Raw genomic sequence first — 110,132 nt, forward strand, 5'->3', positions numbered from 1 at the left:
TATCCGGTGCAGATGTCGCAATCCACACCGAACCCGGAGGCCCTCCCTCATTCCAAGATCATCTGACTACGTGTCTCCCCGTTCACAACCTCCCGGGGCAGTACACCTAGGTACATGAAGGGGGCCTTCATGTACTCAGCGGGTACAACGCGGCTCAGCGCGACCGGACCGATCAGTTTCCCGCACCGCGACCGTCTGTACGGGTGAGATCGACTCACCGGAGGCTGACGTGCGGAAACTGACCTTTGGCATGAACGTGACCCTGGACGGCTACATCGCCGCGCCCGGCGACGACCTCGGCTGGAGCGGGGGTGACGGACCGGATTCGTCGCCGGGCGACGAGCTGTTCCAGTGGTGGTCCGACCGGGTCGCCGCGACGGGCCTGGCGCTGTACGGGCGCAAGCTGTGGAACGCGATGAGTTCCCACTGGCCGACCGCCGACCGGCAGCCCGGCGCCACGCAGGCGGCGATCGAGTACGCCCGCCGCTGGCGGGACATGCCCAAGGTGGTGTTCTCCTCGACCACAGCCGCGGTCGACTGGAACACCCGCCTGGTCACCGGCGACGCGGTCGCCGAGATCACCCGGCTCAAGGCCGAGGACGGCGGCCCGATGGACATCGGCGGCGCGACACTCGCCGGGGCGGCCATGCGGGCCGGGCTGATCGACGAGTACGTGCTGGTCACCGTGCCGGTCCTGGTCGGCGGCGGCACGCCGTTCTTCACCGCGCTGGACGGCTGGGTGAACCTGACCCTGGCGGAGACCCGGACGTTTCCCGGCGGTGTGGTGCTGACCCGCTACGAGACGAGGCGCTGACGTGCTCACAGGGTCGGGGGCAGGCCCAGCCACGGCTTGCCGGTGGCGTCGAAGCCGGTGAGCTCGGCGATCTTCCCGTCGGCGACGCGCAGGACCGCGATGGCGAACAGCCGGTGCTCCGGGTCTTCGGGGGTGCGCAGGTACAGCGCGGCGGCCGGCATGCGGTTGACCGTCGTGGCGATACCGCGCCAGTCGTCGTGGCCGCGCTGGAAGAGCCCGCCGGAGACCCAGCCGTCCACCGCGTCCTTGGCCGTCGTGGTCGTGGTACCCGCCTCGGGCAGCATCGCGAAGCGCAGGTCTTCGCGCAGCAAGGCCGCCAGCCCGTCGAGGTCGTTGCGCTCATGAGCCTCGATGTACGCCTGCACCACGCCCCGTTCGTCCTTCGACAGCTCCGCGCCCCGCCAGTCGAGACGGCGGTCGGGCAGCCGCCCGCGCATCGTCACGCGCGCCCGTTGCAAGGCGCTCGTCACCGACGCGACGGTCAGCTCGAGGGCGTCGGCCGTCTTCGACGCCGGCCAGCCGAGGACGTCGCGCAGGACGAACACCGCCCGTTGCCGAGGCGGCAGGTGCTGGACGGCGACGATGAACGCCAGCTCGATCGTTTCCCGCGCCACCACCGATTCCTGCGGATCCTCGGGGAGCATCCGGTCGGGATACGGCTGCAGGTACAGCACCTCGGAATCCTCCAAGGTGCGGTCCTTGCGCTTCTCCAGGAAATCGAGGCAGGCGTTCGTCGCGATCCGGTAGAGCCAGGTCCGCAGCGCCGCGTTGCCCTTGAACGACTCCCGCTTGTGCCACGCCCGCAGGAACGTCTCCTGCGTCAGGTCCTGGGCGTCCTCGTAGTTCGCGAGCATCCGGTAGCAGTGCACCTGCAGCTCACGCCGGTGGCGCTCCGTGACGAGCGCGAACCGCGCGGGATCGCCGGAGCGGACCACCTCGAGGAACGTGGCCGCGTCCGCGCCGGGCGACCTGGCGTCGGTCATGGTCGTCAATTCTGCCCGTCGCCCATGGCGGCCGGGTCGTAGGCCAGCAGTTCCCAGCTGTGGCCGTCCAGGTCGTCGATGGCCCGGTTGTACAGCCACCCCATGTCCTGGGCCGCGCGCGGCTCGGTGGCGCCCGCGGCCAGTGCCGCCTCGACCAGGCCGTCGACCTCTTCGCGCGACCCGGCGGCCAACGCGTTGATCACCTCGATCGGACCGTCCGTCATGGGTCGCTTGGTGAACGACGCGAACGTTTCGCGCGTCATCAGCTGCACCAGGATCGTGTCGGCGAGCACCACCTGGACCGAGGTGTCACCGCTGAAATCGGGGTTCACCGTGCCGCCCATCGCCGTGTACATCTTCGTGCTCGCCTCGATGTCGGCGACCGGCAGGTTGACGTAGATCTGCGTGATGGCCATGACTTGTCCTCCAGTAGGTCGGTGTGTCACCACGAAACCTACGGGTGCACCGCGACCTCGGTCTTGTACAGAAGCGACAGCACCTCGTCTGCGCTCGCGCGCCTGAGCTGGGTGGCCGTGCGTCCGGTGAACCGTGTCAGCGAGCGGGCCAGATGCGGCTGGTCGTGATACCCGACCCGCTGCACGACCTCGATCGCGGCCATCCCCTGCCCCAGCAGCATCACGGCCTGCCTCGCCCGCTCGATCTGCCGGATCGCGCCCTGGGTCAGCCCGGTCGCCGCGGCCACCCGCCGCTGCACCGACCGCGGGGTGACCAAAGTGGGCACTTCACCGCGGAGCACGTCGGTGACCAGCGGATCGCGGATCAGCAATCCGGCACGGACCAGGCGATCGACGAAGAGGTCGGCGTTGTCGTAGCCCGGGGTTTCCCACTCCTCGCCCTGCAGGACGAACGAACGGGCCGTGGTGTGCGGGCTCGTCACGGCGGTGTCGACCAGTCCCGAAACCGGCATCGGCGCCAGGTACGCACCGTGGCGGAAGATGATCCCGAGTGTTTCGCCCTCGCCCGGGCCCAGGTCCAGCACCGTGGGACTCGTCTCGGGGCCGCGCACCGCCACATGCGTCTCGCCCCGGTCGCGCCACACCACGAGCTCCCAGTTCGAGTTCGCGATGGACCGCATCCGCGACGGCGTCACGGCGGCCTGACCGGCACGGTAAATCCGCTCCACGTAGGGAGAATCGGACGGTCGCTGCTCGACGCCATCAAGGCTCACGGCAAGAAGCTAGCACCGGCACCGGTCCAAAGGTGGTACCAGCGCTACCGGCCGGCGTCGGGCAACCGCCACCGCGGTTCGGGGGGCTGACCCGATGGTCATCGGCGCGACGGACGACAAGGCTGGACTTGATCGATCCGAAGTCCTCGAACAAAGGAAAAGCATGTCGAAGGTGGCGACCCTACGCCGCAACCTGGTCCGTGCCGCCGCTGTCACGCTGGCGGGAGTGTTCTGCGCGATCGCGGTGCCCGGCAGCGCCGGCGCCGTGGTGAACGGCAAGAACTCCACCGAGCTCTACGAATTCATGGCCTCGATCCCGGAGGTCGTGCCCGAAATGAACAACGCCAAAGGTGTCTGCGGTGCCGTGCTGGTGCATCCACAGTGGGTGGTGACCGCGGCACACTGCGTCGACCCGGAGAACAACCCGGCCAGGCCGGAGGGCACCGTGCGCATCGGCAGCGAACGGCGGACGTCCGGCGGCACCGTCCGCACGATCGACCGCTGGGTCCGCCACCCGGGCTACCAGCCGGGCGCGCCGAACAAGAACGACATCGCACTGGTGCGACTGGACCGTCCGGTCTCCGAACGGCCCATCCGCATCGCCGACCGTCCCGGCCGCCCCGGCACGCCGACCCGCTTGATGGGCTTCGGCACCACGGTCGACACCGCGGACTTGGACAAGGTCGTGTTCCCCGAACGGCTCCAGCAACTCGACACCCGCATCGGCGCCGTATCCGAATGCTCGCCCGGTTACGCGGACTCGACCCGGCTGTGCACGGTGAGCCGCAAGCGCGGCGCGATGGCGTGCATGGGCGACTCCGGCGGACCGCAGGTCCAGCGCGGCTGGGGCGGCCGATGGGAGCTGATCGGCGTCACCTCCGGCCCCGGTGACGACGACGTGCCGTGCGCCAACGGCCCCGGTCTCTACACCAGCGTGCCCGCCTACGCCGGGTGGATCCACCGGACCATTCACGGGCAGCGCTGATCTTTCGTCGTCGGGTCCGATGGTGGGCTGAAGGCTCCCTTCACCGAGTCTTATGCGGCGAAGGGAGCCTTCAGCCCTGGTTGGGGCCGAGTGGGGAGGATTTGGGACGTTGAGCGTCCCCAATCCTCCACCGTCGAGCGGTCAATCGGCTCTCAGAGCTTGATCAACGGAAGATCGGGGACACTCAACGTCCCCATTCCTCCGTTGATCATGATCGTGCCGGTCAAGCCTGGGGCTGACTGGTCGAGTGGGGAGGATTCAGGACGTTGAGCGTCCCCGATCCTCCCCACTCACCTTCGCCTCACCGCGATCTCCGTCAACGTGCGATGACAAACCTTCCCCGTACGCCCCAGCGGCAACTCACGAAGCGCGATCAACAACTCCGGCATCTTCACGCCGGCGAGCCCCCTGGCGGCAAGGAACGCCTTCACCTCAGGCAACCCCAACGAATGTCCATTCCGGACAGACACGCAAGCACAAAGCCGTTCCCCCAGAACACTGTCCGGCACCGGAACACAGGCGACCTCCCTGATCGCCGGATGCTCCCCCAGCGCGAGCTCCACCTCGGCCGGGCTGATGGTGCACCCGCCGCGGATCACCACCCGTTTCCGCCTGCCGGTGACGTGGAGCCTGCCCTGGTCGTCGAACCGGCCGTTGTCCCCCGTCCGCACCCAGCCCCCGTCGAGCCGATACGCCGCGTCCAGTTCGGGCGCGCCCACGTAGCACAGCGGTGTCATGGGGCCTCGCGCGCAGATCTCGCCGTCGACGAGGTGTATTTCGCATACCGCGGGATCCGGGACCCCGACACCGTTTTCCGGCATCGTCGTGTGGCAGTTGACCCCGTCCGAAGAGCCGTAGATGTCGATCATCTCCACGCCGAACCGCCGGCGACAGGCGGCGCGCGTCGAAGGTGGCAGGGTGTCGCCGCTCGACACGATGGCCACGAGCCCGGCGGTGTCCGCGGCGGCGGGGTGCTCGACCATGCGCCGCCACATCGCGGGCACACCGAAAACGTGGGTCGGCCGGTGCTCGGTGATCAGCCGAAGGGCCGCACCGGCGTCGAACCGGCGGGTCGAGATCAGCGTGCCGCCGAGGCGGCAAAGGGTCACCGCGACACCGAACGAGCCGAACCCCGAGGTCAGTGAGACGAGGACCAGGTCTCGCGGCACCGCGGTCTCGCCGTGGACGGCACGGACATAGTTGGCCCGGCCGCCGGCGAAGGCGTTGTGCGAATACGCGACCATTTTCGGTTCCGATTCCGAGCCGGACGACACCAGGATCCGGGCCGGAGCATCCGGGTGGACGTCGGCGATGCGGCTCGGCTTCGACGAACCCGACACCTTTCCTCCCTCGATGACGAACCGGACGCCCGCGCGTTCGAGCAAGCCGTCCGCCCCACGTGGCAAGGGCAAGACCACGGCGCCGAGCGCGAGGATCGCCAGTTCGGCGACCACCGCGTCCCGCCCGTCGGGTTCCCGCACTCCGACTATGTCCGCCGAGCCGCATCCGGCTGACGCCAACCGGACGGCCATCGCCCGCACCGCGACATCCAACGTCGTGTAGTCGAGTACGCCCTCGTCATCGATCACGGCCGTCCGAAGTGGATGTTCGCGCAACCGGTCGCGGAACAGCGAATACAGATCACGGTCCGGGCAGTGTCCACATCGGACCCATTCGCGGCGCACTCCGTCAGGCACGAGGTCACGCAGGACCACCCCGGTCTCCGACACCCAGATCATGACGTGAATTCCCACGGCGACGCGACCAGCGCGCAATCGGCCTGGATGAGGGCGCGGGAGAAGCGCGGATCCGTGGCGAGTGCGGCGAGGTCGTCGCACACCGGCACCGACAGCGGCCGATCGCATCGACGGCCGGCGCCCGCGTTGAGCCGGTACGCCGCGGACAGGAGTGACGACGCGGCCCGGGTGGCACCGTGGGCCAGGCCCGTCACGATCCCGTGCGCGCACACGATTCCGCCGAACACGTCGACGATCGTCATCAGCGACGGCGGGACCCCCGCGTAGGCCTGGACGACGAAATCCGTGCCCACCGGTGGTTCCGGCCCCAGTTCCGTCCCCCAGCCCGACGCGTGCGCGTACAGGATCCCCGGCCGGGCCCGCGCGAGATCGAGTGCGCTCAACGACCACCGCTCCGCCTTGCCCGGCGCCCAGTTGTGCAGGAACACGTCGGCCCCGGTGGCGAGTTCGAGCAGATGCCGCCTCCCGTCCGGGGTGTTCAGGTCGATTTCGACGACCTCCTTGCCGTCGTTGAGCGCGCGGAACCTGGCCGAGGTGTGGCCGGCGATCGGCGGAACCCACCGCAGCGGATCGCCGCCCGGCGGCTCGATCCTCAGCACCGTCGCGCCGAGGAGGCGCAACAGGTGACCCGCGAGCGGGCCCTGGACCCGGCGGCAGGATTCGAGTACGACCAAGCCGGACAACGGAAGCGGCTCCACCGCCCGCACCGGACGGTATCCGCGGCCCTCCCCGCTGACGACGAACGCGGGAGCCCGGTCGAGCGGCCCCTCCGCCGTCCGCACCAGCGTCATGCCCGTCAGCAGGGCGACCTGTTCGAGCTCTCCGATCGGCCGTGTGGCAAGGGTCTCCCCCAGCTGCGGCGGCAGCGGGCAGGTCGCGGTCGCGAAGCGGTGCAGGAACGGATGCCAGCCACTCGAAATCGCCCGCGTATCGACTTCGAGCGTCGTCCAGAACCGTTGCCAGACCGCCGGTTCGAGGGTTTCGATCTCGAACGGGACACCGTCGGCCGAGTGGAAGGGCGGCCCGCCGGGGACGAACGGCTCCTGATGCTCGTCCTCGGTCGTCGCCGCCGCGAGATACTGCGAGATCGCCAGCAACGCCGCCTGTGCCAAGGAAGTCGACACACCGCGCAGCGCGATGCCCCGGCCACGCGCGAGCTTCAGCGAGACGGCGCCCAGCGCGGAGAGCTCGGCCGCGAGGATGGACGCATAGTCGAGGCCGAGCCGGGTCGGTTCGCCGAGGCTCCGGCCGTGCACATGCATGATGCCGCAGGCGGCTTGGACGTCGAGCTCGCCGGCCAGCGGCAGATCGACCGGCCCGGCCACCGTCACGGTGTCCAGCGCGGTGATCATGCGGGCCGCCTGCCCCGCACCGAGTACACGACACACGACGACGCCCGGAACCCCGGATCCCGCATGACCGCACGCACTTCGGCGAGCTCGCCGTCGGTCATCCCCGCGGCGACCAACCTGTCCCGCAGGTGATGTGTGTGGTGGATCAGCAACTCCAGACCGGGCGATCCGGCCCGCCACGGGAAGACCGACGGCACCGGATCGACGTCGACCAGACCCGCGGCGACCATGGACGCGGCCGCGCGACGGCCCCACGTGCCGTCCCCGCCCGCCATGGAGAACGCTTTTTCCTTGGCAGACAGGAAAGTCTCGTAAAGGTTCGCGGCCATCGCGTCGGGCGCCAGCAGGACCGGGCCGTAGGAGATGTCGAACTCGTCGATCTGCATCCACCCACCCGGTTTCAGCGCGCGGACGAGTTTACGGAGCACGGCCTCCCGTTCCGGCAGATGCTGCAACACCAACCGGGTGTGGACGAGGTCGAACTCCGCCTGGGGCAAGGGATCGTGGACGACGTCGTGCCGAAGCACGGTCAGTCCCGGCGCGGGCGCGATGTGGTGGGGTTTGATGTCGGTCGCCAGCACCGTGCCGGTCGGCGCGACCCTGGCGGCGAGCCACTGGGCCACACCGCTGCCGCCCGCGCCGACCTCGAGACAGGACCAGCCCGCCCCGACACCGGTCCCCGCCAGCCGCGTGAAGGTGACCGGGTCGTACGCCGCGGAGAGACAGCGATGCTGCTCGACGGCGTGCCCGCTGTCGTTGTCGAACGCGTAGGCCGTGCTCACGTCCACCTTCCCGAACCGTGCGTCGCGGCCGTGCCGGTCAGCCGTGCCAGCAGTTCCAGGCGCCGTACCTTCCCCGTCCCGGTTCTCGGCACTTCGTCCCACGAGAGCACCACGGGCTCTCCCAGCGGCGGCAGGTCGAGCACCGCCTTCCGCCATTCCGCCGCGTCCAGCCCGTCGTCGGTCACGACGACCGGGATCGGCGCGCGCCCGGCCGCGGAGAGCACCACACATTCGGCGATGGACGGAAGGCGGTCCTCGATCGCGTCCTCCACCGCGAGGCAGCTCATCCCCGGCACGCTGTCGACCTCGCGATCGAGCAGCGTCACCGCGCCGCCGCGGTCCACCACGCCGAGATCACCGGTGTTCCACCACTTCCCGTACACCTTGGCCTCCCACCGATCCTGTTCCCCCACGTACGCCACGCATCGCGCGCGCGTGCGGGCCAGCAACAGCCCGGCGGTGCCCCGCGGCACCGGTTCGGCGGTCTCCGGGTCGACGGCCCGCAGCCGGGCGAGACCCGGCAACGGCCTGCCGAGATCACGGGTGGTGTGCGCGGTACGTCTGGTGAAGAACCGGAACGACAGCGGCCCCGTCTCCGATTGACCCCAGCCCTGCATCCACAGTGGACACCTCCGGCCGCTGGCGTGGAGCATCGTCCGGATCACCGGGGGATGCACGGCGTCGTAGGTGCTGACGAACCTCCGCACCCGGAGGAACGGGTTCTCCGGCGAGTTCGCGAGCGACCGCCAGCGCGCGTACGCCGACGGGAGGGCTTCGATGACGGTCGGCCGATGACGCCCGAACATCGACGGAGCCGAGGAGGGATCGCTCAGGATCACGATCTCCCGTGGCGCGAGGCACAACGCCGACGCCGTCCAGCAGAAGGTCCGGCCGTGCGCGTACGCGCTGGCGTTGGCCAGCACGTCGTCGCGCCGGAGACCGAGGACGGGCCAGCGGATCGCCTCCGGGCGCGCCAGCCGGTCGATGATCGTCCGGGTCGTGTGGACCACCAGCTTCGGCGTCCCGGTCGTGCCCGAGGTGTGGCAGATGAGCAGCGGATCGTCGGGGTGCCTCCGGTGCACCGCGGGCGGCGGCGCGGCGGCGAAGTCTTCGACGCGCAGGATCCGGTCCGCCCGCAGGGAAGGCCGGTCGGTGACCAGCACCGCCGGGCCGAGACGGCGCAGCAGGAGGTGCACGGTGTCGTCCGGCAGCAGGCCGGACAGCTTCGCCGGAACGGCCCCGATCCGTACCGCGGCGCAGGCGAGCAGGTCGTAATCCCAGTGGCCGCGTTTGACGATGGCCACCCGGTCCCCCGGCTTCACCCCGGATTCGGACAACCATCCCGCGGCGTCCCGCACCAGCCCGGCGAGCCCGGCGACCGGGTACGCCGTCCCGCGCTCCGGGGCGATGTCGAACGGCCGGTCGAGATACACCCACGTCCGGGCGCTCGCGCACTCGTCGAACAACGTGCCCATGTCGTGGGGCTTCATCGGGTCCTTTCCTTCGCCGGGCGAGCGGCCAGCCGTCGCGCCGCCCGCAGACCGGAGCGGACGGCCGACTCGCTGCACGGGCTCAGGAACACCCAGTCCCCCGCGTAGTCGACGACACCACGACCGAGCCCCGCCTCGAACCCGGCACGCAAGGCCAGCGCCCGCGGTGTCGCTTCGGGCGCCGCGTGGCGCACCCGCCGGACGATCGCGCGGCGGGTCGCCGATCGCAGGCCGGGGACGAGCGGTTCGGCGGCGCCGGTCAGCCGGCTCGCCACGTCCTCGTCGGAGGCGTCCAGCAGGTCCGGCACCACGGCCGGATGGGCCATGAGCGTGACCAGCCCGCGGCCCTCCGGCGCGCGGCCGGGATGTTTCAAATGGTCGAAGATGACCGTGGACACCGTGCCGTTCTCGGCGGTCGGCACCACCAAGGCGTAGTCGGGACCACCGAGCGGGCGATCGAGAAGCAGGTGCGCCTTGACCACCGGCGTGAACGAACACTCGCGGAGAAAGGCCGAACCGTGCCCGGGGTGGAGCCGCGCCGCCACCGGGGCGGGGACGGCCAGCACGACCGCTCGGGCGCTGATCTCCCGCGTACCGCTGAAAAGGCGTGCCGAGGAACCGTCGTCCACGACCTCGTCGACGCGGACCCCCGTGGTGACGTCCGTTTTCGCGGCGAGGGCACGGGCGAAGGTGTCCATGCCGTCGCGATACGCCCGCCAGGTCGGCGGTGGCCCCACCGCCGTGAGCAGCGCGAGCAAGGGCGCCGCCGCGGACCGGGCCGGATCCCAGCCGAAGAAACCGGAGACGATGGGCTGCAGCAGGTACCGCATCAGGTCCGGGTGATGCGGTGCGGCGAACTCCGCGACGGTCGCCCCGCCCAGCCTCGAACTCTCCGGACGTTCGGTGTCGAACGTGCCCCTGATCAGCCGCGCCGCGTCCCACCGCGCCCGGACGGACAACCCGGCTCCGGTGACCAACCCCCGCGTCTGCGCGACGCCGGGCCGGGCCCTGCCGCGCCACATCGCGATGCCTCGTCCGATCGGGGGCGCCGCGGCCGGCCCGACGCCCAGTTCCGCCAGCAGCCGCCAGGTCTCGTCGTAACCCCGTTCGGCCATCTGCTCGGCGCAGGTGTCGATCAGGTAGCCGTCCTCGCGCAGGGTCGTCATCCGGCCGCCGACCACATCTGCCGCCTCGAAAACCCGCGCCTCACGCCCCGCCTTGCCCAGCTGGTACGCGGTGGTGAGCCCGGCGACGCCCGCGCCCACCACCGCCACGTCGACATCGGTCACGTGATCACCACCAGGTTCACCAGGACGAGCGTCAGCACGGTGAGCCGGTGGATCCGGATGCCGAGCATCCGCGCCCGCAGGATGTCCCCCAGCGCGAAACCGAGCCACAGCTGCCATCCGCGCGACACGATCGTGGGTACGAGCGCGAGCGGGAACCACCACGGGCCGCCGAGGGCGGGGACGGCGAGGATCAGCGCGAGTTCGGCCGCCGACACGCCGATCACGAAGAACATGTTGCCCCGAGCCGAAGTCAAGGCGGCCACCGTCGGCCTGCCGACCCGGCGATCGCCGTCGACGTCGTTGGTGTTGGAGTAGACGCCGAACAGCAACGGCCCCAGGCCGAAGAGCAGCGCCTGGGCGAGCGCGAACCCGGTGAACTCGCCGGTCGCGAGGCCGTACGGCGCGAGGACCAGCGCCCAGCCTAGCGCCGCGATGAAGAACTCCTGGAAGCCGTGATAGCTGAGCTTCACTCCCCAGGAGTACTGCAACGAGAAGAAGTAGGTGACCACGATCAGCACGACCGTCCACAGAGGACTGTGCGGCGCGATCGCGATGGCCGTGAGCCACAGTGCCGCACCGACGACACCGGTCGCCCACGCGAACCGCAGCACCTGGTCCTCGTTCAGCGTTCCCGCGACCAGCGGCTTCCGGTATCGCTTGCGGCGCGCGTCGTCCGGTGAGTAGTTCGTGATGTCGCTGCCGTCCCGGTAACCCGTGAGATCGTCCAGCGCGACCATCGCGGCGATCACGAACACCTCGCCGAGCAGGAACACCCCGACGGTCGCCAAGACCCCCGGATCGAACCTCGACATCGGCGCCAGCAACGTCCACACCACGACCACGCCGAGGTAGTAGTCGACGATGTCGAGCTTCGCGAGCCTGAAATACGCTTTGCCGCGAGTGACGGCGAGGGTGGTCATCGCGGGTCGTCCAAGGCGATCAACGCGACGAACGACCGGTCGCCGCCGTAGTCCAGCTCACGTCGGTCGAGCAGGCGGGCGCCGGGAAGGAGGGCCAAGTACTCCTCCACGGTCCGCAATCTCGAGAACCGGCCGACCGGGATTTCCGCGTCCTCGTACTCGACCAGGACGAGATGCCGTGCCGCCGCGGCGATCGCCCGGCACGCGTCGGCGATCTCGTCGTCGTCCAGGACGTGCATCAGCACCCACACGCAAACGGCGACGTCGAACCGCTTGTCCTGCCAGGGAAGCCGCTGGACGGTCGTGCGCACGAAGTCCACTGTGGACAGATGTGCGCAGTTCTCCCTGGCCAGGGAGAGCATGCGCGGGGTCATGTCGATCGCCGTCACCGCACGCGCGTGCGCCGCGATCGACGGCGTGAGCCTGCCCATCCCGCAGCCGATCTCCAGCGCGGATCCCACCTCGCCGAGCGAGTCCAGGAACCCCGTGACGAGCCGGATGGTGCGGGCGGTCGTCCCCGCCGCGAGTTCGGCGGGCTGGGAGGCGCGCATGACCCGGGTCAGCCCGGCCCGCTCCGCGCGTTTGCGCCATTCGTCGGCGACCTCGCTCGGCGCGGGGGTGCGGGTAACCTGCTGCATCACGACTCCTTCGCGAATCGGCACACCGCGTCCGCGATGCGTTCCACCTGCGCGTCCGTCAAATGCGGGTAGATCGGGATGGCCAGCGTCCGCCGCGCGGCCAGTTCCGCCGCGGGCCAGGCATCGCCCGGCCGGGTGCAGGGAGCGAACGCGGGTTGCCTCGGCAACGGCGCCGGGTAGTAGACGTGCGAGCCGATGCCTCGCGCCGCGAGGTACTCACGGAGTTCGTCCCTGCGCTCGCAGAGGAGCGAATAGACGTAGTAGCACCGTCCATCACGGGCGGGAGGCGGCGCGAGCACACCGCAGCCCGCCAGTTCGGCGAAGCGTCCGGTGTAGTACTCGCCGATCCGTGCCCGGCGCCTCAGCCGCCGGGGCAACGTCGGGAGCCGGTACAGCTGGAATTCCGCCATGATCTCGTCGAACCGGCTGTTGTAGCCGATCCGGTGATACACGAACCTGGACTTGCCGTCCTGGCCGTGGTTGCGCAGCATCCGCACCGCCGCGCCGAGCCCGGCGTCGCGGGTGACGACCATTCCCCCTTCGCCCGGCATGCCGAACGTCTTGACCTGTACGAACGAGTAGACACCGGCGTCGCCCCACATCCCGGCGGGGGTGCCCGCGAGCGTCCCGCCCTGGGCGACCGCGGAATCCTCCAGCAACCGCACGCCCGCCCCGGTGGCGATGCGGCGCAACGCCGGCATGTCCGCCATGACCGAGAACATGTGCGCCGGCATGATCACCTTGGTGCGCGGGGTGACCAGCCGGGCGACCGCGGCGGGATCGACGACCATCGTCCACGGGTCGATGTCGGCGAACACCGGCGTCGCACCGAGCAGGGCGGGTGCGGCCGCTAGCGGAGCGCAGCCGAAGGCGGGCACGATCACCTCGTCCCCGGCGCCGACGCCCATCGCGCGCAGGACCAGCGTCAGCGCCGAGGTTCCGCTGCCGCAAGCGACCGCGTCCGCGGCGCCGACCGAGTCACGGATGGCCGCTTCGAAGCGGGCCGTGCGCTCGCCGAGGATGAATTTCTGGTCGGGGGCGAGACCGACGCGATGGACGATGTCCAGCAGTTCGGCACGGTCGTCGTCGAACAGATCCGTCGGGAAGAACGGGAGGGTCATCCTCGCCGCCCGTGGTAGAAGTCGCGGATCGCGTCGCAGACCCGGTAGCAGTCCCCGGCGGGCATGTCCGGATACAGCGGTAGCGCGAGCGTGTGACGGCAGGCGCGCTCGGCGTTCGGGAATTCACCCTTCCGATAGCCGAGGCCGTCGAAGCAGGGTTGCAGATGAAGCGGGGTCGGGTAGTAGATCTCGGTCTCCACACCCACCGCCGACAGATACGCCGCCAGGTCGTCCCTCGCGTCGACCTCGACCACGTAGACGTAGAACACGCTGTCCGGCCGGTGTTCCGGCAGCTTGCGCACGCCCGCCACTCCCGCGAGCGCTTCGCTGTACCGGGACGCCAGTTCCGCGCGCCGGGCGATGTCGCTGTCGAGCGTGGTGAGCTTCGAGAGGAGGACGGCGGCCTGGATGTCGTCCATCTTGCTGTTCACACCGGGCAGGCCGGTCGCCGTCGAGATCGCGGGGAAGTCGGCGATCGTGGCCCCGAAGCGGCCGTGGTGGCGGAGCGCGTCGGCGGTCGCGGCGATCCGGGCGTCGTCGGTGAGCACGGCGCCTGCGTCACCGAGCGCGCCCAGTGTCTTCGTCGGGAAGAACGACAGCACCCCGCCCGCGCCGAACAGGCCGGCGTGCGTGCCGCGGTGACGCATGCCGATGGCCTCCGCGCTGTCCTCGACCACCGTGAGGTCGAGGCGTCGCGCGACGCGAAGCACACCGTCGATGTCCGCGAGCCGGGAGAACAAATGCGTCGGCATGACGAACCGGGTGTGCTCCCCGGCGGCGTCCGCCACCGCGGCGGGGTCGATGCCGTATCCGTCCGCCTCGATGTCGGCGAAGACCGGCGTGCCACCCGCGAGCACGACCGAGGTCGCCGACGCCCCGAAGGAGAAAGCGGGGACGACCACCTCCTCGCCGGGCTTCAGACCCGCCGCCCTCAGCAGGAGGACGAGCGCGTCCGTTCCGCTGTTCACCCCGACGACGAATCTCGCGCCGGTGTACGCGGCCAGCGCGGACTCGAGTTCGGCCACCTTGGCACCGTGTGAATACTTGCCATTTTCGACGACTTCGAGAATATGTCGCCTGGTGCCGGCCCACGTTCGCTCGAATGTGGCCGATTGATTGAAGAAAGACACCGACAGCGTACCCACCTCCGGTGGTGTAGGAACCGTTTCCGAGCGTAGGACAGGCAATCCGCGCGTCCGCCCACGTTCGCACTTCCTGGTCAACCCGTGGCCGAACTGTTGACAGTTGATCTTGGCGATGTCAGTTTCGAAATGGATTTCTGATTGCGAAACTCGAGGAGCGGGCTCGCCAGTGCGATCATTCGTCGTGGGACTCGGCCGGGCAGGCGCGGGTCTGCATCTCCCCGTCTTGGCCAAACTCCGTGAACGGACCCCGAAGCTCTTCGACGACCATCCCGTCGTGGCCTGCGAACCGCGGGAGAACGTTGTCTCCCGGCCGGGTCTCGTGGTCACGCCGACCCTCCACGAGGCGGCCGACGGGCTCTGCCCCGCCGACACGATCGTGCACATCTGCACGCCGCCGACCCAGCGCCTGGCGGTGCTCTCCGATCTCGCCGCACTGGGCTTTCGCAAGATGATCGTGGAGAAGCCCCTCACGACCGACATCGACGACCTCGCCCGGATCGTCCGCTTGCGCCGCAAGTACAAACTGCATATCGAAGTGGTCGAGCCCTGGCTCGCCAGCAGTCTCACGAAGCGGCTGGTCGAGCTCCTCCGCGGTGGCCGGTTCGGCGCCGCGAAGTCGATCGACGTCGTGCAGAACAAGCCGAGATTCCGCCGGTCGCTCGTGCGGCCCGGGCACCCGACCGCCTTCGACGTCGAACTGCCGCACGGTGTCGCGCTCGCGCTGCGGCTCGCGGGTGCCGCCCGGGTCACCCACGCGTCCGGAACCGATCTCGAGGTCGAGGGCAACGTCGGCCCGCGGATGGGCGGGGCCGCCGTCGGCCTCCGGCACAACTCGGGTGTCCACACGGAGATCCGCTCGGATCTCACCTCGCCGGTCCGCGAGCGGCGGGTCACCGTCGTATTCGAGCAGGGCAGTGCGGTCGGGCATTTCGCGGTGAGCGGCGACGATCATCACTCGCAGCTGACCCTGCGTTCGAACGGCCGGTCCGAGCATGTCGTCCTGCGGGACGACGCCATGACGGAATGGATGTTCGAGGCCTACCGGAAGTTCCAGCTGGACGGGGAGCAGACGCAGGGCTTCACCTTCGCCACCGAGGTGGTGCGGCTGCTGTCGGTGGCCAAGAACATCTGCGCGGAACCGGTCACCAGCCCGGAACCCGACGCGGTGGCGTCCCATGCCGGATGAACCGGTGCTCGCCGGCATCACGGACGAGGCGGCGTACGACATCGGTGCCCAGCTCTCGGTGCTCGACACGCTGGGCTGGAAGGCGATCGAGCTGCGCACGGTCGACCGGGAGGCCGTCGCCGACCTCACCGACGCACGGTTCGGCGCCGTCGCGACCGCCTTGTCGGACAGCGGTGTGCGCGTGGTCTGCCTGGCGTCCCGGATCGGTGGCTGGTCCCGTCCCGCCGGTACCGATTTCCGGCACGACCTCGAAGAACTCGACGTGCTCGCCCGGCGGGCGCGGGCGATCGGCACCGGCTACGTGAGGATCATGTCCTATCCCCACGACGGACTGAGTGATCCCTCGTGGCGCGCGCTGGCCATCGAGCGGATCACCGTTCTCGCCGAGCGGGCCGAGAGGCAGGGTGTGACGCTGCTTCACGAGAACTGTTCGGGCTGGGCGGGCACGCGGGCCGAGCGCATGCTCGATCTGCTGGACGAAGTCGCGAGCCCGTCGCTGAAGCTGCTGTTCGACACCGGCAACGGCGTCGCCCACGGCTACGACGGGTTCGGCCTGCTCGCCGACATCGTCGATCACGTCGAGCACGTGCACGTCAAGGACGCCGACGAACGCGGTTTCACGCTCCCCGGCCAGGGCTCCGCGCGGGTCGCCGACTGCGTGAAACTGTTGCGGGCCAACGGGTACCGGGGAGCATGGTCGCTGGAGCCGCATCTCGCGCTCGTACCACACGAACAAGGGGTACTGGCCGACGGCGCGGCGGCCGCGTTCGTCGCCGCGGGCCGGGCGATGGCCGAGCTCCTCCGATGAGGCCCGGGGATCGAAGCCTGCTGATGAAGCTGCTCGACCTCCCGACGGCCGGGCCGCTCGAAACGACGGGTGAAGTCCGCCTGTGGGACGCGATGCGCGCGTACGCCGACGCGGCCGTCGACATCGGTTTCGACGTCCTGCGGTTCGCCGCCCCGGATCCGTCGGTGCTGGATCGTCCGGGTGTTCCCCTCCTTCTCCGCGACACCGGGCCCGGATTCCTCACCTGCCAGCCGAGTCTCGTGCTGCGGATCGGCCCCGCCGCTCCCGCCGTCATGTTCAACGTGCACCTCGACACGGTGGCCCCGTTCGAACCGGCGGGTTTCGACGGGACCAGATTCGTCGGCCGCGGCGCGATCGACGCCAAGGGGCCGGCGGTGGCCCTGCTGGCCGGAGTTCGGGCCGCCTTGGCGACGGAGCAGGCGGTCGGCCGGGACATCGGTGTCCTCATCCAGGCGGTCTCCGGCGAGGAGGGCGGGGCGATGGGCGTCTTCGGGACACGGCCGCTCGTCGAAGCGGGATTCCACGGCGAACTCAACATCTTCTGCGAGCCGACCGGACTGCGGTACCTCCCCCGGTGCTCGGCGTCGATGACCGCGTGCGTACACGTGGACGGCGAAGACGCCATCGACGACGAGCCGCATCGAGGACACAACGCGACGGTCCTGCTCGGGTTCCTCGCCCAGCACCTCGCGGACGACCTGCCGAAGCACGGTCAGGTCTGCGTCGCGGGCCTGCACACGGGCCGGATGCACAACCGGGTGTACGGCCGCGGCGAACTTCTGCTCAACATTCCCTATGACTCGGGAGAAGCGGCGGCGAAGATGACCTCGGCACTGGAGGACGGACTCAGGAGCGGCGTCGCCGCGTTCGAGGACCGGTTCCGGCGGTCCCCGGTCTTCGCCCGCACCGCGACGGACGCGGCGAGGATCACCGGCCTGCGCTGGCTGAAACGCGACCTGCCCGCGCTACCGGCGCAGGACATCCCGCTGCTGGACGCGTTCGTTGCCCGCTGGCCGGACGACGAGCCCGCCTTCACGTGCGACGCCTTGTGGCTCGCCGACGTCCCCGGCACGAAGACGGCGGTTCTCGGTCCCGGTTCCTTGGGAGCGAACAACGCACACTCGCGCGGGGAATACGCCGATGTCGGAGAACTCGACCGGTTCGGTGATCTCGTCCGCGAGATCGCCGTGCGGTTCGCCCGCGACGGAGGAGCATGACCGTGCTGGTGCCCTATCCCGTTCTTCTTTCCTTGGTAGCCGGTGTCTTCGTGGACCGCGGGATGCCCGAGGACCGGGCGTCGATCGCCGCGACCGCGTTGTGCCACGGCGACCTGACCGGGGTGACCTCGCACGGCCTCGTGAACCTGACCAGGCTGTACCTGCCTCTGCTCGATCAAGGGCGCGCCGAACCGAAAGCGGACATGACCGTCGAGACCGATCTCGGCGCGTGCGTCCTCGCCGACGCCCGGCGCACACTCGGGTTGTGGTCGGCTTCGCAGGCGATGGAATTGGCGTGCGCCAGGGCTTCCCGGCACGGCATCGGCATGGTCTCGCTGCGCGGGGCGACCCATATCGGCTGCGCCGGGCACCACGCCGCGCGGGCCGTCACGCACGGCATGATCGGCCTCGTCGCTTCGAACTGCGGCGGGCAGCGTATCGCCCCGCCGCCCGGCGGCACGGCCGCGATGCTCGGCACGAACCCGCTCGCGCTGGCCTGTCCCGCCGGCGGCGCGCATCCGTTCGTCCTCGACATGAGCACCACCGTGGTGCCGACCGGCCGGATCCGTGCCGCGGCGCGGGAAGGCAGGGAGATCCCGCCGGGCTGGCTCGCCGACGGCGACGGTGCACCGGTGACCGATCCCGCCGCGTTCGACCGGGGCGAGGCTCATCTGCAATGGCTGGGCGGCGGTCCCGAAACGGGCGCCTACAAGGGGTTCGGGCTCGGCCTGCTCGTCGAGGTGCTCGGCGCCCTGGTGCCCGGCGCCATGCTCGGCGCGACGTCGGCCGACGGGAACCGCGACGACGACATCGGGGTACTCGCGCTCGCGATCGCTCCGGACGTCCTGCGCACCGGATTCGCCGCCGACGCGTCCGCGCTCTTCACCGCGGTGCGGGAGTGGCCCGCCCGCGATCCCGCGGTCCCGGTCGTCTATCCCGGCTGGCACGAGGGTGAGCGAGCGGCCCGCCACCGTGAGCACGGCGTGCCCGTTGCCGACGCGGTCTACCGGGAACTCCGCACGGCGGCGAAGAGGACGGCGAGGTGATCCGCGTCGGTGTCGTGGGGCTCGGTGTCATCTCGCGGTTCTACCTTTCCGCGGTGGAACGGTCGCCGGCTTTCGCCCTCGCGGCGGTCTGCGATCTCGATCCGGCGGTACTCGCGAAAATCCCCGTGCCCGGCTACCGCGACCATCGGGAGATGCTCGCCGCCGGAGGACTCGACGCGGTGATCGTCACGGCGCCGAACGACGTGCACGCCGCCGTGTGCCGGGACGCGCTGGACGCGGGTTTGCCCGTATGCGTGGAAAAGCCGATCGCCACGAGCCTCCGCGACGGCGAGGCCCTCGTGGAAAGAGCCGCGCGGCGGGATGTCGCCCTGTTCACGGCTTTCCACCGGCGGTACAACGGCAACGTGCGCGCGTTACGCGAGAGGATCGCGGGCGGGCCGCCGATCGCCTCCCTGACCGTGCGCTATCTGGAACGGATCGAAGAGCACGTCGGCGGTGATCGCTGGTACCTCGACGCGACGCGATGCGGTGGCGGATGCGTGGCGGACAACGGACCGAACGCCCTCGACCTCGTCCAGTTGTTCCTCGGCACGCTGAAGTTGCGAGAAGCCCGGATCAGCCGTGACGCCGACGGCATCGACCGGCAGGCGACGCTGATACTCGAAGGCGCGGTCGTCGAACTCGACTGGTCGTTTCCTGGAGAGGTCAAGGACGTCGAGGTCCGGCTGGCGGACGGCACGATCCTGCGCGCCGACCTGCTCGACGGCTACCCGGAGTTCAAGGGATCGCTGTGGCACGAATACGAGGGATTGCTGCGCGAGTTCGAGGAAGCGGTACGCAAGGGCGGTTCCTGGCGCGACAACGGCTTGACCGCGCTGTCCATAGTGGACGATTGTTACCGGAGGGAGAACGATGCGGGAAGACGGGCCGAAGCGGGAGATCATCGGCACGGTGGTGAAGGTGCTGGTGCATCGGCGTGACGACCGGGGCATGAGTCTCGAACCGTTCGCCAGCCGGTGCGTGCGCGCCGGCGAGGTCCACGAACTCGTGACGACCAGCCACGACGACACGGCGCCGGGCGCCCGCATCGACCACGTCGGCTTCCTCGGATTCGCCGAGATCGACCGTGCCGGCGTGATCGACAGAGGCGACGAAGTGTGGATCGGCGGCGAACTCGTCGGCACCGTGCTCGGCTTCGACGGCTGCCATTTCCCCAACCACTACAACATCCTCATCCACACCGCGCTGCCGGTCACCGGCGAAGGGATCGGTTTGAAGCCGGAGCGTGAGGTCTGCTTCCGGGGGCGGTGGTGAGTGGCTCCCCTGGCGCGGGCGGGCCACTCACCACCGCGTGGTCACTTGCCCAGCAGCGGCACGTCGCTCTTGCCGAGGTGGTAATCGCGTACCGCGTGCACGAGTTCGTCGATGGTCAGCTTCCCGTTGCCGTTCACGTCGATGGCCCGGAACGCCGGGGCCACGGCCGAGGCTTCGACCCCGATGGCGTCCAGCCACTTGGCGAACTCCCGCTGGTCGACCTCGCCATCGCCGTCGGTGTCGCACAGGCCGACGATCGCCGAAATGGTCGGGCGGACCACCCTGGCGAATCCCGCGTCGCCTTCCTGGAAGATCTGCGCTTCGATCACCTCGGTGAACTGCCGCTCGTTCAACGAGCCGTTCGGGCCGACGCCCGCCTTGTCGGCAAGGAACTCGAACATCGTCTTGAACGAGTCCTGCACCGCGCGCGCCTGTGGCGAGGTCTGGTCCTCACCGAACGCACTGATGATCCGCTTGGCCTCGGCCTCGAAGTCGGACTTCTCGATCCTGCCGTTGCCGTTGACGTCCCACTTCTGGAAACGCTTCTGGAGACGGTCGTTCTTGATCGCCGTGGTCATTCGTGCACTCTCCTTTTCGCGAAAGATCGGAAGAATTGCGGTACGCGCGCCTGCCCTGCTCTCGACCAGGCAGAACGTTCAGAGCCGGACGACCTCCTTCCCGGGAACCCGTCCCGTCACGTCGAACAACAACCTGGCCGTCGAGGCCAGGCGGCCGTGGTCGTAGGCGCGATGCGCCACCAGCAGGACGGCGACATCCGCGGTGCGCAGCGTCGCGTCGAGATCGGCCACCGGCGGGCCCAGTTCGGGGACGGTCTCCGCCACCGGATCGTGGTAGGACAGCTCCGCCCCGAGCGCTCGCAACCGGAGGGCGATCCGGATGGCGGCGGACTCACGGGTGTCCGGCACGTCCGCCTTGTACGAGACACCGAGCAGCAGCACTTTCGCGCCTCGCAACGGCTTTCCGTGTTCGGTGAGCAACCGGGTCACGCGTTCGACCACGTGCTCCGGCATCCGGTCGTCCACGAGCCGGGCGGCGTGCACCACACCGAGCAGGGCACCTTCCCGCTCGGCCTTGTCCAGCAGGTATTTGGGATCGACCGGGATGCAATGGCCACCGACGCCCGGCCCCGGCGCGAACGGCGTGAAACCGAACGGTTTGGTCGCCGCGCAATGCATCACGTCCCAGACGTCGACGCCGATCTGATCGCAGAAGATGGCGATCTCGTTGACCAGCGCGATGTTCACGTACCGGTAGGTGTTCTCCAGGAGCTTGGCCATCTCCGCTTCCCTGGTGCCCCGCGCGATCACCACCGTGTCGACGAAACGCTCGTAGAACTCCGCACAACGTTTCGCGCAGGACGGGGTGTGCCCGCTGATCACCTTCGGCGTGTTCCCGATGCCGAACCGTCTGTTCCCGGGGTCGACCCGCTCGGGTGAATAGGCGAGCGAGAAGTCGGTTCCCGCTGTCAGACCGCGCTTTTCGAGGATCGGCCGGACGATCTCGTCGGTGGTGCCCGGAAAGCTCGTCGACTCGATGATCACCATCATGCCCGGCGACAGGCGTTCGGCGACCGTCTCCACCGCGCGGCGCACGGCGGCCAGATCCGGTCCGCCCGCCGTGGTCAACCCGGTCGGCACGCACAGCACGATCGTCTCCGCGCCACCGAGGACGTCGGGATCGGTCGTCACGGTGAAACCGTTCGCGCGCATTGCTTGCAACCGGCTCGCGGACACGTCGGGCACATGTGGCCTGCCCGCCGCGATCTCGGCCGCCACCCGGGGCGAGGTGTCGTATCCGATCACCGACAACCCCGCCCCGGCAACGGCTTCCGCCAGCGGTAGCCCGACGTAGCCGACTCCCACCACGACAACGTCGACAGACACGTGGATCTTCTCGGTCAACGGTTGACCGAGAAGGCGCCGCTGCCCGCCGGCACATGGGAGCCGAACCCTTGCTCGACCGGAGCGCCCGGTGTCAGGCAGAACGGATCGGCGTGAACGACCACTTCCGACGAGCTCAGGTTGAGCAGAACATGTGCGGCGATAGGAAGTTTGTTACACCCCTCGGGGTTCCGGTAGGTGTCCAGGCGCTGGAATTCGGTGGAAAAGACCACCACCTCGCCCGCCGCCGCCTGAGCGGGCGGACTCGGCACGATCAGCAGTGTTCCCACGGATGCCGCGCTCGACATCGCGGCGACAAGACGGTTCATCGCATGCCTCCCACATCCAAGATCACGACTTCTCTCCGCACGCTAACAGTCACTCCGTGTCAAACTTTTGCTCACGGCGGATCTTCACGCGCGCAGGTTGCGGCCGCTCGGACAGGGTCATCCGGATGGTGGCGTCAAGCGCTCCCTGTGTGATGTTCGGGAACGGGCGGTTCACATGAAGGAGTGGCGCGGTGGTCGTCCGGACGAACGGGGACTACTCCGCCTCGCGCTCGATGATGGGGTATGTCAAACGTGACGCGTTGCGAAAGCCACTTTCGCAACGTTGGAGGTTGGGAAAGTGGCTTTCGCAACGTCAGCGGCCTTACCCCTGAAGAGAATCCGAAACGCCAGTGTCGCCGACCTCGGCCAAAGTCGGCAGCGAAGGATGTGCTCCATGCCGCGTCACGACGACAGCGGCCACCTTCGCCGCGAAACCGCAAGCAGCCACCACCTCCGCGGTCGTCGGCTCACCGGGGATTTCCGCGAGCCGGGCGGCGAGCGCTCCGACGAACGAATCCCCCGCGGCGGTGGTGTCCACCGCCCGTACCGCGACGGCCGGGACGTGGGTGGACGACGACGCGTCGAGGACGGCACAGCCCGCGGCGCCCAGCGTCACGATCACCCACCGGCATCCCGCGGCGAACAGGTCGGCACCGCCGCGCCGCAAACCGTTGCCGTCGAACGGATCCTGACCGGTGAGCTGCCGGAACTCGATTTCGTTCGCCACCACCACGTCGCTGACCGGCAGCAGCTTCGCGGCCACGTCGTCGGCGGGCGCGGTGTTGAGCACGGTCAGCACGCCACGGGAGCGAGCGGCCGCGAAAGCGCGTTCCGTCGCTTCGGGAGCCGCCTCCAACTGGCCCGCGACGACGCGAAGCCCCGGCAGTTCATTGATCGCCGCTGCGGCCGCGGCCGCCGGGATGTCGGCGTTCGCCCCGGACACGACGACGATCGAGTTGACGCCCTCCGCGTCGACGGTGATCGCCGCCCGGCCGGTCGGCGACGCGGAACGGCGCACGTGGGTCACGTCGGCGCCCTCGGCGAGCAGGGCTTCCAGGTACTCGTCGCCGTCTTCGTCCTGGCCGACGCAGCCGATCACGGCCACTTCCGCGCCGAGCCGGGCGGCGGCGACCGCTTGGTTGCCGCCCTTCCCGCCCAGCTCCCGGCTCGTCGAAAAGCCCATCAGGGTCTCCCCCGGCTCCGGGATGCGCGGCGCGTGGACGATGTGATCGACGTTGAGCGACGCCACAACCGCGATCGCGCGGCTCATGCGGTCAGCCACTTGGCCGGGACGTCTCGCATCAGCCGGGCCACGGCTTCGGCAGGCACGCCTTCGGCTTCGAGCAGATCGGCGAAGATCGTCGGCACGAACACGAGCCCGTTCCCGCCGTTGTGCGTCCACATCTGCTTCAGGAACAGATCGTGCGACAACATGATCTGGTCACCGAAGCCCTCGTTCACCCACCTCGCCACGGCGCGAGCGGTCTGGGAGACCGTCGGGGCGACACCTTCGCCGGGGAACGAGATGTCGAGGCCGATCATGTCGAACTCCAGCAGTACGCCGCGTTCGAGCAGCTCGCGTTGATATCCCGGGTCTTCCCCGGACGGATCGCTGTGCGCGAGCGCGACCTTGCCCGGCAGCGCACCGCATTCCTCCAGCACGAGGTCGAGCACCTCGTGCCCGCGGCGCTGCCAGCCCGGCATGTGGATGTTCAGCCCCACGGAGGGCCGTTCCGCCTGCGCGAGCGCCGCCGCCCGCAAGGAAGCCCGCTCCCCGTCGGTGAAGAAGGGCGAAACACCGACCTCGCCGATGACACCGGGCCGGATCCCCGTCTCGCCGGCACCCTCGTCCAGCTCGGCGAGGATGCGCTCGGTCTGCGCGTCGACGGCGACCGCGGTGATGCGCTCCCCCTCGAACTTCTCCAGGTACGCGCCGGTGCCCATGACGATGGTGACCCCGGTGGCTTCGGCCACCGCCGCCAGGGCGAGCGGATCCCGGCCGATCGCGGCGCTGCCCGTCGCGTCGACCAGCGTGCCGCCGCCCGCCGCGGCGAACGCGGTCACCTCGCGTACGACGCTCGCCCGGTCCTTCGCCGCCACGTTGTCGGCGCAGCAGTAGGGATCCTGGCGGAGCAGGAACTGCCACCTCGGTCCCACTTCCGCCTCGGCGAGCGGCCGCGTGGAGGCGTACGAGGGTTCGGCGACCGCGGAGGACAGATCGTTGAAGAGGTGCTCGTGCGGCAGCACCAGCCCGAGGTCCGCCGCGTCGACCGGTCCGAGAACGCCGCGCACCTCAGCCACGGCGCACCTCGGCGGGCTGGGCGAGGACCGCCGGTTCGGCCGTGTGCCGGGACGGGATCATCGCGATCGCCGCGGCCGCCAGGGCCACGAACGCGCCGATGACGGTGACCAGGTGGAGGCTGGACCCCGCCGCGGGGGCGACGAGTTCGAGCAGCAGGGATCCGATGAGCTGACCGGCCGTGGAGGCCAGCCCCAGCAGCAGGAGCCCGAGACCGCGCACCAGCAAGGCCATCAACGCGATCGACAGGAGACCGAGAGGCCCGCCGAAGTACATCCACCAGGTGCCCGGCAACGCGAAGTGCGCACCCGAGACCGCCATCCGCACCACGTACACGAGACCGAGCGCCACGAAGCCGATGAGGAAGTTCCAGGTGATGGAAACGAACATCGAGCCGGACAGCAGGCCGACCTCGGAGTTGCCGGCGGGCTGCCAGCCGGCGAGCAGGCCACCGACGAACGGCATGATCGCCAGCGCGATCATGTGCGGGGCCGACCAGTTCGGGGACACCACCAGCACGGTGGCGCAGATGGCGAGGATCGCCCCGGCCACGCGCGGCGCGCTCATCGCCTGTTTGAACGGCACGCCGATACCGAGGCGGTCGCACACCACGCCGGAGATGACCATGCCGGAGATCAGCGACGTCTGGAAGATCGCCACCCCGAGGAAACCCACCGTGACACCCTCGGAGAGCACGATCACCGCGCCGCACAGACCGGCGAAGAAGTTCCATCGCGGGATCTCCCCGCGCACCAGCTGACCGGGCAGCCGGAAGAACGCGTCGCGCGTCCGGGTGCGCGCCAGCACGATGATCAGCATCAGCACCAGGCCGGTGCCGAAGGACACCAGCGCGGCGGCGTGCCCGTCGGCGAGCGCGGTACCGAGATGTCCGTTGACGAGCGACTGCAACGGGCCGAGCATTCCGGCGAAGACGGTCGCGATCGTCAAGACGACGACCGAAGCCGCGCGGCCGGTGGGTGACGTACTCATCGAATCCTCCTTGATCCCGAGTGCGCGCGGCTCAGTTTTCGCGACCGGCGAGCCAGGTCGTCGCCTGCGCGAAGAGCCTGCCGTAGCCGTCCCAGTCCATGAACTCCTCCGGAGCCCAGTGCGGGGAGATGTCCGAGGTGAACGCGAGGGTGCGGCCGCGGCCGACCTGGCGCGCGGCCAGCATCACGTCGCCCTCGACGGTGGCGAGCAGTTCCGCGTCCGGCTTCAGCGTGGTGTGCTGGTAGCCCAGCAGGATCGGCCACTCCTGGTCGAGACCGGCGACCACCGGATGCCCGGACTGGACGACCTGGGCACGCACGCCCTCCGGCGTCTCGACGCGGTCGTCGTACGGGTCGATGTCGACCGGGAGGATCTCCTCGATCGGCGTCCGGTGGTAGTTGGCCTTGCCCTCGAAGCCCTGGAAGCTCAGGTAGCCGCCGGCCATCATCAGGCCGCCGCCGTTCGTGACCCACTCGCGCAGCAGCTTGAGCCGGTTGGGCGTCGGGCGGCCGCGGGTGAACGTGTCCGGGTGCAGCAGCAGCGTGTTGGAGCCGATGTCGGAGAGCAGGACGACGTCGTAGGCGTCGAGTTCCTCCAGCGTCTGCGGGAATTTCTCGGCCACGTCGTGCGAACGCAGGTGAGTCACCTCGACCCCTTCCGCCGCCAGCGCCGCCAGCAGCCGCTCGCACCCGATCTCCACCTGGGTGTGCGCGAACGGGTCGTATCCCTTGTGGTCGATCGTCGCACTGACCCACGACTCCCCGGCTAGCAGGACCTTGACCATCGACGACTCCTTCGAGCGAAAAGCCTTAGCGTAATTTGCGCAACGTAGCGCAACGCCGTCAATATAAGATGCGTTCGCAGTCGCCGTCAACGCTCAACGGGGAGGAGCCGGATGTCGCTGGCGAAGGTGGCCCGAGAGGCCGGAGTGGCCGTGTCGACGGTGTCGAGGTACGTCAAGGGGGAGCTCAACGTCGCCTCCGAGACGGCCCGGCGCATCGACGCCGCACTGTCGGCCGAAGGGCATCCGCCCGTACGGAAACAAGTGACCGGCCTCAGCCTCGGCCTGGTGGTCCCGTCGCTGGACAACCCGTACTTCTCCACGCTGGCGGACGCGGTGGTCGACGCCGCCGCGACGGACGGCGTCGACGTGCTCACCACGCTCACCGGGTCCTCGCCGTCACGGGAGCGCGCCGCCGTCGAGCGCCTGATGCGGGTGCCGGACGTGGGCGGGCTGATCTACCTGGGGATGAACACCACCAACGAAGCCTTCACCAGCCGCCTGGCCGGCGATTTCCCGGTGGTCTTCCTCGACGAGTACGTCGAAGCGGCCGGTCCGCGGATCGCGCATGTCACCGCGAACAGTTTCGGCGGCGCGTACCAGGCGACCACCCACCTGCTCTCCCAGGGCCACCGGCGGATCGCCCATGTCGGCGGACCGGCCGGGCTGCGCACGGCCGACCAGCGCGAGGCCGGCTACCGGGCCGCGCTGAAGTCGCACGGGGTCGAGGCCGACGAAGCGATGATCGTGCGCGGCGCGTTCAGCTCGGCGTTCGGCATGAACTTCTTCGCGCATATGGCGCGGACCGGGGCGGCGCCGACGGCCGTGTTCACCGCCAGCGACATCGCCGCGGTCGGCCTGCTCGAAGCGGCCCGCCGCGCCGGGGTGTCGGTGCCGGAAGACCTTTCGGTGATCGGCTGCGACGGGATCACCCTCGGCGAATGGACGTCGCCGCGCCTGACCACCGTCGCGCAGCCGACGGAGCAGATGGCCCGCAAGGCTGTCGACGAGATCACCCGTCTCGCGGCCGGCCGCGAGCCCGCCGACCACGTGCTCTCCATGCGGCTCGTCGTCCGCGAATCGACCCAGGAGTACCCGGCATGACCGACGAAACCCTCGCGTTGCTGCGCGCTCTGGTGCGCCAGGACACCACCTCCGGCGACAGCGCCGCACAGGCCGCCGCGCAGGAATTGGCCGTCGCCTATGCCACCGCCGCTCCGGGCGTACGCGTGCTGCGACGCTCGACCGCCGGGCGGCCGTGGGTACTGGTCGGCACCGGATCCGGCGACGGGCCGTTGTTCGTGTGCCATATCGACACCGTTCCCGTCGGCTCCCCCGCGCTGTGGGACCGCGCCCCGTTCTCCGCGGACGTCGACGAGGAGTTCCTGCACGGCCGCGGCAGCGTCGACATGAAGGGCGGGCTGGTCGCCGCCTTGGCCACGTTGCGCAACGCCGCGGAAGCCGGTGCCCACGCGCAGGTCCTCATCACCAGCGACGAAGAGATCGGCTGCCGGGGCGCGACCGAGGCCTCGGCGTCGCTGGAGCTGACGCCGCGCATCGTCGTGGTGCCGGAGGCGACCCGGAACCGCGTCTCGCTCGGCCACCGCGGCGCCACCTGGCTGCGGCTCGCCGCGCGGGGGAAGGCAGCCCACGGCTCCACGCCGCGACTCGGCCGCAACGCGATCCGGCTGCTCGCCGACCGGGCCCTCGGCGCGCTCGATTCCCTCCCGTTGGCCGCCGACGAGTACCTGGGCGAGGAAACCGTCAACGTCGGCACGTTCGAGGGCGGGACCGCGACGAACATCGTGCCCGCGTCGGCGGTTCTGACGCTGGATGTGCGCACTGTGGACGGTGGGGCGCCGTCGATCGCTTGGGCTTCCGCGCTCGATCCGGCCATCACCGCGGAGGTGGATCTCGATCTGCCCGCCGTCCGGACGGCGCGGCTGCCGGAGCTTCTCTCCGGCCAGACGCCCGCGCCCGCGGCCACTTACTTCACGGACGCGTCGGCTTTGGCCGGGTCGGTGGGTGGCGCGCCGATCGTGATCTGGGGCCCGGGCGATCCCGGGGAGATGCACGCGGCGAGCGAGAAGCTGGAACTGGAATCGTGGCGGCGGGCTTCGCGCGACTATCTCGACCTGGTGTTGGCCGCCGCGCGCTAAGCGGTTCCCGACGGCGTCAAGGCACCTGCTCAGCCTTCGGCGTCAGCGAGTTTCGCGATCTCCGCCGGAGAGAGCACGAGCATGTTCCCGTTCGCTTCGGGCAGTCCGAGCGCAGCCGCGACCAGATGCATCACCGGCACCGTCTTCCCCACGAAGTCCTGGCGGTTCGGGAAGTCCGCACGCTTCCCCTTCACGACGGAGAGGTTGACCTGCTGCCCGCGGACACCGTCGTCGGCCCTCGCCACGCCGGCGACCTTCCGGGTGGTGGTCGCCACCGACTCGACATCCACCGATTCGACGAACAGCCAGATCGCGACGTTCGTGTTCGTCGGCAGACCCGGATGCTGAACCTCGACCAGCGCACCATCGACCCCGGGAAGGGCGGCGAGCCGTTTCTCGAAGCCGGCGATGTCGCCGGTGCTCGGCGCGCAGCCCGTCAACACGAGCATCGCCCCCACCACGCACAGGATGGCTCTCATCGTGACCTTCACGCGCTTCTCCCCCTCGACAAGAGTCTTCCGGAACCCTGACCCCCTATCCGGGTACGGTAGCCACACGCGGCCGCCTCGGGATGAACTACTGTGCCGTTGATCGAAACACGCGAGTACGAGGGGGAACGCGGTGTACCAGGCCGAGTTCGACGGTGAAGGCGGCTATGTCCGCTGGACGGAGGCGCCGGGCGCGCAGCCCGCGCGGGTGTATCTGCACGGCCTCGGGTCGATGTCCTCGGTCTACCACGCGCATGTCGCGGCGCGGCCCGAACTGGCGGGCAGGCGGAGCCTTTTCCTGGATCTGCCGGGGCACGGGATCAGCGACCGGCCCGAAAACTTCGGCTACACACTGGAGGACCACGCCGGAGCCGTGGCCGTCGCCCTCGACCAGGCTGGAGTCACCGGGGCGGAACTGATCGCCCACAGCATGGGCGGCGCCGTCGCCCTCGTCCTCGCCCATCTGCGTCCGGACCTGGTCTCCCGGTTGGTCCTCACCGAGGCGAACCTCGATCCTTTCCCGCCGCCGACGGCGGGCAGCAGCGGTATCACCGCCTTCGCGGAGGACGAGTTCGTCGACAAGGAGTTCACGCGCGTGCTGGAGCGTGTCGGGCCGGCGTGGGCATCGACCATGCGGCTCACGGACCCTCGCGCGCTGTATCGCACGGCGGCCGGGCTTCGGAAGGGTGCGGAGCCCATGATGCGCACCATCCTGGAGCGACTCGGCGTCGACCGCGTTTACCTGCAGGGCGAACGCAGTGGTGAACTGCCCGGCCGGGAGCAACTGGAAGCCGCCGGCGTCGACGTCGTCACCGTCCCCGACGCGGGGCACAACGTCATGTTCGACAACCCTGACGCGTTCGTGGCGGCCATCGCCCGGCGAAGCTGACTTCCCCACGCTCGGCGACGGTCAGCCCAGCTTGAGCCACCCCAGCGCCAGCGCGACCACGAACCCGCTCGCCAAGACCACGATCACGCCGATGAGGATCAGCCATGCGGCAGGCATCACCTTGGACGGCATCGGTTGCGGGTGCGAGAGCCCGGACGTCTGAGCGGAGTCGGGCGGTGTGGCACCCGGCGGGACGCCACCTCCTGGTTCGCGGCGGGTCTTCTCGGGTTCCGGGTCGGGCGGCTGGGCTGTCATCGCCGTGCTCCTTCGGTCGGTCTTCCCCATCGGATACCCGAACGACGGCGACGAACCCTGTCAGCCGAGTTGGGGCACATCGCCAGGGAAGCCGATGGGCAGCTGGTACATCCCGCGGGCGGTGCGGCCGCCTCCGAGCCAGCCGTGGAAGTGGATGCGGCCGTCGACGACGTCGGCGCCTCCCGGCGCGTCGACCTTGCCGCCGAGCAGATCGGTGGACAGGAACGGCGTGCCCGCCTTCACGAACGGCCCGCTCAACGAGGGCGCGGAGGCATATCCCGTGTGGTAGCCGGAACTCTGGAACGTGTCGGCGGAGTAGAACAGCAGGTACCGGCTCGGCGTCTTCACCACCGACGGTGCCTCGACGACCGCGTTCTCCGACGCGAGATCGGCGCGCAGGAGCTCGATCCGCGGGCCGTCGGGGGTCCGTCCGTCGGCGCGCAGTTTCTGGGACCAGATCGCGGCCGGAGGCCCGACCGCCGCGCCGTCGCTCTTGTAGAGCAGGTATCGCGAGCCGTCCGAGTCCACGAAGGTCTGCGGGTCGATGTCACCGCCGTCGCCGGGGACACAGATCAGTGGCCCGTCTCCGGCGGGTGTGTACGGCCCTTCGGCCTTCGCGGCGGTCGCGACGCCGATGCACATCTCCCCGCCGGGAGCCACCGCCGCGGAGAAGTAGAGCACGAACGTGCCGTCGGAAAGCCGGGCCACGTCGGGAGCCCAGAACCCGCCGTCGGGTTTCGCCCACTTCGGCACGGCCGCGAGAGCGTCACCGGCCACCCGCCAGGGACCTTCCGCCGCCGGGGCGTGCGCGTAGGGCACTTTCACCGCACCGGTGCTCGTGGAGAAGGCGAAGAAGCCGGAGTCGGTCTTGACGATGTCGGGGTCCGGGAAATCCTGCCCGATGAGCAGCTTCGGCGTGCCGATCGCGAAGGCGGGCGGCGAGGAGACGAGTGTCAGGGCCACGACGAGGATCACGAGCAGGCGCAGGAACTTCATGACCGATTCTGTGGACGGGACGACGCGGTCGGCAGCGTAACGCGGGCCTTGCCACCGGGAAGCGTGGATTTGGCCGTTCACCCGGTCCTGCGGGATTCAACCGCGAGACTTCGGGTAGTCGCGCTCCTTGTGGTGACGGACCACGGCGACCGGACAGGGCGCGTGGTGCACCATGGCACGGCTGACCGAGCCCAGAAGAGCTCGGCGTAACGGCCCACGTCCATGACTGCCGACGACGAGCAGCGCGGCGCCCTCGGCTTGCTCCGCCAGTGCGTGAGCGGGCCGGTCGACCGCGATCACGCGCTGGACGGGGACGTCCGGATACCGTTCGCGATATCCGGCCAGCGCTTCGTCGAGCAGGGGTTTTCCCCGTTCCTCGATGAGCTCCCTGTCGTGCTCGGTGGGAGTCACCGCCATCGCTTCGAGCGGCAGATCGGACCACACGTGCAAGGCCACCAGCGCGCGGCCGTGCCGGGCGGCGAAGTCGTAGGCGAATCCGATGGCTTCCTTGCTGGTCTCGGATCCGTCGACGCCCACCACGACCTTCCCGTCACCCTCCGACGACGGTTCCTCGCCGGTGCGCACGACCACGATGGGCCGGTGGTAGTCGTGCAGGAGTTCGTTGGCCGTCGAACCGACCAGGAGCCTGGGCAGCGCGGTGAGCCCCGACGAACCGATGACCAGCAGATCCGCGTTCTCCGCGGCGTGGGCCAGTTCGTCGGGCGCGCGGCCGGACGACAACCGCGTCGAAACGGTCAGCTCCGGCCATGCTCGGCGACATTCCTGCGCGATGTCGCCGAGCATGGCCTCGGCGTGCCGCTGCGCTGTTTCCTGCCCTGCTTCGAGGAACCCCGGCCGCGGCCAAGCCCCGCCACCCGGGACGGCTTCGGGCACGGGCGGGAATCCGACGACATGGGCGACGACCAAGCCGCGACCGCGGGCGGCTGCCTCCCCCGCGGCCCAGCGCACGGCCTTCCGCGCTTCTTCGGAGCCGTCATAGCCTGCGACGACGGCTCCTTTGTCCATTGTGGATTCCGTGGACGACATGGCGTCACTCCCCAACCGCGGGCCTTGACACCAGATGGGCTACCACGTCCGGCGGTCGTCGAAACGTCGAATCGCCCCGCTCGTCAGACGAGTGCCGCGATCAGGCCGATCACCAGCGCCGTCCGCTCCGGGATGTGCTTCACGAGGATGTGCTCGTCACGTGCGTGCGCACCGCCGCCGACGGCGCCGAGACCGTCGAGCACCGGGCGGCCCAGCGCCGACACGAAGTTGCCGTCGCTCGCCCCTCCCACCGCGGTCTCCTCCAGCTCCCAGCCTTCGTCGGCGGCCACCTTCCGCGCGGTCGCGAACAGCGCCCGCGACGGATCGTTCGGGGTCATCGGCGGCCGGTTCCACTCCCCTTCGACCGAGATGCCCACGCGGGGATCGGCGGCTTCCAGGCCGGCGAACACCTTGTCGATCCGGTCCATTTCGGACGGTTCGGCGACACGGACGTCGACGCCGCAGCCGGCGCCGCCCGCGGTGACGTTCCGACCGGTACCACCGGAAATGGTGCCGACGTTGACGGTGGTCCCGAGTTCGCGCGAGCCCGCGGACGCCAGCTGCCCGACGATCCCGGCGAGGGCGTGGATCGCGCTCGCTCCCGCGTACGGGTCCAGGCCCGCGTGCGCTTCGACGCCGGTGGCGGTCACGTCGAACAGGCCGACCCCCTTGCGCGCGGTCTTCAGCTTGCCGTCCAGCGACGCCTCGAAGACGAGGGTGGCCAGCGCGCCTTCACTGGCCGCTTCGATGTACGGCCGCGAGTGGGGGCTGCCGATCTCCTCGTCGCCGTTGAAGAGGAACTTGACCGACGGATGCGGAAGGCCGAGTTCGCGGAGCCCTCGCAGCGCCCAGACCGATTGCACCAGGCCGAGTTTCATGTCGAACGCGCCCGGCCCGGTGACGCGGCCGTCCTCGTCGGTGTACGGCCATCCGGCGAGCGTGCCCGTCGGCCAGACGGTGTCGTAGTGACTCAGCAGCAGCACCGTGCCCGGCGCCGTCCCCGCATAGCCCAGTTCGAGCACGTCGCCCCGGACCGGGTCGGTGTGGCGGGCCTCGGTGCCGGGTGCGCCGAGACGGTCGAAGACCCACGCCCGGATGGTGTCGAGGCCTTCGTCCAGCATCGGTTTGTCGTAGCTGTGCGTCTCCAGCTCGACGATGCTCCGGAGATCGTCGAGCATGGCGGGCAGTGCCTGCCGGGACCAATCCGTGTGTGACAAGAGAATCCCTTCCTAGCGAACGGGGGCGCCGGGGCCGAGCGGGATGCCGAACACCCAGAACACGAAGAACAGCAACGTCCACACCACCAGCAGGGCGAACGAGAGCGGGACCGTCATCGAGAACAACGTGCCGATCCCCGCCGAACGCCGGTAACGCTGCAGGAAACCCAGCGCCATCACGAAATACGGGCTCATCGGGGTGATCGCGTTCGTGCACGAATCCGCGATGCGGTACAGCGCCTGCGTGGTCTCCGGCGGGATGTCCAGCAACATCAGCATCGGCACGAACACCGGGCCGATCAGCGCCCACTGGGCCGAGCCGCTGGTGACGATCAGGTTCACCAGGGTCACCACGACCAGGATGCCCAGCATGATGACCGGTCCGGAGACCCCGGCGGATTTGAGCAGACCGGCGCCGTTGATCGCGGTGATCTCACCGATGCCGGTCCACTTGAAGTAGGCCAGGAACTGGGAGATGGCGAAGAACAACACCAGGATCGGTGCCATCTCACGGAAGCCGTGCGCCATGAACCCCGGGATGTCACGGCTGCTGGTCACCGTCCCGGCGACCTTGCCGTAGGCCCAGCCCGCGGCGAGGAAGCCGAGCGCGAGGAAGATCGAGATGGACGTCAGCAACGGTGACTCGATGATGCTTCCGCCCTTGCCGCGCAAGGGCGACGACGCGGGCAGCACCGCCAGCACCAAGGCGACCACGAAGACGGCCAGCGCGATGAGCGCGGCGAGCAGGCCCCGACGTTCCTGGCGGCTGAGCCGGAGCGAGCCGAGATCGTCCTCTTCCGCGTCGTCGTCGACGGGCATCGCTTCGGCTCGCCGCGCGAGGACCTTCTCGGTCACGAGCGTGATCACGGCGGCCAGCACGACCGACGAGGCGAGCGAGAAGAAGTAGTTGGCCAGCGGGGTGACCGAGTAGGCCGGATCGATCGTCTGCGCCGCCGCCGTGGTCAGCCCGGACAGGATGGCGTCGGTCGGCGTGATCAGCGGGCTCGCGTCGTACCCGGCGGAGATGGACACGAACGCGACCACGATACCCAGGATCGGGCTCCGCCCCACCGCACGGAAAGCCAAGGCCCCCAACGGGATCAGCACCACGTAGGCGGCGTCGGACGCGACGTGGGACACCATTCCGGTGAACGCCAGCGCGAAGGTCACCCACCGCGGCGAAACCTTCGAAACGCCGGACCGGAGCACTGCGGCGAGCAGACCGGACCGCTCGGCGACCGCCACGCCGAGCATCACCACGAGGATCGTGCCCAGCGGCGGGAACGACGTGTAGCTCTTGACCGCGTCGGTCACCATCATCCGCACGCCGTCGGCGGACAACAGGTTCTTCGCCTCGACCGTCTTGCCCGTCGCCGGGTTCACCGCCGACACGCCGGCCGCGCTGAGCGCCCAGCTGGCCAGTGCCAGCACCGCGCTCAGGATGACGAAGAGCCAGAACGGATGCGGCAGCTTGTTGCCGAGCCGCTCGACGCCGTCGAGCGCGCGCAGCAGGAGATTCATCGGACGTGAGGTCGTTCTGGCCTGGCTGGAACTCACCGGCGCGGCTCCTTCCTGATCGGAGGCCCATTACAAACTCAAGCGAACGAATAGTGCAACCTCGAATCTAATTCTGCATGGATCAGTCAGGTACGACGCATGGATGACTGATACATTCACCGCGTGCTGACCGAACCCGACCTCGACCTGATCGCGGCGCTGCAGATCGCCCCGCGCGCCTCGGTCGCCACGCTCGCCGAGGCGCTCGACGTCTCCGCCAGCACGGTGGGACGACGGCTGGTCCGGCTCGAGGAACAGCGGATCCTCCGGGTGATCGGCCAGGTCGAGTGGACGGCGAGGGCTCGTGGGAACCCGCGCCACGTCTGGGTCACGACCGAACCCGGCGCGTCCGGTTCGGCGGCGAAGGCGCTCGCCCGGTTTCCCGAGGTCCAGCTGGCGGCGGAGACGGCGGGCCGGTCGGACGTCTATCTGGCCGTGCACGTTCCGGACCGGGCCGAGGCGCGCGAACTGCTCGCCGAGCGCATCCCCGGTGTGCCGGGCGTGGCGGGAACCCATTCGGAGCTGGTGCTGCGGGCGCTGACCAGGGCCGACTCCTGGCGGCTGCACCGGCTGAGCGAAGACCAGCAGAAGATCCTGTCCCGCGAACAGGTCGTCCCGGACGGTTTCGACGCCGACGACGTGGGCCCGGACGAGCGGCGGCTCGTCGGGCTGCTGGCCGGGAACGGCCGGATCACCGCGGCCGAAGCGGGCCGGAGCCTCGGCCTCAGCCAGTCCACCGCCTACCGGCTGATCCAGTCGACGTTGCGGCGCGGCGTCGTCCGGCCCCGCGTCGAGGTGGAACCCGCGCAGCTCGGCTACGAACTGGAGGCGGTCATCGCGCTGACCATCACGCCGGGCGCCATCCAGGCCGTGGCCGGGGAACTGGCGCGGCATCCGTCGGCGCGGTACGTGTCGATCGTCGCCGGCACCGCTTCGGTCATCCACCAGGGCGTGTTCCGCAACGAGGACGAGATGGCCGACTTCCTCACCAGGGACCTCGCGCCCTTGCCCGGGATCACCGCGCTGCAGGTCTCCGTGGTGTTGCGCATGCTGCGCCGGTACTGGCTTTACCGGGAGGACGGGAGATTCGCCCCGGACCGCACCTGAAACTCCCCGGCACTACGGACCGTACGCGCGCACGAAGGTGTCGACGGCCGACTCCGCGATCCCTTCGAGTTCAGCCGCCGGGAGAGCGCGAGCGCCCAGCCGCGAACGGGACTCCAGCGGCCCGATCAGCAGAGCGAGGAACTGCTCGGCGGCCCTCGCCGGGTCGCACGAGCGAAGAGCGCCGGAAAGGACGAGGCGGGCGAACCGGTCGGCCAAGGCCTCGGTCAGCCGCACCGACGTGCGCTCCTGCATGGTGGCCGCCAGCTCGGGAAACGCGGCGAGCTCGGCGTAAGCCAGCGACCGGAGCGCGTGCGAACGCTCGCCGGAGCAGATCCGCAACAGCCGCGAAGCCGCGGTCCGCAGTGTCGCGCGTACATCGGCCCCCGCGTCACGGAGCGGCTCGATGGCGTCGAGCGTGTCGGCGGCGACGCTGTCGGCGGTTGCCGCCATGGAACCGCGGAACAACGCTTCCTTGTCGCCGAAATGGTTGTAGACAGTGGGTTTCGCGGCCTTCGCCTCGTCCGCGATCTCCTGGACGGATGCCCGGGCGTACCCGTGGCGCGCGAAGACCGTGAAGGCCGCGTCCAAGATCGCTTGACGCTTGCCGACCTTCGCCTTCGTCACGACACGATCCTATCCACCGGACCTTCGGCATCCGGCATTGCACGTGAACCCGTCAGTTCACTACTTTGAACTCATCGGTTCAATCTATGGGAGGCAGTCTTGATCGTCCAGTTCATGCGCTTCGCGTTCCGCGAAGACAGCACAGAGGAGCAAAAGGCCCGCGCCTTGGCGTTGATCCGCCGGACCGCGGCGGTGGAGTCGGTGGCGTTCTCCACGGTCGGCAGGCTCCTCGGCGATCCGGCCGACGGCTACACCCACGGCTATTCCTTCGGCCTGGCCGACCTCGGCGCGTTCGAGCGCTACATGTACGACCCCGTCCATCTGGCCGGAGACCCGGAGATCCTCCCGCACTACGCCAAACTGCACGTCGGGCTCGCCGTTTCCGACGACCCCGATCCAGAGCTGGCCGCGAAGATCACCGCCGTCTACCAAGGCAAACTCGCCGAATATCCCGAGTGGGAACGGCTGATGGCGGCGATCCCGGAAGTCCGGTTCGGCTGACCGAGGAGAACCGGCCGTCGGGCTACTCGAGCAAGTGCTTCGCGAAATGCGCCAATGCCCGGGAAGGCTCTCCGGAGAATCCGGAGCCTGCTCGATGGAGGACCAGCGCGCGCTCGACGATGGTGTCGACGTCGGCGCGGAGCAGGAACGGGTCGGGCCGCCGATCACGGTAGGTCCGCTGAGCGCATTGCCTGGTGCACGCGAGCGCCTCTCCGATCTGCTCCCAGGTGCAGCCGCGGACCCGGGCTTCGGAGACCAGGATCGTCTTCTCCTCCGACAGGATCTGCCTGGCTCCGGGAATGCACAACGAGCCGCACGTGGAGATCAGCTGTTCGCGCAAGGGCCCGGAAAGTACCGGCGCCGCGTCCGGCCGAAGGCGCCGCGGAGTGTGGTGGAAGAACTGGTGGGTGGCCTGACGGGAGAGCCGGGGCCAGAGGTCGCTGGAGTTGAGCCGGTTCAGGCTCTCGGTGATCTCTCCCCAGCTGCGCCCCAGCGAACGCTCTTCGGCGACCTGTTCACACCGGTGCAGGTGGAACGCGTCGCTCAGGACATCGAGGTGGAACAACGTCTCGAGTACCCGCGCGCCGGCGGGCTCGGCCGACGACGCCCACATCCACGTCACGGTCGCCCTCAGCTTCGGCCAGCTGCCGCCGACCTCCCACATCGGCAGGGCCGGTGACGGCCACGGCCACGTCGGCGCCGGGTTCATCGTGTCAATAAACCATGACGCTTTTCCGGCGGTCAGTCCTCTCTTCGGGTGAGCGGAGCCGACTCGGGCTCCGCAGTGCTTGGGAGGAATTGCCGATGGCGGACAGCGTGTTCGCGCGGATCTTCGGCGCCGATGCCAGTACCGACGACGGCGTGGCCCGGCTCATCCGCCTCATCCGGTGCTTGGCGCTCATCGGCCTGTGCCTCGTCGCCGTGCTGACCATGGCCTGCGTCGTGCTGTTCGGCCAGGTGCCGAAGTCGGCTTCGCCACTGCGGATCGCCGCGGGCATCGCGCCCTGGATCGGGATGGCATTGGTGGGCGTCCGGGCGGTGCGCCGCCGTCGTGCCGCATCCGATCGGGGAAGTCTCGACCGGAGTCCGTCATGACCGGCCCGCACGGACGTCGGCATCGCATGTCGACGGAGAACGCCGTGCGCAGCGATACCGAACTCATCAAAGCGGTCCGCGCCGGGCGAATCGAAGACTACGGGCAGCTGTACGAGCGGCATTCCGGCGCGGCGAGCAACCTCGCCCGCCAGCTCGCGCGGTCCGATTCCGAGGCCGAAGACCTCGTCTCCGACGCCTTCGCGAAGGTGCTGGACACCCTCCGGCAGGGCAAGGGCCCGGATGCCGCCTTCCGGGCCTATCTGCTTACTGCTCTGCGTCACACCGCCTACGACCACACACGCCGGAATCGGCGGGTCACGCCTACCGAAGACATGGAATCCGTCGCCGTCGACACGCTCGCGGTCCCCCTCGCCGACGACGCCGTCGCCGGACTCGAACGCACGCTCGCCGCCCGGGCGTTCGCCCGCCTGCCGGAGCGATGGCAGGACGTGCTGTGGCACATCGAGATCGAGGGACAGTCTCCCGCCGAGGTCGCCCCGCTGCTGGGACTCACCCCGAACGGCGTCTCGGCGATGGCCTACCGGGCGCGCGAAGGACTGCGCCAGGCTTTTCTCGAGGTCCACTTGCAGGAGAACCTGGCCCCCGCATGCCAGACCGCGGCGGGTTTGCTCGGTGCCTGGGCCCGTGAGGGGCTGGCCAAGAAAGCCCGCTTCCAGGTCGACCATCATCTCGACGAATGCGAAGCGTGCCGCACTCTCGCGGCAGAACTCCGCGACGTCAACACCGGGCTGCGCGGGATCATCGCACCGATCGTCCTGGGCGGCGCGGCACTCGGATACCTCGCGACGGCGAGCGCCAAGGCGGCTACGGCCGCCACCGCCGCCGGCGCCACAGCGGCGGCCGGCACCGCCGGCTCGGCCGCGAGCATGGCGGACCCGGCCGGGATTTCCCGCCAGTTCCGAACCGCCGCCGGATCCGCCACGGTGGTGGGGATCGCCGTCGTCGTGGCACTCAGCGCGGCCGGCCAACCGGCCGAACCGCCCCTGCCGGTACTCACTCCGACGACCGTCTCCGCTCCCGCCCTGCCGGCTCCCGCATCACCCGCCCCGGCTCCTGTGCCCCTGCCCACCGTCCCCTCCACCACACCACCGCCGAAACGCGCTCCCGTTCCACCGCTGGGACCGTCCCCGACCCCGCCGCCGCCCCGATGATCGACGCTCGGGTCCGCGATCCGGAGTGGTCCGTTCAGGTGAAGACGGGCGCCGAACTCTGCGAAGGTGTACGCGGACCGATGGCCTTCACCGGTACCGGATAGAGGCCTTTCCGGAAGCGGCCGTGTTCGAACAAGACGACCATGGCGGTGTCTTCGCCGCCGACCCACGCCTCGACTGTGCGGCGGCCCGCCTGATACGCGGCGCCGTATGTCGACATGATCGTGCGGAGCCGGATCGTGCTGCCGTCTTCGAAGCCGATCGAGATCACCGGCAGTGGCGCCGCACGTCCTTCGAAGACTTCGATGTCGACGACTTTCGCTTTGTGCCAGCCGGTTTTCCGCACCGATCCGGCTCTTCTGTTCCAGCCGACCAAGGCCGTCGAACCGCCCACGCTCCCGAAGGCGAGCGGGATGCCGAAGATGATCGCTGGTGCCGGTGAACGGGTCGCCATCGAGAGCCAAACCACGAGACCGAACGTCACGACACAGAAGCCGGACAGCGGGATGGCGAGGAGGCTCATGGTGCGAAAGCGCTGTGGCTGCACATCGAGCCCGGGCTCCTGTGCAACGCCCGTTTCCGTGGGAAGCCAGGTTTCGACCGGGAACCTGCGGACTTTACGGCCGTACCGGAGAGCGATGACGAACGCGATCCCGGCCGCGAGGAGCGCGACCGCCATGACCACGACGTGAAGCATGACGCCGGCGGCAAAAAAGAGCACGGCCCCGCCCATGGTTGCCAGGTAGGACATCCGTCGCCGGGCCAGGAGCATCGGCAGTGAAGATCGAGCGGCCATGGGAACTTCCTTGCGGTCGACGAAAAATGTGCCGACCAGTCTTCCCGGCGCTCCTACCCCGGAGAATAGCCGATTCGCCTCGCGAGCGGAACGCACCGCAGCGGAGGATTCCCTCGGCTCACAGGAAAATCCGTCGCTGCGGCGGGTGGCTCCGGCCTACCATCACGATGAGCCTGCCCAAGGCGCATCTACCCGGTAAGGGTGCGTCCTGCCCGTCGCATGGTGGGGGTGGCAGCCCGTTCGAGCCGGGCCAGGTCCGGGGAACTCACGCCTCGACGGGGGGTGTCGGGGTTCCCACCTCACCGCCACCGTGATCGCGGATAGCGTGGGAGCCATGCTGATCGAACATCGAGGACGACGCGTAGCCCGGCCGAACATGCGCGATACTCCCTGGGTGATCACCATGCAGCCCGTTCTGGAGGTCCGCGCGACCGACGGCTTCGCCCTTTGGCCTGTCGCCGAGACCGAATCGTTCGGGTATATGCCGCTCAACGGCGAACTCACGCCTCTTGAAGTCGGTACAGCGGTGATGAACATCGTCGCCTGCAACGACCTCGACCCAGCGGACGGCGTCCGCCCTGCCGAGCCGCTGGGGTCGTTCCTGCACGGCCTGCTCACGCTTGACACCCTTTTCGCGGCCGGCGGGTTTCGCGTGACAGACAGCTCCACAGGCGTGGTGTTCATGCCGGGCTGTTGCAACGGACTGGAGGACTGGCGCGAGTGGCACCAGGTCGTCGAGGGCGATGGCCAGGTCGGCTTCGGACACGATCCCGATCCCCTCGCCGAACGTCACGGTGATGCCGTGCGGCTGACCGTCGATGCCGAGCAAAGCTCCGGCCCGGTGATCGAGTTGCCTGCCACCGATCTCCGGCACTTCCTCGCGGGAGCCGAGCACGACCTCGCCGGCTTCCTCGCGCTGGCGGCCGCTTGGGCCGAGAAGAACCTGCACCGGCATGCCGTCGCGACCGTCGCGGCCCTGGCCCGCGCACTGGACCTCCCGACGCCGCCCTGAGCCGAAGCGGGAGTGGCCCCTTTTTCGCGTGTTCGTCAGCCGATGCTCTCGACGACGGCCTCGGCGACCGCCTTCATCGTGGTCCGGCGGTCCATCGCGGTGCGCTGTATCCACCGGAACGCGTCCGGCTCGGTGAGCCCCTGACGGCTCATCAACAGCCCCTTGGCGCGGTCGATGACCTTGCGCGTCTCGAGCCGGTCCGTGAGGCCCGCGACCTCGGATTCGAGTGCCTGCAGCTCGGCGAACCGGCTCACGGCCAGCTCGATGGCGGGCACCAGGTCGCGCTTGGCGAACGGCTTGACCAGATACGCCATCGTGCCCGCGTCCCTGGCCCGCTCGACGAGGTCGCGCTGGCTGAACGCGGTCAGGATGACGACCGGCGCGATCCGGTCGCCGGTGATCTTGGAAGCGGCCTCGATACCGTCGAGCTTCGGCATCTTGACGTCGAGGATCACCAGATCGGGCTTCAATTCGGTGGCCAGGTTGATGGCCTGCTCGCCATCCCCGGCCTCACCGACCACCTCGTAGCCCTCTTCGCGGAGCATCTCGACGAGGTCCAGACGGATGAGGGCCTCGTCTTCGGCCACGAGCACCCGCCGCTGGGGTGCGGCGACGGCACCATTGGCCTCGGCAGCCTGCTCGGTCACCGGGGTCCTCCTGAAGGTCGTCGGGCAGTTCGGCTCGCGGTCTGTCCGCGAACCTGAAGCCTACCGGGAACGATCCAGACGGCTAGATGGCGTTCACCACGTCAGACGGTCGTCACACTCCCGGGCCCGGCGGAAAGCGCGCACCCGTGATCCCGTAAAGTTCACCGGGCACCGCCCCCGTAGCCCAACTGGCAGAGGCAACGGATTCAAAACCCGTCCAGTGTGAGTTCGAATCTCACCGGGGGCACTCGCAGGAACATCGGGCCTCAGCCCTTGATCTCCGTCCGGAGCTGTTCGGCCAGTCGCACGGACGCCTCGATCTCTTCCCGTCTGATCGACACGCTTTCGACGTTGATGCCGAACGGAACACCAAGGCCGCGGCAGTAGGCCATCAGTTCGGTAGCCGCGGCGAGGGCCAGCTGATAGGACGCTTCGAGGGTGTCGGCCGCGTGTTTGAGGTCGTTCTCCATCCACCGTGGCACGTCGACGCCCAGCCACTGCAGGAAGTCGAGTGTCTTCAACGATCCGCAGACCGAGAAGGTGAAGACGACCGGTACGGGCGTTCGTCCGCGCGCGACGCATTCGTAGTGGTAGTCGGAGACGAGGTTCTTCGCCGCGTTGACGTCGTAAACCACCTGGGTCACGAAGAATCGGCAACCGGCGTCCTGCTTCGCCAGCAGTCGCAGATGTTCGTCGTCCCGGCGGCTGTGCCGTTCCGGAATCGCGACGCCGCCGAGCGGCAAACCGGGGTTGACGTCGCGCCGCAGTGCCTGGGCCTCGGCGAGTGATGTCATGGTGTCGATCTTGCTGGACGAGGCGCCGACGAGAACCGTCATCACACGCGACGGCTCCTGGGCCGCCAGCCACGTCCGCAGCTCCGACGGCGCGTATTTCCCGACCGCTCGGTAGACGACGACCGGGGTCTGCCAGCTCGTGAAGTTGTCCGCGAGATAGTTCGCGGGGTCGAGGGTCGGCGAGAACGGGAACGGGCGCTGCGCAGGGTTCCTGGCCGCTTCGTCGTCGATGTCGTAGAGGATCAGGCCGTCGAGATCCAGAGGGCGCAAGCGAGCCATGGTGGCGTCGGCGATCTCTTGAACGCGTTCGCGAGCGGTCGCCAAGCGCGGTGGCGTCAGAGCGAACAGCAAGAATTCACCCGCGGCGCGGTCGATGCGGCGCACAAGGTCCATGGGAAAACCGTAACCGAAGCTCACATCGTGTTCAGAGGCCGCTCGCCAGCCGCATCACCCAGTAGACGTCGGTGTTCTCGACGGTGCCACCCAGACGGGTGGAGCCGGGACCTTCGGCGGTGATCGGGGTGTCGGCGCCGGTGTGGTCGTGCGTCGTCCAGTCCACAGTGAACCGAAGCTTCGAACCCGGTACGTCGAAAGGACCGTCCTGGTCAGGGTCGGTGTCGGACGCGTCGTAGTTCTCGATGCTCAACCCGCCCGTTTCGTGGTCGCCACCGATGATCACCAGCGTGTCGGGGTGCGTGCGGACGAACCGCAGGACCTCGTCCGAGGGAGCGTCCGCGCCGAGGATGATTTCCGACAGCTCCGCCCAGTCCGCCGGAAAAGTGAGCTTCGGGGAGATCTCCGAGCGAAGAACGCTCCCTTCATCCGCTTTGTCCGCTTTGGCCAGCACTCGGTCCACGGTGGAGAGGATTTCGGTCTCGTCGTGGCCGGGGCACGGTTTGCCGGTCCTGATGGCACATTGCTTCGCGTAGGTCAGCAGGGTGTCTTCCACGCCTTTCGCCTGCTCGACGGTGTCGGCCCGCCAATCGAGATAGGTGTTGTCGACGCCGTCGAGCACCATGGCGCGGACCTTCTTCGGGAACCGGTCGGCGTACAGCTGTCCGATCCGCGTGCCGTAGGAGTAGCCGAGGTAAGTCAGTTTCTCCTGACCCGTGACCACCCGCAGGACGTCGAGGTCGCTGACGACGTCGTCGGTGCCCAGGTGCCGCAGCACGTTCTCCCCGGTGTTCTTGAGGCACGCCTCGGCGTACTGCCGGGTGCTCGGAACCTCGGCACCGATCACCGGCAGGCCCTCGGGAGCCTTCGAAGCGGGCTCTCCCTCAGTGTCGCAGCGGAGCCGCGGTTCACTGCCGCCGATCCCCCGCGGATCGAAGCCGACCAGGTCGAACCTGGCCCGGACCGGGGCGGGCCAGGTACCCGCGATGTCCTTCACCATGGCGACGCCGGACTGCCCGGGGCCGCCCGCACCGGCGACGAGCGTGCCGATCCGCTCCCCCGGCCGGGTCGGCGCGGCCTTGATCACCGGCAGCGTGAACTTCGGCCCGTCCGGCCGCCGGTAGTCCACGGGCACGGTCAGCTTCGCGCACTGCAGGGCGTCGCAGGGGCGCCAGTCCAGGGTCTGCCGGTGGAACGACGTCAGCGCCGCCTCGTGCTCCGGTTCGTCCACTTTGGTCACCGGCGCCGGACTTCCTTGCGACGTGGTGCATCCGGCGACCAGCGCGATCGACACCAGCCCGCACTTCCAGCTCACTCGAGACTTCTTTCTTGGGACACCGGACGATCCAACCCCGCGGCCCGCCGCGCGCACGACCCTCGACGGGATGGAAAAGGGCGACGGCGTCGGCCGCGGGGACTAGGCCGAAAGACATACCCGCCGGCGATGAGATCCAGACCACACGATCGGGTCGTGACGATCTTCGCGCGGCTGGGTCTATGGAGTGTGGAAGCGAAGAACTTCCACCGCAGGCAACGGAATCCGAATTGAGGAGATCGCGATGACGAACACCACCGCCGCCAAGCCGAACTCGAACTCCACCGCCCCGGCCGAGAACAGCGCGCTCGTCTCCACTCAGGGCGTGACCACGATCGCCGACACCGTCGTCCAGAAGGTCGCGGGCCTCGCGACCCGGGAGATCACCGGTGTCCACGCGCTGGGCGGCGGCGCCGTGCGGGCGTTCAACGCGCTGCGTGAGCGCATCCCGGGTGCCACCGCGTCCGCCGGGCAGGGCGTCTCCGTCGAGGTCGGCGAGCGCCAGGCCGCGGTCGACCTGCAGATCGTCGTCGAATACGGCGTCGCGATCGCTGATCTGGCGAAGTCGGTGCGCCGCAACGTGATCGGCGCGGTCGAGCAGATGACCGGGCTCGAGGTCGTCGAGGTCAACATCAACGTGTCCGACGTGCACATCCCGGGCGACGACGACGCCGACGAGAGCACCGAGTCCGGCCGCGTCCAGTGACCATCGGCGCCGGTCCGCGCCAGACAGCAAGGAGAACGTTCATGAACGCCACCCAACTCGGCCTGTTGACCGGTCTCGTGCTCGGCGTGGCCGGCGCGTTCGGCGGCTTCGGCGCCTTCCTCGTCGTGCTCGTGCTCGCCGCGCTCGGCCTGCTGGTCGGCAGGTTCCTCGACGGCAAGCTCGACCTTTCGGCCCTGGCGGGCCGCGACAGGGGCTGATCGCCATGACGACGATGACCGCCGCCGCGCCCGGAACGGACGGGCGCGGCGGGCTGACCGTGGCCGACGGCGCCGTCGAACGGATCGCCGCGCGGGCGATCACCGAGGTCGACGGCGTCGGCGGCGCGGCCTCCCGGGTGCTCGGGATCGCGGTCGGCGGCGAAGACCTCGACCAGGGCGCCAAGGTGAGCGCGCACGTCACCGGTTCGACGACCACTTTGGACGTCCGGCTTTCGGTGAAGTACCCGCTTTCGGTGCGCGCCACCACCGAGGCCGTGCGCGAGCATCTGATCAGCCGCGTCGGCGGGCTCTCGGGCCTGACCGTCACGCGGGTCGACATCACCGTCACCGCCCTGCATTCCGAGGAGACCGAGACTAGGAGGGTCCGATGAAACGGCGTCCACGCCGCAGCGTCCCGGCCGTGCTGGTCGCCCTCGTGGTGCTCGCCGGCTGTGTCCTGGCCGCCGTCGTCGCGGTCCAGACGATCATCGGGGAGAAACCGTGGATCAGCTACGACGCCATCGCGTCCGCGCTGCACGATCTCCGATGGAGTGATCCCCTTCCGGCGATCGCCGGCGGCGTGGTCGCGCTCCTCGGTCTGCTGCTCCTCGTGAGCGCGGTCGTCCCGGGGAAGCCGACCGTGCTGCCGCTCGAAGGCGGCACGGATTCGGGCGCCTCCCGCCGCGGCTACCGATCGACCCTGCGCACCGCCGCATCCACTGTGGACGGTGTCTCGGCGGCGAAGCTCAAGGTGAAGCGGCGCGCGATCGTCTCGGTGGTGACCACCGGGCGGACGAACACCGCCGGGCTCGCCGACGCCGTCCGCGCCGCCATCGAGCACCGTCTCGCCCAGATCGGCCCCGCTGCCGTTCCCGCCGTGCGAGTCCGGGTCAAGGCCACCAGGAGCGCGTCATGACCGACCTCAACCGTCCCGCCCGGCTCAACCGCACCCTGCTGGTGCTGACCGGGCTCGTGCTGATCGCCGGTGGCGGATTCGCCGTCGGCACCCATTTCGGCCGCATCCCGCTGCTGGATCCCGGCACCACGCTCGTCCCCGGCACCGCCATGCCGCCCGCGTGGGTCTGGTACGCCGTCGCCGGGGGCGCGGTGCTCCTCGGGCTGCTGGCCCTGCGCTGGCTCATCGCGCAGCCCGTCCGCAAACCCAAGTCCCACACCTGGCGCTTCGGGCAGGACACCGGCCGGACCGCGCTGGCCGCGAGCACCGCGGTGGACCCCTTCACGGCGGAGGTCGCGACCTATCCCGGCGTCCACGCGGCGCACGCCACGCTCGGCGGCACCCAGGACGCCCCGGTGCTGGCCGTGGTGCTGAGCGCCGAACAGGACGGCGATCTGGCCGCGATCCGCGAACGGATCACCGAGGAGGGCTTGCCGAGGCTGCGTCAGGCTCTGGATCTCGACGAGCTTCCGACGACCATCGAGTTCCGCTTTTCCGCGAAGGCCGGGCCCCGCATCCGGTAGGAGGTTTCCGCCGCGGCCTCGCCGGGAAGTCGCGTACCACGACCGAGGAGGAGCATCCGCATGTCCACCGTGACCCGCGCCGCCGACACCGTGCTCGACCGGACCCTGCTCGGGTACGGCAACATCGGATACCTCCTGCGCCGGACGTGGTGGCCGGAGGATCCCGCGCCGGACGCGCTCGCGGGCAAGGTCGCCGTGGTGACCGGCGCGAAGGCGGGCCTGGGCAAGGCGACGGCCATCGGCCTCGCGAAACTGGGCGCGACCGTCCGCATCGCGATCCGCGGCGACGCCGCCCACGCCGAGATCGAGCGCGCCGTCCCCGGTTCGCGGATCATCGCCGACCACTGCGACGTCAGCCTGATCTCGTCCGTGCGCGACTACGCCAAGAACCTCGACGGCGAGGTCGACATCCTCGTGCACAACGCCGGTGTCATGCCCGCCGAACGCACGGAAACGGCCGAGGGCAACGAACTCATGCTGGCCACGCATGTGCTCGGCCCCCATCTGCTGACCGCGTCGCTCCGGCCGAAGCTCGCCGACGGCGCGAGGGTGATCTGGGTCAGCTCCGGCGGCATGTACGGCCAGCCGTTGCGCGCCGACGACCTGCAGTACCGCCGCGACGAGTACAAACCGGCCGCCGGCTACGCGCGCACCAAACGGATGCAGGTGGTACTCGCCGAACTCTGGGCGGATCGGCTGGACGGTTCCGGCGTCACCGTGCACAGCGCCCATCCCGGCTGGGCCGACACACCCGGGGTCGCGACCTCCCTGCCGACGTTCCGGAAGCTGACGGGCCCGCTCCTGCGGAACCCGGAGCAGGGCGCGGACACGTTCGTCTGGCTCGCCGCCGCCGGGGAACCCGGCCGGTACAACGGCATGTTCTGGCACGACCGCGTCCAGCGCCCGACCGACTACCTCGGCAAGACCCGGGAAACCGCCGCGCAGCGCCGGGAACTCTGGCAGGCCTGCGAGCGGCTGACCGGCGCTAGGACAGATTCACCATGACGACCGCCGGAACCGTCGGCGCGGGCGAACCTCCGGCCGGTTCCGCGGTGATACCGACCCGGTCGATCCCGCCCGGCAGCTCCGCGAGCACCGGCCGAGTCCGATGTGGTCCGTCCGGCGCCAGCAGACCGGCGGAATGCACCCCGCTCGCCCCGATGAGCCAGACCTGGTACGCCTTGCCCGCCGCCAAGGGCGGGAGTTCACCGGCCAGTACCACGATCCTGCCCTGGCTCCGCGAGGTCACGACCGTGGTCGTCCCGCGTTCGGCACCCTTGACTGTCAAGGCGTCCGGCGCGGTGAGCACGGCGTTGACGGAAGCCAGCTGCTGTTGCGCGGGGTCGGCTCCCGGGTCGGTGGTCGTGGTGACCAGACCGAACACCAGCGCTCCGACGGCGGCCGCCGCGGCACCCCATAGGGCGACCCGGGTCTTCACGACCCCGCCGCGACGCGCGAGCGAGGGCGGCCACTGACGGGTGTGGGCGACCCGCGTGAGCGTCGCTTCCCGCAGCCTCGGCGGTGGCGCGATGGCCAGCGCCCTTCCCAGCCGCGCCGCGGTCTCCCGGAGCTCCCGGACTTCCTGGCCGCACGCGGGACAACCCCGCAGGTGCCGTTCGAACGCCGCGGCCTCTTCCGCCGGGACGGCGTCCAGGGCGTACGCCCCGGTCAACGTGTGCAGCTCGGCGGTCATTGCCCCACCCCCAGGCAGTCGCGCAGCCGGATCAGGCCGTCGCGGATGCGGGTCTTCACCGTGCCGGGCGCGGTGTCGAGCACCTCCGCGACCTCCGGGTAGGTGTAGCCGTTGTAGTAGGCCAGCACCACCGATTCGCGTTGCAGGTCGGTCAGCGCGGACAGGCATTGGCGCACCCGCTGCTGCTCCAGATTGGTGATCGTCGACTCGGCGACCTCGTCGAAGGGGCGCCTGAAATCGAGCCTGCCCGCGCGGTCGTCCCGGTCGAGCGCGGCCTGATGCGACCGCACCCTGTCCACCGCCCGCCGGTGCGCGATGGTGAGCACCCAGGCCAGCGTGCTCCCCTTGCCCGGTTTGAACCGCGCCGCCGTCCGCCACACCTCCACCAGGACCTCTTGGGTGACCTCCTCGGCGAACGTGCCGTTGCGCACGACCCTGTTCACCACACCCCACACCGGTCCCGCCACGACGTCGTACAGGTCGGCGAACGCCTGTTCGTCGCCGGCCGCGACCCGTTGCATCAAACTCGTCTCGGCGGGCTCCGTTCCGGTGCCGCCGCTTCCGCGCGGACTCGTCCGCACACCCTCGACCATCAAGCTGCCTCCACCTCACCCGACGCCCGGCTACGCGGTTGCCAGGGCGTCCGGGAGGGATTCGGTGCCGAGAGCGGATCGGACTGGTCCGCCGGTCAGGCCTGTTCTTCGAGCACGTTGTCCATTGTGGACTTCAGCTGCCTGAGGAAGGCCTCGAAGCGTTCGATCTCTTCCGGCGGGTACTCCGCCACGAGAGCCGCCAGCCCGGCGCTGAACGGGCCGAAGAACTCCCGCGCGGGCGCCTGGATGTCGGTGCCGCTGCGCAGGGTCACCACCCGGCGGTCGGTGTTCTCCCTGGTCCGCACCACGTAACCGAGGTTCTCCAGCCGGTTCAGCAGGTTCGTGGTCGCGCCGGAGGTCAGGGCGATGCGTTCGCCGAGCCGGGCCGGGGACAGCGGCGAGCCGGTGTCTTCGGCGTAGAGGATCTCCACCAGCGCGGCGGCGTCGGTGGCGTGGAGGCCGAGCCAGTCCGCGAACCGCCGGGTGAATTCGGTGTAGTTCGCCCCGAAACTCCGGAGGCCGTCCAGGAGCGACGCGCTCCGCGCCGCGACATCGTCCGCCATCGCCCCTCCTCGGTTCCGTGCTTTGACAACCTACCGGCCACAAATATACCTTCATGGTGAAGCTACTTTCTCATGAAGGAGTTCCTGTGCTCCCCGATCCGTTCGCCGCGTCGACCCGTGGCATCACCGAACCCGACCCCGTCCGTCCCGCGCTGCGAGCCGCCGGCCCCCTCGTCGAAGTGGCCACCCCCGAGGGCGGAAGCGCGTGGATCGTCACCGAGGAGAAGCTGGCCCGCGAAGTCCTCTCCGATCCCCGCATCGCCAAGGATCCGGCGCTGGCCCCCGCGGGCTGGACGGCGCTCGAACAGACCGCCGCCGAACAGCCGTCCCTCACCACGCTGGACGGGCCCGAACACACCCGTTTGCGGCGAGCGCACGCCCCGCTGCTGAGCGCCAAGCGGATCCAGGCGCAGGCGGACCGGATCCACGGGATCGCGCGGGCTCTGCTGACCGATCTCGGCGGCGAGACCGTCGACCTCATGGACGGGTTCTCCACCCGTTTCCCGTTGACGGTGCTGCTCGACCTGCTCGGCATCCCGCTCCACCTGCTCGACGCCGCCGTGGACGCCTGCCGCCGCATGTCGGACCCCGAACCGGGTGCCCAGGGCAAGGCCATCGCCGCGATCGCGAACCTCTCCGCCGCGGGGCTGACTCCGAACCGGAACGGGCTCGCGACGGAACTACGCGACAGCCTCCCGGCCGGAACGTCAGAAAAGGACCTGCGATATCACCTGTTCGCGTTGATCTTCGCCGGGCAGCTGACCACCGACGCCTCGATCGGCTTCCTGATCTCGCGGCTTCTGAACGGGGACAAGGCATCCGTGAACGATCTCGTCCGCGAAACGCTCAAGGACCATCCGCCCGCGCCGTTCACGCTGTGGCGGTTCACCACCGTGGAGCTCGACCTCGCCGGGATCCGGCTCCCCGCCGGGGCGCCGGTGCTCGCCGACATCCAGGGCATCAACACGGACCCGGCGAGGAAACCGGGCCCGGATCTGACTTTCGGCGCGGGGCCGCATTTCTGCGTCGGCGCCCAGCTCGCGCAGCTCGAATTGCGAGCGGTGGCGACGGTGCTGCGCACGGACTTCCCCGAAGCCCGGCTCGCCGTGCCGTACGGCGAACTCCGGCAGACGTTCCTCGGCGGCGTCCAGGGCACGCGGCTCACGAGCCTGCCGGTGCGGCTGCGCGGCTGAACCGGGCCGGGGCGCGGGAAACCGCCGCCCCGGCCCGAAAGACCGCTACTTCCTGAAGGTGTCGCGGATCTTGTCAGCCGCGTCGCCGACGGCGTCCTTCACGTTTTCGACGGCGCCCTTGAGCCCGGCCTTCGCCTGGTCCGCCTGACCTTCCGCCCGCAGTTCGTCGTTGCCGGTGGCGTCGCCGGCGGCCTCCTTGGCCTTACCGCCGAACTCTTCGGCCTTGTTGCTGATCTTGTCGCCCAAAGACATCGTTCCTCCTCCGGATCGTGTGCCTTACGCCCGAAGGACAAGCGAAGATCAGGATTCGTCACGCACACGGACGGGTGATCGCCCTCACTGGAGCAGAGACGTCACCGCGGCGGCGAACGCTTCAGGCGCCTCCTGAGGAACGTTGTGCCCCACCCCCCGCAGAACCCGATGCTCGTACGGCCCGGTGAAGTACTCGCGGTCGCCCTCCGCGCTGGGCCCGCCGACGCCGTCGTCCCCGCTTTCCAGCACGACCGACGGCACCGTGATGGCGGGCTCCCGCGCGATCAGGTCTTCGAGCGCCTGATACCGCGGATCACCCTCCGCCAGACCGAACCGGTGCCGGTACGAATGGATGACGACGTCGACGAAATCCGGATTGTGGAGGCTCCGCGCGCTCGCCGGGAACGCCGCGTCGGCGCCGGTCCACGTCGGCGACCAGGTGCGCCACAACAACGCGCACAGCTCGTCGCGGTTCTCCGTCAACCCTCGGCGGCCGCGCTCGGAATGGAAGTAATACTGGTACCAGTACGTGCGTTCCCATTCCGGCGGCGCCGGTTCCCCGGCATAAGCGAGATTCTGGACGTTGTAGCCGTCCACCGACACCAGTCCGCGCACACGCTCGGGCCGGAGCGCGGCCACGATGCACGCCGCGCGGCCGCCCCAGTCGTATCCGGCGACGACCGCGTTTTCCAGCCCCAGCGCGTCCATGAAGTCGAGCAGATCCTGCGCGAGCGCGGCCTGCTGCCCGGAGCGGATCGTGGCGTCGTCGAGGAAGCGCGTCCCCCCGAACCCGCGGAGATACGGGACGTACACCGAGGCGCCGCCCGCCGCGAGGACCGCGGCGACCTCGTCGTAAGCGCGGACGTCGTACGGGAACCCGTGCAGCAGGACCACCGGCGGCCCGCCCGCCTCGCCGGCCTGTTCGTATTCGATCTCCAGGATCGGTGTGGCGACGCGCTTCGTGGCCATCAGCCGGACCAGCCGCTCAACCTCGTCAAAAGCCGTTCCAGGACTTCGGGATCGGCGCCGACGGGCTCACCGGAGACGGGTTCGTCCACCAGCGTGCGCCGGTCGCCTCGCCTCGGCAGGCGGACCTGTCCGGCCGACAGGCCGCCGGGCAGCGGCAGCTCGCACCAGACGGTCACGCCGCCGGTCGCACTCGGCGCCACGCCGGTCCGCTCGCCCGGCGCGGGCGTCGGCACCGGAAGCCCGTCCAGTTCGTGGTCGACCTCGATGACCAGCACGTCCGACCGCAGACGCAGTCTCAGCGTCAGGAACGGCGGCTCCTTCGGATCGGCCGCGTCGACCAGCGTGCCCACCAGTCTGGCGGCGGCGGTCTTCGCCTGATCGAGCAACGGCCGCAAGGACCAATCCGACAAGATGAGACGGACGAAGAGCTCGGAACACAACACGGCGTTCGGTTGTGCCACCAGCCGGAGGTCGTCCACCTGGGAAGTGCGCGCGCTCAAACCAAGGCCTTCCTCGTCGACGTGCGAGCGTGCATCATGCCACTCCATCCGGTGAACCCGTCGATCAACCCTTTGGTCCAGTGGAGTGGCACGGGTTTGGCTCTGTCCACGAGGCCAAACGGCGCGCACAGTGGTCGGCGTGAGCATCGCCTTCCTGATCACCACGCTGGTCGTGGTCGCCACGCCCGGAACCGGCGTGGTCTACACCCTTTCCGCCGGGCTGGCCAGGGGAAGACGCGCGAGCGTCCTCGCCGCGACCGCCTGCACCCTCGGCATCATCCCGCACATGATCGCCGCGATCACCGGCCTCGCGGCGCTGCTGCACGCCAGCGCGGTGGCGTTCGAGATCCTGAAGTACCTCGGTGTGGCGTACCTGCTCTACATGGCGTGGTCGACGCTGAAGGACCGGGAAGCCATCGTCGTGGAAGGCGATCCCGAACCCGCTTCGGCGCTGCGGACGATCACATCCGGTGTGCTGATCAACGTCCTGAACCCGAAGCTGACGCTGTTCTTCTTCGCGTTCCTGCCCCAGTTCGTCCCGGCGGGAGAGCCCGGTTCGCTCCCCCGGATGCTGCTGCTGAGCGGGGTGTTCATGCTGGCGACGTTCGTGGTGTTCAGCGTGTACGGCGTCCTCGCCGCCGGCGTGCGGCACCACGTCCTGTCCCGGCCGCGCGTGCTCGCCTGGCTCCGGCGGATCTTCGCCGGTTCCTTCGCCGCGCTCGGCGCCAAACTCGCGTTCACCACCCAGTAGACAGGTCCAGCATGCGACTCCAGCACCACCCGGACATCCGTTCCGCCCACCCCGGCCTCGCCGTCGGCACACTCCAAGCCACCGGGATCACCCCGGAATTGCCGGTCGATCTCGAGAAGTTCGTCGCGCGGGCGACGCGGCGGCTCGCCGACGGCCCGGAATCGGAGTTCCCCGAGATCCAAGCGTGGCGGCGGGCGTTCGCCAAGATGGGCTTGAAGCCGACGCAGTACCGCTGCGCGTCGGAGTCCTTGCTGCGCAGGCTGCGGAAGGAAGGCACGCTCCCCCGCATCCATCCGGTGATCGATCTCTGCAACGCGGTTTCGGTCGCCTACGCCATCCCCGTCGCGGTGCTCGACATCGCGAAGATCAGCGGCTCGCTGGAAGTCCGTCACGCGCGCGGCGACGAGAAGTACGTGACCTTCGCCGGCACGGTCGAACAGCCGAACCCCGGTGAGGTGATCTTCGCCGACGAGGACGGTCAGGCCCACGCGCGGCGATGGACGAACCGGCAGAGCGGCCACTCCGCGGTCTCCGCCACGACGTCCGACGTGCTGATCGTCTCCGAAGGGCTGCACGCAACGGCGGCGGAGGACGTCCGGCTGCTGATCGAGGCGATCGCGGGCGAACTCTCGGCGGCAGGCATCGTCACGAGGCTTTGAGCGCCTTCTCCAGGCTCGCGCGGGTCATCTTCGACCGTCCCTTGATGTCCCGCTCCCTGGCCAGCTTGTCCAGGTCGGCCTTCGGCAGCGAAGAGAGGTCCTTCTTCGCTGCCGGCTTCTTCGCCCCGGACTTCTTCTTGGCCTTTCCGCTCTCCACGCTCTTCGAAAGCGCCTCGAACAGGTCGACGACCTTCGTCGGCTCCCCGGGTTCGGTGGCCGGCGTGATGGTGTCGCCCTTCTTCTTGGCCTTGATCAGCTCCCGGACACGGTCGGTGTAGGTGTCGCGGTACTCCTCGGGCCGCCAGTCGTCGCTCATCGCGTCGATCAGGTTGACGGCCATGTCGAGTTCCTTGCCGCGCGCCTTCGCCTTGCCGGGGAGGTCCGGCAGCTGCTCGGCGGGATCGCGCAGATCGGCCGCGAAATGGAGGGTGTTGAGCACCATCACGCCGTCACCGGAACGCACCAGCGCCAGGTATTCGCGGCCACGCATGACGAATTTGGCGATCCCCGCCTTGCCCGACGAGTCCATCGCCTCGAGCAACAGCGCGTACGGACGCTCGAACTCGTCCTTCGCGGGCGCGAGCCAGTAGGTCTTGTCGAAGAACATCGGGTCGATGGCGTCCAGCTCGACGAAGCTCTCGATGTCGAGCGACTTCGACCGGCCCGGCGCGATCTCGTCCAGCTCCTCCGGCTCGACGACGACGTACTCGCCGCTGTCCAGCTCGTAACCCTTGACGATGTCTTCGTAGCCGACTTCCTTGCCGGTGCGCTCGTTCACCCGCCGGTACCGGATGCGGTCTTCGGTGCCGCGCTGGAACTGGCGGAAGTGCACCGTATGGTCTTCGACCGCGCTGTACAGGCGGACCGGGACGGTCACCAGACCGAGCGAAAGCGAACCGCTCCAGACCGGGCGCATGGGCACACTCCTCTCCTCCACCGACCTGGTACCCGTGATCGCGGAGGATCACACCTGGTCATGGACGCGGAGAAGGGGCTACCAGGGCGGTTGGCCACCCCCAGTACGAAGGCCAACCGCCGCGGAGCCCCTACACGCGGTTCGGCGCGCTGCCCCGTCGCGCCGAGCCGCAGCTGTACCTTCAGCTTTCCAAGGGCCTGCATCGGAATTACATCGGCTCTCCACCGCCGGACATCCGCGCAGTTCAGGGGCCGCGGGGCGTAGAATCGGGAAGGTTTCAGGGCAGGCCCGCGCACGCCCGTTAGGCCGAATGCAGTACGGCGCGCCCCGCGCCGACCTGGCTGGAGGCCGAAGCGGTGGGCTAGGGTGCCGATCAGCCGGCGAACGGACTGGAGGTAGTGCGTGAGCACGCTCACGGCCTCGGACGACATAGTCGCATATGACCGCTGATCGTTTACCCGATTCGGCGGGATCGCCTCGAACCACTGTCCAGAGTTCCCAGCTCGGCTTCTCCGTTCTCGGTCCGCTCGAAGCCGAAGTCGACGGTGTCCCCGTCCGGCTGGGCGGACGCCGCGAACAGCGTCTCCTCGCCGCCCTGCTGATCAACGCGGGCCGGCTGGTCCCGGTGTCGTACCTGGTCGGCACGATGTGGCCCGAAAATCCGCCGAAGACCGCGGTCCGCCAGGTCAGCAACGCGATCGCGCGGCTCCGGCACGACCTCGGGGTGGCCCGGTCCGCCGTGGTCACCACCGGTTCGGCGTACCGCGTCGTCATCAGCAGCGCCTCGCTCGACTCGGTCCGCTTCGAAGCCGACTACAACCAGGGCGCCGAACTCCTCGCGGCCGGGCTGATCTCCCAGGCGGCCGCCAAACTGGCCGACGCGCTCGCGCTCTGGCGCGGCCCGGCGTTCGACGGTCTCGAAGGCGACGCCATCGAGCAGACTGCGCGACGCCTCGACGAAGAACGCCTCGCCGCCAGTGAGCTCCTCATCGGCGCCAGGCTCCGGCTCGGCGAGACCGAGGCGGCGGCTCGCGAGGCCTTCGACCTCGCCGCGTGGCATCCCACCCGCGAGACCCTGCAATGCCTCACCATGCTGGCGCTCTACCGGGCAGGCCGCGGCGCCGACGCGCTCCGGACGTTCGACCGGACCAGGATCGCGCTCGCCGAGGAGCTCGGCGTCGACCCCAGCGCCGAACTGAGCGCGCTCCACCAGCAGATCCTGCGCGCCGACGCCGAACTGATGGAGGACGGCGCCCTCGTCCGGTACGGCGTCGGCGGGCTCCGGGCCGGGATGGACACCGGCGGGCGACGCGAGGACGCGGACGCGCAGAAGGCGCTCTTCCCCCGGCCCGCGCAGCTTCCCGCGGACCTCCCCGCGTTCGGCGGCCGCGCCACGGAACTGCGGACCGTCCTCGAAATCGGCCAGGACGATTCCACGGCGGGGCCGCGGCTGATCGCGATCGACGGCATGCCCGGTGTCGGGAAGACCGCGCTGGCCGTCCACGCCGCGCACCGGCTCGCCCCGCTGTTCCCGGACGGGCAGCTGTTCGTGAACCTCGAAGGGTTCTCGCCCGCCGGAGACCCCGTCGACCCGGGGACCGCGCTCGAGGCGCTGCTGCGGTCGCTCGGCATCCAGGGTTCGGACATCCCCGCCGGGACCGAACAGCGCGCGGCGCTGTTCCGCAGCTGCCTCGCCGGCAAACGGGTGCTCCTGGTGCTGGACAACGCCATCGGGGCGACGCAGGTGAGCCCGCTGCTGCCCGGCGCGGCGAGCTGCTGTGTGCTGATCACCAGCCGGACCCGGCTCGTGGACCTCGACGGCGCCGAGCTGCTCTCGCTGGAACCGTTCAGCCGGGCCGACGCGGTGGATCTGCTCGGCCGGATCGTCGGGCCCTCCCGGTTGAAGCGGGAGTCCCCGGACGCGGCCGACCAGGTCGCGAGCCTGTGCGGCGATCTCCCGCTCGCGCTGGCCGTCACGGCGAGCAGGCTGCGCGCGCGGGCGTCGTGGACGCTCGACTTCGTCGCCAGGCAGCTGCGCGACGAGCGGAACCGGTTCGGCGAGCTCACCGCCGGCGAACGCGACGTCGCGGGCGCGTTCCGAGTGTCCTATCTGAACTTGACCGAGACCGAACGGCGGGTGTTCCGCCGGTTGAGCCATCATCCCGGTGCGGCGTTCGATCTGCACTCGACGGCGGCCTTGGCGGAAGTCGACCTCGCCGAGGCCCGGCGGCTCGCCGAACGTCTCGTCGACGTGAACCTCCTGCGTCAGCCGTCGATGGACCGCTACGAGATGCACGACCTCCTCCGCAGCTACGGTCGCGAACTCCTGCTCGCCGAGGAGCCCGAGCACCAGCGTGAGGCGATGATGCGGCGGCTGTTCGACTACTACCGCAGCACCGTCGCGGCCGCGATGGACTTCATCGACCCGGATTCCGAGGAGGAACCGGGCGGCCTCGAGGTGCCGAAGAGCGAGTTCGGACAGTCCTTCGCCGACTACGACCAGGCCGCGCACTGGATGGACGCGCAATGGCAGAACGTGCTGCCGGTGGCCGTCGCGATGAACAACCATCAGCAGTACTCCGACCTCGTGCCCTTCTGTTCGGCGGTGTGGCGCTACTTCGACAACCGCGGCTACTACCGGCAGGCCAGGGAGCTGGAGACCCTCGCCCTGTCCGCCGCGCGGGTCACCGGGAACGTCGTCCTCGAGTACCAGGCCCTGCACATGTACGCCCTGACCCTGTGGCGGCTCAACGAGTTCACCGAGGCGAACCGGCTGTTCAACGAGGTGTTCGAACTTGCCGCGACCACCGGCGACATCCGGATGCAGTGCCGGGCCAGGGGCAACTCGGGGGTCACCCACTGGCTCAAGGGCGAGTCGGACGAGGCGATCGAACACCTCGGCTGGGTACGGGAGACCGCCCACGCGCACGGCAGCGTGCTCATCGAAGCCCGCGCCAGGCACCGGATCGGGCTGATCCACACCGAGAACAGGCGCTATCCCGAAGCCGCCGAGGAACTCGACCAGGCACTGCGACTGGCGCAGGAGAACGAATCGCCCGATCTCGAGGCGGAATGCTTTCTCGCCCTCGGTATCAATTCGCGCGGACTCGGTGACGGCGCGCTCGCGGTCAGTCAGTTGACGACCGCGGTGGAAGTGCTGGAATCGACCGGGAATCGCAGCATGCTGCCCATCGCCCACAAGGAGATGGCGTTCGCGTTCGACATTCTCGGTGAGCGACTGAATGCGGACCGTCATCGCCGGTTCGCATTGCGCCTCTACACCGATCTCGGCATTTCGGAGTCGCCTGAGGTTCGCGAACTCAAACAGCACCTGAACGATTACTCGGCGTAATTAGCCGTTCTGCTCCGGTACTCTGTTGGCGTAGGTATATTCGCTTGACCGGAGTAACCGTTCACGGAGAGGATCGACGGCATGCACGATGAGGACGACGACGAGTTCTTGTACGAGCTCGAAGCGGAGTACAAGGCACAGAGCACCTGGGGCGGGTTCGAGCCGCCGCCGCACGGCGGGCCTCCTTTCCGTTCGCGACGCTGAATCACCTGACGTATTCGGAAAGTATTTACTGGGGACTGGGGCACAAGACATTCGATGCTGGTCAGGGTTTCCTCATGCGGAACGCTCTATTGGTCCGATGGTGACGTCGTCTGGGACGATCACCTCGGACATCGCCAGCTGAAACTCGCCGATGGAACCGAACGCGTCCTGCGATGGTTCAGTTCTTGGCGAGAACCGGAATCGGTCCGCGATGCGGATGAGAATCCCGAGATCGGGGAAAGGCTCGTCCGTATCGCGCGAGCGATGATCCGGTACGAAGTACTGGTGGTCAAAGGTTCTCACCGGCAACAACGCGAAGAAGAGATCCTTCGGGATTGGGGCCCTTGGGGAACGTCCGCGCGGGCGTTTCACTTCGGCACGCGTTCGTTGCGCGAGACCGCGTTCACCACCAGCGAAACGACGGCGAAAACCTTGCTGGAGAAGGCGAAGGTCAGCCCTCCGCCTTCTCCGGTGAGGCCTACGGGCGAGCACCACACGATCGCGTTGCCCGAACCGTCACCGGAACCACTGAACACCATCGGGCTGGGCGAGGCGCTGAGCCGGCGCAGAAGTGTCCGCGAGTTCGGTGAAGAACCCTTGCGGTTGCGCGATTTGAGCGCGCTCCTCACCGCGGCCAGGCCGACGAGGCCGGAAACGCATCCCGACATCCCCGCCACCGGGAACGTCTTCAAGACGAGCCCGTCGGGCGGGGCGCGGCACCCGACGGAGGTGTACGTCTACGCGAGGAACGTCGAGGGCCTGGCACAGGGCGTCTACCACTACGACGGCTTCCGGCACGGCCTCACGCCGCTGGACGGCAAGATCGACGACGACCAGCTGATCGCGCTCGCCGGCGACCAGCAGTGGACCGGGAACGCCGGCGCACTGCTGATCTACACGAGCGTCATCGAGCGGAACCAGTGGAAGTACCCGGTGAGCCGCACGTATCGCGTGCTGCTGATGGACGTCGGCCACCTCAGCCAAACCGTGTACCTGCTGGCGACCGCGCTGGGCCTGAACGTCACGTTCACCGCCGCGCTTCGCGACGAACTGGTCGAGGACCTCCTCGGGTGTGATCCGGCGAACGAGCTGGTGCTCGGTATGTCGGTGGTGGGCAATCGCTTGTGATGGCAGGTGGTTGGTTTCGGCGGTGAGGCGTGGCCGGATTTCGGCGATGTCTCCTCGTCGGGCAGCCGCGGCGCCACGGTCGTTTTCCGGCGACAGGACACCCCAGACAGGGCAGCTCCGCGGCGAAGTGCGTTGCGCTCACCGGCCGTTTCCGTTTTCCGACGACGGCCGAGAACGGTGCGGCTCGCCGGTGCGGGGGTCGTGCAGAGGCGGTGGTGTGCTGCCGTAACTCCAGGCCGACCAGCCCGATACCTGATCACGCGAGCCCGTTGCCGCTTCCCGGCGATAGCTCAGAACGGCGGCGGTTCCTCAGCACGAGGTTCATGCAGCAGCGGAGGCGAGCTGTCATACGTTTGCCCCGTGGGCGTGGTGATCGTGAGAGTCCCATCGGAATCCAGCCGGTAGTTCCAGCCGGGTTCGTCTTTCAGCCGGTGATCACGGCGGCATAGATCGATCAGTTCGGAATCCGCGGTATGACCACCGTGTTGCCAGGGCAGGGAATGATCGAGATCGCAGGCCTGCGCCACACGGTGACACCCGGGTCTTCGGCACTCACGATCCCGCACCCGAACGAATTCGTCGAGACCGGCGGTGGGCCGATACCGGTCCCGTCCGAGGTCGAGAACCTGTCCCGAGAGTGGGTCGGTGATGATCCGCCGCAACACTGTGTTCGACCCGGACGCGATGTGCCTGGCCAGCGTCGCCGGGATGTGCCCGTGCCCGGCCATCTCCGCAGGATCATCGTTCAACCCGAGGTAGGTGTTCAAGTCCAAGTAGAGGAACGCTTCGGACCGTTCACTCTTCCCGCCCTGACCGCCCAACAGAAGATCAAGGGCGACATCCGCACGCAGCTGGTCCAGGGTGCGGGTCTCCCCACCGGCCCGCAGGGCGCGGGCTTCGCGGTCGATCCGCGTATAGGCGGCAGCCACCTTCTCGACGGGGCCGTCTTCGACCTCGATGGACGCCACGCCGGTCTCTCCCTGCCGGATCGATAGGCGACGTCCGCCGCGGTTCCGTTCGGCACGGCGGGAGGCGCCGTCGCGGTCGGCCGTCATCGCCGCATGGTTCGCCGCTTTCCAGATCTGATCGGAGTTCCGGTCCGGCAACCGATCCTCCAGCACCGCGTCCACCGCGCGGGCGTCGTCGTCCGAGAGCCAGGCGGTGGCTGTCGCGACTTTCATCGCTCCGTAGCCACCGACCTTCCCGGCATCCAGGAGTCCCAGTGTGCGTGGCAGGCGGGTGGTCAGCGCCTGAGCGGCGGACACCAGCCCGGCGGCGTGTCCGTCCACAACGGACAGAGCGAACGCGACCTCCTGCACCACACTCGAAGCACCGTCACGATGACGGCTCAACCGACCCAAAGCACGGAACCGGACCGCCTCCAGCCGTGCGATGCCCTCCGACGCCGCGACGGCAGCTTCTACGGCATCGTTGTCCCCCAACGAATCCAGCGAACCATTGACCTCCTTGAACAAGTCCGACGAGGTGATTTCCTTCAAACGCGCCACAGCGGCGTTGAGAGTGCCCACCCGCAGAACGTACAACCGACCACCGACAGTTTCCGGCGCCAAGAGCGTCGGCAACACCCGCTAAACGATCCCCGAAGCCAAAAACTGCGGCACAGCAACACCATCGACCTGTTCAGCCAGCCAAAGATCCCCCTCCGCAACGGAAATCGCCCCCACTCGGACAGCAACCTCCACCAGCCCACGAAGGAACGGCTCCCCACTGAGAAACCCGACGACACCCTCCACCTCGACGTCACGAAAACCGCATCCGTCGAGCAGCCGCCGAAACCCGCGCGCGATCCGGGGCGCGGCGACCTCCGAAGCCCGAGCACGCACGATCTCCCGCGTCAATGCCGGATAGGAGGAGTCGATCATCAGCCCTTCCCAGTCGGGCCCGGACAAGACGATCCGTCCACCTGGGGCCAGGACCCGCCGCGCCTCCGCGAGAGCGAGCTCCGGCTCCGCCAGTTCATGGAACACCTTGTCCGCCCGGTAGCCCGCGAACCCGCCGTCCACCGGCAGCGCGTAGGCGTCGCCGAGCAGGAAATCCCCTTCAGGCCACCGTCGGTGGGCCTCGTCGATCATCTCGGTCGAAAGGTCGGCGCCGACAGCGCGGAAACCCCGCGCCGACAACTCCGAGACGGCCAGTCCGGCACCGCAACCGACGTCGATCACCGCGGCGCCGGGTTCGAGCCGGAGCAGGTCATAGGTCCGGGCCCGCAGTTCGGCGGCTCCCGGCAGGGCATCGGCGGCGTCAAGCCGCTGCAACATGGACATACCCCGGATCGTCCGACTTAATGGCGACATGAAGTCAAGCACCTTGAGCGTCGGTGAGGTCGCGGAGCGCTTCGGCCTGGCGACGCACGTCCTGCGGCATTGGGAATCCGTAGGCCTCCTCAAGCCCGCGCGTGCGGGCGATCGGCGGCGGTACGACGACAACGACGTCTACCGGATCGCGATCATCCTGCGCGCGAAGGAGGCGGGACTGAGCCTTGAAGGCATCCGTGAGATGTTCCAGAAACCCTGCGAGCGCGAAGCGATCCTCAAGGAGCACAAGCGAGAACTCGAGCGGCGTATCGCGGCCGCACAGGCCTCGCTCGCGATCGTCGACTGCGCTCTCGGGTGCGAGCACGACGACTTCACCCAGTGCGCGCACTTCCGGGAGGCGGTGGCACGGGCCGATCGATCCGGCCCGTGCCACCGTCCCACTCAGCCGAGCAGCGCGCGCATCTCGGTGATCTCGGCCTGCTGACCGTCGATCACCTTCTGCGCCAAGGCCTTCACTTCGGCGTTACTGCCCTGCTGCAGCGCGGTCTTCGCCATTTCGAGCGCGCCTTCGTGATGTTTGACCATCATCTCCAGCCACTGCTTGTCGAAGGCGGCGTCCTTGGCCTTGCCGAGTTTCGCGAGATCGTCCTCGGTCATCATGCCGGCCGCGGAGCCGTGCCCGGAGTGCTCACCCGACGGCGCCACTCCCCAGCCCTTCAACAATCCGTTCAGCTGCTGGATCTCCGGATCCTGTGCCTTCTGGATCCGGGCGGCGAGGTCGACGACCTTCGCGTTGCGTGTGCGGCCGTCGACGAGTTTCGCCATCGCGAGCGCCTGTTCGTGATGCGGGATCATCCCCTGCGCGAACGTGACATCGGCCTGGTTGTGTCCGGCCTGCTGGGGGTCCGGCGCCTTCACCGTGGACATGTCGTGCCCGGTGGAAGCGGTGTCGGAACTGGCGCATCCGGTGAGCACGGTGAAGGAGGCCAGAGCGGCGAGCGCCGCCCCGACCAGTTTCCTGCTGGTCATGGTTCTTCCTCGAGTCGGTTTCGGGCAGGGCGGGACGAACCCGCCTGTCACACCCGCAACACGCAAAGGAAGGACAACTTCTCCGGTACCGGTCTCCAGCGCGGCGGATCACGGCCCGAGGCCGAACCGCCCGCCCGCCGCGACTTCCACGTCGTCACCGTCCGTCCATTGCGGACGAGCAGCCAGGTGACGATCAGCAGCACTCCCGCGGCGAGCACCGCGAGACACAGATGCAGTCCACTGTGTCCACCGTCGTCGTGCGAAGGCGTGTCCGCGCAACACGGATCCGCCATCGCGACGGCGGAATGCCCCGTGCCGTGGCCGGACTCGGCGACGACGTGGTGCATGCCGACGAGCCCCAGCGCCACGACGCACAACAGCAGCCACCGCAGGGCCGCCGGGCACGAGGACTGGGTCACGGCTCCACCGTAGCCGGATTCAGTGCGCCGCCGGACGGTGGGGTTTCGCCGCCGAATGCAGTGCCGGGATGTCGCGATCGATGTGGTCGGCGTGGAACAGCGCCTGCGCGAGCAGACCGCGGACGTGATCGTTGGCCGCCGAGTAGTAGACGAACGTCCCCTCACGGCGCCCCTTCACCAGGCCCGCGAGCCGCAGTTTCGCGAGATGCTGGCTGACCGCCGTCGGCGCCGCGCCGGCCAGTTCCGCGAGACAGGCGACCGAGGACTCGCCCTGCAGAAGCGCCCAGAGGACCTTGACCCTCGTCGGATCCGCGAGCAGCCGGAACGTCTCCGCGGCCAGGTGGACCTGCTCCTCGGTGGGCATCTCGAAATCCGGAACCGACTCGTGCATGCCAGGAGGATAGCCGCTATCCTTCTGCCTGCGTACCTGCATGACTGCGCAGGTAGCATGACAGTGAGGTGGAAGATGCCAGGGCATGGACACAGTCATGGCCACCAGACGGCGAAGAGCCGTCTCCGGCACCTCCTGACTCCGCACAGCCACGACAGCGCCGACCGCGTCGACAGCGCGTTGGAGACCAGCAAACGCGGCGTCAGAACGCTCATCTGGTCGTTCGCCGCCCTGTTCGTCACCGCCGTCGCCCAGCTCGTGCTCGTGCTGATCACCGGCTCCGTCGCCCTGCTCGGCGACACGATCCACAACTTCGCCGACGCGCTCACCGCGCTCCCGCTCGGCATCGCCTTCCTGCTCGGCCGCCGCGCCGCCACCCGCCGCTACACCTATGGGCTCGGCCGCGCCGAAGACCTGGCCGGCGTGCTCGTCGTCCTGCTCATCGCCGCCTCGGCCTTCCTCGCCGGGTACGAATCCGTCCAGCGGCTGCTCGATCCACTGCCGGTCCAGCATCTGTGGGTGGTCGCGGCGGCGGGTGTCATCGGCTTCGCGGGCAACGAACTCGTGGCCAGGTACCGGATCACCGTCGGCCGCGAGATCGGGTCGGCCGCACTGGTCGCGGACGGCCTGCACGCCCGCACCGACGGGTTCACGTCGCTCGCGGTCGTGCTCGGCGCCGCCGGTGTCGCGTTCGGCTTCCCGATGGCCGACCCGATCGTCGGTCTCGCCATCACCGTCGCGATCCTGTTCGTCCTGCGCGACGCGGCCAAGGAGGTCTTCCGCCGCCTGATGGACGCCGTCGACCCGGCCGACGTCGATCGCGCCGAACGCGCGGCCGCCGAGGTCCCCGGCGTGCTCGGCACGCGGGACCTGCGGATGCGCTGGATCGGGCACAGCCTGCGCGCGGAACTCGCGGTGTCGGTCGAGGCCGGGCTGACCGTCACCGAGGCGCACCGCCTCGCCCATCGTGTCGAGGCGAGGCTGCGCGAGGTCCTCCCGCGGCTCGCGGAAGCGGTCGTGCACACCGAACCGGTGAACGCCCATGAGATCGTCAACGGGTGACGCCGTCCGACAACGACATCCGCGCCGTCCGTGCCCGCGCGCAACTGCTGACCGTTCCGGCGACGGACGTGCTCACCGTCGCCGGAACCGTCACCGCCGTCCAGGCGCAGTCGACGCCCGCCGCGCGGCTCGCGTTCCGGGCCCGTAGCCGGGGCCTGACCTCGCAGGACATCGACACATCCCGTGAGGTGACGCGCACCTGGCTGATGCGCAAGACGCTCCACTTGGTGCCGACGGTGGATCTCCGCTGGCTGAACCGGCTGTTCGGTCCGCGGAACGTCCAGGCGGGGCAGGGCCGCCGCCGTCAGCTGGGTCTCACCGGCGAACTCTGCGAACGCGCGCTCGGGAAGCTCCAGGATCTCTTGCCCGGCAAGGCACTGACCCGGCAAGAGATCCTCGACGGCTTGGCCGCCGACGGCATCGTGCTCGACGCGAAGTCCCAGGCCCCGGCCCATCTTCTGGCGTACGCGGCCAATCGCGGGCTGCTGTGCCGAGGGCACGACTCCGGAACGGAGCCGACGTACGTGCTCCTCGACGAATGGGCCACCGAAGGCCACGATCCGGCGGAACCGCATACGGAACTCGCCCACCGGTACCTGACCGCGTACGGCATCGCGACCGTCGAAGACTTCGTCGCTTGGTCCGGGCTCCCACTCGGCCTCTGCCGCAAGGCTTTCACCGCGCTTGAACTCGTGTCCGCCGGTGACGGCTTCGCCCTTGTGCGGACCGAGTTGTCCGCTCCCCCATGCCCTCCGCGTCTGCTCGGCGCCTTCGACACGTACCTGCTGGGCTACCGCGACCGCGCTCTGCTCCTCGACCCGGCCGAGTCGAAACGCGTCAACTCCGGTGGCGGGATGATCGCGCCGACCGTACTGGTCGACGGCCGGATCGCCGGAACCTGGCGCACCAAGCGGACCGCGAAGCAGACGAAGGTCGTCGTGGAGCCCTTCGCCGTGCTTTCGCGATCCGCCATCACCGGCCTGGAGTCCGAAGTGGACGATTACGGCCGGTTTCTCGGCGAGACGGCCGTCCTCGTCATTTGAGGGACCGGAAGAACTCCCGCACGTCCGAGACCAGGATCTCGGGCTCCTCCAGCGCCGCGAAATGCCCGCCGCGATCGACGTCGGTCCACCGCACGATCGTGTGGGCGTGCTCGGAGTACCGCCGGATCCCGACGTCGTGCGCGAAGATCAGCGCCGCCGTCGGCACGCCGGAGTTCTTCTCGACGGCTCCCCAGGTTTCTGCCTGCGCGTAGCCGACGTACGCGGACGAAGCCGCCGTTCCGGTCAGCCAGGTGAACATGACGTTGGTCAGCAGCCGGTCCCTGCCGATGATCTCCTCCGGCAGCGTGGGGCGCGGATGCGTCCACTCGCGGAATTTGTCCATGATCCAGGCCAGCTGCGCGACCGGGGAGTCGACGAGCCCGTAGCCGAGGGTCTGCGGCCGCGTCGACTGGATCGCGATGTACCCGAACTCCTCCCGCATGAATGCCCTGATCCGGTCGATGCGATCGCGTTCGATGTCAGTCAGCGAAGCGAGTTCCTCGTCCGACAACGACATCGGGGGCATCGGTGTCAGCCCGCCGTTGACGTGCACGCCGATCACCTTGTCCGGCGCGGACCTCGCCACCTCCGGTGACACCGAAGCGCCGAGATCGCCACCCTGCACGCCGTAGCGTTCGTAGCCGAGCCGGCGCATCAGTTCCGCCCATGCCCGGCCGATCCGCGGCATGGTCCACCCGGAATCCGAGACGGGGCCCGAAAAGCCGAAGCCCGGAAGCGACGGGATCACGAGGTGGAACGCGTCCGCCGGGTCGCCGCCGTACGCCTTCGGGTCCGTGAGCGGCCCGATGACGTCGAGGAACTCCACCACCGAACCCGGCCAGCCGTGCGTGAGGATCAGCGGCGTCGCGCCGGCTTCGGGCGAGCGGACGTGCAGGAAGTGGATCCGCTGCCCGTCGATGACCGTGGTGAACTGCGGATGACGGTTGATCTCGCGTTCGGCGGCGCGCCAGTCGTAGCCGTCGCGCCAGTACTCGGCGAGTCCGCGCAGCCAGGCCATCGGCACTCCGGTGTCCCAGCCGTCGCCGGGGAGCGGCGCGGGCCAGCGCGTGCCGTCGAGCTTCGCGTGCAGCTCGTCCAGCTGCTCCTGGGGGACGTCGAGGCGGAAGGGGCGGAGCTCGGTGTTTTCCATAAAGCCCACGTTACGAGCCATTGAGGACAGGTTCGGTCCTCGATCGGGAAGGTATTCGGAGTGCGGGAAGATTCGCTCGTGACGGACAAGTACTTGGCATACGGCAGGCTCATCCGCGACGGCAAGATCCTGTTCATCCGGCGGCAGGCATCGTCGTTCCTGGGCGGCCGCTGGGAACTGCCGGGCGGGACCGTCGAGCCCGGCGAGCGACCGGCCGAGACCGTGGTCCGCGAGTTCGCCGAGGAGACCGGGCTGGCCGTCCACGTCACCGGCGAACGCGGCACCCACAGCTGGGACGACGTCGCGGGCAGGCCGATGCGGATCCACGCCGCGGTGTACGCGCTCGCCGAGGAGGTCCCGGGCGAAGTCGTGCTCGATCCCGAGGAACACGACGCCTTCGTCTGGTGCGGCCCGGAGGAAGCCGCGGGGCTCGATCTCGCGGAGCACTTCAGGCGGGCACTGGAGGACTGACTTCGAGGGCGGCATCCGGCCTGGTCCGCTCCGCCCAGCGGACGGCGGGCGCGGTGAGCGTCCCCGCGAGCAGGAACAAGCCGCCCAGCACGATCCAGCCGGCCGTTCCGCCGACCAGGATCAGACCGGTCAGCAGTACCGGGCCGAGCATGCGGGCGATGGCCGTCCCCGCACCGAAAAGTCCTTGGTACTGCCCCTGTTTGCCGTCGGGCGCGAGACCGAAGCCGATCTCCCAGGAGCCCGCCGCCTGCGCCATCTCCCCCACTACCTGCAACGCGGCCCCCGCGAGCAGCACCAGTGCCGCCGCCCACGCGGAATCGCCCATGGCGGAGAACGAAAAGATCAGGCAGGAGACGAAAAGCAGCAGTCCCGCATGGCGGACGTAGCGGGACGCGCCGCGCAGGCCGGTCACACCGCGCGCCACCCGCACCTGGAACACCACCACGCTCGCCGTGTTGAGCACCAGCATCGCCGAGACCAGCCAGCTCGGCGCCGCGGTCCGGGTCGAGATCCACAGCGGGAGGACCAGGCTGAACAACGGCATGTAGAGCAGCATGATCATGTTGAGCAGCGCCAGAAGCGCATACGGGCGGTCGCGGAGGACGGCCACGGACGGCTCGCCTGCCCGCATCGGCACCGGAGCCACCGAAGGCACCTTGCGGAGCACGAGCGCCGCGGCGACGAAGGCCAGCGCGTCGACGACGAACACCGTCAGGAACGCTTCCCGCGTCCCGATCGCCAGCGCGATCCCGCCGAGCGCCGCGCCGATCGCGATCCCCGCGTTGGACATCGCCTGCAGCCGGGCGCGGAACGTCGTGCGCCCGGCGGGGTCGATCAGGCCGGCGAGCAGCGCCTGCCGTGCCGCGCCGAGACCGCATTGGAAACAGGCGTAGACGCAGGCCGCGATCACGAACGCGAAGACCGAGTCCACGAAGAGGAACGCCGTGACCGACGCGGCCGTGCCCAATGCCAGCAGGACGGCCGTGCCCTTCGGCCCGCGACGGTCGGCCAGCTGCCCCAGCACGACCCCGGCCACCGAGCCGACCGCCCAGCCCACGGTGAGGCCGAGCCCCACCTGCGCGGGCGAAAGCCCGACGATCAGCGTGAAGTACAGGGCCGAGCTGACGTAGTAGGCGCCGTCGCCGACGGAGCTGATCAGCTGGGCGGAGGTCAGTCGCTTCACATGCTCAAATTAAGCACCGGATTGGCCACATCCCAGCGCCAATATCCGCCAATCGCGTTGGGCCAATATAGGCTCGGGACGTGCCGTTCCACATCAGCCTCGACGGCCATACCGACCTGGCCGCGCGGATCTACCGCCAGCTCCGCGACGGCATCCTCGACGGACGCCTCCGCGCCGGGGAACGTCTGCCCCCGACCAGGGAACTGGCCCGCGAGCTCGACGTCTCGCGCAATACCGTCGCGGTCGCCTACGAACGGCTCACCGCCGAAGGCTTCCTCGACAGCCACGTCGGACGCGGGACGTTCGTCAGCCCCGGCTTCGTGGCGCGTTCGAGGCGCGCCGCGCCTGCGGGCACCGGGGTGCGGCCCGTCGCGCGGTGGAGGTCGCTGCCGGACCCTCCCGGCGACGACCGGCCCGCGTTCGACTTCCGGGTCGGCGCTCCGGATCCGGCCCTGTTCCCGCTGCGGACCTGGCGACGGCTGGTCAGCCAGGCGCTCCGGCCGTCGCTGCTGCCACCGTCGGGATACGCCGACCCCGCCGGGCTCGAAGCGCTGCGGATGGCGATCGCCCGGCACATCGGCGCCGCCCGCTCCGTGCGAGCCGGCGTCGAGGACGTCCTTGTCACCCAGGGCGCGCAACAGGCCCTCGACCTGATCGGCCGGGTCCTGATCGAACCCGGAACGCGTGTCGCCGTCGAAGACCCCGGCTATCCCCCGGCCGAACGGCTGTTCGCCGCCCACGGAGCCCGGATCGTGAAGGTGCCGGTGGACGCCGAGGGCCTCGACGTCACCGCGCTCGCGAAGGGCACCCGATTGATCTATACGACGCCCTCGCACCAGTTCCCGCTCGGCACGCCGATGTCACTCGCCAGGAGGACGGCGTTGCTGGCGTGGGCGGAACGGAACGACGCGGTGATCATCGAGGACGACTACGACAGCGAGTACCGCTTCTCGGATCGGCCGCTCGAACCGCTCCAAAGCCTGGACCACGACGGCAGGGTGCTCTACGTCGGATCCTTCTCGAAGACACTGCTTCCCTTGCTGCGATTGGGTTTCCTCGTCGCACCCGCCTCGCTGCGACCGGCGCTGCGGCAGGCGAAGCAGCTCATGGACTGGCACGGCGACCTCGTCACCCAGTCGGCGTTGGCGAGTTTCATCGACGAGGGACTGCTCGCCCGCCACGTACGCAAGGCCACCCGGGAGTATTCGGTGCGACGGGACCGGATCCTGGCCTTCGTACGCGACGAGCTACGTGACGTGCTGGAGTTCGTCCCGTCCAGCGCCGGACTCCATCTGTGCGCGCCGGTCTCTCCACAAGCGACGGTCACTGTGGACAGTGCGGTCACCGAAGCGGCTCAGGCCGGGGTGGCCGTCGAAAGCCTGTCCACGTACGGAGGAACGCGCGGCGGCCTGGTGATCGGTTACGGGCTGGTCGGTACCGACCGCATCGACGAAGGGCTCGTCCGGCTCGGCGAGTGCGTTTCGGCCGCCAGGCTGTCATGAAAGGGCCGTTCAGGACACTTTCCGTCTTGAACGACCCTTTCATGACATCCGTTCGCCGCGGGACGCCGAAAACTGTCGTACCCCGGTGGTCTCCTGTTCCCAGGCGACAGCGGGCCCGTCCGGGGCCGCGCGCGGAAGCAGAGGAGGAAAGTCCCATGGCCGGAGAAACGGTGCTCACGGTGATCGGCAACCTGACGACCGACCCGGAGCTGAAGTTCACCCCGTCGGGAGCCGCGGTAGCGAACTTCACGGTCGCGTCGACGCCACGCGTCCTGGACCGCGCGAGCGGGGAATGGCGCGACGGAGACCCGCTGTTCCTGCGCTGCGCGCTGTGGAAGCAGGCCGCGGAGAACCTGGCCGAATCGCTCACCAGGGGAACCAGGGTGATCGTGCAGGGCAGGCTGAAACAGCGATCGTTCGAAACCAAGGAGGGCGAGAAACGCACGGTGGTGGAGCTCGACGTCGACGAGATCGGCCCGTCGCTGCGGTATGCCACGGCGAAGGTGAACAAGGCGGGCCGGAGTTCGGCGGGCACGCCGTCGGACGGCGCGTGGGAGCGAACGCCGGTGGCCGCCGGAAATCCGGAGCCGCCCTTCTGACCGGGCGGTTTCCCTCTCGGGAGGGAGCGATCTCCCTCCCGCGCGTCAGGCGGTCGCGCACCTCCGGCCCGAATGCTGGAGGGCGTGAACACGACCACGATCGTCACGGAACTCGGGCTGGACCCGGCCCTCGGGCGGCACATGCGGTTCGCCGCCGAACTCCGCACCGGGCTCGCCCTGGTCGAGGAAAGACTTCAGGAGGTGTTGCGCAGCCCAGGTCATCCGGAACTCACCGAAGCCGCCACTCATCTCGTCCGCGCGGGCGGGAAGAGGCTGCGCCCGTTGATGGCGTTGGCCGGAGCCGCGTTCGGCGACGGCCGGGACGAGGCGATCTCCGCGGCCGTGCTCGTCGAGCTCGTCCACGTGGCGACGCTCTACCACGACGACGTCATGGACGAAGCGCCGATGCGGCACGGGGTCACCAGCGCGAACTCCTTGTGGGGCAACAAGAAGGCCGTCTTGCTCGGAGACTATGTGCTCGCCTGCGCGGCGCGGGTCGGGGCCGGGCTCGGTGATTACGCGTTGCGTTCGCAGGCGGAGACGTTCGGCAGGCTCGTGCGCGGCCAGTTCCTGGAGACGACAGGGCCGTTCGAGGACTGCGGCCGTCACGCGCCGTACGAGCACCACATCCAGGTGATGGCCGACAAGTCCGCGTCGCTGATCGCGATGGCGGGCAGGCTCGGCGCACAGGTGTCGGGCGCGGACGAGCGGACCATCGAAACGTTGGGCCAGTACGGCGAACTGATCGGCGTGGCGTTCCAGATCTCCGACGACGTCCTCGACATCTCGGCGTCCACCACCGACCTCGGCAAGTCCGCGGGCACGGATCTCCGCGAAGGCATCGTCACCTTGCCGATGCTCCACGCGCTCGACGACGAGGGGCCCGGTGCGGCTCGCCTGCGCGAGATCATCGGGCACGGGCCGGTTCCCGATCCGGCGGTCCGCCAGGAGGCGCTGGGGCTCTTGCGCGACTCCGCCGGCGTCGTGCGTGCCCTCGCCGAAGCACACGGGTACGCGGCCAAGGCGAAGGACCTCGCGCTCAGCCTCCCCGACCGGCCCGCCCGAGCGCTGCTCGTCGGCCTTTCGACGTTCGTGGTCGACCGCGGCGAATAGGACCACGGTGCCCGCGACCAGGGTTACAGTGGCGGAATGACCACCGAAACCGTGGAAAACGTCGAAGGCCGCGACATCGGCTCCGGAGTCTCGATCATCCGCGAACGGACAGACGTCGACGGTTCCGGACCGAGGCTGCATCAGCATCCGTATCGCGAAACCTTCGTCATCATCCACGGCCGGGCCAGGTTCACCATCGGCGCCTCCGAGCGCGAAGGCGGGGCGGGCGACGTCCTGGTCGTGCCGGCGGAGACCCCGCACAAGTTCGCCGTGATCGGCCCGGAAGTCTACGAAGCCGTCCACATCCACGAAAGCGACCATTTCATCACCGAATGGCTCGAGTAATTCTGTCGGACGCCAGAAAACCCTTTCCCGGTCTAGAATCCGACGACGTGCTCGTGGACGGGCGGGCACCCGAGGCGACGGGAACCGGGAATCGTGACCGACGTGGCGGACCGCAGTGGTGACAAGACCCGCCAGGTGGACAGATTCGACCAACGGCGCGCGCAGCTGGCGATGTCGGCGCTGGTCACGTTGTCCGAACTGGGCTACGCGCGCACGAGCCTGCGGGAGATAGCGCAGAACTCCGAGTTCTCCCACGGGGTGCTGCACTACTACTTCCGCAACAAGGCCGAGCTGATCACCTACTGCGTCAAGCAGTACAAGGCCGAATGCGTCACCCGGTACGACCGGATGGTCGAGACCGCGGAGACGGCCGAAGAACTGAAGGCGGCCTTCGGTGCCGCGACCGCTGCCACGCTGTGTGAAAACGCCCGGCTGCACAGGCTCTGGTACGACCTGCGCAACCAGAGCCTGTTCGAGAAGCTGTTCCAGGCCGAGGTGCTGGCCATCGACGAGGCACTCGAACTGATGATCTGGCGGGTCGTGTCGCGGTACGCGGAACTGCTGGGCAAGCCGGCGGATTTCGCACCATCGACGACGTACGCGCTCTTCGACGGTCTGTTCCAGCAGGGCCTGCTGAAACACCTCGCCGGCCGGGAGGACGCGGCGAGGTGCCTTCAGGACTCGGTCGAGCAGGTGCTGGCTCGGCTGTTCACCACTTGATGGTCGGATACCAGATGACGCCGGTCCGGCCGAGCACCCGCAGGTCCCAGTACAGCAGCGTGAACGTGCCGGCGACCAGCAACGCGGCACCGGTCACCACGGCGATCCTGGTGGGCTTCGCGAGCATCCATCGCTGCAGCCGCCCACCCGTGCCGTGGGTGAGCACCAGGAACAACAGCGCCATCACCAGGATGTTGCCCACCGACTGCAGGGCGAACGCGGCGGCGCCGTAGAAGACGTTGTGGCTTTCCGCCGCGCTGCGGAACATCATCCGGAACAGCGGGAACGGCCTGCCGATCAGGAACCCGCCGATGAGCGCGCCCATCAGGACGAGCGGCGCGGGCGGGAACCGGCGGGTGAGACCGGCGATCGGGTTGCGGACGAGACCGACGGAAGCCAGGCCCAGCACGATGAACACGATCCCGATCACGCCGTAGACGATCATCGACTGGATGTTCCGCGGCGTGAGCCCGCCCGGCGACGAAGCGGTCGAGAACTGCGGCATCCGGGTGCCCACGAGCGCGACGATGACGCCGTACACCACGGAAACCGTCAGCATTCCGGCCGCGATCCAGCCCAGCGGCTTCAAGGTGCGGGCGAATTTGGGCCGTCCGGCGGTTCCCCCGCCGACAAGCGGGGCGACGGCACCGAAGGCGGCGATGTTGCACGCGGTGAACGTTCCGGCGAGGCCGGAAACGAAGGCGAAGAACGTTCCGGCCAGCACCCCGCCGATCGGGGTCGCCTTGGCGTCGTGTCCCAGGAGGGTGTTGGCGACGCTGTCGCCGATCACACTGTCCACAAAGGGTGCCGACCAGATCACCGTCAGCGCGAAGCCGATGAGGACGGACCAGAGGACGATGCGCCCTTTGTGTTCCGGATAGGGGCCTGAGCCCAGGAAATTCGTCTGAGGGGAAACAGGAGCGCGTTCGGTCACAGACATTCGTACCTCCAGCGGCTGTTGGCTTCCCCCTCGCTCATCGTTGTTCCGCCGTCCGGGTCGCACCACCTCCAAAGTGCCGATCTACCCTTGCTCCGACCGGCTCCGGGTAACTCCGAAAAGGTGAAAGCCGCGGAGTCTCGTGGGATCATCGGCGGACGTGTACGGCCACTGAACCTGCGGAGGGCGATGGACTTCGACGAGGTCGCGGACGAGCTCTACGCCGGCGATCCGGCCGAGTTCGTCGCGGTGCGCAACCAACGGGCGAAAGAAGCCAAGGCGGCGGGTGACGCGGCCTTGGCCGAGCGTATCCGCGCCCTGCGGAAACCGACGCTCGCCGCCACGATCGTCAATCGCCGTGCCGGCTCCCCCGAACTGGCGGAGCTGGCCAAGCTGGGCGACGAGCTCCGCAAGGCGCATTCGGCGCTGGCCGGTGAAGACCTGCGCAAACTCGCCAAGCGGCGCCAGGAGCTGGTGAACCGGATCCTGCGGGACGAACGTTCGATGAGCGAGTCCGTCAGCCGCGACGTCGAAGCCACCCTCGAAGCCGTCGTGGCCGATCCCGAGGTGGCGGCACTCGCCCTCGCCGGACGGCTGAGCAGCGGCGCGGACAGCACCGGCGACCAATGGCTGACCAGCGGTTTCACTCCGCAACCGAAGCGGAAACCCGCGCCGGAGCGCGAAAAGCCTGCCACCGTGTCGCATTTGGACGATCGACGGAAGGCCAAACGCGCGGCCGCCGAGAAGGCCGAACAGGAGCGGATCGACAAGGCCCGCGAAGAGGCCGAACGCGAACAGCAGCGGGTGGCGGAGTTCAACCGGCTCCGGCGCGAGGCCGCCGAACTCGCGAAGGCCTGCAAGCAGGCCGAGATCGATCTTTCCCGCGCCGAACGCCGGGCCGAGAAGGTCACGGAGAAGACGAACGACCTCCGACGGCGCCTCGCCGACGCCGAACTCGAGGAAGAGACGGCTAACGGCGAGACCACGTCCGCACAGACCGTCTTGGACGATCTGCGCGCCGAGGCGGCACGGATCGACAAGGCCCTCGAACAGTTCTAAGCCGGCTGCCGGTCACGAACGCGCGTGGCGGTCACCCTGCGTCCGTACGGCGTCTTGCCGCCCGGCTTGTAGACCGACAGCACGGTCATGGTCACGTACATCGTCGTGGACACGATGATCGGATAGAACCCGTCCACGCGGCGGCCCGCTTCCACGAACACACCGTCCATAGTGGACTCGGCCGCGGCCGCCAGCTCCCTGATCCCCGGCAGCAGCGAGAACACCGTCAGCCCGGCGGCGATCAGGGTCAGCACGAGTTTGATCGCGACCCACTTGTACCGGATCAGTCCCCATTTCGTGCCGACGCCGAGCACGATCCCGCTGACCAGTGCGGTCAGGCTGACCGGCAGCAGCAGGTAGCCGCCGATCTGCTCCATCATCAGGATGGCGGCGTGCTGGCGCCGCGCGTCGTCGGTGAACACGGAGGTGAAGGTCAGGACCGCGTTCACCATGGTGATCCCGAGCCAGCCGAGTGACGAAACGACATGGACGACGAGGACGAGTTTCCGCCACCGCGGGGTGAGCGGTCGCCGCACTGTGGAAGTACTCATGCGACCAGTGTTTCCGCGGACGAGGCTCTCGTCGTCCGTCGTGGAGCGGCACCTCGGCTACGTATCGCGGAGTACGAGCCCGCGGACGTACGCCGCCTGCCCGGCGTGCTGGAGATCGTCGGACAGCACGCTGACCAGGCGAACCCCGAGGCTGACGGGCGGGTCCCACGCCTCGTCGACGATACGGTCGAGGTCGGCCTCACCGAGTCCGGCGACCCAGGCCGCCGTCGCCTCGTGCACCGCGTCGTAGTATCCGGTCAGCAGGTCGGCGGAGCCGGCACGGACCGCCTCGACGTCCTCGGGGCGATGCCCGTACCCGATGTCCGACGCCGGGAAGGGCAATCCGAAGCGGCCGACCCAGTCCTGCGCGGTCCAGAGCTGCTCGGTGCCCATCAGATCGGCGACGTGATCGTCCTGCACCCGGGCCAGGTGCCAGACCAGCCACGCGATCGTGTTCGCGCCCGGTGCCGGGCTCGCGATCAGCTGATCGGCGCTCAGGCCCTCGACGGCGGCGTGCACTACCTCCTGGACGCGGCCGAACCCGTCGGCCACCACTTCGGCCAGTTTCATCGATTCCCCTTCCGGCGTCTCCGGCCCACGATGCCACCGCGAGGTGACCCCGGCCTTACAACCTTGACTTATATAAGCCCAGGCCGTGATAGTTGCCGGATGCACGCGTTCGACGTCCTCGGGGATCCGGTACGCCGCCGGATCCTGGAACTGCTGGCGGGCGGGGAACAGAGTTCCGGCGACGTGACCACCGTGGTCCGCGCCGAGTTCGGGATCTCGCAGCCCGCGGTCTCCCAGCATCTGCGCGTCCTGCGCGAGAACGGCTTCACCACGGTCCGTGCCGAGGGCGCGCGACGACTGTATTCGGTCGATCCGGGCCCGCTCAAGGAGATCGACGGCTGGCTGGAGCAGTACCGGCGATTCTGGGCCGGACCGCTCGACGCGCTCGCCACCGAGATCGCCCGAGGCCGCCGGGAACGCCGCAAGGCAGCCGAAGACTAGGCGCGCGGGGACTGTCGGACCCCGCCCCTAGAATCGTCCGGGTGGCAGCCCCCGACATCGGTACCTCGGAAGCCCTCGAAACGCTGAACCGCGTCTTCGGCTACGACGACTTCCGCGGCGACCAGCACGCCATCGTCGAACACGTCATCGCAGGCGGTGACGCGCTCGTCCTCATGCCCACCGGCGGCGGGAAGTCGCTGTGCTACCAGATCCCCGCCCTGGTGCGGCCGGGTGTCGGCGTGGTGATCTCACCGCTGATCGCGTTGATGCAGGACCAGGTCGACGCGCTGCGCAACCTCGGCGTGCGCGCGGGGTTCCTGAACTCGACGCAGGATTACGCCGAGCGGAACCGGGTCGAGGCCGCGTTCCTCTCCGGCGAGCTGGACCTGCTGTACCTGGCACCGGAGCGGCTTTCGGTCGAATCGACGGTCCGGCTGCTCGACCGCGGCAAGATCTCGCTGTTCGCGATCGACGAGGCGCACTGCGTCTCCCAGTGGGGTCACGACTTCCGCCCCGACTACCTGATGCTGTCCGCGGTGCACGAGCGCTGGCCGGACGTGCCGCGGATCGCGCTCACCGCCACCGCCACGAAGGCGACGCACGCCGAGATCGCGTCCCGGCTCAACCTGGAGGACGCGCGGCATTTCGTCGCGAGCTTCGACCGGCCGAACATCCAGTACCGCATCGTCGGCAAGGACTCGCCGCAGCGGCAGTTGCTGGAGCTGTTGCGCACCGAGCACAAGGGCGACGCGGGGATCGTCTACTGCCTGTCCCGGAACTCGGTCGAGAAGACCGCGGACTTCCTGGTGGAGAACGGGATCCCGGCGGTGCCCTATCACGCCGGCCTCGACGCGCGCACCCGCGCGAAGCATCAGTCGCGGTTCCTGCGCGAAGACGGGCTGATCGTCGTCGCGACGATCGCCTTCGGCATGGGCATCGACAAGCCGGACGTCCGGTTCGTCGCGCATCTGGACCTGCCGAAGTCCGTCGAGGGCTACTACCAGGAGACCGGCCGCGCGGGCCGCGACGGGCTGCCGTCGACGGCGTGGCTGGCGTACGGCCTCCAGGACGTCGTCCAGCAGCGCAAGATGATCGACACCTCGGAGGGATCCGACGCGCACAAACGGCAGCTGAGCGCGCACCTCAACGCGATGCTGGCGCTGTGCGAGACGGTCGAATGCCGCCGTGTGCAGGTGCTGAGCTACTTCGGGCAGCGGAGCGAGCCCTGCGGCAACTGCGACACCTGCCTGGCGCCGCCGGAGACCTGGGACGGCACCATCCCGGCGCAGAAGCTCCTCTCGACCATCGTCCGGCTGCAGAACGAGCGGCGGCAGAAGTTCGGCGCCGGGCAGATCATCGACATCCTGCTCGGCAAATCGACCCCGAAGGTGACCCAGCACCGGCACGACTCGTTGAAGGTCTTCGGGATCGGCACGGAGCTGAAGGAGCCGGAGTGGCGGGCCGTCGTGCGGCAGCTCCTGGCGCAGGGGCTCGCGGCGGTGGAGGGCGACTACGGCTCGCTGGTGCTGACCGAGGGCAGCGCGGAGGTACTGAACGGGACGAGGAAGGTCCAGCTGCGGCGCGAGCCGGAGCGGGCGGCGAAGGCCGCGGCCCGGTCGAGCGCGAAGAAGGCCGCGGCCGCCGACATGCCCGCCGAGGCGGCGCCGGTGTTCGAACTGCTGCGGTCGTGGCGGGCCGCGGCGGCGAAGGAGCAGGGAGTGCCCGCGTACGTGATCTTCCACGACGCGACCCTGCGCCAGATCGCCACCAAACGGCCGGCCACGCTGCAGGAGCTGGGCACGGTCAGCGGCGTCGGCGAGAACAAGCTCGCGAAGTACGGCGAGCAGATCCTCGAGACGCTCGCCGAGGCTTAGGGCTGGTAGGGACGACCCGGCGGCCGCCCGGTCATCCCGTCGACCTTGCGCACCGCGCCGTCGATCTGGCTGTGGTACTTGCCCTTGGTCTTGTGGTCGACGAAGGTCGCGGCCTTGTTCACGGCCTTGGAGACCTTCTCGGGGTTCTTCCGCACGTACGCGCGCACGGCCGTGGCGGTGCCGGCCAGGGCGGTCAACTTCCGCAGTAGAGCCACGGTGGTCCCTTTCGTCGGGGTCGTCTGGTTGTCCTGCTCAACGACCGGTGATGGCTCCTGGGTTCCCCGCGGCGAGCCGAATCACTCATTCCGCCGGAAAACGGGGCGCGCGCCGACGGTCACGACCACTAAATTCGTGCTCATGCGGGATCTTTCGCTGCTGCCCAAGGCCCATCTGCACGTCCACCTCGAAAGCACCATCCGGCCGGACACGCTCCGTGACATCGGCGAGGCGAACGGCATCGCCGTCCCCGTGGAACAACCCGTGTTCGACGGATTCCGCGCGTTCGGTGACTACAACGGGCTGATCCGGTCCTGCCTGCGGAGACCGGAGGACTTCGAACGGGTGGCCCGCGAATTCTGCGAGGACCAGGTCGCGGACGGCGTCCGCTACGCCGAGGTCACCTTCACGGCGGCTTCGCACGGCGAACGGCTGGGCGAGCCGGACATGCCGCTGGAGTCCGTCCTCAAAGGACTGTCGGCGGGCGCCGCCGAACACGGGCTCCACTGGCGGGTGATCCTGGACCATTCGCGCCGCCGTCCGGTCGAACGTGCCCGGCTCACCCTCGATCTCGCCCGCCGGTACGCCCCGGACGGGGTGTTCGCGATCGGGCTCGCCGGCGAGGAGAAGTACCCGCTCGCGCCGTTCGCCGGGATCTGCGACGAGGCCGAGGAGGCGGGCCTGCACCTGATCCACCACGCCGGGGAGGACGCCGGCCCGGCCAGCATCCGCGAGGCGTTGGATGTCGGGCACAGCGAACGGATCGGCCACGGCATCCGGATCCTGGAGGATCTCGCGCTGGTCGCCGAAGTGCGGGAACGCGGAATCGCGCTGGAGGTCTGCCCCTCGTCGAACGTGACGCTCGGGCTCGTGCCGTCGTTCGAGGAGCACCCGCTCGCCCGGCTGGTCGACGCCGGGCTCGTGGTCACCCTCAGCACCGACGTCCCGTCGATCACCGGAACGACGCTGACCGACGAGTTCCTGCGCACCCGGGAGGCGTTCGCCTACCACGATCACGCGCTCGCCGGACTCGCCCGCGCTTCCGTCGACGCGTCCTTCGCGCCCGCCGACCTCAAGCGCTCCCTCCACGCGGAGATCGACGCCTGGCTCGCCTGACGCAATTAGTCCTCTGGATGCGGTACTTGCGCGTGCAAGTACCGCATCCAGAGGACGAAACGCGAGGGGTCAGCCGGTCGGGAAGTCGTCCGGCGTGCGGATGCGGTCCCGCACCCAGACACCGGCGGGCTTCAGCATCGAAGTGCCGGTGAAGGAGTTCCCGGCGCAGGTTCCGGTCTTGAACACGGCACCGGAGCGGAAGTCGTCGGAGAAGTTCCAGTTCGTCCAGCCGATCTTCTTGGCTGCCAGCAGATCCAGGTACTTCTGCGAGTACGTGAAGTCGTTCCCGCCGTCACCCGTGTAGGTCTGGGTGCCGAATTCCGTGACGAAGATCGGGAGCTTGTCGGCCGTCCGCGCCAGCGCGTCGTAGTGCTCGTCCTGATGCGACGCCGCGTAGAAGTGGAACGTGTACATGATGTTGGTCGCGTTCACCGGGTTGTCCAGGATGTCGTTCTCGTCGCGGCCGTCGGAGATGCCGAAGGTCGACCAACCGTGCGTACCGAGGAAGACGACGCTGTCCGGGTCCTGGGCGCGGATCACCGGGATGACCTCCTCGGCGTAACTCTTCACGTCCGCCCAGCTGACGCCGTTGGGCTCGTTCGCGACGTCGTAGATGATGTTGACTTTGTCCTTGTGCCGCTGGGCGATCTCGGCGAAGAACGTCTTGGCGAGCTCGGTGTTCTCGTTCGGGTCGCCCGGGTCGAGCTGGTGCCAGTCGACGAGGACGTACATCCCGCGTTTCGTCGCCTCTTCGATGTAGTTGTGCATCATGTCGGTGAACTTGCGTGGGTTGCTCTCGTAGCCGTCGTCCTGGATGTACATGGCGACACGCAGGATGTCGGCCTTCCAGTCGTTGGCGAGCGCGTCCAGCGAGGCGGTCTTCACGCACTGGCTGTACCACTGGATCCCGTGCGTGCTCATCCCCCGAAGCTGGATGGGCTTGCCGTACTGGTTGCACAGTTTGACGCCGCAGACGTGGAGCTTTCCGTTGATGGACACCGGTGTCCCGGTGTTCGAACCGCCGCCGCCTTCGACCGACAGCGAGTCCGCGTTGGGACCGCCGTTCGACGTGACGGCGGTGGTGCGGATCTTGTTGCTGCCCGCGGCGAGGTTCACCGTGGTGGTGACAGTCCGCCAGGTCGTCCACGCGCCGGTGCCGGCGAACCCGAGGTCGTCGACGGCGAGGGAACCGTTGACGGTGATGTCGAGCGGGCGGTTCGCGGTGGTGCCGTTGGCGTAGCGGAAGGTCAGCGTGTGCTGCCCCGCCTGCGCCGCGTTGACCGTGTACTCGACGTAGCCACCGGTGACGTTGTCGAAGTTGACGAAGCCGGATCCGGTGAAGCCGGTGTGATTGGCTTCGACCGCGCCGCGCGAGATCGTCGCGTCCTCGGACTCGTAGCGGACGGGAGCCGCGGAAGCGGCCTGGGCGGAGATCGGGACCGAGGCGGCCGCGAGCACCGTGACCAGCGCCGCCCGCCATCTTGGGCGTACCACTTTGTGCCTCCTTCAGAAGCATCGTTGCGTTCCGTGAAGCAGGGGCGCGGCGAGCCCTCGTTAAGAAACCTTCCTAACGCGGACCAGTCTCACCATTCGGGTGAAGCGCTGTCAACAGGGCAAACGGGGCGATCGCACCCCGCAGTTGGTCCTCTACTTGCGGTAGTTGCACGCGCAAGGACCGCACTCAGAGGACGGAATGCGGGTCGTGGCCCGCATCACCCGGACGGCGGGCCACACAAGTTCTCCACATTCGTCACGTACCGTGGAACCGGTGACCGCTTCGTCCCCTTCGACCCTGGACCTGATGGACCAGTGGCAGCAGCCGCCACCGAAACGTGGCCCCCGTGGCTGCGTGATGCTCGCGCTCCTGGTCGTTGGCGCCTTGGTCGCCGGTGCCGTCTGGGTCGTGATCAGCCTCAACGACCGTGAGCCGGTGCCGGTCAAGCCGGAGTTCGTGGTCCCCTCGCTCAAGCCCGCCCCGCGTTCGGCCATCCCCGGCGACGCCGGACCGCTGCCCGCGGAGCCCGCGAAGGACGCCTGGATCGCGAAGGTGTCGGAGAACACGGACATCCCCTCGCGCACGCTGCGGGCGTACGTGAACGCGGCCGAGAAGACCGCGAAGACCACTCCGCGTTGCGAGATCACCTGGGCGACCATCGCCGGGATCGGGCGCACCGAGTCCCAGCACGCCCGGCACGACGGTTCCCGCGCCGGTGAGGACGGCATCGTGACGCCGCCGATCATCGGCATCCCGCTCGACGGCTCCCCCGGTGTGCTGGCGGTCGTCGACACCGACAAGGGCGCGCTCGACGGCGACCCGAAATGGGACCGCGCGGTCGGGCCGATGCAGTTCCTGCCCGCCACCTGGAAGCGGTACGGCGTCCGCGCGAGCGGTGACGGCGCCGCGCCGAACCCGCAGAACATCGACGACGCGGCGCTGACGACCGCGCGGTACATGTGCGCGCGGGGTGGCGACCTCGGCGATCCCTCCGGCTGGTGGACCGCGGTGCTGACCTACAACAACTCCACCCAGTACGGGCAGGAAGTGTTCAGCAACGCCGACGCGTACGGGAAAGCCGCGCTGAAGCCTTAAGCGGGCAACAGCCGCGTGACCAGCCGGGTCAGCTGGTGCACGTTCCGGCATTCGTACATCTCGACGACCTCCGCGTACGCGTGCGCCTCGGAGTCTCCGGTGGACCACAGCGCGGTCCGCTCGGGGTTGAGCCAGTACGTATGCCTTGCCGCGGAAGCGATCCCGCGGACCGCGTCGAGGTTCGGGTCGCCGCCGTTGGTCCTCGCGTCACCGAGGATGAGCATGGACGTCCTGGGGCCCACCGCGTCGGAGTAGCGCTCGACGAACTCGCCGAGCGCGTGCCCGTAGTCGCTGTGCCCGTCCCAGCGGGTCAGTTCCGCGTCGGCGAGGATGCGCGCGCCGAGGTCTTCGGGATCGGCGGCGCCGGTGTCGACGAGGTGGGTGATCTCGTCGCAGGCGTCGATGAACGCGAACACCCGCACCTTGCTGAACTGATCACGCAGGGCCTGCACCAGCAGCATGGTGAAGTTCGCGAAGCCCGCCACCGAGCCCGACATGTCGCACAGCAGCACGATTTCGGGCCTTCCCGGCCGGTGCCGCCGGTACGACGGCCGCATCGGGACGCCGCCGGTGGACAGCGAACGCCGCAGTGTCCGCCGCAGGTCGATGTGCCCGCGCGCGTGCCGCCGTCGCCGCGCGGCCAGCCGGGTGGCGAGCTTGCGTGACAACGGCTGCACGACCCGGCGGAGTTCGGCGAGTTGCGCCCGGCTGGCGAGCAGGAAGTCGACGCGGTCGGCGGCGGGCGGCACCGCGTGCCGCGAAACCCGTTCCCTGCCACGGACTTCCGCTACGCGCCGTCGTGCCTCGGTCCGCACGAGACCGCGGAAACCCTCGACGCGGCGCCGGACGTCGTCGCGGTCCAGCCGGTCGGTGAAATCCTCCGACGGCGAACCGGCGCGGATCGCTTCGAGCACGCGGACCACGAGGGTCTGCGGCTGGAGCCGTTCCAACGTCTGGTGCGCCGACCAGCCGCCGCTGCCCGCCGTGCCGCCGTACTCCCCCAGCATGTCGACGGCGAGCCCGGCCAGCTGCGTCAGTTCCGGCTGGTCGTTCGCCGCGAGCGCCGTGGCGAGCCGGTCGCGCAGCGCGGCCAGGTCGTCGACGGGGTCCTGCGACGGCGCGCCGACGCCGAGCGGGAAGTAGATGTCGAAGGTCGCGTCGAACACCGCGCGCTGGCCGCCGCGCCGGACGAGCGCCGCCGCGAGCCCTTCCCGCATCTGCTCGCGGGAGTCGAGGCCCAGCACTTCCAGTGCCGCGGCGGCGTCGACCGTCTCGCTGGGCCCCGCCGGGATTCCGTGTTCCCGCAACGCTTCCACGAATTCGACGAGCCTGCCCGGCACGCCGCTCACGAGTCGAGGACCTTGCCGAGTTCCAGCCGCGCGTCCGCCTTCACGACGTCGTCCTGGTGTTTGAGGATGACGCCGAGGCTCGCGCGGACGACGTCCTCGCCGAGGCTGTCCGCGCCGAGCGCCAGCAGGGTCCGCGCCCAGTCGATGGTCTCGGCGACCGACGGCGCCTTCCTCAGCTCCATCGCCCGCAACGCGGTGATCACCTTGACCACGGACGCGGCGAGCGCGTCGTCGACGCCCGGCACCTTGAGCCGCACGATGCGCTGCTCCAGCGCCGCGTCGGGGAAGTCGATGTGCAGGAACAGGCACCGGCGCCGCAACGCCTCCGAAAGCTCCCGCGTCGCGTTGGAGGTCAGCACCACGAACGGTTTGCGCCCGGCGGTGATGGTGCCGAGTTCCGGGACGGTGATCTGGAAGTCGCCGAGCACCTCCAGCAGCAGTCCCTCGATCTCGACGTCGGCCTTGTCGGTCTCGTCGATGAGCAGGACGGTCGGCTCGTCGCCTTTGATCGCCGTCAGCAGCGGCCTGGCCAGCAGGAACTCTTCACCGAAGATGTCGTTGCGGGCTTCGTCCCACGTCTCGTCCTTGCCGGCGGTGATCCGGAGAAGCTGCTTCGCGTGGTTCCACTCGTACAGCGCGCGGGACTCGTCGACGCCTTCGTAGCACTGCAACCGCACGAGCCGGGAGCCGCTCGCCTGCGCGACCGCCTTCGCCAGCTCGGTCTTGCCGACCCCCGCGGGGCCCTCGATCAGCAACGGCTTGCCGAGGGCGTCCGCGAGGAACACCGTGGTGGCGACGGCCGCGGAGGCCAGGTAGCCGGTGTCGGCGAGCTTCGCCGTCACGTCTTCGACGGAAGTGAAGTACCCGGTCCCAGCCACGCGGCCTCCCAGCTCGATCGCCTACCCGGCCGACTCTACGTCGCGGATCCGCTTCGGCAGCAGGAACCCGACCGCGAAGGTGAGCATCACCATCACCGCGACCACCCAGAACGTCCGCTGGGCGGCGGCGGTCGGGTCGGCGGTCCCCGCGTCGAAGAACACCGTGCCCAGCAGCGCGAGCCCCAGCGCGCCGCCGACCTGCTGGAGCGACGTCAGCGCGCCCGACGCCGATCCGGCCTCGGCCGGCTCCACCCCGGACAGGGCGATCTCGAAGTACGGCCCCATGATCAGCCCGGAGCCGATCCCGACCACCAGCAACGCGGGCGCGATCTGCCACGGGCCGGTCTCCGGGCCGAGGAGCAGCAGCAACGCGACCACCCCGGCGGTCATGATCAGCGCGCCGGTGTGCAGCACCTTGCGCCCGTGCTTGCGCACCGCCTGCACCAGGCCCATCCCGACGATCATCCCCAGCGACATCGGCACCCCGGTCAGCCCGGCCTTGAGCGGCGAGAAACCGAGCCCGAGCTGCAGATACAGCGTGAACACCAGACCGAAGCCGGAGAACGCCGCGAAGTAGATCGTCCCGGTCGCCATCCCGGCGAGGAAGCTGCGCTTGCGGAACAGGCTCGGCTCGACCAGCGGGTCGCCGCCGCGGCGGCTCTTGCGCTTCTCGAACCACGCGAACACGCCGAACACCACGACCGCGGCGGCCATCATCGCGAACGTCCACAACGGCCAGCCGTACTCACGCCCCTGCACCAGCGGGAAGACGATCAGCAGCGCGCCGGTCGTCGCGAGCAGCGCACCGGGGATGTCGAGGGTGAGCGAACCGCCGGGACGGGACTCGGGAAGGAACTTGATCGCGGCGAGTACCGCCAGCGCGCCGATCGGCAGGTTGATCAGGAAGATCATCCGCCAGCCGGTGCCGAAGAGATCGGCGTCGACCAGCCAGCCCGCGAGGATCGGGCCGCCGACCGCGGCGAGCCCCATCACCGGGCCGAACATGCCGAACGCGGACTGGAGTTCCTTGCCCGCGAACATCTCCTTCATCATGCCGAGGCCCTGCGGCACCATCGCGGCACCGAAGAGGCCCTGCACCACCCGTGCGGTGATGATCATCTCGGGGTTCACCGCGACCGCGCAGAACAGCGAGCCGACGACGAAGCCGATCGCGCCGATCAGGAACATGCGCTTGCGGCCGAAGATGTCGCCGAGCCGTCCGCCGGTGAGCAGACCGGACACCATCGCGAGGGTGTAGGCCACGCCGAGCCACTGGATCATCGCCGTGCCGCCGCCGAGCGACGCCCGCATGACCGGTCCGGCGATGCTCGTGACCGTCATGTCGAGCAGTTCCATCACCGAGCCGGTCAGGATCACGAACAGTGCGGGCCAGCGCCAGCGGTAGGACTTCTCCACGTTTTCCGTGGTCACACCGCTCGGGGTGTCCAGTGTCATCGTCATGGGAACAACGCTAAAGTCAATTCCGGCCACTTTCTGACCGGAATGCGAGCGAACCTGGATTCATGGCGAACACGAGTGCGCGGATGCTGCGGTTGCTCTCCCTTCTGCAGACACACCGCTTCTGGTCGGGGATCGAGCTGAGCGACAGGCTCGAGGTGAGCGAACGGACGCTGCGGCGCGACGTCGAACGGCTCCGCGAGCTGGGCTATCCGGTCAACGCGAGCCGCGGCGTCGCGGGCGGCTACCAGCTGAGGTCGGGCACGGTCATGCCGCCGCTGCTGCTGGACGACGAGGAGGCCGTGGCGATCGCGGTCGGCCTCCGCACGGCGGCGAGCGGTTCGGTGGAGGGCATCGAGGAGACATCGGTCCGGGCGTTGACGAAGGTCGTCCAGGTGATGCCGCCCCGGCTGCGCAGACGGGTCGACGCGCTCCAGGCGTACACGACTCCGGCGGCCGTCACGGGCCCTCGCGTCAACGCCGCCAGCCTGACGGTGATCGCGCAGGCGTGCCGGGACGACGAACGGCTGAAGTTCGACTACGCGGCACGCGGCGGCGAGGAGTCCGCGCGGCTGGTCGAGCCGCACCGGCTCGTCTCACTCGGACGGCGCTGGTACCTGGTGGCGTGGGACCTCGATCGGGTGGACTGGCGCACCTTCCGCGTCGACAGGCTCAGCGAGCCGCGCACCACCGGCGCCCGTTACCGGCCGCGCGAGATCCCCGGCGGGGACGCGGTCAAATTCGTCGAGGCCCAGATCAAGGCCAGGCCGACCACCCACACGCTGGTCGTCCGGGTCGAAGCGCCGAAGGACCACGTCGAATCGGCGGTGCGGTACCTCGGCGGCGCGCTCGAAGCGATCGACGAGACGTCCTGCCGTCTGACGATGAACGTCGACACCTTCGACTGGCCCGTGCTGATCCTCGCCGCCATCGGCGCGCCTTTCGAGGTCGAGAGCCCCTCGGCGTTCAAAGACCACCTCGCGTCCGTCGCCGCCCTCTTCACGACGGCTAGCATCGGGCCGTGAGCACCTATGTCGCGGCCGAGGGCCGATACGAGAGCATCCCCTACCGCCGCACCGGGCGCAGCGGCCTGAAGCTGCCCGCGATCTCGCTGGGCCTGTGGCACAACTTCGGGAACGACAAACCGCTGGGCACACAGCGGGACATCGCGCGGCGCGCGTTCGACCTGGGCATCACCCATTTCGACCTCGCCAACAACTACGGCCCGCCCTACGGCTCGGCGGAGGAGAACTTCGGCAGGCTGCTGGCGTCGGACTTCAAGCCGTACCGGGACGAACTGGTCATCTCGACCAAGGCGGGCTACGACATGTGGCCCGGCCCGTACGGCGAATGGGGCTCGCGCAAATACCTGCTGTCCTCTTTGGACCAATCGCTCGGCCGGATGGGCCTGGACTACGTCGACATCTTCTATTCGCACCGCTTCGACCCCGAGACGCCGCTCGAAGAGACGGTCGGCGCGCTCGACACCGCCGTCCGGTCCGGACGCGCGCTGTACGTCGGCATCTCGTCGTACTCGTCGGAGAAGACCGCCGAGGCCGCCCGGCTCCTGCGCGAACTGGGCACCCCGCTGCTGATCCACCAGCCGTCGTATTCGATGTTCAACCGCTGGCTCGAAGGCGACAAGCTGCTCGACACGCTCGAAACCGAAGGCGCGGGCTGCATCGCGTTCTCGCCGCTGGCGCAAGGACTGCTGACCAGCCGCTACCTCGACGGCGTTCCCGAGAATTCCCGTGCGGCACAAGGGAAGTCGCTCAACCCGGACACGATCACCGAGAGCACCCTCGGCAAGATCCGGGCGCTGAACGAGATCGCTCAGCGGCGCGGTCAGACGCTGGCGCAGCTCGCGCTCGCGTGGGGTCTGCGCGACCCGCGGATGACGTCGGTGCTGATCGGCGCGAGCAGCGTCGCCCAGCTGGAGGACAACGTCGGCGCGCTGAAGAACCTGCACTTCACGAACGAGGAGCTGGCCGAGATCGACCGCTACGCCACCGAGGCCGACATCAACCTCTGGAAGCGCTCGACCGACGCGGGCTAGCTAATCGCGTTGCCCCACCGGGCCGGGGAGCCGAGACTGCGGGAATGACTTTCGAAGATCAGCTCGCCGAAGGAGAAGCCGTCCCGGTCGAAGGCTGGGATTTCTCGTGGTTCGAAGGCCGGGCCACCGAGGAACGGCCGCCGTGGGGCTACTCGCGGTTGCTCGGCGAGCGGATGGCGGCGGCCGCCGCCGGGCTGGACCTGCAGACCGGCGGCGGCGAGGTGCTCGCGGGCATCCCGAAGCCGCCGCCGGTCCTCGCCGCCACCGAAGGCTGGCCGCCGAACGTCGAGGTGGCGCGGAAGACTCTCGCGCCCCTCGGCGGACAGGTGGTCGAGGCCGAGTACGACGCGCCGCTGCCCTTCCCCGACGAGTCCTTCGATCTGGTGAGCAGCCGTCATCCGATCGCGAATCCGTGGCGGGAGATCGCCCGCGTACTGCGTCCGGGCGGCACGTTCCTGTCGCAGCAGATCGGCGCCGGCACCGTGCGGGAACTGAAGGAGTTCTTCCTCGGCCCGCAGGACTACGGCGACTGGACGCCCGACGTGCTGCGCGTCGAGGCCGAAGCCGTCGGGCTCCGGGTGGAGCGGCTCGAACCGGCGAAACTGCGGATGGAGTTCTTCGACCTCGCCGCGGTCGTCCACTTCCTCCGGAAGGTGATCTGGATCGTGCCGGGGTTCGAGGTCGGGAAGTACCGCGACGAACTCGCGGAACTCCACCGGCTGATCGAGACCGACGGGAAGTTCGTCGCGCACTCGCGGCGGGTGCTCGTGGAGGCCGTCAAGCCTTAGTCCGGTTGGTCCCAGGTCCGGTCCGTGAAGGACTCCTTGATCGCCACACGCGCCCACCTGGACCGGCAGTCACACCTCGCCAGGTACATGAAGGCCCCCTTCCTTGCGCCTGGCGCAAGGAAGGGGGCCTTCATGTACTTCAGGCACCGTGCCGGTCCAACCTCGTGGGCGGTTAAGCCGGTTCTCTTGCGGGGTAAGGCAAATCGGGCGTGTCGCGAAAGCCACTTTCGCGACGCTCAGTGTCCCGAAAGTGGCTTTCGCGACAGAGGCGGCCCACATCGGCTGGTAGTGAAGGGCCCCTTCCCCACCTTCAGGGTAGGTAAGGAGGCCTTCACGGACCGGTGAGCGCGGCGCCCCGAACGCCACGTTTGTCTCCCCCCCCCCCCAACCCCTCACGAGGACAAACGCTCCAGGTGCTCGTCGGTCAGCTTGACCTCCGCGGCGGCGAAGTTCTCTTCCAGGTGCGGGATCTTCGCCGTGCCGGGGATCGGCAGGATCACCGGCGACCGCGCGAGCAGCCACGCGAGCCCGACCTGCGCCGTGGTCACTCCGAGCTCCGAAGCGACGGCCGTGAGCGCGGCGCCGCCGGAAGACGCGGCGCCGAGCACCGGACGCCAAGGCAGGAAAGCGATCCCGGCCTCCTCGCACGCTTCCAGAACCGCTTCGTGGGAGCGGTCGAGCAGGCTGTAGCGGTTCTGCACGCTCGCGATGTCCACGATCTCCCGCGCCCGCGCGAGTTCGTCCACGGTGATCTCCGACAGCCCGATCCGGCCGATCTTGCCCGCGTCACGCAGCTCCCGCAGCGCGCCGAGCTGGTCGGCCAGCGGGGTCTCCGGGTCGATGCGGTGCAGTTGCAGCAGCTCGATCCGTTCGACGCGCAACCGCTTCAATCCCGCGTCCACCTGCGCGCGCAGGGATTCCGGCCGCCCGTCGTACTTCCAGTCGTCCCCGGTCCGCACGACGCCGACCTTCGTGGTGACCACCAGGTCGTCCGGATACGGGTGAAGCGCCTCGGCGAGCAGTTCCTCGTTCGCTCCGCCACCGTAGAGGTGCGCGGTGTCGATCAGCGTGATGCCGAGTTCGACCGCGCGCCGGGCGACGGCGATCGCGTTCTCGCGCGCGGGTCCGGCGTCGGCGGGCAGATGCATGGCGCCGAAGCCGAGGCGGCGTACGGGCAGGTCTCCGCCGATGGCGAACTCGTTCATGGAACGAACCTAGCGCAGCGGGTCCCGCGGCGAGGGCAGATGCGAAGTGTCCGGGAACATGTGGAGCGCGCGCAGGGCCGCGCCGAGTTCGGCGATATCGGCCGGGTCGGTCAGCGAACGGCCGAGCTCTTCGGAGATCCGCTTCAGCCGGTGCCGGATCGTGTTGGGGTGACAGAACATCCGCTCCGACGTCAGTTTCGTGGAGCCCTGGCATTCGAACCACGCCCGCAACGTCAGCAGCAGCACGTTCCGGTCGTCGCCGGGCAGGTCGAGGATCGGCCGGAGCACGTGGTGCGCGAGCTGGACCGACGCCTCCGGCGAGCTGGCGACGAGGCCGGCGAGCGGGGATTCGTTGAACTGCACCATTCCCGTCGTCCCCGGCAGCATGCTGGAGAGCGCGACCCGTGCGAGATGCAGGGCGCGGGAGGTGTTCCCGAGACCGGTGAACACCGGGCTGACACCGATCCGGCCGGTCTGGTTCTCCCGCAGCAGCCCGATGATCACCTGGGACGCCACCGGATCCCGCATCGAGACCACGCCGACCTGCAGGTCGGGAGTGAGCCGCCAGGCGGACGCGTGCTGCCGTTCGCGCAGCCGGTTTTCTATCTGTGGCAACGGTTCGTGCCCGACGCGCGGGGTCTCCGCCGCGACGACCACGTAGGTCCCGTCGAGCGAGAGTTCCAGCACGCGCGCGATGTCCCACAGCGTGCCTTCGGTGGCCGCGCCGCCGGCGAACAGCGCCTCGACCAACGCGGAGCGCCTGCTTTGGTGCGCCACCATGACTTCGGCGGTGGTGTCGCGGTAGGTCGTCGTCAGCGCCTCGGCGTAGTCGTCGATCAGCGCCCAGATCGCCGACGTCGCGGCGACGAGACCGCGGAGATCCTGATGCCCGCCCGAAGCGGTCAGTTCGACGAACCGGTTCCACACCTCGGTGAGCCCGATCCGGTAGGCCCGCAGGAGTTCCGGCAGCGGCGCGCCCTGCAGCGCCCGCGCGCGCCCGGTCGCCCGCGCCTGCGCGAGGTCGGGTTCCTCGGTACCGCGCAGGGTCCGCATGACGAACTCGAGGTTGTTCCGCACCGACGTCCGCAGTTCGGCGAGGGTGACGAACCGCGCGTCGCGGTACACCGGCATTTCGGCGCGGATCTGCTCGACGGTGGCGTCGATGAGTCCGGGCAGCTGCTTTTCGACTTCGACCGCCAGTTCGGCGACGATGACGGCCGAGCCTTCGCGGAGCACAGTTTCGTAGTGCATGGACGTCCTCCGGGGCAGGGACTCCTCGTCGAGTCCCTGGGGCCGTCATCTAACACGACTTGCCCGGCGGTGGCCTGTCGAAAGCACAGAGCCTCCGCCGGTGCGGCGGGAAATCGGGATTCCCGCCGCACCGGCGGGATTTCACATCTTCGCGGCCGCGCTCTTGATGGCTTCGCGGATCCGGAAGTAGGTGCCGCACCGGCAGACGTTCTGGATCGCGTCGATCTCGGCGTCCGTCGGGTTCTTCGTCTTCTTCAGCAGCGCCACCGCGGCCATGATCTGCCCCGGCTGGCAGTAGCCGCACTGCGCGACGTCCTGCTCCAGCCAGGCCTCCTGCACCGGGTGCAGGTCCTCACCGTCGGCGAGGCCTTCGATCGTGGTGACCTCCTTGCCCGAGCAGTCGGACACCGGCGTCACGCACGGGTTGAACGCCTCGCCGTCGAGGTGGCTGGTGCAGGCCTTGCAGACGTTGATCCCACAGCCGTACTTCGGGCCGCGGACGCCGAGCTTGTCGCGCAGCGCCCACAGCATGGGCAGATCCGCGGGCGCGTCGACGGTGACGGTCTTCCCGTTCACCGTGAAGGTGTAGTTGGGCATCGGAACTCCTTGGCGGGGAAGGAAAGTCAGCGGGGGAACGGGTCGAAGTCGATCGGGAAGTCGATCGGGAAGCTGCGCGGTTTGATCCCGGTCGCCCGCGCGTAGGCGTTCCCGATCGCGCCGACCGGCGCGGGCACGCCGAGCTCCCCGGCACCGCCGATCTCGCCCGTCTCCGGCATGACGAACACCTTGACGTCCATCGGCGAGTTCTTCTGCCGCGCGTAGTGGAACTGCGAGTAGCTGCCCTCCAGCGGCAGCCCCTTGTCGATGTGCAGGCCCGCGGTCAGCGTGGTGGAGATGCCGTCGGTCAGGCCGCCGAGCATCTGCGCCTCGATCCCGCGCGGGTTGATCGGCTTGCCGACGTCGACCGCGATGGTCGCCTTGGTGACACGCGGCTTCTTCGGGTCGCGGGCGTCCATTTCGACGAGGCACGCGGTGTACGACTTGTACTCGCCGTGCACGGCGACACCCTGCGCGAAACCCTTGGGCATCTTCTTGCCCCACTCGCCGAGTTCCGCGACCTTGTCCAGCACGGCGCGCTGCCGGTCGTTCTTGATGAACTCGCGCCGGAACTCCACCGGGTCCTTGCCGAGCTTCGCGGCGATCTCGTCGACCATGATCTCTTCGGCGCCGCGCGTGCTGGCCGAGTACACCGACCGCCAGGCACCGGTGTGGAAGTCCACGGGCACCTCGTTGAGCAGCTGCGTGGTGACGCCGAAGTTGTACGGCGACTTGACCGTCAGCAGGAACACCGTCTGCGCGAAGCTCAGGTTGCCGCCGACCGGGAGTTCGGCGGCGAAGGCGGTCAGGACCTCGCCGAGCCCGTGGCTCCAGTCGGTCTCCACGCTGGCGACGCGGTGTTCGAAGGTGAGCACCTGGCCGAGGGCGAAGGTCGCCCGGATCTTGTGGTGGCTCGCGGCGCGGGCTCGGCCGTGACGCATGTCGTCGATGCGGCTCCACATCAGCCGCACCGGCCGCTTGAACGCCTTGGAGGCACGCGCGGCCTCGATGGCGCCGTCGGAGAACAGCCGCCGTCCGAACGAGCCACCCGCCTGCTGGACGTGCACGACGACCTTGTTCTCGGGCAGCCCGAGTTCCTGCGCGATGTTCTGCTTCGCGAGGATCGGCACCTTCATCCCGGACCAGATGGTCGCGCCGTCTTCGCGGACGTCGGCGACCGCCGAGTTGGTCTCCAGCGGGGCGTGGCTGGCGAAGGCGAAGTCGAACTCGCCGTCGACGTACTGGGTCAGCAGCGGCGGCACGACGAACGGGAGCGCCGCGGCCTGCAGCTTCTTCTTGATCGTCGCGTTGTTCTCCCCGTCGACGGTGCCGCCGTTCCAGCTGACGTCGAGGGCGTTCTTGCCGTCCAGCGCCTGGCCGAAGGTCTCGGCCATCACCGCGACACCGGTTTTGATGACCGCGATGTCGATGATGCCCGGCATCGCGCGGACGGCGGCCTCGTTGTTGACCTTCGCGACCGTGCCGTTGATCGTCGGCGGGCGGCGGACCATCACCGGCTTCGCGCCGGGGATGTCCAGGTCGAGGGTGTACTTCAGCTGCCCGGTGACCATCGCGCGGGCGTCCTTGCGCGATTGCGGCGTGCCGATCAGCTTGTGCGCGGACTCCGCCTTCGGGGTCGCGGTGAGCTTGCCGAGGTCGGCGCGGGCGGCGGGCTTGGCCAGTGCGCCGTAGTCCGCGCGGCGGCCGTCGGGGGCGATCACCGCACCGTCCCTTGTGGACAGCCGGTCCGCCTTGGCGCCCCACTGCCGAGCGGCGGTCGCGACCAGGCGGGCGCGGGCGGCGGCCGCCGCGGTGCGCACCGGTGTGTAGAGCGAGCGCATCGTGTTGGAGCCGCCGGTCAGCTGGTTGAACAGCAGTTCCGAGCGGGCGTCGGAGAGCACGACGTCGACCTGGTCGAGCGGGAGGTCCATTTCTTCGGCGACCAGCATCGCGTTCGCCGTGGTGATGCCCTGGCCGACTTCGGTCCGCGGCAGTTCGAGCCGGACCCGGCCGTCTTCGCGGACTTCGAGGACCAGCAGGTTCGCGGTCGGGGCGTTCGACAGGATCAGCACGTCGCCGAGGTCGAGGATCTCGGCCGGACCCGGCGGGGTGGGGATGACGGCTTCGGCCTCTTCGGGCGCGACGGTGTCGATGCCGATCTTCGTGGCGATCGTGAGGGTGGGCGCGGCGACGAGGAAGGTCAGGAACCTGCGGCGGCCGAGGCCTCCGGGGTCCGGAGCCTCGCTGCCGTGGCCCTCAGCGGTGGTGGGACTGGCCATCGGGAAGATCCCTTCGAGAGCGCGCGGAGCAGGCGGGGACCCTCGCGCGGCCTGGGGTTGGATGGCGACACGCTAGGCATCGGCATTCGGCCTAGTCAACGCGGAGTAGTCACCTCGCCCCATCTGTGTGACGAGGTGACAGCGGAAGGGCTCAAATGTGTGACGCGCCACAGGCGGGCGTCAGATGGAGTCGCGCTCCCGGCCCGCTTCGAGCAGGTCTTCGCGGGCGCGCGCGACGCGCGAACGCACGGTGCCGACCGGGCAGCCGCAGATCTCGGCGGCCTCGGCGTAGGAGAGGCCCAGCACCTGGGTGAGGACGAGGACCTCGCGCCGCTCCGGGTCGAGCCCGTCGAGCAGCATCCGCAGTTCCACCAGGTCTTCGAACCCGGCGACCCCCTCGGCCTGGCGGGCGCCGCGACGTTCGGCGGTGGCCTCCCAGTCGACGTCGGCGAGCTTCGGGCGCGCCGAAGCCGCCCGGATACGGTCGACGACCACCCGGCGCGCGATCGACAGGAGCCAGGTCCGCGAGGACGACCGGCCGGCGAACCGGCGCAGGCTGCCGAACGCGCGGAGGTACGTCTCCTGGGTGAGATCGTCGGCGGCGGCGACGTCGGCGAGATGCGCGACGAAACGCCAGACGTCCGCCTGGGTGGCACGCACCCAGTCTTCGAGCGCCCGCCGGTCGCCGCGGGCGGCGGCGAGAGCGAGCTCGGTCACCCGCTCGTCGTCGTGGTTGCGCGCCCCGGCCATACGAGAAACGTAGCAGCGTCCCGGGAACCGGGGCAGGCCCGCGCCCGACAAGTGAGACGTGAAGTGCGAGACCTGCCGCGAGGCCCTGTCGGCCCGGCTCGACGGCGAAACCGAACCCGCCCCGCCCGAGGTGGTCGACCGGCATGTGGCCGGCTGCGCCGCCTGCCGGTCGTGGCTCTCGCGCGCCGAACGGCTGCACCGGACACTGCTGCTGCGGCCGGCGCCCCCGGTCCCGGACCTCACCGCCGTCATCCTCGAACGCACCCCCGCCCCGCCGAGCGAGGGCTGGCCGGCCAGGATCGCGCTCGCCTTGGTCGCGATCGCGCAGCTCGGCCTCGCCTTCGCCCAGTTGCTGGGCGTCGAAGACCACACCGCGGGACACGGCACGGAATCCCTGATCGGGCACCTTTCCCACGAAAGCAGCGCGTGGAACCTCGCCGTCGGCGTCGGGCTCGGCTGGGCGGCCTTCCGCACGAAGGCGGCGTCCGGGCAGCTGCCCGCGCTGACCGGTTTCGTCGCGCTCCTGCTGGCGTTGTCGGCGGGCGACCTCGTCACCGGTCAGGTGACCGCCGGACGCGTGCTCACGCACGGGTTGGTCGTCGCCGGACTGCTGTTGCTGTACGTGGTGAACCGGCAGCACCGGCTCCGCAACCGCCCCAGCCCGGCGACGACGGCCGACCATCCGGGTTCCCACAGCGCGGAAACCGGCCACGAGACCGGTGAAGCCCCCGAACGACCCCGGCAGCACAGGGGATTCCGGCGGCCGGCGAGCCGTCACGTCGCCTGACGCCATCTGGTCTAGACCATTACCGGTCACTGGGAGCACGCGCCCGGATACCGGGTGAATCGCGGTTTTTCGCGCGCGGCGTGCGCGATTCGCGGCGCGGGCACGTTTATCGTCGCCTGGGACCACCGAATGTAAACCTTCTTGCCCATTTCGGGCCGGAGGCGGATAACTTTGGTGGAACACCTTGGTTCGACAGGAGGCGAAGCTCGTGGTTGGCGCAGAAAACCCACCCGTCGGCACCCCCGCCGGGATGCGGAAGATCAATCAGCGCGCCGTGCTGGACCTCCTGCGCCGCAGCGGCCCGGCGACGCGGCCCCAAGTCGCCAAGGACACCGGACTCTCGAAACCCACGGTGAGCCAAGCGTTACTGGCCCTCGAAGCGGCCGGTCTCGCCAGGGCGACCGGGCACACCTCGACCGGCACCGGCCGGTCCGCCGTCCTCTACGAAGCGGATCCCACGGCGGGTTACGTCCTCGGTGTCGACATCGGACGCGAGCATCTCCGCGTCGCCGTCTCGGATCTCGGCCACACCGTGGTCGCCCGCCGTGACGAGCGGAACACTTCGCGTTCGGGCACCGCGCTCGTCAGCGCGGTCGGCGCCCTCGCGGCGGCGACGGTGCGCGAAGCGGGACTGTCGCAGGCGGACATCGTCGTGCGGGTCCTCGGCTCCCCCGGCGTCGCCGACCCGGACAAACGCTGCTTCCGGCACGCGCCGAACCTGCCCGGCTGGGGCAAGGCGGGCCTGCTCGACGAACTCGAAGGCGTCCTCGGCCCGGACCTCATGGTCGAGAACGACGCGAACCTCACCGCCGTCGGCGAATGGGAACGCGGTGCCGCGCGCGGCGCGTCCGTGTTCGGCTGCATCACCATCGGCACCGGCGTCGGGATGGGCGTGATGGTGAACGGTCAGGTCTTCCGGGGCGCGACGGGCGCGGCGGGCGAGATCGGTTACCTGCCCTACGGCCAGTCGCACGCGGCGAGTGAGGGCGAGGACGCCCCGCCGGTCCGCGGCCACCTCGAAGAGGCGACGGCGGCGCAGTCCGTCGTCCGCGGCGCGCGGGAACTCGGCCTCGGCACGGCGAAATCGGCCCGCGAGGTCTTCCGGCTGGCCCGCGACGGCGACGAACTCGCCCTGCGTGCCGTCGAGGCGGAGGCCGACAGGCTCGCGTACACCGTGGCGTCGGTGGCGGCGGTGATCGACCCCGAACTGATCGTGCTCGGCGGCGGCATCGGCACCGCGGCCGATCTGCTGCTCGACCCGATCGACCGCGCCCTGCGCTCGTTCACTCCCCTGGTCCCCTCGGTCGTCCAGGGCGAACTGGGCGACGACGGCGTGCTGACCGGTGCGATCAGCGTCGGGTTGCGCGCCGCCGAGGGCCTGGTCTTCGAACGCAAAGTGGGCGCGGCCTGAGGCATTACCTCCGCGGTAATCGACAGCGGGTGCACGCTGTTCCTATGACCACAGCCAAGAAGATCGTCCTCGACTGCTTCGAGAACATGTTCGTGCACAAGGACTTCGTCGCCGCGGGCGCGAACGTGCACCCGGATTTCGTCACCCACAGCCCGGGTTTTCCCTCCGGCCGTGACGCTTTCGTCGAAGCCATGCGGAATTCACCGATGGCGGACGCGGACGTCGCGGTGAAACGCGTGATCGCCGACGACGAGCACGTCGTCGTCCACCTGCACGTCGTCCGGCCGGGTGAGGAACCCGGGGCCGCCGTCGTCGACATCGTCCGCGTGGCGGACGGGCTCATCGTGGAACACTGGGACGTCAAGCAGCCGGTACCGCCCGGCGCCGAAATGTTCTAGGGCTTGATGATCAGACAGGTGCTCGACGCCGTCGCGAGCACCTTGCCCTGACCGTCGCGGATGTCGCCCTCGGCGAACGCGACGCGTGAACCGGCCTTCACGATCCAGCCGTGCGCGCGGATCTCGCCCACCGAACCGGAAATCGCGCGCAGGTAGTTCACCTTCAGCTCCACCGAGGTGTAGCCGACGCCGGCGGGCAGGGTCGAGTGCACCGCGCACGCCACCGCCGAATCCAGCAGGGTCGCCGCGACGCCGCCGTGCACGGTGCCGATCGGGTTGTAGAGCGACTCGTCCGGCGTCGCGGCGATCACGACGTCACCCTCGGCCACACTCACCCAGCGCATGCCGAAATGCGCCGAGATCGGCGCGGGCGGGATCCGGCCCTCGGCGATGCCGGTCAGGTATTCGAGCCCGGACAGTTCCCGGCCGAGCCGGGCGGTGGGCAGCGGATCCTGCCAGGTCACGGTCTTCTGCCTGGTCTGTCCGGTGACGTCGATGGTCATGGCTGCCTCCTAAGACGATCGTCCTAGACTTTCCTAAGACGGTCGTCCTAGTCAAGGACTATGCTGGGCCACGTGTCCGACACCACCACCCGCGAGCGGATGATCTCGACCGCGATGACGCTCTTCCGCCGTGAGGGCTACCAGGCGACTTCATGGCGGCGGCTGGTCGAGCAGGCGGGCACGCCCTGGGGGTCGGCGTACCACCACTTCCCCGGCGGCAAGGAGCAACTCGCGGTCGCCGCGATCGAACTCGGCACCGCCGTCGTGGCGAAGACGGTCCGCCGCGCTTTCGAGCGCAACGAGACGGTCGAAGACGCCGTGGCCTGGTGGTATCGCAAGGCGGGTGAAGCACTGGCCGCCGACGGCTACCGCGGTGGCTGCCCGCTCGCCACGATCACGCTGGAGATGGCGCACGCCTCCCCCGCGATCACCAAGGCGTGCCAGGACGCGTTCGCCGCCTGGCACAAGCTGCTCGTCGAACTGCTCGGCGACGTCGAGGATCCCGAAGACGTCGCGACGGCCATCATGAACAACCTCGAAGGCGCCCTGCTGGTCAGCCGGGTCCATCGGTCGCCGGAACCGCTGGAGCGGGCCGCGCGGCACGTCGCGCTCGTGGTCCGCGCGGCCTGACGAAGCCGAGCGCCCACCGGCGAGCGCGGGTAGCGTTGCCAGGCATGATCGGTCTGCCCGACACCATCACGGCCTGTCTCTTCGACCTCGACGGCGTGCTGACCGGAACCGCGGCCCAGCATCGCGCGGCGTGGAAGCGCACGTTCGACGAGTTCCTGCGCGCCCGCGACGGTGACGCGTTCTCGCCGTTCACCGACACCGACTACGCGGCCTACGTCGACGGAAGGCCCAGGGCCGACGGCGTCCGCACCTTCCTCACCTCACGCGGGATCGAACTGCCCGAAGGCAACCCCGACGACGACATCGACGCCGCCACCGTCAACGGGGTCGGGAACCGGAAGAACCAGCTGGTGCTGAAGATCATCGACGAGGAGGGCGTGACGCCGTACCCCGGTTCCGTCCGGTATCTGGAAGCGGCGAAGGCGGCGGGACTGCGTATCGGCGTCGTCACTTCGTCGGCCAACGGCGCCAAGGTGCTCGACGCCGCCGACCTGACCAAGTTCGTCGAAACGCGGATCGACGGGATCGTGATCGCCGAGAAGAACCTGCGCGGCAAACCCGCGCCCGATTCCTTCCTCGCCGGCGCCGAGGCGTTCGAGGTCGCACCGGCGAACGCAGCCGTCTTCGAGGACGCGCTCGCGGGTGTGCAGGCGGGCAAGGACGGCGGTTTCGGTTACGTGGTCGGGGTGAACCGCGCGCACCAGGCGGGCGAACTGCTCGCGCACGGTGCCGACGTCGTGGTGGACGACCTCGCCGAACTCCTGGAGGACCGCAAGTGAGCGAAGCGCTTTTCCGCGGCTACGAGGTCGCGCCCTGGGAGCTGCGCTGGCACGGGATGGACGTCGGCGCGTTGCAGCGCACCGAATCGGCGTTCGCGGTGTCCAACGGGCACATCGGCCTGCGCGGCACACTGGAGGAGGCGGAGCCGCGCGGCCTGCCGGGCACCTATCTCAACGGTTTCTACGAGCAGCACGACCTTCCGTACGCGGAAACCGGATACGGCTACCCCGAAGAAGGCCAGACCGTCGTCAACGTGACCGACGGCAAGATCCTCCGGCTGCTGGTCGAGGACGAACCGCTCGACATGCGCTACGGCCAGGCCACCGAACACGACCGCGTGCTCGACTTCCGGAAGGGCACCCTCGCGCGCGACACCGTCTGGTCCTCGCCGACCGGTCGCCGCGTCCGGGTGAAGACCGAACGCCTGGTCTCGTTCACCCAGCGCGCCGTCGCCGCGATCCGGTACGAGGTCGAACCGCTCGACGACGATCTCCAGCTGGTGGTGCAGTCGGATCTGCTGGCGAACGAGCCCATCGAGTCCGACACGCGCGATCCGCGGGTCGCGGCGGCGCTGGAATCGCCGCTGGTCGGCGAATATCACCACGCGGAGGCGTATCACGCGGTGCTGGTGCACCAGACCCGGCGATCCGGGTTGCGGATGGCCGCCGCGATGGACCACAAGATCGACGTCTCCGACGGCGTGCGCACGCATATCGAGGCCGAGGACGACCTCGCGCGGCTCACCATCGCCGTCGACGTGCCCAAGGGCGGCCGCCTGCGGATCACCAAGTTCCTCGCCTACGGCTGGTCCGCGCAGCGTTCGGTGCCCGCGGTGCGCGCGCAGGTCGAGGCCGCGCTGGCCGGGGCCCGGCAGACCGGCTGGAAGGGACTGCTCGCCGAACAGAAGGAGTTCCTCGACGATTTCTGGGAGACCTCGGACATCGAGATCGACGGCGACCCGGAACTGCAGCAGGCCGTGCGGTTCGCGCTCTTCCATCTCCTGCAGGCCGGGGCCCGCGGTGAGACGAGGGCGTTGGCGGGCAAGGGTTTGACCGGCCCCGGCTACGACGGCCACGCGTTCTGGGACACCGAGACCTTCGTCCTGCCCGTGCTCACCTACAGCATGCCGGACGCCGCCCGCGACGCCCTGCGCTGGCGCCACTCCACTTTGGACAAAGCGCGGGAAAGGGCGACACAGCTGGGTTTACGCGGAGCCGCGTTCCCCTGGCGGTCCATCAACGGCGCGGAATGTTCGGCGTACTGGCCGGCGGGCACGGCGGCGTTCCACGTCAGCGCGGACATCTCCGACGCCGTCGTGCGGTATCTCAACGCCACCGGCGACGACGAGTTCATGCGGACCTGCGGCGCGGAGCTGCTCCTCGAGACCGCGCGGATGTGGTTGTCACTGGGGCATTTCGACCGGCGGGGCCGGTTCCGGATCGACGGGGTCACCGGGCCGGACGAGTACTCCGCGGTGGCGGACAACAACGTCTACACGAATCTGATGGCCCGCCGGAATCTGTTCTACGCCGCGGAAATCGTCGGCCAGCACGACGACATCGCCCGGCGGTTCGAGGTCGGCGAAGACGAGGTCGCGTTGTGGCGCAAGGCGGCCGACGCGATGCTGGTGCCCTACGACGAGGACCTCGGCGTCCATCCGCAGTCCGAAGGGTTCCTGGAGCACGACGAGTGGGATTTCGCGGCGACGGACCTGGATTTCTACCCGCTGCTGCTGAACTTCCCGTACTTCGACCTGTACCGCAAGCAGGTCGTCAAGCAGGCCGATCTCGTGCTCGCGCTGCACCTGTGCGGGGATTCCTTCACCCCCGAGGAGAAGGCTCGCGACTTCGCCTACTACGAGGCGCGGACAGTGCGGGATTCCTCGCTGTCCGCGGGAACACAGGCCGTGATCGCGGCCGAGGTCGGGCATCTCGAACTGGCCTACGACTACCTCGCCGAGGCGGCGCTCACCGACCTGCACGACGTGCACAACAACGTCCGCAACGGACTGCACCTGGCCTCGCTGGCGGGTGCGTGGCAAGGCACCGTCGCCGGATTCGGCGGGCTGCGCGACCACGGCGGGCGGCTGACCTTCGCGCCGCGGCTGCCGCCACAACTGCGGCGGATCGCGTTCCGGCTGACCTTCCGCGGCACCCGGTTCCAGGTCGAGATCGACGGCGAGAGCGCGACCTACCACGTGATCACCGGGGAACCGCTGGAACTGGCGCACCACGGCGAGACGTTCACGGTGACCGCCGAACCGGTGCGGCTGCCGATCCCGGCGATCGACCCGGGCCCGGCGCCGACACAGCCAGCGGGCCGCGCTCCGGCGAGGAGGCAGCCGAAGGACGCGTGATACCGGTCAGTCCGGAGGTTCGATCGGCGCCTCGCCGCCACCCGGCACGTCGTCGACCTCCTTGGTGCCGTGCGGCCCGACGTCACGGTTCGGCGCGCTCGGCACGTCGGTCTTCGGCTGGATCCCGCGGAGGTCGTCGAGGTCTTCTTCGTCGTCGTGCCCGAAGCTCTTCTTGCTTTCCCTCATGTGTCCGGGGTACCCGTTCACGGCCGGATGCGCCAGTCCTCAGGCGGCTTTCGCCGGTTTGCCGTCCAGCGTGACCAGCCCGTCGAGCATGCCGAGCAGCAGTCCGTCCCTGGTGGACCACGGGCAGATGGCGACCTGACCACCCGAAAGCGTCAGCAACGCCTCGGCGACGATCGCGCCCGCGAGCGCCTGATGCGAACGCTGGCGCGAAATGCCCGGCAGTTCGGCGCGGCGTTTCGCGGGCAGTTTCGCCAGCCGCGGGATCCACGCGCGGAGGTCGTCGAGGTGCAGTTCCCTGGAACGGGACGGCCGGTCCCCGGCGAGCCGGGCGAGTTGCCGCAGCACCTTGGAGCAGCCGACGGCGTGATGGTCGCGGATCTGCGGCAGGACGTCCCGCATCGCGTCGCCGACCTCGTCGAGCACGTGTTCCCGCATCGCCCGCACGACCTTGGGTGACGGGCACTCGGTGCTGAACCAGTCCCGGGTCAGCGAGCGCGCGCCGAGCGGCAGCGAATGCGCGAACCCGGCCTCCTCGGCGTCCCCCGCGGCGAGTTCGACGGTCCCGCCGCCGATGTCGAGCACGAGCAGCCGTCCGGCGGATGCCCCGTACCAGCGGCGCGCGCCGACGTAAGCCAACTCCGCCTCGCGGCGGCCGGTGAGGAAGCGCAGTTTGACCCCCGTCGCCTTCGCGACGTCGCAGACGACCTGCTTCACGTTGGCCGCGTCGCGGATCGACGACGTGGCGAGCGGGTACACGTCCTCGACGCCGTGCTTGGCGGCCATGGTCATCCCGGCCTCGACCGCGGAGGAGACCGCGTCGATGCCGCGCCGGGTCAGGTTCCCGTCATCGTCGAGTTCCCGGTCCAGCCGCAGCCGCGTCTGGTGGCTCAGCACGGGGTCGAGTGGCGAACCACCCTTGGCCAGGACGACCAACCGTGCACTGAACGACCCGACGTCCAGGACCGCGGCGGACGGCTCGCCGATCTGCTTGCGCACGCGAGGCACCTCACCTTCGTCGCGAACGGATTTCCCCCGAGGTCTCGCTTTCACTCCTGATAATGGCGGATTTCCCCGCCGTTCAGGCGTAATTCACGTTCTCTTTCCACCGGGAGGCCGTTTTTTGACCACGAAGGGGGTACACCGGCGCAGGTCAAGTATACCGTATCGATACAGGTGAGAGGTTCGCCTCCCCTGCGCGCCTAGTCGACGAGTTCGCGCAGCTTCGAAACCTGTGCCACGCGGGCCTCCCGGCCGGGCAGCAGCGGGTTGACCACCAGCGTGGTCGCACCGGCCTCGCGGAAGGCCGCCAGCCGCTCCTTGACGTAACCCTCGGGACCGATCAGCGAGATCGCCCTGATCAGTTCCTTCGGCACCGCCGCGGCGGCTTCTTCCTTCTTGCCGTCCAGGTAAAGGTCCTGGATGAGCTTCGCTTCGGCCTCGTAGCCGTACCGCTGAGCGAGACTGTTGTAGAAGTTCTTGCCGCGCGCGCCCATACCGCCGATGTAGAGCGCCAGCATGCCGCGAAGGTGGTCCAGCATCCCCTCGACGTCGTCACCGATCGCCAGCGCTGTGCCGACGAAGGTGTCCAGCTCGCCCAGCGACGGGTCGCGTTTCGCCTTGCCCTCGGCCAGTGACGCGCCCCAGACGTCGGCGGCCTTCTCGGGATGGAAGAAGATCGGCTCCCAGCCCTCGGCGAGCTCGGCGGTGAGCGCGACGTTCTTCGGGCCGATGGACGCCAGCAGGATCGGGATCCGCTCGCGCACCGGGTGGTTGATCAGCTTCAGCGGTTTGCCGAGCCCCGTGCCCTGCTCGGGTGGCAGCGGGATCGAGTAGTGCGTACCGGAGTGCACCACCTTCTCCCGCCGCCACACCTGACGGCAGATGTCGATGATCTCGCGCGTGCGCCCGAGCGGCGCGTCGTACTTCACGCCGTGGAAACCCTCGATGACCTGCGGACCCGAGGCGCCGATGCCGAGCGTGAACCGGCCGTCGGACACGAAGTCGAGCCCGGCGGCGGTCATCGCGGTCAGCGTCGGCGTCCGCGTGTAGATCTGGAAGATGCCCGACGCGATCTGGACGCGATCGGTCTTCGCCGCGACGTAGCCGAGCTGGCTGACCGCGTCGAACGAATAGGCCTCGGGGACGAAGACGATGTCCAGCCCGGCCTTCTCCAATTCGACGATGTCGGCCACGCTCTCGGCGAACCCGCCGGCGTAGCTGATCGCGGTCCCGATCCTCATCCGCATCTCCTCGTGAAGTTACTGAGCGCTCGCTTAGCGACAGTATGCGCCGGGACCACGCACTTCGCCTGTGTTCCGGCTCACTGCGCGGCCACCCACTCCTTCACCACGTCGTCCAGGACCCGCAGCGGCAGGATGCCGTTGCTCAGCACGACCTCGTGGAAGCCCTTGATGTCGAACCGGTCCCCGAGGGCGGCCTCGGCCTCGGCGCGGATCCGCTCGATCTCCAGCCGTCCCACCATGTACGACAGCGCCTGCCCCGGAACGGCGGCGTAGCGGTCGATCTCGGCCTCGATCTCCACCCTGGCCATCGGCGTGTTCTCGGCCAGGTAGTCGACGGCCTGCTGACGGCTCCAGCCGAGCGCGTGCATCCCGGTGTCGACGACCAGCCGCCCGGCGCGCATCGAATCCTGGGTGAGCATGCCGAACCTGGTCAGGTCGCTCGAGTACAGGCCCATCTCGTCGGCGAGGCGCTCGGAGTAGAGACCCCAGCCTTCGACGTAGGCGTTGACGTCGGCGTGCCCGCGCAACATCGGCAGGCCCTTGAGCTTGTGCGCGATGCAGATCTGGAAGTGGTGCCCCGGAACGGCTTCGTGGAAGGCGATCGCCTCGCTCGTGTGCTTCGGGCGCTGCTCGGCCTCGTAGGTGTTCGCGTAGTAGGTACCCGGCCGCGAACCGTCGAGCGACGCCTCGATGTAGTACGCCAGCGTGCCGCCGGGTGCCTCCGCGGGCGGGACCGGCTCGACCTCGCACCGTTCCTCGGGAACGGTCGAGAACCACTCCGGCGCGACGGCTTCGGCACGCAGGATGGCGTCACGCGCGGCGGTGAGCAGCTCGTCGCCGTCTCGCCAGCGCAGCGCCGGGTCGGTACGCAGCCGTTCGAAGATCTCGTCGAGATCCTTGGTACCGAAGATCTTCTCGCCCAGCTCGCGATACTGGTCGGCCAGTTTCGCGATCATGCCGAGGCCGGTGTCGTGCAGATCCTGCGCCGTGCGCTCGGTGGACGTGTGCGCCCGGATCAGCGCGGCGTACTTCTCCTGCCCACCGGGAAGCGCGCAGAGACCCGGCTCCTTTTCGGACTTCGCCACGGGACGCAGTTCGGTGGCGAGGAAGTCGCGATACCGGGTGTAGGCGGGCCGGACGACCTCGGCCAGCAACCGGTCCCGTTCGGTCTCGTAGCCCTCCACGGAAACGGACGCGGTGAGCGCCAGCGGATCGCCCGCCTCGTCGCCGAGATAGCGCTCCACGTAAGCGATCCCGCCTTCGACGAGGAAGCCGGGCGGGACCAGCCCGTCGGCCGCGGCCGCGCGCTGACGCACGATCAGGGCGTCCAGGTAAGCGCCGAGGCCCTCCAGCCGCTTCAGATAACCGCGGACCTTCTCCTCGTCGTTCAGCGACAGCACCGCGAGTTCGTTGAGCAGGAACAGCGCGGGCGAGGCCAGCCCGTCGCTGACCGAGAACTCCGCGGCGCGCGAATCGATGACGTCGACCATCGCCTTCGCCTGCTGGATCACGACCTCCCGGGTGACCGCCTCGGCCGGGGAAAGTCCTGCGGTGGCAAGGGCTTCGGCCCGCTCGGCGATGGCGACCGCCGACGCGCGCTGAGCGGCAGCGGCCTCCGCGCTCGGGTCCGGCAGGGAGCCTTCGTCGCCGGGGAGACCGAGCAGGGAGCGCCACAGCGGCAGCTCCTCGAACTTGAGCTCCATCAGCTCCTCGGCGAGGCCGTTCGGGGTGTCGCCGTGGCCCTTCACCCAGTCGCGGACCACACCGTCCAGCACCGAAAGCGGCAGCGAACCGCCGCCGAGCACGACGTCGTGGAACGCCTTGATGTCGAAGCGGCTGCCCAGCGTCAGCTCGGCCGCGGCGCGGATGCGCTGGATCTCCAGCCGTCCCACCATGTACGACAGTGCCTGGCCGGGGAAGGCGATGTACCGGTCCACTTCGGACTCGATCTCCACGAGCGCCATCGGCGTGTTCTCGGTGAGGAAGTCGATGGCCTGGCGGCGGCTCCAGCCCAGCGCGTGCAACCCGGTGTCGACGACCAGCCGTCCGGCGCGCATCGAGTCCATGGTCAGCATGCCGAGCTTCGCGATGTCGTCGGAGTACAGGCCCATCTCGTCGGCGAGGCGCTCGGTGTACAGGCCCCAGCCCTCGGCGTACGCGGTGAAGTCGCCGATGCGGCGCAGCAACGGGAGCTCGGTGAGCCCCTGCGCGAGGCTCAGCTGGAAGTGGTGGCCGGGGATGGCCTCGTGGAAGGCCGTCGCCTCGGCCGCGTGCCGGAACCGCTCCTCCGCCTTGTGGGTGTTGGCGAAGTAGATGCCGGGGCGGGAGCCGTCGACCGCGGGCCACATGTAGTACGCGGCGGGCGCGCCGGGCGCGGATTCGGCGGGGACCGCCTCGACCGTCCACGGCTGCGGCGGGATCCGGCCGAACCAGTTCGGCGCCTCGGCCTCGGCCCTGGTGATGGCCGCGCGGGCCGAGTCGAGCATCTCGTCTGCGCTGGACCAGCGCAGGTCCGGGTCGGTGCGGAGCTTGGTGAAGATCTCCTGGAGGTCGCTGGTGCCGAACACCCGGGAGCCGTGCTCGCGGTACTCGCCGGCGAGGCCCGCGATCACGTCGAGACCGGTCTGGTGCAGCTCACGCGGGGTGCGGACGGTCGTGGTGTGCATCTCGGCGAGCAGGGCGTAGAGGCGCTCGCCGTCGGGCAGCCAGCAGACGCCGGGCTTGTCCTCGGGACGGCCGTGCGGCGCGATCTCCTTCGCCAGCACCTCCCGGTACTCGGCGATCGCGGGACGGACGGTGTCGCGCAGCAGGTCGGCGCGGCGGGTCTCGAAGTCCTCGTTCGGCGCGGGCTGGCGCAGCAGCGGATCGGCCGAGGGCTCGGCGAGGTGGCGGTCGAGGTACGCGACGGCGGCGTCGACCAGGTACGCGACCGGGACCAGGCCGCGGGCGACGCCGTCCCGGTGCCGCTGCGCGGCCTGCCGCAGGTACTCCGGGATCGCGGCGATCCGCCCGAGATGGGCCTCCGCCTGCGCGTCCGTGCCGACCGACATCATCGGCAGCACGGTGAGGACCTCGGCGGCGGGCGAGATGAACAGGTCGCTGATGGTGAACTCGACGAACCGCGAGTCCAGCAGGGCGATCCTCGCCCGCGCCATCGCGATCAGGACGTCACGGGTGGTCTTCTCCTCCGCGCTCAAACCGTCGGTGGCGAGTGCCTCGGCCCGCTCGGCGAGCCCGGCCAGCCGCGCGCGGAAAGCGTCCCCCGCGGCCTCGCTGAGATCGGTGAGCCCGGTCGATTCCGGACGGAAGCCCTGCAAAGCGGGCATGACCGGCTCGGCGTCGAAGAGGGCTTCGACGAACTCGTCGGCGAGGGCGGAGACTTCGCTCATGTTTTCTTTCCCCAGTGGTCGATGGAGGCGATATCCCCGACCCTAATGGAGAGCGAGTACTACCGAAGCCGGGATTTGCGGCCTCTCCCCGCGGCGCCGGAGGCGAGACGGTAGCGTTCCCCGACGTGGCCGTGACCGATCCCGTGGACATCCGCCTGCTCGCCGCCCTCGCGGACCTGGGCAAGGCGGCCGTACACGAACTCGCGGCGAAGGTCGGGATGGATCCGCGCGAGGTCGCGTACCGCCTGGTCGCCCTCTCGGGCAGCGGATTGCCCCTGCTCGTGGGCGTGGAGAGCGACCCGAACGGGCTACGCTCCGCCATCGCCGGCGCGCCGCCCTCCTGGGCCCAGCAGCCCCCTCAACAACCCCAGCGTCCGCCGGGGCACTCCGGACCGCACAACATCCAGGGCACTCCCTCGGGGCCGTACAACGTCCAGGGGACGCCTTCGGGCGCGTACAACGTGCACGGCACGCCTTCGGGCCGCTACCCCGGTCCGCCGTCGGCCCCGGTGCGCCAGCCGATGGCGCCGCCGCAGCCACCGCCGCGTCCGCCCGCCCCGCCGCAGCAGCAGTTCGCCCCGCCGCCGATGGCGCCCGCCGACCCGGTGATGAGCACCTGGGGTGTCCCCCAGACCGCGTCCTGGGCGCGCGGCGACGAACAGCAGGTCACCCCGCAGGCCGCACCGGAGGGCAAGAAGGGCCGGACCGGCGACGTGATGGAGACCCAGGGCCTGGAGGGCGAGCAGCTCACCGTCCAGTTGCTCGAGGTCCAGGACCCGGCGGACTACCTGTTCAGCGCGGCGGGCTACTCGCTGGAGGCCGGGGAACGGTCGGTCGTGGTGCACACCGAGATCACCAACCGCGGGAACATCCCGTTCGTGTCGCTTCCGGACAACTACCTCGAACTGCTCACCGCGGACGGCAAGCCGATCGCGAAGGCTCCGGTCTCGCTGACGTCGCGGCCGCCGCACAAGATCGGCGTCCGGCCCGGCGAGACGCTCGGCGGGCACACCGTCTACGTGCTGCCGGACGCCACCCGCGTGGTCGCCGTGCGCTGGTCACCGCGGCCGGAGCCCGACGAGCGCACACTGACCTGGTCGATCGAGGACTAGCGCGCCCCCTTTCCGCATTCAGAGGACTGAATGCGGCTCTCCAGGTCACGGCGAGGCAACGGCAGTGAAGCCTCCTTGAGGGACTCTGGGTCCCTCAAGGAGGCCTTCACGGACAAGCGGACTCGGCCTTCGCGGCTGCCCGATGTCGCCTCACAAGTACGTGAAGGACCCCTTCACTGCGCTAGACGCAATGAAGGGGTCCTTCACGTACCCGCCCGCATTCAGAGGACTAAATGCGGAAAGGGGCTAGTTCTCGTCCTGCAGGATCCGCAGCGCGTTCGCCAGGTCGTCCGGGTACTCCGACTCGAACTCGACCCAGCGCCCGTCGGCCGGGTGCGCGAAGCCGAGCGTCTTCGCGTGCAGCCACTGCCGCGAAAGCCCGAGCTTGCGCGCCAGCACGGGGTCGGCGCCGTAGGTCAGGTCGCCGACGCACGGGTGCTTGAGCGCCGAGAAGTGCACGCGGATCTGGTGCGTGCGGCCGGTCTCCAGCTTGATCTGGGCCAGCGACGCGGCACGGAAGGCCTCGACGACCTCGTAGTGCGTGACGCTGGGCCGCCCGCCCTGGACGACGGCGAACTTGTAGTCGTGCCGGGGGTGCCGGTCGATCGGCGCGTCGATGGTGCCGCGCGTCGGGTCCGGGTGGCCCTGCACGATGGCGTGGTAGCCCTTGTCGACGGTGCGTTCCTTGAACGCCCGCTTCAGCACGGTGTACGCGTGCTCGCTCTTCGCCACGACCATCACGCCGGTGGTGCCGGCGTCCAGCCGGTGCACGACGCCCTGGCGTTCGGCCGCGCCGGAGGTCGCGATCCGCAGCCCGGCGGCGGCGAGCCCGCCGACGACGGTCGGCCCGGTCCAGCCCGGGCTCGGGTGCACGGCGACGCCGACCGGCTTCGAGATCACCACGATGTCGTCATCGTCGTGCAGGATCTTCATGCCCTCGACGGGTTCCGCGACGACCTCGATGGCCGAAGCCGGGTCGGGCAGCGTCACTTCGAGCAGTCCGCCGGCGGTCAGCCGGTCCGACTTCCCGGCGGGCTTTCCGTCGAGGTAGATCTCGCCGGATTCGGCCAGTTCCGCCACGACGGTGCGGGAAAGTCCCAGCAGTTTCGCCAGCCCCGCGTCGACGCGCATTCCGTCGAGCCCGTCGGGGACGGGCAGCATGCGCGCGCTCATTCGGTCGCCGCCTTCTTCTTGTCCTTTGTGGATGTTCCGTCGTAGTCCTTGCCCAGCAAGGAAAGGATCACGATGAGCACACCGCCGACGCAGATCGCGGAGTCGGCGACGTTGAAGATCGCCCAGCCCTGCCCGTTCGGCGCGAAGGCGGAGATCATGTCGACCACGTGCCCCTGCAGCGGGCCGGGGGCACGGAAGATGCGGTCGGTCAGGTTGCCGAGCGCGCCGGCCAGCACCAGGCCGAGGCCGATCGCCCAGCCGACCGACCGCAGCCGCCGCGACAGCCAGACGATGGCGATCACGACGGCGATCGCGACCAGCGCGAGCACCCAGGTCAGCCCGGTCGCCATCGAGAAGGC

Annotated in this window: 117 protein-coding genes and 1 tRNA gene (1 of these 118 running past the window's edge); 53 read left to right on the forward strand and 65 right to left on the reverse strand. The window is 69.3% G+C overall.

Features of this window, described 5'->3' with window-relative positions; genetic code table 11:
• Positions 1–229 precede the first annotated feature (229 nt).
• A complete protein-coding gene (locus ACSMFO_RS26225) occupies positions 230–814 on the forward strand; it encodes a dihydrofolate reductase family protein (protein WP_436460853.1) in 585 nt (194 codons plus the stop codon).
• A gap of 5 nt (positions 815–819) precedes the next feature.
• Here the strand turns inward: ACSMFO_RS26225 and ACSMFO_RS26230 are convergent, their stop codons facing one another.
• Genes ACSMFO_RS26230 through ACSMFO_RS26240 form a run of 3 tightly spaced genes read right to left on the reverse strand, consistent with a single transcriptional unit; the run spans position 820 to position 2,986 of the window.
• On the reverse strand, positions 820–1,797 hold the full coding sequence (locus tag ACSMFO_RS26230) for an RNA polymerase subunit sigma-70 (RefSeq protein ID WP_436460854.1): 978 nt from the start codon (positions 1,795–1,797) through the stop codon (positions 820–822).
• A 5-nt stretch (positions 1,798–1,802) separates the two neighbouring features.
• A complete protein-coding gene (locus tag ACSMFO_RS26235; RefSeq protein ID WP_038510762.1) occupies positions 1,803–2,213 on the reverse strand; it encodes a VOC family protein in 411 nt (136 codons plus the stop codon).
• A gap of 38 nt (positions 2,214–2,251) precedes the next feature.
• A complete protein-coding gene (locus ACSMFO_RS26240) occupies positions 2,252–2,986 on the reverse strand; it encodes a helix-turn-helix domain-containing protein (RefSeq protein ID WP_436460855.1) in 735 nt (244 codons plus the stop codon).
• Positions 2,987–3,149: 163 nt separating this feature from the next.
• On the opposite strand from ACSMFO_RS26240, the gene ACSMFO_RS26245 reads away from it, so the two are divergent.
• On the forward strand, positions 3,150–3,971 hold the full coding sequence (locus tag ACSMFO_RS26245; protein WP_436460856.1) for a S1 family peptidase: 822 nt from the start codon (positions 3,150–3,152) through the stop codon (positions 3,969–3,971).
• 290 nt (positions 3,972–4,261) lie between these two features.
• Here ACSMFO_RS26245 and ACSMFO_RS26250 read toward each other — a convergent pair whose 3' ends face one another.
• The 9 genes from ACSMFO_RS26250 to ACSMFO_RS26290 are packed head-to-tail and all read right to left on the reverse strand — an operon-like array spanning position 4,262 to position 14,465.
• Positions 4,262–5,710 (reverse strand): class I adenylate-forming enzyme family protein, encoded by a 1,449-nt coding sequence (locus ACSMFO_RS26250; protein ID WP_436460857.1) that lies wholly within the window; start codon positions 5,708–5,710, stop codon positions 4,262–4,264.
• Complete coding sequence (locus tag ACSMFO_RS26255) at positions 5,707–7,080, reverse strand: CoA transferase (RefSeq protein ID WP_436460858.1); 1,374 nt, start codon at positions 7,078–7,080, stop codon at positions 5,707–5,709. Before ACSMFO_RS26255 ends, ACSMFO_RS26250 begins: the two co-directional genes overlap by 4 nt.
• Positions 7,077–7,868 (reverse strand): class I SAM-dependent methyltransferase, encoded by a 792-nt coding sequence (locus tag ACSMFO_RS26260; protein WP_436460859.1) that lies wholly within the window; start codon positions 7,866–7,868, stop codon positions 7,077–7,079. The genes ACSMFO_RS26255 and ACSMFO_RS26260 overlap by 4 nt, the downstream gene beginning before the upstream one ends.
• The gene (locus ACSMFO_RS26265) at positions 7,859–9,352 is read right to left on the reverse strand and encodes a class I adenylate-forming enzyme family protein (protein ID WP_436460860.1); all 1,494 of its coding nucleotides are present in this window, start codon (positions 9,350–9,352) and stop codon (positions 7,859–7,861) included. Before ACSMFO_RS26265 ends, ACSMFO_RS26260 begins: the two co-directional genes overlap by 10 nt.
• Positions 9,349–10,641 carry a protoporphyrinogen/coproporphyrinogen oxidase gene (locus tag ACSMFO_RS26270; RefSeq protein ID WP_436460861.1) on the reverse strand — a complete coding sequence of 431 codons (1,293 nt, stop codon included), beginning with the start codon at positions 10,639–10,641 and terminating at the stop codon, positions 9,349–9,351. The genes ACSMFO_RS26265 and ACSMFO_RS26270 overlap by 4 nt, the downstream gene beginning before the upstream one ends.
• Positions 10,638–11,561 (reverse strand): UbiA family prenyltransferase, encoded by a 924-nt coding sequence (locus ACSMFO_RS26275; RefSeq protein ID WP_038510748.1) that lies wholly within the window; start codon positions 11,559–11,561, stop codon positions 10,638–10,640. Before ACSMFO_RS26275 ends, ACSMFO_RS26270 begins: the two co-directional genes overlap by 4 nt.
• Positions 11,558–12,199 carry a class I SAM-dependent methyltransferase gene (locus tag ACSMFO_RS26280; protein WP_038510746.1) on the reverse strand — a complete coding sequence of 214 codons (642 nt, stop codon included), beginning with the start codon at positions 12,197–12,199 and terminating at the stop codon, positions 11,558–11,560. The genes ACSMFO_RS26275 and ACSMFO_RS26280 overlap by 4 nt, the downstream gene beginning before the upstream one ends.
• Positions 12,199–13,320, reverse strand: a complete 1,122-nt coding sequence (locus tag ACSMFO_RS26285; protein WP_436460862.1) for a DegT/DnrJ/EryC1/StrS family aminotransferase — start codon at positions 13,318–13,320, stop codon at positions 12,199–12,201. Before ACSMFO_RS26285 ends, ACSMFO_RS26280 begins: the two co-directional genes overlap by 1 nt.
• Positions 13,317–14,465, reverse strand: a complete 1,149-nt coding sequence (locus ACSMFO_RS26290) for a DegT/DnrJ/EryC1/StrS family aminotransferase (RefSeq protein WP_436460863.1) — start codon at positions 14,463–14,465, stop codon at positions 13,317–13,319. Before ACSMFO_RS26290 ends, ACSMFO_RS26285 begins: the two co-directional genes overlap by 4 nt.
• A gap of 166 nt (positions 14,466–14,631) precedes the next feature.
• On the opposite strand from ACSMFO_RS26290, the gene ACSMFO_RS26295 reads away from it, so the two are divergent.
• From ACSMFO_RS26295 to ACSMFO_RS26320, 6 genes are read left to right on the forward strand one after another with little or no spacing between them, the layout of a single operon-like run.
• A complete protein-coding gene (locus ACSMFO_RS26295) occupies positions 14,632–15,651 on the forward strand; it encodes an oxidoreductase (RefSeq protein ID WP_436460864.1) in 1,020 nt (339 codons plus the stop codon).
• A complete protein-coding gene (locus tag ACSMFO_RS26300; protein WP_436460865.1) occupies positions 15,641–16,459 on the forward strand; it encodes a sugar phosphate isomerase/epimerase family protein in 819 nt (272 codons plus the stop codon). The genes ACSMFO_RS26295 and ACSMFO_RS26300 overlap by 11 nt, the downstream gene beginning before the upstream one ends.
• Before the next feature lie 23 nt (positions 16,460–16,482).
• Positions 16,483–17,676 carry a M20/M25/M40 family metallo-hydrolase gene (locus tag ACSMFO_RS26305; RefSeq protein WP_436460866.1) on the forward strand — a complete coding sequence of 398 codons (1,194 nt, stop codon included), beginning with the start codon at positions 16,483–16,485 and terminating at the stop codon, positions 17,674–17,676.
• Positions 17,673–18,722, forward strand: a complete 1,050-nt coding sequence (locus ACSMFO_RS26310) for an Ldh family oxidoreductase (RefSeq protein WP_436460867.1) — start codon at positions 17,673–17,675, stop codon at positions 18,720–18,722. Before ACSMFO_RS26305 ends, ACSMFO_RS26310 begins: the two co-directional genes overlap by 4 nt.
• Complete coding sequence (locus ACSMFO_RS26315; protein WP_436460868.1) at positions 18,719–19,663, forward strand: Gfo/Idh/MocA family protein; 945 nt, start codon at positions 18,719–18,721, stop codon at positions 19,661–19,663. The genes ACSMFO_RS26310 and ACSMFO_RS26315 overlap by 4 nt, the downstream gene beginning before the upstream one ends.
• Positions 19,596–19,997, forward strand: a complete 402-nt coding sequence (locus tag ACSMFO_RS26320; RefSeq protein WP_073848647.1) for a DUF6917 domain-containing protein — start codon at positions 19,596–19,598, stop codon at positions 19,995–19,997. Before ACSMFO_RS26315 ends, ACSMFO_RS26320 begins: the two co-directional genes overlap by 68 nt.
• Positions 19,998–20,038: 41 nt before the next feature.
• Here ACSMFO_RS26320 and ACSMFO_RS26325 read toward each other — a convergent pair whose 3' ends face one another.
• From ACSMFO_RS26325 to ACSMFO_RS26355, 7 genes are all read right to left on the reverse strand, one after another.
• Positions 20,039–20,575 carry an EF-hand domain-containing protein gene (locus ACSMFO_RS26325; protein WP_436460869.1) on the reverse strand — a complete coding sequence of 179 codons (537 nt, stop codon included), beginning with the start codon at positions 20,573–20,575 and terminating at the stop codon, positions 20,039–20,041.
• Between the two features lie 78 nt (positions 20,576–20,653).
• The gene (locus ACSMFO_RS26330; protein ID WP_436460870.1) at positions 20,654–21,901 is read right to left on the reverse strand and encodes a nucleotide sugar dehydrogenase; all 1,248 of its coding nucleotides are present in this window, start codon (positions 21,899–21,901) and stop codon (positions 20,654–20,656) included.
• 14 nt (positions 21,902–21,915) lie between these two features.
• Entirely contained in the window at positions 21,916–22,227 is a 312-nt protein-coding gene (locus ACSMFO_RS26335; protein ID WP_436460871.1) for a hypothetical protein, read from the reverse strand.
• 322 nt (positions 22,228–22,549) lie between these two features.
• Entirely contained in the window at positions 22,550–23,497 is a 948-nt protein-coding gene (locus ACSMFO_RS26340; protein WP_436460872.1) for a ribokinase, read from the reverse strand.
• Positions 23,494–24,528 (reverse strand): phosphotriesterase family protein, encoded by a 1,035-nt coding sequence (locus ACSMFO_RS26345; protein WP_436460873.1) that lies wholly within the window; start codon positions 24,526–24,528, stop codon positions 23,494–23,496. Before ACSMFO_RS26345 ends, ACSMFO_RS26340 begins: the two co-directional genes overlap by 4 nt.
• Complete coding sequence (locus ACSMFO_RS26350; RefSeq protein WP_038510724.1) at positions 24,521–25,516, reverse strand: DMT family transporter; 996 nt, start codon at positions 25,514–25,516, stop codon at positions 24,521–24,523. Before ACSMFO_RS26350 ends, ACSMFO_RS26345 begins: the two co-directional genes overlap by 8 nt.
• Positions 25,517–25,547: 31 nt before the next feature.
• On the reverse strand, positions 25,548–26,300 hold the full coding sequence (locus ACSMFO_RS26355; RefSeq protein WP_436460874.1) for a glutamine amidotransferase: 753 nt from the start codon (positions 26,298–26,300) through the stop codon (positions 25,548–25,550).
• Positions 26,301–26,411: 111 nt separating this feature from the next.
• Between ACSMFO_RS26355 and ACSMFO_RS26360 the strand changes: the two genes are divergently transcribed.
• Positions 26,412–27,401: a LacI family DNA-binding transcriptional regulator gene (locus tag ACSMFO_RS26360; RefSeq protein ID WP_350584855.1), complete on the forward strand. Its 990-nt coding sequence runs from the start codon at positions 26,412–26,414 to the stop codon at positions 27,399–27,401.
• A complete protein-coding gene (locus tag ACSMFO_RS26365) occupies positions 27,398–28,456 on the forward strand; it encodes a M20 family metallopeptidase (protein WP_436460875.1) in 1,059 nt (352 codons plus the stop codon). The genes ACSMFO_RS26360 and ACSMFO_RS26365 overlap by 4 nt, the downstream gene beginning before the upstream one ends.
• A 29-nt stretch (positions 28,457–28,485) precedes the next feature.
• Here ACSMFO_RS26365 and ACSMFO_RS26370 read toward each other — a convergent pair whose 3' ends face one another.
• Entirely contained in the window at positions 28,486–28,947 is a 462-nt protein-coding gene (locus ACSMFO_RS26370) for a hypothetical protein (RefSeq protein WP_436460876.1), read from the reverse strand.
• Positions 28,948–29,077: 130 nt separating this feature from the next.
• Between ACSMFO_RS26370 and ACSMFO_RS26375 the strand changes: the two genes are divergently transcribed.
• Positions 29,078–29,833 carry an alpha/beta fold hydrolase gene (locus ACSMFO_RS26375; protein WP_436460877.1) on the forward strand — a complete coding sequence of 252 codons (756 nt, stop codon included), beginning with the start codon at positions 29,078–29,080 and terminating at the stop codon, positions 29,831–29,833.
• Between the two features lie 21 nt (positions 29,834–29,854).
• Here ACSMFO_RS26375 and ACSMFO_RS26380 read toward each other — a convergent pair whose 3' ends face one another.
• From ACSMFO_RS26380 to ACSMFO_RS26400, 5 genes are all read right to left on the reverse strand, one after another.
• Positions 29,855–30,088 carry a DUF6480 family protein gene (locus tag ACSMFO_RS26380; protein ID WP_436460878.1) on the reverse strand — a complete coding sequence of 78 codons (234 nt, stop codon included), beginning with the start codon at positions 30,086–30,088 and terminating at the stop codon, positions 29,855–29,857.
• Between the two features lie 60 nt (positions 30,089–30,148).
• Positions 30,149–31,084, reverse strand: coding sequence for a glycoside hydrolase family 43 protein (locus ACSMFO_RS26385; RefSeq protein WP_436460879.1), 936 nt, complete (start codon positions 31,082–31,084; stop codon positions 30,149–30,151).
• A 96-nt stretch (positions 31,085–31,180) separates the two neighbouring features.
• On the reverse strand, positions 31,181–32,131 hold the full coding sequence (locus tag ACSMFO_RS26390) for a universal stress protein (RefSeq protein ID WP_436460880.1): 951 nt from the start codon (positions 32,129–32,131) through the stop codon (positions 31,181–31,183).
• A gap of 83 nt (positions 32,132–32,214) precedes the next feature.
• Positions 32,215–33,309 carry a M20 family metallopeptidase gene (locus ACSMFO_RS26395; protein ID WP_436460993.1) on the reverse strand — a complete coding sequence of 365 codons (1,095 nt, stop codon included), beginning with the start codon at positions 33,307–33,309 and terminating at the stop codon, positions 32,215–32,217.
• A gap of 51 nt (positions 33,310–33,360) precedes the next feature.
• Positions 33,361–34,869 (reverse strand): AbgT family transporter, encoded by a 1,509-nt coding sequence (locus ACSMFO_RS26400; RefSeq protein ID WP_436460994.1) that lies wholly within the window; start codon positions 34,867–34,869, stop codon positions 33,361–33,363.
• 159 nt (positions 34,870–35,028) lie between these two features.
• On the opposite strand from ACSMFO_RS26400, the gene ACSMFO_RS26405 reads away from it, so the two are divergent.
• Positions 35,029–36,012, forward strand: a complete 984-nt coding sequence (locus tag ACSMFO_RS26405) for an Lrp/AsnC family transcriptional regulator (RefSeq protein WP_436460881.1) — start codon at positions 35,029–35,031, stop codon at positions 36,010–36,012.
• Between the two features lie 12 nt (positions 36,013–36,024).
• On the opposite strand, the gene ACSMFO_RS26410 is transcribed toward ACSMFO_RS26405, so the two are convergent.
• A complete protein-coding gene (locus ACSMFO_RS26410) occupies positions 36,025–36,636 on the reverse strand; it encodes a TetR/AcrR family transcriptional regulator (RefSeq protein WP_436460882.1) in 612 nt (203 codons plus the stop codon).
• A 99-nt stretch (positions 36,637–36,735) separates the two neighbouring features.
• Between ACSMFO_RS26410 and ACSMFO_RS26415 the strand changes: the two genes are divergently transcribed.
• Positions 36,736–37,137, forward strand: coding sequence for a Dabb family protein (locus tag ACSMFO_RS26415; protein ID WP_436460883.1), 402 nt, complete (start codon positions 36,736–36,738; stop codon positions 37,135–37,137).
• A gap of 22 nt (positions 37,138–37,159) precedes the next feature.
• Here the strand turns inward: ACSMFO_RS26415 and ACSMFO_RS26420 are convergent, their stop codons facing one another.
• Entirely contained in the window at positions 37,160–37,846 is a 687-nt protein-coding gene (locus ACSMFO_RS26420; RefSeq protein WP_436460884.1) for a hypothetical protein, read from the reverse strand.
• 95 nt (positions 37,847–37,941) lie between these two features.
• Between ACSMFO_RS26420 and ACSMFO_RS26425 the strand changes: the two genes are divergently transcribed.
• Positions 37,942–38,232 carry a hypothetical protein gene (locus tag ACSMFO_RS26425; protein WP_436460885.1) on the forward strand — a complete coding sequence of 97 codons (291 nt, stop codon included), beginning with the start codon at positions 37,942–37,944 and terminating at the stop codon, positions 38,230–38,232.
• Between the two features lie 44 nt (positions 38,233–38,276).
• Entirely contained in the window at positions 38,277–39,404 is a 1,128-nt protein-coding gene (locus tag ACSMFO_RS26430) for a sigma-70 family RNA polymerase sigma factor (protein WP_436460886.1), read from the forward strand.
• 34 nt (positions 39,405–39,438) lie between these two features.
• Here the strand turns inward: ACSMFO_RS26430 and ACSMFO_RS26435 are convergent, their stop codons facing one another.
• Entirely contained in the window at positions 39,439–40,176 is a 738-nt protein-coding gene (locus tag ACSMFO_RS26435) for a hypothetical protein (protein ID WP_436460887.1), read from the reverse strand.
• Between the two features lie 358 nt (positions 40,177–40,534).
• Between ACSMFO_RS26435 and ACSMFO_RS26440 the strand changes: the two genes are divergently transcribed.
• Entirely contained in the window at positions 40,535–41,212 is a 678-nt protein-coding gene (locus ACSMFO_RS26440) for a hypothetical protein (RefSeq protein WP_436460888.1), read from the forward strand.
• 35 nt (positions 41,213–41,247) lie between these two features.
• Here the strand turns inward: ACSMFO_RS26440 and ACSMFO_RS26445 are convergent, their stop codons facing one another.
• Positions 41,248–41,859: an ANTAR domain-containing response regulator gene (locus tag ACSMFO_RS26445; protein WP_005157321.1), complete on the reverse strand. Its 612-nt coding sequence runs from the start codon at positions 41,857–41,859 to the stop codon at positions 41,248–41,250.
• 173 nt (positions 41,860–42,032) lie between these two features.
• Here ACSMFO_RS26445 and ACSMFO_RS26450 point away from each other — a divergent pair.
• Positions 42,033–42,106 (forward strand) — tRNA-Leu (locus ACSMFO_RS26450).
• A 19-nt stretch (positions 42,107–42,125) separates the two neighbouring features.
• Here the strand turns inward: ACSMFO_RS26450 and ACSMFO_RS26455 are convergent.
• Together ACSMFO_RS26455 and ACSMFO_RS26460 are read right to left on the reverse strand one after the other, a co-directional pair.
• Positions 42,126–43,046 (reverse strand): methylenetetrahydrofolate reductase, encoded by a 921-nt coding sequence (locus tag ACSMFO_RS26455; protein WP_436460889.1) that lies wholly within the window; start codon positions 43,044–43,046, stop codon positions 42,126–42,128.
• A 31-nt stretch (positions 43,047–43,077) separates the two neighbouring features.
• Entirely contained in the window at positions 43,078–44,361 is a 1,284-nt protein-coding gene (locus ACSMFO_RS26460; RefSeq protein ID WP_436460890.1) for an alpha/beta fold hydrolase, read from the reverse strand.
• A 244-nt stretch (positions 44,362–44,605) separates the two neighbouring features.
• Here ACSMFO_RS26460 and ACSMFO_RS26465 point away from each other — a divergent pair, with 244 nt between their 5' ends.
• From ACSMFO_RS26465 to ACSMFO_RS26490, 6 genes are read left to right on the forward strand one after another with little or no spacing between them, the layout of a single operon-like run.
• The gene (locus tag ACSMFO_RS26465) at positions 44,606–45,067 is read left to right on the forward strand and encodes an Asp23/Gls24 family envelope stress response protein (protein WP_436460891.1); all 462 of its coding nucleotides are present in this window, start codon (positions 44,606–44,608) and stop codon (positions 45,065–45,067) included.
• A gap of 41 nt (positions 45,068–45,108) precedes the next feature.
• Entirely contained in the window at positions 45,109–45,285 is a 177-nt protein-coding gene (locus ACSMFO_RS26470; RefSeq protein ID WP_016335849.1) for a hypothetical protein, read from the forward strand.
• Positions 45,286–45,290: 5 nt separating this feature from the next.
• The gene (locus tag ACSMFO_RS26475; RefSeq protein WP_073848576.1) at positions 45,291–45,677 is read left to right on the forward strand and encodes an Asp23/Gls24 family envelope stress response protein; all 387 of its coding nucleotides are present in this window, start codon (positions 45,291–45,293) and stop codon (positions 45,675–45,677) included.
• Positions 45,674–46,201, forward strand: a complete 528-nt coding sequence (locus ACSMFO_RS26480; RefSeq protein ID WP_436460892.1) for a DUF6286 domain-containing protein — start codon at positions 45,674–45,676, stop codon at positions 46,199–46,201. Before ACSMFO_RS26475 ends, ACSMFO_RS26480 begins: the two co-directional genes overlap by 4 nt.
• A complete protein-coding gene (locus tag ACSMFO_RS26485; protein WP_436460893.1) occupies positions 46,198–46,764 on the forward strand; it encodes an alkaline shock response membrane anchor protein AmaP in 567 nt (188 codons plus the stop codon). The genes ACSMFO_RS26480 and ACSMFO_RS26485 overlap by 4 nt, the downstream gene beginning before the upstream one ends.
• A 60-nt stretch (positions 46,765–46,824) precedes the next feature.
• Positions 46,825–47,769 (forward strand): SDR family NAD(P)-dependent oxidoreductase, encoded by a 945-nt coding sequence (locus ACSMFO_RS26490; protein ID WP_436460894.1) that lies wholly within the window; start codon positions 46,825–46,827, stop codon positions 47,767–47,769.
• Here ACSMFO_RS26490 and ACSMFO_RS26495 read toward each other — a convergent pair.
• The 3 genes from ACSMFO_RS26495 to ACSMFO_RS26505 all read right to left on the reverse strand — a co-directional run bounded on the left by ACSMFO_RS26495 (position 47,750) and on the right by ACSMFO_RS26505 (position 49,613).
• Positions 47,750–48,457 (reverse strand): anti-sigma factor, encoded by a 708-nt coding sequence (locus tag ACSMFO_RS26495; RefSeq protein WP_436460895.1) that lies wholly within the window; start codon positions 48,455–48,457, stop codon positions 47,750–47,752. The two genes, ACSMFO_RS26490 and ACSMFO_RS26495, sit on opposite strands and share 20 nt — an antisense overlap.
• Positions 48,454–49,050, reverse strand: coding sequence for an ECF RNA polymerase sigma factor SigK (gene sigK, locus ACSMFO_RS26500; RefSeq protein ID WP_038510613.1), 597 nt, complete (start codon positions 49,048–49,050; stop codon positions 48,454–48,456). Before sigK ends, ACSMFO_RS26495 begins: the two co-directional genes overlap by 4 nt.
• A 95-nt stretch (positions 49,051–49,145) precedes the next feature.
• Positions 49,146–49,613, reverse strand: a complete 468-nt coding sequence (locus tag ACSMFO_RS26505; RefSeq protein WP_436460896.1) for a MarR family winged helix-turn-helix transcriptional regulator — start codon at positions 49,611–49,613, stop codon at positions 49,146–49,148.
• An 86-nt stretch (positions 49,614–49,699) separates the two neighbouring features.
• Here ACSMFO_RS26505 and ACSMFO_RS26510 point away from each other — a divergent pair, with 86 nt between their 5' ends.
• Complete coding sequence (locus ACSMFO_RS26510) at positions 49,700–50,806, forward strand: cytochrome P450 (RefSeq protein WP_436460897.1); 1,107 nt, start codon at positions 49,700–49,702, stop codon at positions 50,804–50,806.
• 45 nt (positions 50,807–50,851) lie between these two features.
• Here ACSMFO_RS26510 and ACSMFO_RS26515 read toward each other — a convergent pair whose 3' ends face one another.
• The 3 genes from ACSMFO_RS26515 to ACSMFO_RS26525 all read right to left on the reverse strand — a co-directional run bounded on the left by ACSMFO_RS26515 (position 50,852) and on the right by ACSMFO_RS26525 (position 52,527).
• Entirely contained in the window at positions 50,852–51,058 is a 207-nt protein-coding gene (locus ACSMFO_RS26515) for a CsbD family protein (protein ID WP_436460898.1), read from the reverse strand.
• A gap of 84 nt (positions 51,059–51,142) precedes the next feature.
• Complete coding sequence (locus ACSMFO_RS26520) at positions 51,143–52,027, reverse strand: alpha/beta fold hydrolase (protein WP_436460899.1); 885 nt, start codon at positions 52,025–52,027, stop codon at positions 51,143–51,145.
• Positions 52,027–52,527 (reverse strand): hypothetical protein, encoded by a 501-nt coding sequence (locus tag ACSMFO_RS26525; RefSeq protein ID WP_037344996.1) that lies wholly within the window; start codon positions 52,525–52,527, stop codon positions 52,027–52,029. Before ACSMFO_RS26525 ends, ACSMFO_RS26520 begins: the two co-directional genes overlap by 1 nt.
• Before the next feature lie 139 nt (positions 52,528–52,666).
• On the opposite strand from ACSMFO_RS26525, the gene ACSMFO_RS26530 reads away from it, so the two are divergent.
• Both ACSMFO_RS26530 and ACSMFO_RS26535 read left to right on the forward strand, forming a co-directional pair.
• Positions 52,667–53,278, forward strand: coding sequence for a LysE family translocator (locus ACSMFO_RS26530; RefSeq protein WP_436460900.1), 612 nt, complete (start codon positions 52,667–52,669; stop codon positions 53,276–53,278).
• Between the two features lie 11 nt (positions 53,279–53,289).
• Positions 53,290–53,937, forward strand: coding sequence for a B3/B4 domain-containing protein (locus ACSMFO_RS26535; protein ID WP_436460901.1), 648 nt, complete (start codon positions 53,290–53,292; stop codon positions 53,935–53,937).
• Here the strand turns inward: ACSMFO_RS26535 and ACSMFO_RS26540 are convergent.
• Positions 53,924–54,853, reverse strand: a complete 930-nt coding sequence (locus ACSMFO_RS26540) for a Ku protein (protein WP_436460902.1) — start codon at positions 54,851–54,853, stop codon at positions 53,924–53,926. The two genes, ACSMFO_RS26535 and ACSMFO_RS26540, sit on opposite strands and share 14 nt — an antisense overlap.
• A 439-nt stretch (positions 54,854–55,292) precedes the next feature.
• On the opposite strand from ACSMFO_RS26540, the gene ACSMFO_RS26545 reads away from it, so the two are divergent.
• The 3 genes from ACSMFO_RS26545 to ACSMFO_RS26555 all read left to right on the forward strand — a co-directional run bounded on the left by ACSMFO_RS26545 (position 55,293) and on the right by ACSMFO_RS26555 (position 59,537).
• A complete protein-coding gene (locus tag ACSMFO_RS26545) occupies positions 55,293–58,205 on the forward strand; it encodes an AfsR/SARP family transcriptional regulator (RefSeq protein WP_436460903.1) in 2,913 nt (970 codons plus the stop codon).
• 81 nt (positions 58,206–58,286) lie between these two features.
• Complete coding sequence (locus ACSMFO_RS26550; protein WP_255432121.1) at positions 58,287–58,409, forward strand: hypothetical protein; 123 nt, start codon at positions 58,287–58,289, stop codon at positions 58,407–58,409.
• A 264-nt stretch (positions 58,410–58,673) separates the two neighbouring features.
• Positions 58,674–59,537, forward strand: a complete 864-nt coding sequence (locus ACSMFO_RS26555; RefSeq protein WP_436460904.1) for a SagB/ThcOx family dehydrogenase — start codon at positions 58,674–58,676, stop codon at positions 59,535–59,537.
• Between the two features lie 290 nt (positions 59,538–59,827).
• Here the strand turns inward: ACSMFO_RS26555 and ACSMFO_RS26560 are convergent, their stop codons facing one another.
• Positions 59,828–61,012, reverse strand: coding sequence for a DUF222 domain-containing protein (locus ACSMFO_RS26560; RefSeq protein WP_436460995.1), 1,185 nt, complete (start codon positions 61,010–61,012; stop codon positions 59,828–59,830).
• A 114-nt stretch (positions 61,013–61,126) separates the two neighbouring features.
• The gene (locus ACSMFO_RS26565) at positions 61,127–61,822 is read right to left on the reverse strand and encodes a methyltransferase domain-containing protein (RefSeq protein WP_436460905.1); all 696 of its coding nucleotides are present in this window, start codon (positions 61,820–61,822) and stop codon (positions 61,127–61,129) included.
• Between the two features lie 28 nt (positions 61,823–61,850).
• On the opposite strand from ACSMFO_RS26565, the gene ACSMFO_RS26570 reads away from it, so the two are divergent.
• Positions 61,851–62,297: a MerR family transcriptional regulator gene (locus tag ACSMFO_RS26570; protein WP_436460906.1), complete on the forward strand. Its 447-nt coding sequence runs from the start codon at positions 61,851–61,853 to the stop codon at positions 62,295–62,297.
• On the opposite strand, the gene ACSMFO_RS26575 is transcribed toward ACSMFO_RS26570, so the two are convergent.
• Genes ACSMFO_RS26575 through ACSMFO_RS26585 form a run of 3 tightly spaced genes read right to left on the reverse strand, consistent with a single transcriptional unit; the run spans position 62,255 to position 63,652 of the window.
• Complete coding sequence (locus tag ACSMFO_RS26575; RefSeq protein ID WP_436460907.1) at positions 62,255–62,842, reverse strand: DUF305 domain-containing protein; 588 nt, start codon at positions 62,840–62,842, stop codon at positions 62,255–62,257. The two genes, ACSMFO_RS26570 and ACSMFO_RS26575, sit on opposite strands and share 43 nt — an antisense overlap.
• A gap of 47 nt (positions 62,843–62,889) precedes the next feature.
• On the reverse strand, positions 62,890–63,261 hold the full coding sequence (locus ACSMFO_RS26580) for a DUF6153 family protein (RefSeq protein ID WP_360121432.1): 372 nt from the start codon (positions 63,259–63,261) through the stop codon (positions 62,890–62,892).
• Positions 63,262–63,280: 19 nt separating this feature from the next.
• Positions 63,281–63,652 (reverse strand): ArsR/SmtB family transcription factor, encoded by a 372-nt coding sequence (locus ACSMFO_RS26585; protein WP_037344985.1) that lies wholly within the window; start codon positions 63,650–63,652, stop codon positions 63,281–63,283.
• Between the two features lie 75 nt (positions 63,653–63,727).
• On the opposite strand from ACSMFO_RS26585, the gene ACSMFO_RS26590 reads away from it, so the two are divergent.
• Together ACSMFO_RS26590 and ACSMFO_RS26595 are read left to right on the forward strand one after the other, a co-directional pair.
• Complete coding sequence (locus ACSMFO_RS26590) at positions 63,728–64,714, forward strand: cation diffusion facilitator family transporter (RefSeq protein WP_436460908.1); 987 nt, start codon at positions 63,728–63,730, stop codon at positions 64,712–64,714.
• Positions 64,711–65,757, forward strand: coding sequence for a winged helix DNA-binding domain-containing protein (locus ACSMFO_RS26595; RefSeq protein ID WP_436460909.1), 1,047 nt, complete (start codon positions 64,711–64,713; stop codon positions 65,755–65,757). Before ACSMFO_RS26590 ends, ACSMFO_RS26595 begins: the two co-directional genes overlap by 4 nt.
• Here the strand turns inward: ACSMFO_RS26595 and ACSMFO_RS26600 are convergent.
• Complete coding sequence (locus ACSMFO_RS26600) at positions 65,750–66,907, reverse strand: epoxide hydrolase family protein (protein ID WP_436460910.1); 1,158 nt, start codon at positions 66,905–66,907, stop codon at positions 65,750–65,752. The two genes, ACSMFO_RS26595 and ACSMFO_RS26600, sit on opposite strands and share 8 nt — an antisense overlap.
• 60 nt (positions 66,908–66,967) lie before the next feature.
• On the opposite strand from ACSMFO_RS26600, the gene ACSMFO_RS26605 reads away from it, so the two are divergent.
• Positions 66,968–67,378: an NUDIX hydrolase gene (locus tag ACSMFO_RS26605; protein ID WP_436460911.1), complete on the forward strand. Its 411-nt coding sequence runs from the start codon at positions 66,968–66,970 to the stop codon at positions 67,376–67,378.
• Here ACSMFO_RS26605 and ACSMFO_RS26610 read toward each other — a convergent pair.
• Complete coding sequence (locus ACSMFO_RS26610; protein WP_436460912.1) at positions 67,356–68,561, reverse strand: MFS transporter; 1,206 nt, start codon at positions 68,559–68,561, stop codon at positions 67,356–67,358. The two genes, ACSMFO_RS26605 and ACSMFO_RS26610, sit on opposite strands and share 23 nt — an antisense overlap.
• A gap of 80 nt (positions 68,562–68,641) precedes the next feature.
• Between ACSMFO_RS26610 and ACSMFO_RS26615 the strand changes: the two genes are divergently transcribed.
• The 5 genes from ACSMFO_RS26615 to ACSMFO_RS26635 all read left to right on the forward strand — a co-directional run bounded on the left by ACSMFO_RS26615 (position 68,642) and on the right by ACSMFO_RS26635 (position 72,840).
• Positions 68,642–70,063: a PLP-dependent aminotransferase family protein gene (locus tag ACSMFO_RS26615; RefSeq protein ID WP_436460913.1), complete on the forward strand. Its 1,422-nt coding sequence runs from the start codon at positions 68,642–68,644 to the stop codon at positions 70,061–70,063.
• A 155-nt stretch (positions 70,064–70,218) separates the two neighbouring features.
• Positions 70,219–70,662: a single-stranded DNA-binding protein gene (locus ACSMFO_RS26620; RefSeq protein WP_016335879.1), complete on the forward strand. Its 444-nt coding sequence runs from the start codon at positions 70,219–70,221 to the stop codon at positions 70,660–70,662.
• Between the two features lie 84 nt (positions 70,663–70,746).
• On the forward strand, positions 70,747–71,775 hold the full coding sequence (locus tag ACSMFO_RS26625; protein ID WP_436460914.1) for a polyprenyl synthetase family protein: 1,029 nt from the start codon (positions 70,747–70,749) through the stop codon (positions 71,773–71,775).
• Between the two features lie 36 nt (positions 71,776–71,811).
• On the forward strand, positions 71,812–72,120 hold the full coding sequence (locus tag ACSMFO_RS26630) for a cupin domain-containing protein (protein WP_436460915.1): 309 nt from the start codon (positions 71,812–71,814) through the stop codon (positions 72,118–72,120).
• Between the two features lie 93 nt (positions 72,121–72,213).
• Entirely contained in the window at positions 72,214–72,840 is a 627-nt protein-coding gene (locus ACSMFO_RS26635) for a TetR/AcrR family transcriptional regulator (protein WP_073848545.1), read from the forward strand.
• Here the strand turns inward: ACSMFO_RS26635 and ACSMFO_RS26640 are convergent.
• Positions 72,830–73,780, reverse strand: a complete 951-nt coding sequence (locus tag ACSMFO_RS26640; RefSeq protein WP_436460916.1) for a hypothetical protein — start codon at positions 73,778–73,780, stop codon at positions 72,830–72,832. The two genes, ACSMFO_RS26635 and ACSMFO_RS26640, sit on opposite strands and share 11 nt — an antisense overlap.
• A 186-nt stretch (positions 73,781–73,966) precedes the next feature.
• Here ACSMFO_RS26640 and ACSMFO_RS26645 point away from each other — a divergent pair, with 186 nt between their 5' ends.
• Positions 73,967–74,836 carry a hypothetical protein gene (locus ACSMFO_RS26645; protein WP_436460917.1) on the forward strand — a complete coding sequence of 290 codons (870 nt, stop codon included), beginning with the start codon at positions 73,967–73,969 and terminating at the stop codon, positions 74,834–74,836.
• Here the strand turns inward: ACSMFO_RS26645 and ACSMFO_RS26650 are convergent.
• Positions 74,833–75,387 carry a hypothetical protein gene (locus tag ACSMFO_RS26650; protein WP_436460918.1) on the reverse strand — a complete coding sequence of 185 codons (555 nt, stop codon included), beginning with the start codon at positions 75,385–75,387 and terminating at the stop codon, positions 74,833–74,835. The genes ACSMFO_RS26645 and ACSMFO_RS26650 overlap by 4 nt on opposite strands.
• A gap of 57 nt (positions 75,388–75,444) precedes the next feature.
• Positions 75,445–75,957, reverse strand: a complete 513-nt coding sequence (locus ACSMFO_RS26655; RefSeq protein WP_436460919.1) for a mycothiol transferase — start codon at positions 75,955–75,957, stop codon at positions 75,445–75,447.
• A 99-nt stretch (positions 75,958–76,056) separates the two neighbouring features.
• Here ACSMFO_RS26655 and ACSMFO_RS26660 point away from each other — a divergent pair, with 99 nt between their 5' ends.
• Together ACSMFO_RS26660 and recQ are read left to right on the forward strand one after the other, a co-directional pair.
• Positions 76,057–76,398: an ArsR/SmtB family transcription factor gene (locus ACSMFO_RS26660; protein ID WP_037344963.1), complete on the forward strand. Its 342-nt coding sequence runs from the start codon at positions 76,057–76,059 to the stop codon at positions 76,396–76,398.
• A 41-nt stretch (positions 76,399–76,439) separates the two neighbouring features.
• Positions 76,440–78,272, forward strand: a complete 1,833-nt coding sequence (gene recQ, locus ACSMFO_RS26665; RefSeq protein ID WP_436460920.1) for a DNA helicase RecQ — start codon at positions 76,440–76,442, stop codon at positions 78,270–78,272.
• On the opposite strand, the gene ACSMFO_RS26670 is transcribed toward recQ, so the two are convergent.
• Positions 78,269–78,487, reverse strand: a complete 219-nt coding sequence (locus ACSMFO_RS26670) for an antitoxin (protein WP_400938862.1) — start codon at positions 78,485–78,487, stop codon at positions 78,269–78,271. The two genes, recQ and ACSMFO_RS26670, sit on opposite strands and share 4 nt — an antisense overlap.
• 142 nt (positions 78,488–78,629) lie before the next feature.
• Here ACSMFO_RS26670 and add point away from each other — a divergent pair, with 142 nt between their 5' ends.
• Positions 78,630–79,604: an adenosine deaminase gene (gene add, locus ACSMFO_RS26675; protein WP_436460921.1), complete on the forward strand. Its 975-nt coding sequence runs from the start codon at positions 78,630–78,632 to the stop codon at positions 79,602–79,604.
• Positions 79,605–79,673: 69 nt separating this feature from the next.
• Here the strand turns inward: add and ACSMFO_RS26680 are convergent, their stop codons facing one another.
• The gene (locus tag ACSMFO_RS26680) at positions 79,674–81,098 is read right to left on the reverse strand and encodes a cellulase family glycosylhydrolase (protein WP_436460922.1); all 1,425 of its coding nucleotides are present in this window, start codon (positions 81,096–81,098) and stop codon (positions 79,674–79,676) included.
• 274 nt (positions 81,099–81,372) lie between these two features.
• On the opposite strand from ACSMFO_RS26680, the gene ACSMFO_RS26685 reads away from it, so the two are divergent.
• Positions 81,373–82,194: a lytic transglycosylase domain-containing protein gene (locus ACSMFO_RS26685; protein WP_436460923.1), complete on the forward strand. Its 822-nt coding sequence runs from the start codon at positions 81,373–81,375 to the stop codon at positions 82,192–82,194.
• Here ACSMFO_RS26685 and ACSMFO_RS26690 read toward each other — a convergent pair.
• The 3 genes from ACSMFO_RS26690 to ACSMFO_RS26700 are packed head-to-tail and all read right to left on the reverse strand — an operon-like array spanning position 82,191 to position 85,882.
• Entirely contained in the window at positions 82,191–83,543 is a 1,353-nt protein-coding gene (locus ACSMFO_RS26690) for a vWA domain-containing protein (RefSeq protein WP_360086585.1), read from the reverse strand. The genes ACSMFO_RS26685 and ACSMFO_RS26690 overlap by 4 nt on opposite strands.
• Positions 83,540–84,421: an AAA family ATPase gene (locus tag ACSMFO_RS26695; RefSeq protein ID WP_005155088.1), complete on the reverse strand. Its 882-nt coding sequence runs from the start codon at positions 84,419–84,421 to the stop codon at positions 83,540–83,542. The genes ACSMFO_RS26690 and ACSMFO_RS26695 overlap by 4 nt, the downstream gene beginning before the upstream one ends.
• Before the next feature lie 21 nt (positions 84,422–84,442).
• Positions 84,443–85,882 (reverse strand): MFS transporter, encoded by a 1,440-nt coding sequence (locus tag ACSMFO_RS26700; protein WP_436460924.1) that lies wholly within the window; start codon positions 85,880–85,882, stop codon positions 84,443–84,445.
• 62 nt (positions 85,883–85,944) lie between these two features.
• Between ACSMFO_RS26700 and ACSMFO_RS26705 the strand changes: the two genes are divergently transcribed.
• From ACSMFO_RS26705 to ACSMFO_RS26715, 3 genes are read left to right on the forward strand one after another with little or no spacing between them, the layout of a single operon-like run.
• Positions 85,945–86,904: a helix-turn-helix transcriptional regulator gene (locus tag ACSMFO_RS26705; protein WP_436460925.1), complete on the forward strand. Its 960-nt coding sequence runs from the start codon at positions 85,945–85,947 to the stop codon at positions 86,902–86,904.
• Positions 86,901–87,935, forward strand: a complete 1,035-nt coding sequence (gene mgrA / locus ACSMFO_RS26710; RefSeq protein ID WP_037344950.1) for an L-glyceraldehyde 3-phosphate reductase — start codon at positions 86,901–86,903, stop codon at positions 87,933–87,935. The genes ACSMFO_RS26705 and mgrA overlap by 4 nt, the downstream gene beginning before the upstream one ends.
• Positions 87,936–87,979: 44 nt before the next feature.
• Complete coding sequence (locus ACSMFO_RS26715; RefSeq protein ID WP_436460926.1) at positions 87,980–88,723, forward strand: class I SAM-dependent methyltransferase; 744 nt, start codon at positions 87,980–87,982, stop codon at positions 88,721–88,723.
• A 392-nt stretch (positions 88,724–89,115) separates the two neighbouring features.
• Here the strand turns inward: ACSMFO_RS26715 and ACSMFO_RS26720 are convergent, their stop codons facing one another.
• From ACSMFO_RS26720 to sigC, 5 genes are all read right to left on the reverse strand, one after another.
• On the reverse strand, positions 89,116–89,928 hold the full coding sequence (locus ACSMFO_RS26720; RefSeq protein WP_436460927.1) for an aldo/keto reductase: 813 nt from the start codon (positions 89,926–89,928) through the stop codon (positions 89,116–89,118).
• 9 nt (positions 89,929–89,937) lie between these two features.
• Positions 89,938–91,179, reverse strand: coding sequence for a PucR family transcriptional regulator (locus tag ACSMFO_RS26725; protein ID WP_436460928.1), 1,242 nt, complete (start codon positions 91,177–91,179; stop codon positions 89,938–89,940).
• 141 nt (positions 91,180–91,320) lie between these two features.
• On the reverse strand, positions 91,321–91,776 hold the full coding sequence (locus ACSMFO_RS26730; protein ID WP_007030011.1) for a (2Fe-2S)-binding protein: 456 nt from the start codon (positions 91,774–91,776) through the stop codon (positions 91,321–91,323).
• A 26-nt stretch (positions 91,777–91,802) separates the two neighbouring features.
• A complete protein-coding gene (locus tag ACSMFO_RS26735) occupies positions 91,803–94,055 on the reverse strand; it encodes a molybdopterin cofactor-binding domain-containing protein (RefSeq protein WP_436460929.1) in 2,253 nt (750 codons plus the stop codon).
• Positions 94,056–94,235: 180 nt separating this feature from the next.
• Positions 94,236–94,805: an RNA polymerase sigma factor SigC gene (gene sigC, locus ACSMFO_RS26740; RefSeq protein WP_038510505.1), complete on the reverse strand. Its 570-nt coding sequence runs from the start codon at positions 94,803–94,805 to the stop codon at positions 94,236–94,238.
• A gap of 58 nt (positions 94,806–94,863) precedes the next feature.
• Between sigC and ACSMFO_RS26745 the strand changes: the two genes are divergently transcribed.
• The 3 genes from ACSMFO_RS26745 to ACSMFO_RS26755 all read left to right on the forward strand — a co-directional run bounded on the left by ACSMFO_RS26745 (position 94,864) and on the right by ACSMFO_RS26755 (position 97,401).
• Positions 94,864–95,592: a zf-HC2 domain-containing protein gene (locus ACSMFO_RS26745; RefSeq protein WP_038510502.1), complete on the forward strand. Its 729-nt coding sequence runs from the start codon at positions 94,864–94,866 to the stop codon at positions 95,590–95,592.
• Positions 95,593–95,800: 208 nt separating this feature from the next.
• Positions 95,801–97,003: an ROK family transcriptional regulator gene (locus ACSMFO_RS26750; RefSeq protein ID WP_037344942.1), complete on the forward strand. Its 1,203-nt coding sequence runs from the start codon at positions 95,801–95,803 to the stop codon at positions 97,001–97,003.
• Between the two features lie 44 nt (positions 97,004–97,047).
• Entirely contained in the window at positions 97,048–97,401 is a 354-nt protein-coding gene (locus tag ACSMFO_RS26755; RefSeq protein ID WP_378411785.1) for a nuclear transport factor 2 family protein, read from the forward strand.
• On the opposite strand, the gene ACSMFO_RS26760 is transcribed toward ACSMFO_RS26755, so the two are convergent.
• Positions 97,398–97,904 carry a PaaI family thioesterase gene (locus tag ACSMFO_RS26760; protein WP_037344940.1) on the reverse strand — a complete coding sequence of 169 codons (507 nt, stop codon included), beginning with the start codon at positions 97,902–97,904 and terminating at the stop codon, positions 97,398–97,400. The two genes, ACSMFO_RS26755 and ACSMFO_RS26760, sit on opposite strands and share 4 nt — an antisense overlap.
• A gap of 72 nt (positions 97,905–97,976) precedes the next feature.
• On the opposite strand from ACSMFO_RS26760, the gene ACSMFO_RS26765 reads away from it, so the two are divergent.
• From ACSMFO_RS26765 to ACSMFO_RS26775, 3 genes are read left to right on the forward strand one after another with little or no spacing between them, the layout of a single operon-like run.
• Positions 97,977–98,534: a TetR/AcrR family transcriptional regulator gene (locus tag ACSMFO_RS26765; protein WP_436460930.1), complete on the forward strand. Its 558-nt coding sequence runs from the start codon at positions 97,977–97,979 to the stop codon at positions 98,532–98,534.
• Between the two features lie 44 nt (positions 98,535–98,578).
• The gene (locus tag ACSMFO_RS26770; protein ID WP_038510490.1) at positions 98,579–99,313 is read left to right on the forward strand and encodes an HAD family hydrolase; all 735 of its coding nucleotides are present in this window, start codon (positions 98,579–98,581) and stop codon (positions 99,311–99,313) included.
• A 56-nt stretch (positions 99,314–99,369) separates the two neighbouring features.
• On the forward strand, positions 99,370–101,670 hold the full coding sequence (locus ACSMFO_RS26775; RefSeq protein ID WP_436460996.1) for a glycoside hydrolase family 65 protein: 2,301 nt from the start codon (positions 99,370–99,372) through the stop codon (positions 101,668–101,670).
• A 6-nt stretch (positions 101,671–101,676) separates the two neighbouring features.
• Here ACSMFO_RS26775 and ACSMFO_RS26780 read toward each other — a convergent pair whose 3' ends face one another.
• The 4 genes from ACSMFO_RS26780 to ACSMFO_RS26795 all read right to left on the reverse strand — a co-directional run bounded on the left by ACSMFO_RS26780 (position 101,677) and on the right by ACSMFO_RS26795 (position 107,488).
• On the reverse strand, positions 101,677–101,856 hold the full coding sequence (locus ACSMFO_RS26780) for a hypothetical protein (protein ID WP_436460931.1): 180 nt from the start codon (positions 101,854–101,856) through the stop codon (positions 101,677–101,679).
• A gap of 39 nt (positions 101,857–101,895) precedes the next feature.
• Positions 101,896–102,852 carry a Ppx/GppA phosphatase family protein gene (locus ACSMFO_RS26785; protein ID WP_436460932.1) on the reverse strand — a complete coding sequence of 319 codons (957 nt, stop codon included), beginning with the start codon at positions 102,850–102,852 and terminating at the stop codon, positions 101,896–101,898.
• Positions 102,853–103,055: 203 nt separating this feature from the next.
• Positions 103,056–104,096, reverse strand: a complete 1,041-nt coding sequence (locus ACSMFO_RS26790) for an LLM class F420-dependent oxidoreductase (RefSeq protein WP_038510482.1) — start codon at positions 104,094–104,096, stop codon at positions 103,056–103,058.
• An 80-nt stretch (positions 104,097–104,176) separates the two neighbouring features.
• The gene (locus ACSMFO_RS26795) at positions 104,177–107,488 is read right to left on the reverse strand and encodes a DUF885 domain-containing protein (protein WP_436460933.1); all 3,312 of its coding nucleotides are present in this window, start codon (positions 107,486–107,488) and stop codon (positions 104,177–104,179) included.
• Positions 107,489–107,613: 125 nt separating this feature from the next.
• On the opposite strand from ACSMFO_RS26795, the gene ACSMFO_RS26800 reads away from it, so the two are divergent.
• Positions 107,614–108,600, forward strand: a complete 987-nt coding sequence (locus tag ACSMFO_RS26800) for an AsnC family protein (RefSeq protein WP_436460934.1) — start codon at positions 107,614–107,616, stop codon at positions 108,598–108,600.
• A gap of 246 nt (positions 108,601–108,846) precedes the next feature.
• On the opposite strand, the gene ACSMFO_RS26805 is transcribed toward ACSMFO_RS26800, so the two are convergent.
• Together ACSMFO_RS26805 and lspA are read right to left on the reverse strand one after the other, a co-directional pair.
• Positions 108,847–109,773, reverse strand: coding sequence for an RluA family pseudouridine synthase (locus ACSMFO_RS26805; protein ID WP_350582151.1), 927 nt, complete (start codon positions 109,771–109,773; stop codon positions 108,847–108,849).
• Positions 109,770–110,132: the 3' portion of a signal peptidase II gene (gene lspA / locus ACSMFO_RS26810; RefSeq protein WP_037344928.1), read on the reverse strand. 201 nt of this gene lie beyond the right edge of the window; the window shows 363 of its 564 coding nt (coding positions 202–564); its start codon lies off the right edge, out of view — the gene reads right to left on this strand; the stop codon is at positions 109,770–109,772. The genes ACSMFO_RS26805 and lspA overlap by 4 nt, the downstream gene beginning before the upstream one ends.

Origin of the sequence: Amycolatopsis sp. w19, from assembly GCF_051373225.1 — a bacterium.
In the GTDB taxonomy this organism is placed as follows: Bacteria; Actinomycetota; Actinomycetes; order Mycobacteriales; family Pseudonocardiaceae; genus Amycolatopsis; species Amycolatopsis japonica.

Bases quoted from the DNA above. Each gene is read 5' to 3' on its own strand.
- ACSMFO_RS26320 (WP_073848647.1), top strand. From the start codon at position 19,596: ATGCGGGAAGACGGGCCGAAGCGGGAGATCATCGGCACGGTGGTGAAG.
- ACSMFO_RS26310 (WP_436460867.1), top strand. From the start codon at position 17,673: ATGACCGTGCTGGTGCCCTATCCCGTTCTTCTTTCCTTGGTAGCCGGT.
- ACSMFO_RS26570 (WP_436460906.1), top strand. From the start codon at position 61,851: ATGAAGTCAAGCACCTTGAGCGTCGGTGAGGTCGCGGAGCGCTTCGGC.
- ACSMFO_RS26300 (WP_436460865.1), top strand. From the start codon at position 15,641: ATGCCGGATGAACCGGTGCTCGCCGGCATCACGGACGAGGCGGCGTAC.
- ACSMFO_RS26360 (WP_350584855.1), top strand. From the start codon at position 26,412: ATGTCGCTGGCGAAGGTGGCCCGAGAGGCCGGAGTGGCCGTGTCGACG.
- ACSMFO_RS26705 (WP_436460925.1), top strand. From the start codon at position 85,945: ATGGCGAACACGAGTGCGCGGATGCTGCGGTTGCTCTCCCTTCTGCAG.
- ACSMFO_RS26590 (WP_436460908.1), top strand. From the start codon at position 63,728: ATGCCAGGGCATGGACACAGTCATGGCCACCAGACGGCGAAGAGCCGT.
- ACSMFO_RS26495 (WP_436460895.1), bottom strand. From the start codon at position 48,457: ATGACCGCCGAGCTGCACACGTTGACCGGGGCGTACGCCCTGGACGCC.
- ACSMFO_RS26600 (WP_436460910.1), bottom strand. From the start codon at position 66,907: ATGGAAAACACCGAGCTCCGCCCCTTCCGCCTCGACGTCCCCCAGGAG.
- ACSMFO_RS26480 (WP_436460892.1), top strand. From the start codon at position 45,674: ATGAAACGGCGTCCACGCCGCAGCGTCCCGGCCGTGCTGGTCGCCCTC.
- ACSMFO_RS26305 (WP_436460866.1), top strand. From the start codon at position 16,483: ATGAAGCTGCTCGACCTCCCGACGGCCGGGCCGCTCGAAACGACGGGT.
- ACSMFO_RS26350 (WP_038510724.1), bottom strand. From the start codon at position 25,516: ATGAGTACGTCACCCACCGGCCGCGCGGCTTCGGTCGTCGTCTTGACG.
- ACSMFO_RS26575 (WP_436460907.1), bottom strand. From the start codon at position 62,842: ATGACCAGCAGGAAACTGGTCGGGGCGGCGCTCGCCGCTCTGGCCTCC.
- ACSMFO_RS26425 (WP_436460885.1), top strand. From the start codon at position 37,942: ATGGCGGACAGCGTGTTCGCGCGGATCTTCGGCGCCGATGCCAGTACC.
- ACSMFO_RS26550 (WP_255432121.1), top strand. From the start codon at position 58,287: ATGCACGATGAGGACGACGACGAGTTCTTGTACGAGCTCGAAGCGGAG.
- ACSMFO_RS26255 (WP_436460858.1), bottom strand. From the start codon at position 7,080: ATGATCACCGCGCTGGACACCGTGACGGTGGCCGGGCCGGTCGATCTG.
- ACSMFO_RS26650 (WP_436460918.1), bottom strand. From the start codon at position 75,387: ATGAGTACTTCCACAGTGCGGCGACCGCTCACCCCGCGGTGGCGGAAA.
- ACSMFO_RS26735 (WP_436460929.1), bottom strand. From the start codon at position 94,055: ATGGCCAGTCCCACCACCGCTGAGGGCCACGGCAGCGAGGCTCCGGAC.
- ACSMFO_RS26790 (WP_038510482.1), bottom strand. From the start codon at position 104,096: ATGAGGATCGGGACCGCGATCAGCTACGCCGGCGGGTTCGCCGAGAGC.
- ACSMFO_RS26440 (WP_436460888.1), top strand. From the start codon at position 40,535: ATGCTGATCGAACATCGAGGACGACGCGTAGCCCGGCCGAACATGCGC.
- ACSMFO_RS26555 (WP_436460904.1), top strand. From the start codon at position 58,674: ATGATCCGGTACGAAGTACTGGTGGTCAAAGGTTCTCACCGGCAACAA.
- ACSMFO_RS26380 (WP_436460878.1), bottom strand. From the start codon at position 30,088: ATGACAGCCCAGCCGCCCGACCCGGAACCCGAGAAGACCCGCCGCGAA.
- ACSMFO_RS26465 (WP_436460891.1), top strand. From the start codon at position 44,606: ATGACGAACACCACCGCCGCCAAGCCGAACTCGAACTCCACCGCCCCG.
- ACSMFO_RS26660 (WP_037344963.1), top strand. From the start codon at position 76,057: ATGCACGCGTTCGACGTCCTCGGGGATCCGGTACGCCGCCGGATCCTG.
- ACSMFO_RS26230 (WP_436460854.1), bottom strand. From the start codon at position 1,797: ATGACCGACGCCAGGTCGCCCGGCGCGGACGCGGCCACGTTCCTCGAG.
- ACSMFO_RS26565 (WP_436460905.1), bottom strand. From the start codon at position 61,822: ATGTCCATGTTGCAGCGGCTTGACGCCGCCGATGCCCTGCCGGGAGCC.
- ACSMFO_RS26715 (WP_436460926.1), top strand. From the start codon at position 87,980: ATGACTTTCGAAGATCAGCTCGCCGAAGGAGAAGCCGTCCCGGTCGAA.
- ACSMFO_RS26545 (WP_436460903.1), top strand. From the start codon at position 55,293: ATGACCGCTGATCGTTTACCCGATTCGGCGGGATCGCCTCGAACCACT.
- ACSMFO_RS26265 (WP_436460860.1), bottom strand. From the start codon at position 9,352: ATGAAGCCCCACGACATGGGCACGTTGTTCGACGAGTGCGCGAGCGCC.
- add (WP_436460921.1), top strand. From the start codon at position 78,630: ATGCGGGATCTTTCGCTGCTGCCCAAGGCCCATCTGCACGTCCACCTC.
- ACSMFO_RS26385 (WP_436460879.1), bottom strand. From the start codon at position 31,084: ATGAAGTTCCTGCGCCTGCTCGTGATCCTCGTCGTGGCCCTGACACTC.
- ACSMFO_RS26395 (WP_436460993.1), bottom strand. From the start codon at position 33,309: ATGCTCGACGATCTCCGGAGCATCGTCGAGCTGGAGACGCACAGCTAC.
- ACSMFO_RS26805 (WP_350582151.1), bottom strand. From the start codon at position 109,773: ATGAGCGCGCGCATGCTGCCCGTCCCCGACGGGCTCGACGGAATGCGC.
- ACSMFO_RS26390 (WP_436460880.1), bottom strand. From the start codon at position 32,131: ATGTCGTCCACGGAATCCACAATGGACAAAGGAGCCGTCGTCGCAGGC.
- ACSMFO_RS26630 (WP_436460915.1), top strand. From the start codon at position 71,812: ATGACCACCGAAACCGTGGAAAACGTCGAAGGCCGCGACATCGGCTCC.
- ACSMFO_RS26235 (WP_038510762.1), bottom strand. From the start codon at position 2,213: ATGGCCATCACGCAGATCTACGTCAACCTGCCGGTCGCCGACATCGAG.
- ACSMFO_RS26620 (WP_016335879.1), top strand. From the start codon at position 70,219: ATGGCCGGAGAAACGGTGCTCACGGTGATCGGCAACCTGACGACCGAC.
- ACSMFO_RS26730 (WP_007030011.1), bottom strand. From the start codon at position 91,776: ATGCCCAACTACACCTTCACGGTGAACGGGAAGACCGTCACCGTCGAC.
- ACSMFO_RS26700 (WP_436460924.1), bottom strand. From the start codon at position 85,882: ATGACGATGACACTGGACACCCCGAGCGGTGTGACCACGGAAAACGTG.
- ACSMFO_RS26485 (WP_436460893.1), top strand. From the start codon at position 46,198: ATGACCGACCTCAACCGTCCCGCCCGGCTCAACCGCACCCTGCTGGTG.
- ACSMFO_RS26490 (WP_436460894.1), top strand. From the start codon at position 46,825: ATGTCCACCGTGACCCGCGCCGCCGACACCGTGCTCGACCGGACCCTG.
- ACSMFO_RS26535 (WP_436460901.1), top strand. From the start codon at position 53,290: ATGCGACTCCAGCACCACCCGGACATCCGTTCCGCCCACCCCGGCCTC.
- ACSMFO_RS26275 (WP_038510748.1), bottom strand. From the start codon at position 11,561: ATGACCACCCTCGCCGTCACTCGCGGCAAAGCGTATTTCAGGCTCGCG.
- sigC (WP_038510505.1), bottom strand. From the start codon at position 94,805: ATGGCCGGGGCGCGCAACCACGACGACGAGCGGGTGACCGAGCTCGCT.
- ACSMFO_RS26585 (WP_037344985.1), bottom strand. From the start codon at position 63,652: ATGCACGAGTCGGTTCCGGATTTCGAGATGCCCACCGAGGAGCAGGTC.
- ACSMFO_RS26420 (WP_436460884.1), bottom strand. From the start codon at position 37,846: ATGAACCCGGCGCCGACGTGGCCGTGGCCGTCACCGGCCCTGCCGATG.
- ACSMFO_RS26655 (WP_436460919.1), bottom strand. From the start codon at position 75,957: ATGAAACTGGCCGAAGTGGTGGCCGACGGGTTCGGCCGCGTCCAGGAG.
- ACSMFO_RS26640 (WP_436460916.1), bottom strand. From the start codon at position 73,780: ATGTCTGTGACCGAACGCGCTCCTGTTTCCCCTCAGACGAATTTCCTG.
- ACSMFO_RS26770 (WP_038510490.1), top strand. From the start codon at position 98,579: ATGATCGGTCTGCCCGACACCATCACGGCCTGTCTCTTCGACCTCGAC.
- ACSMFO_RS26540 (WP_436460902.1), bottom strand. From the start codon at position 54,853: ATGCGCCCGGTCTGGAGCGGTTCGCTTTCGCTCGGTCTGGTGACCGTC.
- ACSMFO_RS26365 (WP_436460875.1), top strand. From the start codon at position 27,398: ATGACCGACGAAACCCTCGCGTTGCTGCGCGCTCTGGTGCGCCAGGAC.
- ACSMFO_RS26475 (WP_073848576.1), top strand. From the start codon at position 45,291: ATGACGACGATGACCGCCGCCGCGCCCGGAACGGACGGGCGCGGCGGG.
- ACSMFO_RS26435 (WP_436460887.1), bottom strand. From the start codon at position 40,176: ATGCTCCTGGCCCGGCGACGGATGTCCTACCTGGCAACCATGGGCGGG.
- ACSMFO_RS26340 (WP_436460872.1), bottom strand. From the start codon at position 23,497: ATGAGCCGCGCGATCGCGGTTGTGGCGTCGCTCAACGTCGATCACATC.
- ACSMFO_RS26400 (WP_436460994.1), bottom strand. From the start codon at position 34,869: ATGAATCTCCTGCTGCGCGCGCTCGACGGCGTCGAGCGGCTCGGCAAC.
- ACSMFO_RS26280 (WP_038510746.1), bottom strand. From the start codon at position 12,199: ATGCAGCAGGTTACCCGCACCCCCGCGCCGAGCGAGGTCGCCGACGAA.
- ACSMFO_RS26755 (WP_378411785.1), top strand. From the start codon at position 97,048: ATGACCACAGCCAAGAAGATCGTCCTCGACTGCTTCGAGAACATGTTC.
- ACSMFO_RS26285 (WP_436460862.1), bottom strand. From the start codon at position 13,320: ATGACCCTCCCGTTCTTCCCGACGGATCTGTTCGACGACGACCGTGCC.
- ACSMFO_RS26760 (WP_037344940.1), bottom strand. From the start codon at position 97,904: ATGACCATCGACGTCACCGGACAGACCAGGCAGAAGACCGTGACCTGG.
- ACSMFO_RS26470 (WP_016335849.1), top strand. From the start codon at position 45,109: ATGAACGCCACCCAACTCGGCCTGTTGACCGGTCTCGTGCTCGGCGTG.
- ACSMFO_RS26250 (WP_436460857.1), bottom strand. From the start codon at position 5,710: ATGATCTGGGTGTCGGAGACCGGGGTGGTCCTGCGTGACCTCGTGCCT.
- ACSMFO_RS26355 (WP_436460874.1), bottom strand. From the start codon at position 26,300: ATGGTCAAGGTCCTGCTAGCCGGGGAGTCGTGGGTCAGTGCGACGATC.
- ACSMFO_RS26725 (WP_436460928.1), bottom strand. From the start codon at position 91,179: ATGCACTACGAAACTGTGCTCCGCGAAGGCTCGGCCGTCATCGTCGCC.
- sigK (WP_038510613.1), bottom strand. From the start codon at position 49,050: ATGGTCGAGGGTGTGCGGACGAGTCCGCGCGGAAGCGGCGGCACCGGA.
- ACSMFO_RS26520 (WP_436460899.1), bottom strand. From the start codon at position 52,027: ATGGCCACGAAGCGCGTCGCCACACCGATCCTGGAGATCGAATACGAA.
- ACSMFO_RS26515 (WP_436460898.1), bottom strand. From the start codon at position 51,058: ATGTCTTTGGGCGACAAGATCAGCAACAAGGCCGAAGAGTTCGGCGGT.
- ACSMFO_RS26325 (WP_436460869.1), bottom strand. From the start codon at position 20,575: ATGACCACGGCGATCAAGAACGACCGTCTCCAGAAGCGTTTCCAGAAG.
- ACSMFO_RS26245 (WP_436460856.1), top strand. From the start codon at position 3,150: ATGTCGAAGGTGGCGACCCTACGCCGCAACCTGGTCCGTGCCGCCGCT.
- ACSMFO_RS26455 (WP_436460889.1), bottom strand. From the start codon at position 43,046: ATGGACCTTGTGCGCCGCATCGACCGCGCCGCGGGTGAATTCTTGCTG.
- ACSMFO_RS26780 (WP_436460931.1), bottom strand. From the start codon at position 101,856: ATGAGGGAAAGCAAGAAGAGCTTCGGGCACGACGACGAAGAAGACCTC.
- ACSMFO_RS26645 (WP_436460917.1), top strand. From the start codon at position 73,967: ATGGACTTCGACGAGGTCGCGGACGAGCTCTACGCCGGCGATCCGGCC.
- ACSMFO_RS26775 (WP_436460996.1), top strand. From the start codon at position 99,370: ATGGACGTCGGCGCGTTGCAGCGCACCGAATCGGCGTTCGCGGTGTCC.
- ACSMFO_RS26720 (WP_436460927.1), bottom strand. From the start codon at position 89,928: ATGAACGAGTTCGCCATCGGCGGAGACCTGCCCGTACGCCGCCTCGGC.
- ACSMFO_RS26795 (WP_436460933.1), bottom strand. From the start codon at position 107,488: ATGAGCGAAGTCTCCGCCCTCGCCGACGAGTTCGTCGAAGCCCTCTTC.
- ACSMFO_RS26335 (WP_436460871.1), bottom strand. From the start codon at position 22,227: ATGAACCGTCTTGTCGCCGCGATGTCGAGCGCGGCATCCGTGGGAACA.
- ACSMFO_RS26505 (WP_436460896.1), bottom strand. From the start codon at position 49,613: ATGGCGGACGATGTCGCGGCGCGGAGCGCGTCGCTCCTGGACGGCCTC.